The sequence below is a fragment of the Xanthomonas cassavae CFBP 4642 genome (assembly GCF_000454545.1).
GTDB classification, from domain to species: domain Bacteria; phylum Pseudomonadota; class Gammaproteobacteria; order Xanthomonadales; family Xanthomonadaceae; genus Xanthomonas; species Xanthomonas cassavae.
The window spans coordinates 4,865,175-4,968,382 of sequence record NZ_CM002139.1 but is presented as its reverse complement, the minus strand read 5'-3'; the positions used below and the strand labels follow the sequence as shown (position 1 = coordinate 4,968,382).

The 103,208-nt window shown below is 66.4% G+C and carries 86 protein-coding genes, 3 other RNA genes and 1 pseudogene; 28 read left to right on the top strand and 62 right to left on the bottom strand.

From position 1 onward, the window contains the following. Positions 1–91: 91 nt before the first annotated feature. From XCSCFBP4642_RS0122165 to XCSCFBP4642_RS0122155, 4 genes are all read right to left on the bottom strand, one after another. Positions 92–553 (bottom strand): DUF6491 family protein, encoded by a 462-nt coding sequence (locus XCSCFBP4642_RS0122165; protein WP_228325666.1) that lies wholly within the window; start codon positions 551–553, stop codon positions 92–94. After that, a non-coding RNA gene (locus tag XCSCFBP4642_RS27850) (sX9 sRNA) lies at positions 542–626 on the bottom strand. Before XCSCFBP4642_RS27850 ends, XCSCFBP4642_RS0122165 begins: the two co-directional genes overlap by 12 nt. Positions 627–878: 252 nt before the next feature. Beyond that, positions 879–1,928, bottom strand: coding sequence for a L,D-transpeptidase (locus tag XCSCFBP4642_RS0122160; RefSeq protein WP_029221699.1), 1,050 nt, complete (start codon positions 1,926–1,928; stop codon positions 879–881). A 240-nt stretch (positions 1,929–2,168) separates the two neighbouring features. After that, complete coding sequence (locus XCSCFBP4642_RS0122155; protein WP_029221698.1) at positions 2,169–3,263, bottom strand: alkene reductase; 1,095 nt, start codon at positions 3,261–3,263, stop codon at positions 2,169–2,171. 245 nt (positions 3,264–3,508) lie between these two features. Here XCSCFBP4642_RS0122155 and XCSCFBP4642_RS0122150 point away from each other — a divergent pair, with 245 nt between their 5' ends. The 7 genes from XCSCFBP4642_RS0122150 (at position 3,509) to XCSCFBP4642_RS0122125 (ending at position 9,134) form a co-directional block, all read left to right on the top strand. Further along, positions 3,509–4,717: an MFS transporter gene (locus XCSCFBP4642_RS0122150; protein WP_029221697.1), complete on the top strand. Its 1,209-nt coding sequence runs from the start codon at positions 3,509–3,511 to the stop codon at positions 4,715–4,717. A gap of 580 nt (positions 4,718–5,297) precedes the next feature. After that, on the top strand, positions 5,298–5,459 hold the full coding sequence (locus XCSCFBP4642_RS29315) for a hypothetical protein (protein WP_160170401.1): 162 nt from the start codon (positions 5,298–5,300) through the stop codon (positions 5,457–5,459). Continuing rightward, positions 5,456–5,911, top strand: a complete 456-nt coding sequence (locus tag XCSCFBP4642_RS0122145; RefSeq protein ID WP_029221696.1) for a PA2169 family four-helix-bundle protein — start codon at positions 5,456–5,458, stop codon at positions 5,909–5,911. The genes XCSCFBP4642_RS29315 and XCSCFBP4642_RS0122145 overlap by 4 nt, the downstream gene beginning before the upstream one ends. A 278-nt stretch (positions 5,912–6,189) precedes the next feature. After that, the gene (locus XCSCFBP4642_RS0122140) at positions 6,190–6,792 is read left to right on the top strand and encodes a 2'-5' RNA ligase family protein (RefSeq protein ID WP_029221695.1); all 603 of its coding nucleotides are present in this window, start codon (positions 6,190–6,192) and stop codon (positions 6,790–6,792) included. A 49-nt stretch (positions 6,793–6,841) separates the two neighbouring features. Beyond that, entirely contained in the window at positions 6,842–7,447 is a 606-nt protein-coding gene (locus XCSCFBP4642_RS0122135; RefSeq protein WP_029221694.1) for an HD domain-containing protein, read from the top strand. 62 nt (positions 7,448–7,509) lie between these two features. Continuing rightward, on the top strand, positions 7,510–7,692 hold the full coding sequence (locus XCSCFBP4642_RS0122130; protein WP_029221693.1) for an oxidoreductase-like domain-containing protein: 183 nt from the start codon (positions 7,510–7,512) through the stop codon (positions 7,690–7,692). Positions 7,693–7,760: 68 nt separating this feature from the next. Continuing rightward, the gene (locus XCSCFBP4642_RS0122125) at positions 7,761–9,134 is read left to right on the top strand and encodes a virulence factor (RefSeq protein WP_029221692.1); all 1,374 of its coding nucleotides are present in this window, start codon (positions 7,761–7,763) and stop codon (positions 9,132–9,134) included. Positions 9,135–9,389: 255 nt separating this feature from the next. Here the strand turns inward: XCSCFBP4642_RS0122125 and mprF are convergent, their stop codons facing one another. Further along, on the bottom strand, positions 9,390–11,957 hold the full coding sequence (gene mprF / locus XCSCFBP4642_RS0122120) for a bifunctional lysylphosphatidylglycerol flippase/synthetase MprF (RefSeq protein WP_029221691.1): 2,568 nt from the start codon (positions 11,955–11,957) through the stop codon (positions 9,390–9,392). Positions 11,958–12,218: 261 nt separating this feature from the next. Here mprF and XCSCFBP4642_RS25590 point away from each other — a divergent pair, with 261 nt between their 5' ends. Continuing rightward, positions 12,219–12,926 carry a DUF998 domain-containing protein gene (locus XCSCFBP4642_RS25590; protein ID WP_053329611.1) on the top strand — a complete coding sequence of 236 codons (708 nt, stop codon included), beginning with the start codon at positions 12,219–12,221 and terminating at the stop codon, positions 12,924–12,926. Between the two features lie 10 nt (positions 12,927–12,936). After that, positions 12,937–13,284 (top strand): RidA family protein, encoded by a 348-nt coding sequence (locus XCSCFBP4642_RS0122110; RefSeq protein WP_029221690.1) that lies wholly within the window; start codon positions 12,937–12,939, stop codon positions 13,282–13,284. Positions 13,285–13,434: 150 nt separating this feature from the next. Here the strand turns inward: XCSCFBP4642_RS0122110 and XCSCFBP4642_RS0122105 are convergent, their stop codons facing one another. From XCSCFBP4642_RS0122105 to gloA2, 18 genes are all read right to left on the bottom strand, one after another. Then, positions 13,435–14,505 carry an SAM-dependent methyltransferase gene (locus tag XCSCFBP4642_RS0122105; RefSeq protein WP_029221689.1) on the bottom strand — a complete coding sequence of 357 codons (1,071 nt, stop codon included), beginning with the start codon at positions 14,503–14,505 and terminating at the stop codon, positions 13,435–13,437. Positions 14,506–14,522: 17 nt separating this feature from the next. Continuing rightward, entirely contained in the window at positions 14,523–15,305 is a 783-nt protein-coding gene (locus XCSCFBP4642_RS0122100) for a DUF1295 domain-containing protein (protein ID WP_029221688.1), read from the bottom strand. Beyond that, positions 15,302–15,847, bottom strand: coding sequence for a DUF2878 domain-containing protein (locus XCSCFBP4642_RS0122095; RefSeq protein WP_029221687.1), 546 nt, complete (start codon positions 15,845–15,847; stop codon positions 15,302–15,304). Before XCSCFBP4642_RS0122095 ends, XCSCFBP4642_RS0122100 begins: the two co-directional genes overlap by 4 nt. 3 nt (positions 15,848–15,850) lie before the next feature. Next, entirely contained in the window at positions 15,851–17,137 is a 1,287-nt protein-coding gene (locus XCSCFBP4642_RS0122090; RefSeq protein WP_029221686.1) for an SAM-dependent methyltransferase, read from the bottom strand. Continuing rightward, complete coding sequence (locus XCSCFBP4642_RS0122085; RefSeq protein ID WP_029221685.1) at positions 17,134–18,018, bottom strand: DUF1365 domain-containing protein; 885 nt, start codon at positions 18,016–18,018, stop codon at positions 17,134–17,136. The genes XCSCFBP4642_RS0122090 and XCSCFBP4642_RS0122085 overlap by 4 nt, the downstream gene beginning before the upstream one ends. Then, positions 18,018–19,268, bottom strand: coding sequence for an NAD(P)/FAD-dependent oxidoreductase (locus tag XCSCFBP4642_RS0122080; RefSeq protein WP_029221684.1), 1,251 nt, complete (start codon positions 19,266–19,268; stop codon positions 18,018–18,020). The genes XCSCFBP4642_RS0122085 and XCSCFBP4642_RS0122080 overlap by 1 nt, the downstream gene beginning before the upstream one ends. After that, complete coding sequence (locus XCSCFBP4642_RS0122075; protein WP_029221683.1) at positions 19,265–20,263, bottom strand: acyl-CoA desaturase; 999 nt, start codon at positions 20,261–20,263, stop codon at positions 19,265–19,267. Before XCSCFBP4642_RS0122075 ends, XCSCFBP4642_RS0122080 begins: the two co-directional genes overlap by 4 nt. A 254-nt stretch (positions 20,264–20,517) precedes the next feature. Beyond that, positions 20,518–21,348, bottom strand: coding sequence for an anti-sigma factor (locus XCSCFBP4642_RS0122070; RefSeq protein WP_029221682.1), 831 nt, complete (start codon positions 21,346–21,348; stop codon positions 20,518–20,520). Next, entirely contained in the window at positions 21,345–21,908 is a 564-nt protein-coding gene (locus tag XCSCFBP4642_RS0122065; protein ID WP_029221681.1) for a sigma-70 family RNA polymerase sigma factor, read from the bottom strand. The genes XCSCFBP4642_RS0122070 and XCSCFBP4642_RS0122065 overlap by 4 nt, the downstream gene beginning before the upstream one ends. A 58-nt stretch (positions 21,909–21,966) precedes the next feature. Further along, positions 21,967–22,332 carry a DUF4345 family protein gene (locus XCSCFBP4642_RS0122060; protein WP_029221680.1) on the bottom strand — a complete coding sequence of 122 codons (366 nt, stop codon included), beginning with the start codon at positions 22,330–22,332 and terminating at the stop codon, positions 21,967–21,969. Between the two features lie 85 nt (positions 22,333–22,417). After that, a complete protein-coding gene (locus tag XCSCFBP4642_RS0122055) occupies positions 22,418–23,206 on the bottom strand; it encodes a hypothetical protein (RefSeq protein ID WP_029221679.1) in 789 nt (262 codons plus the stop codon). Positions 23,207–23,367: 161 nt separating this feature from the next. Next, positions 23,368–23,787: an Rnf electron transport complex subunit RnfB gene (rnfB, locus tag XCSCFBP4642_RS25585; protein WP_033899519.1), complete on the bottom strand. Its 420-nt coding sequence runs from the start codon at positions 23,785–23,787 to the stop codon at positions 23,368–23,370. A gap of 7 nt (positions 23,788–23,794) precedes the next feature. Next, positions 23,795–24,385, bottom strand: coding sequence for an HAD family hydrolase (locus XCSCFBP4642_RS0122045; RefSeq protein WP_029221678.1), 591 nt, complete (start codon positions 24,383–24,385; stop codon positions 23,795–23,797). 161 nt (positions 24,386–24,546) lie between these two features. After that, positions 24,547–26,637, bottom strand: coding sequence for a methionine--tRNA ligase (metG, locus tag XCSCFBP4642_RS0122040; RefSeq protein ID WP_029221677.1), 2,091 nt, complete (start codon positions 26,635–26,637; stop codon positions 24,547–24,549). Positions 26,638–26,870: 233 nt separating this feature from the next. Continuing rightward, on the bottom strand, positions 26,871–27,320 hold the full coding sequence (locus XCSCFBP4642_RS0122035) for a DUF2147 domain-containing protein (protein ID WP_029221676.1): 450 nt from the start codon (positions 27,318–27,320) through the stop codon (positions 26,871–26,873). Between the two features lie 105 nt (positions 27,321–27,425). Continuing rightward, entirely contained in the window at positions 27,426–31,016 is a 3,591-nt protein-coding gene (locus XCSCFBP4642_RS0122030; RefSeq protein ID WP_029221675.1) for an ABC transporter permease/M1 family aminopeptidase, read from the bottom strand. 13 nt (positions 31,017–31,029) lie between these two features. Further along, positions 31,030–31,923, bottom strand: a complete 894-nt coding sequence (locus XCSCFBP4642_RS0122025; RefSeq protein ID WP_029221674.1) for an ABC transporter ATP-binding protein — start codon at positions 31,921–31,923, stop codon at positions 31,030–31,032. Positions 31,924–32,066: 143 nt separating this feature from the next. After that, positions 32,067–32,456 (bottom strand): SMU1112c/YaeR family gloxylase I-like metalloprotein, encoded by a 390-nt coding sequence (gene gloA2 / locus XCSCFBP4642_RS0122020; RefSeq protein ID WP_029221673.1) that lies wholly within the window; start codon positions 32,454–32,456, stop codon positions 32,067–32,069. Between the two features lie 305 nt (positions 32,457–32,761). On the opposite strand from gloA2, the gene mmuP reads away from it, so the two are divergent. Next, positions 32,762–34,159, top strand: coding sequence for an S-methylmethionine permease (mmuP, locus tag XCSCFBP4642_RS0122010; protein ID WP_029221671.1), 1,398 nt, complete (start codon positions 32,762–32,764; stop codon positions 34,157–34,159). Next, positions 34,156–35,115, top strand: a complete 960-nt coding sequence (gene mmuM / locus XCSCFBP4642_RS0122005) for a homocysteine S-methyltransferase (RefSeq protein ID WP_029221670.1) — start codon at positions 34,156–34,158, stop codon at positions 35,113–35,115. Before mmuP ends, mmuM begins: the two co-directional genes overlap by 4 nt. Positions 35,116–35,294: 179 nt before the next feature. Here mmuM and XCSCFBP4642_RS0122000 read toward each other — a convergent pair whose 3' ends face one another. The 3 genes from XCSCFBP4642_RS0122000 to XCSCFBP4642_RS0121990 form a co-directional block, all read right to left on the bottom strand. Further along, entirely contained in the window at positions 35,295–37,223 is a 1,929-nt protein-coding gene (locus XCSCFBP4642_RS0122000) for a DUF885 domain-containing protein (RefSeq protein WP_029221669.1), read from the bottom strand. A 198-nt stretch (positions 37,224–37,421) separates the two neighbouring features. Further along, positions 37,422–38,198 (bottom strand): queuosine precursor transporter, encoded by a 777-nt coding sequence (locus XCSCFBP4642_RS0121995; protein WP_029221668.1) that lies wholly within the window; start codon positions 38,196–38,198, stop codon positions 37,422–37,424. A 4-nt stretch (positions 38,199–38,202) separates the two neighbouring features. Next, positions 38,203–38,877: a DUF502 domain-containing protein gene (locus XCSCFBP4642_RS0121990; RefSeq protein ID WP_033898662.1), complete on the bottom strand. Its 675-nt coding sequence runs from the start codon at positions 38,875–38,877 to the stop codon at positions 38,203–38,205. Positions 38,878–39,341: 464 nt separating this feature from the next. On the opposite strand from XCSCFBP4642_RS0121990, the gene XCSCFBP4642_RS0121985 reads away from it, so the two are divergent. Then, the gene (locus tag XCSCFBP4642_RS0121985) at positions 39,342–40,709 is read left to right on the top strand and encodes a hypothetical protein (protein WP_029221666.1); all 1,368 of its coding nucleotides are present in this window, start codon (positions 39,342–39,344) and stop codon (positions 40,707–40,709) included. A 284-nt stretch (positions 40,710–40,993) separates the two neighbouring features. On the opposite strand, the gene XCSCFBP4642_RS0121980 is transcribed toward XCSCFBP4642_RS0121985, so the two are convergent. Next, positions 40,994–42,550, bottom strand: coding sequence for an alginate export family protein (locus XCSCFBP4642_RS0121980; RefSeq protein ID WP_029221665.1), 1,557 nt, complete (start codon positions 42,548–42,550; stop codon positions 40,994–40,996). A 329-nt stretch (positions 42,551–42,879) separates the two neighbouring features. Here XCSCFBP4642_RS0121980 and XCSCFBP4642_RS0121975 point away from each other — a divergent pair, with 329 nt between their 5' ends. Both XCSCFBP4642_RS0121975 and XCSCFBP4642_RS0121970 read left to right on the top strand, forming a co-directional pair. Further along, complete coding sequence (locus XCSCFBP4642_RS0121975; protein ID WP_029221664.1) at positions 42,880–43,242, top strand: PadR family transcriptional regulator; 363 nt, start codon at positions 42,880–42,882, stop codon at positions 43,240–43,242. After that, entirely contained in the window at positions 43,239–44,156 is a 918-nt protein-coding gene (locus XCSCFBP4642_RS0121970) for a sensor domain-containing protein (RefSeq protein ID WP_029221663.1), read from the top strand. Before XCSCFBP4642_RS0121975 ends, XCSCFBP4642_RS0121970 begins: the two co-directional genes overlap by 4 nt. Positions 44,157–44,244: 88 nt before the next feature. Here XCSCFBP4642_RS0121970 and XCSCFBP4642_RS27840 read toward each other — a convergent pair. The 3 genes from XCSCFBP4642_RS27840 to XCSCFBP4642_RS0121960 form a co-directional block, all read right to left on the bottom strand. Then, a non-coding RNA gene (locus XCSCFBP4642_RS27840) (sX9 sRNA) lies at positions 44,245–44,320 on the bottom strand. 112 nt (positions 44,321–44,432) lie between these two features. After that, on the bottom strand, positions 44,433–45,776 hold the full coding sequence (locus XCSCFBP4642_RS0121965) for a polyhydroxyalkanoate depolymerase (RefSeq protein WP_029221662.1): 1,344 nt from the start codon (positions 45,774–45,776) through the stop codon (positions 44,433–44,435). Positions 45,777–46,019: 243 nt separating this feature from the next. Continuing rightward, positions 46,020–46,622 (bottom strand): class I SAM-dependent DNA methyltransferase, encoded by a 603-nt coding sequence (locus XCSCFBP4642_RS0121960; protein WP_029221661.1) that lies wholly within the window; start codon positions 46,620–46,622, stop codon positions 46,020–46,022. Between the two features lie 72 nt (positions 46,623–46,694). On the opposite strand from XCSCFBP4642_RS0121960, the gene XCSCFBP4642_RS0121955 reads away from it, so the two are divergent. Continuing rightward, on the top strand, positions 46,695–47,141 hold the full coding sequence (locus tag XCSCFBP4642_RS0121955) for a CopD family protein (RefSeq protein WP_029221660.1): 447 nt from the start codon (positions 46,695–46,697) through the stop codon (positions 47,139–47,141). Between the two features lie 284 nt (positions 47,142–47,425). Here the strand turns inward: XCSCFBP4642_RS0121955 and XCSCFBP4642_RS0121950 are convergent, their stop codons facing one another. The 9 genes from XCSCFBP4642_RS0121950 to lpxD form a co-directional block, all read right to left on the bottom strand. After that, positions 47,426–47,866, bottom strand: coding sequence for a hypothetical protein (locus tag XCSCFBP4642_RS0121950; protein ID WP_029221659.1), 441 nt, complete (start codon positions 47,864–47,866; stop codon positions 47,426–47,428). Positions 47,867–47,950: 84 nt separating this feature from the next. Then, a complete protein-coding gene (locus XCSCFBP4642_RS0121945) occupies positions 47,951–48,706 on the bottom strand; it encodes a tetratricopeptide repeat protein (protein WP_029221658.1) in 756 nt (251 codons plus the stop codon). A 61-nt stretch (positions 48,707–48,767) separates the two neighbouring features. Then, positions 48,768–49,727, bottom strand: coding sequence for an acetyl-CoA carboxylase carboxyltransferase subunit alpha (locus XCSCFBP4642_RS0121940; protein WP_029221657.1), 960 nt, complete (start codon positions 49,725–49,727; stop codon positions 48,768–48,770). A 190-nt stretch (positions 49,728–49,917) separates the two neighbouring features. Then, positions 49,918–53,505, bottom strand: a complete 3,588-nt coding sequence (gene dnaE / locus XCSCFBP4642_RS0121935) for a DNA polymerase III subunit alpha (RefSeq protein WP_029221656.1) — start codon at positions 53,503–53,505, stop codon at positions 49,918–49,920. Positions 53,506–53,680: 175 nt separating this feature from the next. After that, positions 53,681–54,436 carry a ribonuclease HII gene (locus XCSCFBP4642_RS0121930; protein ID WP_029221655.1) on the bottom strand — a complete coding sequence of 252 codons (756 nt, stop codon included), beginning with the start codon at positions 54,434–54,436 and terminating at the stop codon, positions 53,681–53,683. Continuing rightward, positions 54,433–55,752 (bottom strand): lipid-A-disaccharide synthase, encoded by a 1,320-nt coding sequence (lpxB, locus tag XCSCFBP4642_RS0121925; protein WP_029221654.1) that lies wholly within the window; start codon positions 55,750–55,752, stop codon positions 54,433–54,435. Before lpxB ends, XCSCFBP4642_RS0121930 begins: the two co-directional genes overlap by 4 nt. Beyond that, complete coding sequence (lpxA, locus tag XCSCFBP4642_RS0121920) at positions 55,749–56,540, bottom strand: acyl-ACP--UDP-N-acetylglucosamine O-acyltransferase (RefSeq protein WP_029221653.1); 792 nt, start codon at positions 56,538–56,540, stop codon at positions 55,749–55,751. Before lpxA ends, lpxB begins: the two co-directional genes overlap by 4 nt. A 23-nt stretch (positions 56,541–56,563) precedes the next feature. Next, entirely contained in the window at positions 56,564–57,025 is a 462-nt protein-coding gene (gene fabZ / locus XCSCFBP4642_RS0121915; RefSeq protein ID WP_029221652.1) for a 3-hydroxyacyl-ACP dehydratase FabZ, read from the bottom strand. Beyond that, positions 57,022–58,035, bottom strand: a complete 1,014-nt coding sequence (lpxD, locus tag XCSCFBP4642_RS0121910) for a UDP-3-O-(3-hydroxymyristoyl)glucosamine N-acyltransferase (protein WP_029221651.1) — start codon at positions 58,033–58,035, stop codon at positions 57,022–57,024. The genes fabZ and lpxD overlap by 4 nt, the downstream gene beginning before the upstream one ends. 126 nt (positions 58,036–58,161) lie before the next feature. Here lpxD and XCSCFBP4642_RS0121905 point away from each other — a divergent pair, with 126 nt between their 5' ends. Further along, the gene (locus XCSCFBP4642_RS0121905) at positions 58,162–58,353 is read left to right on the top strand and encodes a hypothetical protein (protein ID WP_029221650.1); all 192 of its coding nucleotides are present in this window, start codon (positions 58,162–58,164) and stop codon (positions 58,351–58,353) included. A 76-nt stretch (positions 58,354–58,429) separates the two neighbouring features. On the opposite strand, the gene bamA is transcribed toward XCSCFBP4642_RS0121905, so the two are convergent. The 16 genes from bamA to XCSCFBP4642_RS0121825 all read right to left on the bottom strand — a co-directional run bounded on the left by bamA (position 58,430) and on the right by XCSCFBP4642_RS0121825 (position 76,433). Continuing rightward, entirely contained in the window at positions 58,430–60,835 is a 2,406-nt protein-coding gene (gene bamA, locus XCSCFBP4642_RS0121900; RefSeq protein WP_029221649.1) for an outer membrane protein assembly factor BamA, read from the bottom strand. An 83-nt stretch (positions 60,836–60,918) separates the two neighbouring features. Next, positions 60,919–62,277, bottom strand: a complete 1,359-nt coding sequence (rseP, locus tag XCSCFBP4642_RS0121895; RefSeq protein ID WP_029221648.1) for an RIP metalloprotease RseP — start codon at positions 62,275–62,277, stop codon at positions 60,919–60,921. 26 nt (positions 62,278–62,303) lie between these two features. Then, positions 62,304–63,494, bottom strand: a complete 1,191-nt coding sequence (locus XCSCFBP4642_RS0121890) for a 1-deoxy-D-xylulose-5-phosphate reductoisomerase (protein WP_029221647.1) — start codon at positions 63,492–63,494, stop codon at positions 62,304–62,306. Positions 63,495–63,496: 2 nt separating this feature from the next. After that, positions 63,497–64,324 carry a phosphatidate cytidylyltransferase gene (locus tag XCSCFBP4642_RS0121885; RefSeq protein WP_029221646.1) on the bottom strand — a complete coding sequence of 276 codons (828 nt, stop codon included), beginning with the start codon at positions 64,322–64,324 and terminating at the stop codon, positions 63,497–63,499. Next, the gene (gene uppS, locus XCSCFBP4642_RS0121880) at positions 64,321–65,082 is read right to left on the bottom strand and encodes a polyprenyl diphosphate synthase (protein ID WP_029221645.1); all 762 of its coding nucleotides are present in this window, start codon (positions 65,080–65,082) and stop codon (positions 64,321–64,323) included. The genes XCSCFBP4642_RS0121885 and uppS overlap by 4 nt, the downstream gene beginning before the upstream one ends. 17 nt (positions 65,083–65,099) lie before the next feature. Continuing rightward, a complete protein-coding gene (gene frr, locus XCSCFBP4642_RS0121875) occupies positions 65,100–65,657 on the bottom strand; it encodes a ribosome recycling factor (RefSeq protein WP_029221644.1) in 558 nt (185 codons plus the stop codon). Between the two features lie 193 nt (positions 65,658–65,850). Continuing rightward, the gene (pyrH, locus tag XCSCFBP4642_RS0121870) at positions 65,851–66,573 is read right to left on the bottom strand and encodes a UMP kinase (RefSeq protein ID WP_029221643.1); all 723 of its coding nucleotides are present in this window, start codon (positions 66,571–66,573) and stop codon (positions 65,851–65,853) included. 106 nt (positions 66,574–66,679) lie between these two features. After that, the gene (locus XCSCFBP4642_RS0121865; protein WP_029221642.1) at positions 66,680–68,203 is read right to left on the bottom strand and encodes a sensor domain-containing diguanylate cyclase; all 1,524 of its coding nucleotides are present in this window, start codon (positions 68,201–68,203) and stop codon (positions 66,680–66,682) included. 277 nt (positions 68,204–68,480) lie between these two features. Next, positions 68,481–69,359 carry a translation elongation factor Ts gene (tsf, locus tag XCSCFBP4642_RS0121860; protein ID WP_029221641.1) on the bottom strand — a complete coding sequence of 293 codons (879 nt, stop codon included), beginning with the start codon at positions 69,357–69,359 and terminating at the stop codon, positions 68,481–68,483. A gap of 167 nt (positions 69,360–69,526) precedes the next feature. Then, positions 69,527–70,330: a 30S ribosomal protein S2 gene (rpsB, locus tag XCSCFBP4642_RS0121855; RefSeq protein WP_029221640.1), complete on the bottom strand. Its 804-nt coding sequence runs from the start codon at positions 70,328–70,330 to the stop codon at positions 69,527–69,529. Between the two features lie 315 nt (positions 70,331–70,645). Then, positions 70,646–71,356, bottom strand: coding sequence for a fimbrial biogenesis chaperone (locus XCSCFBP4642_RS0121850; protein ID WP_029221639.1), 711 nt, complete (start codon positions 71,354–71,356; stop codon positions 70,646–70,648). Between the two features lie 2 nt (positions 71,357–71,358). After that, on the bottom strand, positions 71,359–71,685 hold the full coding sequence (locus tag XCSCFBP4642_RS0121845; RefSeq protein ID WP_029221638.1) for a hypothetical protein: 327 nt from the start codon (positions 71,683–71,685) through the stop codon (positions 71,359–71,361). A gap of 48 nt (positions 71,686–71,733) precedes the next feature. Next, the gene (locus tag XCSCFBP4642_RS0121840) at positions 71,734–72,768 is read right to left on the bottom strand and encodes a Csu type fimbrial protein (protein ID WP_029221637.1); all 1,035 of its coding nucleotides are present in this window, start codon (positions 72,766–72,768) and stop codon (positions 71,734–71,736) included. After that, positions 72,765–75,113 carry a fimbria/pilus outer membrane usher protein gene (locus XCSCFBP4642_RS0121835; protein WP_029221636.1) on the bottom strand — a complete coding sequence of 783 codons (2,349 nt, stop codon included), beginning with the start codon at positions 75,111–75,113 and terminating at the stop codon, positions 72,765–72,767. Before XCSCFBP4642_RS0121835 ends, XCSCFBP4642_RS0121840 begins: the two co-directional genes overlap by 4 nt. 16 nt (positions 75,114–75,129) lie before the next feature. Beyond that, on the bottom strand, positions 75,130–75,900 hold the full coding sequence (locus tag XCSCFBP4642_RS0121830; RefSeq protein WP_029221635.1) for a fimbrial biogenesis chaperone: 771 nt from the start codon (positions 75,898–75,900) through the stop codon (positions 75,130–75,132). 8 nt (positions 75,901–75,908) lie between these two features. Then, complete coding sequence (locus XCSCFBP4642_RS0121825) at positions 75,909–76,433, bottom strand: Csu type fimbrial protein (protein WP_029221634.1); 525 nt, start codon at positions 76,431–76,433, stop codon at positions 75,909–75,911. A 317-nt stretch (positions 76,434–76,750) separates the two neighbouring features. Here XCSCFBP4642_RS0121825 and map point away from each other — a divergent pair, with 317 nt between their 5' ends. The 7 genes from map to asnB all read left to right on the top strand — a co-directional run bounded on the left by map (position 76,751) and on the right by asnB (position 85,114). Further along, positions 76,751–77,527 (top strand): type I methionyl aminopeptidase, encoded by a 777-nt coding sequence (gene map / locus XCSCFBP4642_RS0121820; protein ID WP_029221633.1) that lies wholly within the window; start codon positions 76,751–76,753, stop codon positions 77,525–77,527. Further along, positions 77,524–80,133 (top strand): [protein-PII] uridylyltransferase, encoded by a 2,610-nt coding sequence (locus tag XCSCFBP4642_RS0121815; RefSeq protein ID WP_029221632.1) that lies wholly within the window; start codon positions 77,524–77,526, stop codon positions 80,131–80,133. Before map ends, XCSCFBP4642_RS0121815 begins: the two co-directional genes overlap by 4 nt. A gap of 17 nt (positions 80,134–80,150) precedes the next feature. Beyond that, a complete protein-coding gene (dapD, locus tag XCSCFBP4642_RS0121810; RefSeq protein ID WP_029221631.1) occupies positions 80,151–81,302 on the top strand; it encodes a 2,3,4,5-tetrahydropyridine-2,6-dicarboxylate N-succinyltransferase in 1,152 nt (383 codons plus the stop codon). 75 nt (positions 81,303–81,377) lie between these two features. After that, positions 81,378–81,734 carry an arsenate reductase gene (locus tag XCSCFBP4642_RS0121805; RefSeq protein WP_029221630.1) on the top strand — a complete coding sequence of 119 codons (357 nt, stop codon included), beginning with the start codon at positions 81,378–81,380 and terminating at the stop codon, positions 81,732–81,734. Positions 81,735–81,844: 110 nt separating this feature from the next. Then, entirely contained in the window at positions 81,845–82,978 is a 1,134-nt protein-coding gene (gene dapE, locus XCSCFBP4642_RS0121800) for a succinyl-diaminopimelate desuccinylase (RefSeq protein WP_029221629.1), read from the top strand. A 74-nt stretch (positions 82,979–83,052) separates the two neighbouring features. Then, a non-coding RNA gene (locus XCSCFBP4642_RS27835) (sX9 sRNA) lies at positions 83,053–83,129 on the top strand. A 290-nt stretch (positions 83,130–83,419) separates the two neighbouring features. After that, positions 83,420–85,114 (top strand): asparagine synthase B, encoded by a 1,695-nt coding sequence (gene asnB, locus XCSCFBP4642_RS0121795; RefSeq protein ID WP_029221628.1) that lies wholly within the window; start codon positions 83,420–83,422, stop codon positions 85,112–85,114. 108 nt (positions 85,115–85,222) lie between these two features. Here asnB and hpaM read toward each other — a convergent pair whose 3' ends face one another. The 3 genes from hpaM to XCSCFBP4642_RS0121780 form a co-directional block, all read right to left on the bottom strand. Continuing rightward, positions 85,223–86,275 (bottom strand): type III secretion-associated outer membrane-bound protein HpaM, encoded by a 1,053-nt coding sequence (hpaM, locus tag XCSCFBP4642_RS0121790; RefSeq protein ID WP_029221627.1) that lies wholly within the window; start codon positions 86,273–86,275, stop codon positions 85,223–85,225. A 426-nt stretch (positions 86,276–86,701) separates the two neighbouring features. Beyond that, the gene (locus tag XCSCFBP4642_RS0121785) at positions 86,702–88,840 is read right to left on the bottom strand and encodes a TonB-dependent siderophore receptor (RefSeq protein ID WP_029221626.1); all 2,139 of its coding nucleotides are present in this window, start codon (positions 88,838–88,840) and stop codon (positions 86,702–86,704) included. A gap of 491 nt (positions 88,841–89,331) precedes the next feature. Continuing rightward, on the bottom strand, positions 89,332–91,722 hold the full coding sequence (locus XCSCFBP4642_RS0121780; RefSeq protein ID WP_029221625.1) for a penicillin acylase family protein: 2,391 nt from the start codon (positions 91,720–91,722) through the stop codon (positions 89,332–89,334). Between the two features lie 279 nt (positions 91,723–92,001). Here XCSCFBP4642_RS0121780 and bfr point away from each other — a divergent pair, with 279 nt between their 5' ends. Next, complete coding sequence (gene bfr, locus XCSCFBP4642_RS0121775) at positions 92,002–92,487, top strand: bacterioferritin (RefSeq protein WP_029221624.1); 486 nt, start codon at positions 92,002–92,004, stop codon at positions 92,485–92,487. A gap of 345 nt (positions 92,488–92,832) precedes the next feature. Here the strand turns inward: bfr and XCSCFBP4642_RS0121770 are convergent, their stop codons facing one another. The 3 genes from XCSCFBP4642_RS0121770 to XCSCFBP4642_RS0121760 form a co-directional block, all read right to left on the bottom strand. Continuing rightward, positions 92,833–93,489, bottom strand: coding sequence for a thiopurine S-methyltransferase (locus XCSCFBP4642_RS0121770; RefSeq protein WP_029221623.1), 657 nt, complete (start codon positions 93,487–93,489; stop codon positions 92,833–92,835). Positions 93,490–94,110: 621 nt separating this feature from the next. Further along, positions 94,111–96,354: a DNA topoisomerase IV subunit A gene (gene parC / locus XCSCFBP4642_RS0121765; protein ID WP_029221622.1), complete on the bottom strand. Its 2,244-nt coding sequence runs from the start codon at positions 96,352–96,354 to the stop codon at positions 94,111–94,113. A 60-nt stretch (positions 96,355–96,414) separates the two neighbouring features. After that, complete coding sequence (locus XCSCFBP4642_RS0121760) at positions 96,415–97,266, bottom strand: AraC family transcriptional regulator (RefSeq protein WP_029221621.1); 852 nt, start codon at positions 97,264–97,266, stop codon at positions 96,415–96,417. Between the two features lie 122 nt (positions 97,267–97,388). On the opposite strand from XCSCFBP4642_RS0121760, the gene XCSCFBP4642_RS0121755 reads away from it, so the two are divergent. From XCSCFBP4642_RS0121755 to XCSCFBP4642_RS0121740, 4 genes are read left to right on the top strand one after another with little or no spacing between them, the layout of a single operon-like run. Further along, the gene (locus XCSCFBP4642_RS0121755) at positions 97,389–97,829 is read left to right on the top strand and encodes a MarR family winged helix-turn-helix transcriptional regulator (protein ID WP_029221620.1); all 441 of its coding nucleotides are present in this window, start codon (positions 97,389–97,391) and stop codon (positions 97,827–97,829) included. Continuing rightward, the gene (locus XCSCFBP4642_RS0121750; protein WP_033898653.1) at positions 97,826–99,343 is read left to right on the top strand and encodes an AdeC/AdeK/OprM family multidrug efflux complex outer membrane factor; all 1,518 of its coding nucleotides are present in this window, start codon (positions 97,826–97,828) and stop codon (positions 99,341–99,343) included. The genes XCSCFBP4642_RS0121755 and XCSCFBP4642_RS0121750 overlap by 4 nt, the downstream gene beginning before the upstream one ends. 10 nt (positions 99,344–99,353) lie before the next feature. Then, positions 99,354–100,547: an HlyD/EmrA/EmrK family protein gene (locus XCSCFBP4642_RS0121745; protein WP_029221618.1), complete on the top strand. Its 1,194-nt coding sequence runs from the start codon at positions 99,354–99,356 to the stop codon at positions 100,545–100,547. 6 nt (positions 100,548–100,553) lie between these two features. Beyond that, a complete protein-coding gene (locus tag XCSCFBP4642_RS0121740) occupies positions 100,554–102,134 on the top strand; it encodes a DHA2 family efflux MFS transporter permease subunit (RefSeq protein WP_029221617.1) in 1,581 nt (526 codons plus the stop codon). Between the two features lie 779 nt (positions 102,135–102,913). Here the strand turns inward: XCSCFBP4642_RS0121740 and XCSCFBP4642_RS30950 are convergent. Next, a pseudogene (locus XCSCFBP4642_RS30950) lies at positions 102,914–103,111 on the bottom strand (hypothetical protein); the annotation flags it as partial. Positions 103,112–103,208: the final 97 nt, after the last annotated feature.

The following is a 103,208-nucleotide window of genomic DNA, read 5'->3' as shown; positions in this document are numbered from 1 at the left end:
CGACTTGCCACGGCCATGATGCAATCCACACCATGCCCAGAGCCGGTTTTACGTGCAGCGAGCAATTTTCATGGCTGAGAGTCGGGGCTAATCAGGTGCTGGGATGAAAGCAGTAGCTGGATGAGCCGGCGAAGTTGCGTCGACGTGCCTCGCGCACGCTCACTCCTTCCAGGGTCGGTACCTCGCCGTGATTGCGGCGACGCGCCAGGTCGGCGAAGTCGCGTGCATCGATCGAGGCAACCTGGGCAACGGCGCAGCGCTGCTGTCCGGCGCTGGCATACGCCGGCGCCCCGTTGCAGACCCAACCGTGTGGTGCAAGCAGGGTGGCATCGGCCTGCGCGCCGAGCTGCGGGCAGTTCTGCGCCAACTGCAGGCGGAACAGGCGGCCATCGCGTTCGGCCACCGCCAGCGTGCGCGCGTCGGCCTGGTGAAACTCCGAGACCTGGCGCGCATCCAGGCAACTGGCATCCGGCGCGGCGGGGCGCGCGGACTCTGCGGATGCAGTGAGCGCGGAACTGGCAAGCAAGGTGGTGCCAAGAGCGGCTACCAACACGTAGCGAGCGGTCGTCAGGTGGGTGCGGACGGCGCGGACGGCGCGGAGGGACCGGAGTGTACGGCTGGTACATGAGGATTCCGAGCACCGGCCGCGCCCGCCTGGCGGCCGCGCAGTAGTTTTGGTAGTTGCTCTTTGCAGAACCGCCGGGAGCACACGCATCACGCACACCCTTGGCAATGAGATGGCTGCATCATGTGCCGGCCCCGCTGCGCCTGCAAACGCGAGCGTAGCGGGGCCGCTACCTCAGTTCGCGTCCCATGTACGCAGCGGAGTTGGGTGGCGCCAGGTCGGCCGCTGGATCGCACGGCCAGCGTGATCTGCGTCAGTGCGGCTCGGGCGGATCCGAATCCAGCACCTGCAGCTTGCCGCCGGTGGTCTCCGGCAGGATACGCTGGTCGGTGGCGACCAGGACGACGCCGGGCGTCAGCAAGGGCAGCAGTTCGGCCAGGAACGCCGGCGGTACCTGCAGCCGCGCGATGGTGTCGGCATCCAGCGCCTGGCCTGCCGCGGCCGTGCTGCCGGGAATGCCGATGCGCATCCAGTTGGGCATGCGACGACCCGGCAGGCCTGCGATTTCGCCGGGCAAAAAGCCCTGGCCGACGATGAAGGCCTGCGTGCCCGGCGGCGCCGTGCCCGGCGGCGCTTGCACGGCGACCTGGGCACGCCCGATTTCCACGCCATTGCGGTAGACCAGCAATTGCTGGTCGGTGCTGCTGATCAGCATCGAGATCGGGCCGGTGGGCGCCAACGCCGGTTGCCATGCAAATGCCTGGCCGTTGGGCAGCGGCAGCAGCGGGCGCTCGGCGCCGGTGGTCGGGTCGATCGGGCTGAGCGCACGCGGATGCACCACATCGTCGGCGCTGATGCCGGCCTGCGCCACGACCACCACCATGCCCATGTTGGAATTGTCGAACAGCAGCCGGGCGAATTCCGATGGCAGGTGCACGCAGCCATGCGATTCCGGGTAGCCGGGCAGGCCGCCGGCATGCAGCGCCACGCCATCCCAGGTGAGCCGCTGCTGATACGGCATCGGCGCGGCGTTGTAGATGTTGGAGCGGTGATCCCGGTCCTTCTGCAGGATGGTGAACACCCCGGTGGGAGTCTCATGTCCGGGCTTGCCGGAGCTGATGGTGGACACGCCGATCAGGATGCCATTGCGATATGCATACGCGCGCTGTTCGGCGAGGCTGACGATCACCGCCATCGGTCCCCAGCCCTTGCTCACGCCACCCCAGATCCAGTCGCCCGGCTTCAGGTCGGCAGGCAGGGTATCCGCGGGACTGGACTGGCGGGCGCCCCAGAACGGTGCGGCGGCTGCGAAACCACTCACCAGCAACATGCACAGCAGCGCGAACGAGAGCAGGGGCCGCATCGGCGTTCCCATCAGGAGGGTCGCACCGATGCTAGCGGGCAGACGCGCGCGCGTCATCGGGGGATGCCGTGCGATGGGCGCGACATGCGAAGGTGGCGCCGCCCTGTCGTCAAGGCGACGCGTGCTACCTGGTGTGCGGCTGCAGGAATTCCGGCAGTGCGCATCGGTGGCGTAGTCGATCACGCTCGCAGTCCGATCGCCGCCGCATGGCAACGACGATCGGGCATGCGGGCGTGATGCTTACTCCGGCAACGCCGGATAATCGGTATAGCCCTTGGTGCCACCACCGTAGAGGGTGGACTGATCCACCTCGGCCAGCGGGGCGTGTTCGCGCAGGCGACGCACCAGATCCGGGTTGGCAATGAACGGGCGGCCGTAGGCGATGGCATCGGCATAGCCGCTGCTGATGGCATGCTCGGACATCGCGCGGTCGTAGCCGTTGTTGGCGATCCAGGCACCATCGAACTTTGCGCGCAGTGCAGCGTAGTCGAAGGCGATATTGTCGCGCGCACCGCCGGTGGCGCCTTCGATCACGTGCACGAACGCCAGGCCGCCGATCAGGTTCAGCCGCTCCACCGCACGTTCGAACAGCGGCTGCGGGCTGGAGTCGTGTGCGCCGTAGACCGGGGTGACCGGCGACAGGCGCACGCCGGTGCGCTCGGCACCGATCTCATCGGCGATGGCCTGTACCACTTCGACGAGCAGGCGGGTGCGGTTTTCGATATCGCCGCCGTAGGCATCGGTGCGCTTGTTGGAACCATCGCGCAGGAACTGGTCGAGCAGGTAGCCGTTGGCCGCATGCACTTCCACGCCATCGAAACCGGCCTCGATCGCATTGCGCGCGGCGATGCGGTAGTCCTCGATCAGTGCGGGGATTTCGTCCAGCGCCAATGCACGCGGTTCGGAAACGTCCTCGAAGCCGTTCTTGGTGTAGGTCTTGCCTTCTGCACGAATCGCGCTGGGCGCGACCGGCACTTCGCCCGGCGGCAGTACGCTGGTGTGCGAGACGCGGCCGACATGCCAGAGCTGCAACACGATCTTGCCGCCACGGCGATGCACCTCATCGGTGACCGCGCGCCAGCCGGCGACCTGTTCGGCGCTATGGATGCCCGGCGTATCCAGATAGCCCTGGCCGAGCGGACTGATCTGCGTGCCTTCGGCGACGATCAGGCCGGCAGTGGCGCGCTGGCCGTAGTATTCGGCGGCCAGGGGCGACGGAACCTGCCCGGCGCCGGCGCGGTTGCGCGTCAGCGGCGCCATGATCACGCGGTTGGCAAGGTCCAGCGCGCCCAGGCGCACCGGCGAGAACAGTGGGGATTGAGTGGATTTGGACATCAGCAACCAGTCGTTGTTGGATCACACGCAAGGCGCGGCGCCGCGCCGATCGCGGTGCTCCACAGCGATGGTGGCGGACCCAAGCGGATTCGAGCGACGCTGATAGGACACAGCGTCTCCCGGCGTACTGAAGTGGGCGAAACTGTGACAGGCAAGGCGTGCGGGCTGAATCGCCCGGGACATCGGCCTTTTCTGTATTGCTGCATTGCACAATAATAGGCCGCCCCGTCAATCTGGAGTCGGGCATGTCCGATATCGACCCTTCCGCCCCGCGCGTTCCCCGACGCGATTACGTGCTGATCCTGCTGGCGCTGGCGATGGGCGGCTTTGCGATCGGTATCAGCGAATTTTCCACGATGGGCCTGATGCCGCAGATTGCGCAGGGCCTGCAGATCAGCGAGCCGCAGGTGGGCCATGTCATCAGTGCCTACGCGCTGGGTGTGGTGGTCGGCGCGCCACTGCTGGCAGTTCTGGGCGCGCGCTGGCCGCGCCGCACCCTGTTGCTGCTGCTGATGGTGTTTTACGCAGTGGGCAATCTGGCCAGCGCGTTGGCGCCGAGCTATCACACCATGCTGCTGTGCCGCTTCGTCGCAGGCCTGCCGCATGGGGCGTATTTCGGCGTGGCCTCGTTGGTGGCCGCATCGATCAGCCCGCCCAACCAGCGCGCTACTGCGGTGGGACGCGTGCTGCTGGGCTTGAGCGTGGCGTTGCTGGTGGGCAATCCACTGGCGACCTGGCTGGGGCAGATCGTCAGCTGGCGCTGGGCGTATGCGTCGGTGTCGGTGATCGCATTGGGCACGGTCGCGGCGGTGGCCGCCTTGTTGCCGCCCGCGCCCGACGAGCCACGGCAGCAGCCGTTGCGCGAGCTGCGTGCGTTCAACCGGCCGCAGGTGTGGTTGGCGCTGGCAATCGGTGCCGTGGGATTTTCCGGCATGTTCTGCGTCTTCAGTTATCTGGCGCCGACGCTGACGGCGGTGACCGGCGTGGAGCCGGCGCGCATCCCGCTGGCCATGGCCGCCTTTGGCGTGGGCGGCGTGCTTGGCAGCATCCTGGGGGGCTGGCTGTTCGATCGCCTGCAGTTCCGCGCGGTGCCGGTGCTGCTGGGGTGGTCGATCGTGGTGATGCTGACGTTTCCGTTGGCCGCGCACTCGGGCCTGTGGGTGTTCGTCTCCATCGTCGCGGTGGGCACCATGGGCGCCCTGGCGCCTGCATTGCAGACCCGCCTGATGGATGTGGCCGCCGAAGCGCAAACCCTGGCGGCGGCGTCCAACCATGCGGCGTTCAATACCGCCAATGCGCTGGGGCCGTGGCTGGGCGGCATGGCCATCACCGCAAGCTGGGGCTGGACATCCACCGGCTACGTCGGCGCCGCCACCGCGCTGGGTGGCCTGCTGATCTATGCGGCAGCGGTCTGGCAGGAACAGCGTCAGCGCAGCGCGCTGGCCAGCTATTGAGGTGATCCGGTGTCGGGTCAGCCCCTGGCGGGCAACACGACGCCTCTGATATCGGTGTGCTCGGACAGCGCGCATGCGTGCAGGTGATGTCTGCCGGATGCGGTGATCTGCCGTTGCCTGCGTTGTTACTGCAGCGGTGCCAGTCACAGGCCAGGCCGGCCACGCGCTGAGTTCCGGCTCGCGCACAGCGCCATGCCGGCTGCACCGGTGCAGGTCGTGCCGGTGCCGGTCGTCCAGAGAGTGCGAAGGCCGGCGCTGCTATCGTGCGCGGCCATGTCTCATCCACGGTCATCTCACGACACGCCATCGAGACTGCGTGCCTGACCGCAAGCGGACCGAACCGTCATGACCGATTTCACTCCACCGCCATGGAAGCGCCCCAGCCCAAAACGCCAGGCCTCCACGCCGTTGACCGAGGCGCAGAAGGCCGCCGCCCGAAGGCGGGCAGAAGAGGCAGGGCGCCCGTATCCGAATCTGATCGACAACATGTGGGCCAGCCGGCAACCTAAGGAATCTTGATCTTGATGCGGTATTGGCATCGATGAATCGCAGTTCATCGGCCGCATGATGGCGTGAGGACATGACCCGCATCGCTCACATGCCGATTATGCGCGCGCGGCCAGCATTGAGCCGTACACACCGCCAAGGCATCGCAATCAACACACCGATTGCGCTGTTCTCCCGAAAACCAGCGCAACGCATCACCGCGCAGCGCGGCCCATGCAACCAGGAGCAACTATGAGCATTCAGAGCAAAACCGAGCACAGCCTCAACGACCTCATCGCCATTTCGCGCGACGGCAAGGACTTCTACGATGAAGCTGCTGGCAAGGTAGGCGATGCCGAGCTTGCGACGCTGTTCCGCCGCATCGCTGGCGTCAAGAGCGACATCGTCAGCAATTTGAGCAGCGTGGTGGCTTCGGTGGGCGGAACGCCGGAACAGCACGGCACCATGGTTGGCAGCATGCAGCAGTTCTACGGCAAGGTCCGTGCAACGCTTGGCGACACCAAGTACGGTTACGTGGCCGAATTGGAAGAATCGGAAGACCGTCTATTGAAGGCCTTTGACGAAACCATTGCCGATCAGGACACGCCGGCTGCCGCACGCGACGCCGCACTGCGTTTGTTGCCGGAAGTGCGTGCGTGCCATGACGTGATGCGCAACCGCAAGCATGCAATGAAGAACGCGGCGTAATGTCGCTGCAATACCGTGGTGCATCATCTTGATGCAGCTCCGGCGTAAATCGATACAGGCGGGAAACGGGTAGCGCGAGCTGCCCGTTTCTTTTTATGCAGGGTGCGACGTGCGGTGTGCGACGTCGGCCGCGCGGCGCTCTCCACCATGTGCCGCTCCACAAACGCGGCTGATCCACGGCGATACGTGCGACTACGGCGTACTCGGCAGGCATGGGGTCTGCTAGTATCCGCCGCCCTTCTTCAGCCAGGCCCGCGCAGGCGGACGTGGACATTCTCATGAAACAGCAGTTTCTCTCCCTGCCATCGGCCGAGGCACAGCTGTCGCTGGGCTTGGGCGAAGAGAAGCCTACCGAGCGGCTGTTCTTTGCGGTGATGGCAGATGCACAAACCGCCGAACGCGCGAGCGACATCGCCAATGGTGTGCTGCAGGCAGGGCAGGTGGAGGGAAAGCTGCTCGGGCGCGAGCGGCTGCACGTGACCTTGCATCACCTGGGCGACTACGCGGGCGGATTGCCGCCGTCGCTGGTCAGCCGGGCCAGTCAGGCTGCCGAACGCATTGCCCTGCCGGCCTTCGCTGTGGAATTCGATCGCGTCGGTACCTTCGGTGGGCGGCGCTCGCAATTGCCCTGCGTGTTGCGCGGCGAAGAGCGGGTGCGCGGGCTGTATGAGTTGCAGGGGGCATTGGGGCGGCAGCTGGCGCATGTGGGCATTGCCGGCGATGCGCAGTACATACCGCACATGACCCTGCTGTACTGCAATCAGACACTGCCGCAGCGGCGTTGCGAGGCGCTGGCCTGGACGGTGCGTGAATTTGCGTTGGTGCGCAGTTTCCTGGGGCAGTCGCGCTACCAGATCGAAGGGCGCTGGTCGCTGCACTGAACCACCGCGCCCATGGGCAGAGCGGCGCGCTACGCGCTAGCCTGCGCGCATGGATATCTCCGCACCGCTACCTTTGCATGCCGACCACCTGGCCGCACTGGAACAGGCCTATGCCACGCCTGCGCGCGCTTATCATCACTTCGGCCACGTGCGCGCACTGCTGCACCACTATGCCGAGGTCGCTGCCGGACCAGGCTGGCGGCAGCCGGTGGAGGTCTGGCTGGCAGTGCTGTTCCACGATGCGGTGTACCAGCCCGGGCGCAGCGACAACGAAGCGCAATCAGCGGCGTGGGCACTGGACTGCATCCCGCGTTGGTGGCCACGGGCCGAGGTGGACCTTGCGCGCGTGCAGACGCTGATCCTGCTCACCGCACGGCATGGCCAGCTGCAACCGACCGATGTCGACGAAGAGGCGGCGCTGTTTCTGGACTGCGACATGGCGATCCTGGCGGCACCGGCAGCGATTTTCGATGCCTACGACCGCGCAATCGCCGACGAGTACCGAGGACATGTGCCGGCGCTGCTGTTCCGCCTGAACCGGCGGCGTTTCCTGGCCGGTCTGCTCAAACGGCCGCGCATCTTTCTCAGCGCATATTTCCATGCCAACGCCGATGCCGCGGCGCGCGCCAATCTGCGTCGCCGGCTGGGCCGCTGATGGGCCAGTGCGCTGCGTTGCGCCGCCTCGGGAAGGCGGATCACGCACGCTACAATGGCCGCATGCACGAGCTCGCCGTTTCCACCGCCGATCCACGCCCGCAACCGCCGCAGGCGCCAGCGCCCAACGAGTGCTGCGAGAGCGGCTGCCCGCTGTGCGTGCACGATCTGTATGCCGAGGAGCTGACCCGCTACCGCCAAGCCCTGGCTGCCTGGGAAGCCCGCCAGCAGGCGCAGGCGCGGTGAGCGAAACACGGCGCTTCGCGGCACGTGCCGGAACACTTATCTTTGGACCACTTTCCCGATGGTGCGACATGCGACGACTTGAACGATGGAGCGCGTTCTGCGGCGCAGCGGTGTTGACGCTGTCGGGCATGGCTGCCGCGCAGGCCCCGGATCCGGTCAGCCACGGACGGTTCGAACAAGTGCCGGTGCTCATGCCCAAGGGCGAGCCAGAGCGTGTGGTGATCTGGCTGGCCGGTACCGGCAATGCCGGCCAGCGCCAGGCGCAGGCGCAGGCCCTGCGCGACGATGGCGCCATGGTCGCCGTGGTGGATACCGCCCATCTGTATGCGGCGCTGCGCAAGGCCGGCGGCACCTGCGCGTTCTCGGTCGGCGATGTGGAGAACTTTTCCCGCTATCTGCAGGCCTTCTATCACATCCCCACTTACCGCCTGCCGCTGCTGGTCGGTGATGGAGAAGGTGCTGCACTGGCGTACGCAATCGGCGCACAGGCCAAGCCGCATGTGCTGGCCGGCGTGCTCACCGACGGGGTGTGCCCGGCGGCGGTGTCCGATCAGGCGATCTGCCAGCCCGGCGTGCAGCCAGGGAGCAATCGCCTGATGCCGGTGCCGCTGCAGATTCCGTGGGTGCTTGCCGGCAGCCAGGACAAGCGGTGCCCTGCGCCGGCCGAACAGGCCTTTCTCAAGCAGATTCCGCAGGCGCGCACCTTCAAGCGCGCTGCGCGGGGCGACATCTTGCCCGGCCTGCGCGCGGCCGCCCGTTCGCTGGGCGACCAGCAGGGCGTGGCCTTGCCGCCGCCGCCGGATGGGCTGGCCGATCTGCCGGTGGTGGAATTGCCGGCCAGGCCGGACGGCGACAGCGACGACGACACCTTCGTGATCTTCGTGTCCGGCGACGGCGGTTGGGCGGGCCTGGACGAAGAAGTGGCCGATGCGCTCGCCGCGCAGGGCATTCCGGTGGTGGGGCTGGATTCGTTGCGCTACTTCTGGACCAAGCGCACTCCGCAGGGCTTTGCCACCGATCTGGACCGCATTGCGCGCGTCTACGCGCAACGCTGGCAGCGCAAGCGCGTGGTGTTGATCGGTTTTTCGCAGGGTGCCGACGTATTGCCGGCGGCGATCAACACGCTGCCCGCACCGACCAAGCAGAGCATCCGCATGACCGCGCTGCTGTCGGTGGGCAAGCTGGCCGACTACGAATTCCATGTCAGCAACTGGCTGGGCTCGGATGATGAAGGTCTGCCGATCGCGCCGGAAGTACAGCGTCTGCCGGCCGGCACCACAGTCTGCATCTACGGCCAGGACGACGACCATGCACTGTGCCCCAGCCTGCCTGCAGCCACTGCCAAGCGCGTGGCGCTGCCGGGCAATCACCATTTCAAGGGCGATTACGCGACCCTGGCCAGGGTGATCATGGAGCAGTTGCACGCACTGTCGAAGCCGTAAAAGAGCAGGGCATATGTGAGCTGGTTCGGCCCGACGCCGGGCCGATGCAGGTCAACGACCAGGTCGCCGCCGTTCGGTTCGGCCTCCGTCCAGCCTGGCGGGCGGCATTTATGCCGTCACACGGTCCCGCCCCCGGACGCGGCACCGCGCTCCCAAGATTGCGATCGCTGATCGGCAAGCAATGCCTTCAGGCACAGGTGCAAGCGCCCGAAGCAGAGCGAGGTATTCGCGTAGAACCGCAGGTATCGAGCGGCCTTACTCCTGCCGCCCAGGGTCCACCGAGATCAGGCGGGTGACATCCAGCAGTGCGGCCGGCAGATGCATGCCACCCGGTGCAACCAGGTAGCGCGGGCGCCAGCTCGGGGCGAACTTCGACTTGAAGCGGCGCAGCCCGCTGAAGCCGTAGAAACGCTCGCCGTGGCGCGCGACCAGGCTGGCGAAGCGGTTCCAGCGGCCGGCCAGGCGGTGCTCGGCCAGCCCGGACAGCGGTGCCATGCCCAGCGAGAAGCGCGTGTAGCCGTTGGCCTGGCCCCACCGGAACAACGCGATGAACAAAAAGTCCATCGTGCCCTTCGGCGCCTCGGCGCTATGCCGCATCAGGTCCACCGACAACTCGCCGCCGGCCGGCGCCCACCACACGTTGGCGAAGGCCACGATCCGGCCTTCCGCCTCGGCCACTGCGACCGGGAAACGACGCAGGTAGTCCGGATCAAAGCTGCCGAGCGAGAAGCCTTTTTCTTCGCCGGACTTTTCTTCCAGCCACTGCTCCGACACCTCGGACAGGCGCGGCAACACCGCATCCACCTGCTCGGGCTGCAGCATGCGGAAGGTCAGGCCACCGCGCTTGCCGCGGTTCCAGGCCTGGCGCAGGTCGGCACGGTCGCGGCCTTCCAGGGTGAAGTTTTCCAGCGGCACGATCGCCTCTTCGCCCAGCTTGACCAGGGTCATGCCCATGTCCAGATAGGTCTGCCAGTATTTTTCGCCGACCTGGTAGAACACCGGGCGCAGGCCCATGTGGTCGGCTTTCTCGCGAAAGCGCCAGATCAGCGCGCGCGCCACTTCCGGCGGCCCCACCGGGTCGCCCATCGAAATCAGCGAGCCGCCGTAGCGCTGCATCATCACGAAGCCGCGGCTCTGCTCATCCAGCAGGAAGGCCTTGTCTCCGGTCAGCGCCAGGCAGGCCTGGGTGTCGGTGCTGCTTTCCAGGATCGGCGCCAGCGTGGACAGCGTCTGCGTATCGGCCGCCGGCATCGGGCGCCTCCCACCGCGCAGCAAGCGCGCCATGCCGAACACGATCACGCCCACGCACAGGATCAACGCGGCGCGCAACGCACGCGGCGCATTGGCCGAGGTGGCGAACTGCCACCACAGGTCGTTGCTGTATTCGACATGGCTGTAGACGAAGAACAACAGCCAGAAGGTGGCCACCAGCACCAGGCCCAGATTGCTCAGCCAGCGCCATGACCAGGCTTCGTCCAGCAACGCGCCCTGGCGGTAGAACTCGCGCCGCGCCGCCCACAGCGCCACCGCTGCCAGCGCCGCCGATAGCGATACCGAGATATGGCTGCCGCGCAGCAGCGACAACGGCGGCAGCAGCACGCACACGCCCAGCGCCAGCATCCAGGCGGCATGGCTGCGGCGCTGCAGCCCCTGGCCGATCAGCAGCAGCATCATGCCGCCCAGGCTGACCAGCAGATGCGAGGTTTCGATCAGCGGCAGCGGCGCCACTTCCTGGCGCGCACGCGGGGTCGGCAGGGTGCCGTCGATCACCAGCGCCGCACCGACCGCGAACACCGCCAGCGCCAGGATCTGCGGCAGCCACGGACGCAAGGCCTTCCACACCGTGCGCGCGGTGCTGGCGCTGGCGCGGACCGGTGCCGCGCCCAGCCCCGAGGCCGCCGCCATGGCGACCGAGATCAGCAACGGCACGATGTAATAGGTGACGCGGTAGGCCAGCGCTGCGGCCAGCACGGCCGCAGGGGTGACATGCGGCAGCAGCTTGAGCAGGCTCCACTCGAACACGCCCAGGCCGGCCGGCACGGTGGAGATCAGGCCGGCCACCACGGCCACCAGCCAGATGCCGATGAAGCCGAAATAGCCGGTGCCCGGATCCGGCGGCAGCAGCACGTAGAATGCGGCCGCGGCCAGGCCCAGTTCGACCAGGCTGAGCGCGGTAACCCCGAGCACGGTGTTGCGATCAGGTAGCCAGAAGCGATGGCTGCGCAGGCCGAACTCGCGGCCCTGCTTGCCGACCAGCACCAGCATGGCCACGTAGCTGGTCAGCAGGGCGATGCCGGCAATACGGATGCCTTCAGCAGTGATCGGCAAGGCGCGCGCGGCCGCTTCCGGTTCCAGCATCAGCGCCAGCCCCAGCAGCACCCAGGCGCCGAAAATGAAGCCCAGCGTGCTCATCAGCACCACCTGGCCGATCTCGGCCAGGGTCAGCCCCACGCTGCCATAACCACGCAGGCGCACGGCGCCGCCGGTGAGCGCGGCAAAACCCAGGGTCTGGCCTACCGCGTGCGCCATGAACGCGGTGATGCCCACTCGCGCCGGATGCAGCCGCTTGCCGGTGCGCTTGAGCCCCACCCAGTCGAAGCCCACCAGGCAGGCGTAGCTGCTCAAGCCCAGCAACAACGTCAGAGCGATCTGGCCCGCACCCAGTGCACGGAACGCCTGACGGATCTGGCGATAGCCATGGTCGGTAAACTGTGCCGACAGCGCGTGCAGCGCCATCGCCAGGATCGCCAGGCTGATCAGGACCGGCAGGGCGCGACGCCAACCGCTGGCCGGCGCTTCGGAAGACACGGGGGTATCCGTCATGGGGGCAACGGGTTCTGTTCAAGAGGAAAGTAGGACGCATGCACGAGGCGTACCGCGTGCGCGGCGGGTCTGCATGGGCCAGCGGAGTGAAGGTGCATGCAGGGTGATCGCGTGAGTGCCGAGAAGGAGTGAATGCAGGTCGATGGCGCCGCCCCCTGTCGGCCCGGCGCGGCCGCGCGCATCATAGGGCATTGGCGCATACGCGTGCCGCGGGGGAGCAGGATGCACGAGGTCACGGTTTGGAAGGCAGACAGGCGGCGGATGAGCACGTCACAGCAAAGCGCGCCTGCAGCGCACCCCACCGCGGTCGATCTGCCGGCCTGGAGCGGCCGGGCGGGCGCGCTTGCCGCTGTGACGGGCGCCGCCTTCATCGGCCTGGTGCTGGCCCTGCAATGGCTGCGGGGCGACCTGGGCTGGATCGATGCGCAGTTGAGTGCCTACCTGCACGGCGCCTACGGCCTGCTGCTGCGCACCGCGTATTGCCTATTGGCTGCGGCAATGGCATGGCTGGCGTTGGGGATGTATGCGGCGCTGCAGCCGGCCGCACGCAGCCGCACCGTGCTGGGGCTGTTCTGGGTAGCGGCGCTGGGATTGTGCGCGGTGTCGATCGGCGACAGCTGGATGCCGGAGCTGGCGCCTGACGCGGCGAAGATGGTGCATGTGCTGTCGGCCGACGCCACCTTCCTGTGCGTGATCGCAGCGGTATTGCTGCAGTCCTGGTATTTTCGGCGTGATCGCGCATGGCGACAGCACTTCGCATCGGCATTCGGGGTGGGCTGTGCCGCGTTTGCGGCATTGCTGTTCCATGTCAGCGTAAGCGCCGCGCCACTGGGCATCAGCCAGAAGACCGCCATCGTGCTGATCGTGCTCTGGATGGTGCGTGTCGGGCTGTGGCTGGCGCGCCTGGTCGATGGCGGGGCTGCATGCGCTGCGCATTCGCGTGACAATGGCCGGGTCCACCAACCGTAGGAAGTCTGAAATGCTGCAGCGATTCGATGCGGGCCCGCGTATGTCCGAGATGACCGTCCATGGCGGCGTGTGTTATCTGGCCGGCCAGATTGCCGAGGACACCAGCGAAGACATCACCGGCCAGACCCGCCAGGTGCTGGGCGAGATCGACAAATTGCTTGCGCTGGCCGCCAGCGACAAGACCAAGATCCTGCGCGCGGAAATCTTCCTCGCCGACATCGGCGATTTCGATGGCATGAACAAGGCCTGGGACGAGTGGGTGCCGCACGGCTTCACCCCCGCACGCGCGACCGTGGAAGCCAAGTTGGCGCGGCCGGAGTGGAAGGTGGAAATCGTGATCACCGCTGCGGCGGGCTGACCGCGTTCCTGCGTCAAGCGGTCGACATGCGGTGCGCGCCGGTGCACGCACCGCTTCACTGCGACGACGTTGTTGCTGCAAACCTGCCGAAATGCGCAGATGCAAGTGGCGTGCGTGGCGACTGCCGTTAAAGCTTCCGCCTGAATCCAATCAGCGCTTGACGAAGCGGTAGTGCGCCACGCTCCATTCGCGGCCCTGGTCGTAGCCGAACAGTTCCGCGCAGGCCAGCCAGAACATGCGCCAGCGCTGCCACCAACGCTGTGCATCCTCGCCATAGGTCTGCTGCAACAGCGGCATGATCTGGTCGCGGTAGCGGTCCTGGTTTTCCAGCCAGGCATTGGCGGTTTTCTCGTAATGCTGGCCCGACAGGACCCAGCGCTGTTCGATGACCACGTCCTGCTGGAAATGCAGCAAGGTGTCGGCCGCCGGCATCAGCCCGCCGGTGAAGAAATGCCTGCCCATCCAGTTGTCTTCGCCGGCCACCTCGAACGGGTAGGCCAGGTCGCGGTGGCAGAAAATGTGCACGAACAGCTTGCCGCCCGGCGCCAGCCAGCTGCCCACGCGCGCGAGCAGGTCGCGGTAGTTGCGCATGTGTTCGAACATCTCCACCGACACCACACGGTCGAAAGTGACCGGCGGCAGCGCCAGCGCGTTGACGTCGGCAGTGATGACCTGCACGTTGCCCAGGCCGCGGAGACGGCATTGCTCCAGGATATGCGCGCGCTGCGGGCGCGAATTGGACACCGCGGCAATGCTGGCGTTGGGGTAACGCTCGGCCATCCACAACGTCAGCGAGCCCCAGCCGCAGCCCAGTTCCAGGATGCGCTGGCCATCGGCCAGCTCGGCGCGTTGCCCATACAGCGCCAGCATGCGTTCTTCGGCCGCGTCCAGGTCCGGTGTGCTGGCGTCCCAGTAGCAGCTGCTGTACTTCAGCCGCTTGCCCAGGCACAGGGTGAAGAACTGCGGCGGCAATTCGTAGTGCTGGCGGTTGGCCGCATCGGTTTCGATCGCGATGGCGCTGGCGCGCAGGCTATCGATGAAGGCGCGCTGGCGCTCGCCGTTGCCATCGGCGTCGTTGCCGCGCTCATCGCGCAGGCGCTGCGCGCACAGACGGCGGATGCCGTAGCGCAGCGCAGCGTCGGGCAGCACGCCGGATTCGGCCAGGCGCGTGGCGAACGCTTCGTCCGGGAGCGAGGAGGGCGGGGCGGTGACAGTGGACATGCAACTCTCCAGACAACTCAGGACGAAGGGGGCAGCGGGAAGAACGCGCTGGTGGTGCGTTGGTACTGCGCGTAGTCCTCTCCGCGCGAGCGCAGTGCCTGCTGCTCGGTGTAGGGAATGCCGGTAAAGCGATACAGGAACGCGAACATCACCACCGGCCCGAGCGCGCACAGCGCCACCGGCCAGGGCCCGGCGCCGACCGCCAAGGCCAGATAGGCGAACCAGTGCACGAACTCGAAAAAGTAATTGGGATGGCGCGAATACCGCCACAGTCCGTTGCGACAGGTCTTGCCGCGATTGGCCGGATCGGCCTTGTGCGCAGACAGCTGCCGGTCGGCCAGTGCCTCGCCACCGACCGCAATCAACCACACCACGACCGCCAACGCGCTCCAGAAGCTCCATGCCGGGTCAGGGTTGCTGGCCGCAGCCAGGAACGGCACCGCAAACAGCACCACCACCACCGCCTGGGCCAGGAAGAAGCCGAGGAACTTGCGCTGGTCGCCATTCCAATGCTCGCGCAGGGCGCGATACCGACCGTCTTCGTGCGGGTCGCCGAACACGCGCACGCCCAGATGCCAGGCCAGGCGCGCGCCCCACAGACCGCCAAGCACCGCCACCAACACGCGCGGCAGCAGCGCACCGTCGGATAGCCACGCGCAATACGGCGCAGCCGCCGCCAGGCAGGCGGCCCACAACACGTCCACCGGGCCGGCATTGCCGCTGCGGCGCTGCCATAGCCAGCCCAGCAGCATCACCCCACTTGCGAATACGCCCACATGCAGCAGCGGCCACACAGTCATTGCAGTTCTCCGGTCTTGGCATGCGGCCATGGTCGCGTCAGACGGCGTGCATACAGCGACAATACGCCGCACGCCACGCCCCAGCCGATGCCGGCGGCGAGGACCGCATGCAGCAACGGCGGCAACAGTTCCACTGCGTGCCAACTGCGCTGCGCCAGCCAATACGAAAGCGGGCCGAAGATGGCACCCAGCAGCACGGCCAACCACGGGCGTTGCATCACGCTGCGCAGCGAATGGTTGAGCGTGAGCGCAAAGCCCAGCCACAACGCCAGAATCCACGCCGGCGCCAGCACGCTACCCGGCCATGGCGTGGCATAGCGCACCCAGCCACCTGCCGCCAGCGTGGTGTCCAGCAGCAAACCCAGTGCCAATGCGGCGATCAGCAACGGCACATCGCCGGCCGCGCGTTTCGAGGGCCACAGTTGATACAGCGCAAACAGCGCCAGTACCAGCAGCGTTGGCCACACGCGCCCGTGCGCAGCGGCGGCCACCGCCACCACCCAGAGCACCTGCAAGCCGAGATAGTTGCCGAGCTGCTTCATGCCTCACGCAAGACCGGGCACGAACTGCGGTGGGCGCGCAGCGGGCTTGCTTAGCCATAGATGCACGTCGCCGATCGACCGCTCCAGAAAACCGGCTTCGCAATACGCCAGATAGAACTCCCACATGCGGATGAAGCGCTCGTCGTAGCCCAGTGCGCGCACCTGCGGCAGCTGCGCCATGAAGCGGTGCCGCCACGCACGCAAGGTCAACGCATAACTCGGGCCGATGTCCTCCAGATGGAACAGGCGCAGATCGCTGGCGCGCGCCACCGCGCCGGTCATCGCCGCGACCGACGGAATGAAGCTGCCGGGGAAGATATGCCGCTTGATGAAGTCCACCGACTGCAGCGCCTGCTTGTAGCGGTGGTCCTCGATGGTGATGGCCTGGATCAGCGCCTCGCCATCGTCGGCGAGCAGGCTGCCGACCTTGGCGAAGTAGGTGTCCAGATACTGGTGGCCGATCGCCTCGATCATCTCGATCGACACCACGCGGTCGAAGCGGCCCTGCAGGTCGCGGTAGTCGCTCAACAACACGGTAACCCGGTCGCTCAGGCCGGCATCGGCGATGCGTTGGTTCGCCAGGTCGAACTGCTCGCGCGAAATGGTGGTGGTGGTGACGCGGCAGCCGTGTTCGCGCGCCGCATGCAGGGCAAAACCGCCCCAGCCGGTGCCGATCTCGACCACGTGGTGCTGCGGACCCAGGCGCAGTTTCCGGCAGATGCGTTCGAGCTTGCGCGTGGCCGCACGCTCCAGTGCCGCTTCGCCTTGCGCTTCTTCGCCATCGACGAAGATCGCCGACGAGTACATCAGGTTCTCGTCCAGAAACAATTTGAACAGCGGGTTGCCCAGATCGTAGTGCGCGGCGATATTGCGCCGGCTGCCGCTGCGGGTGTTGCGGGCCAGCGCATGCAGGCTGCGCATGGCCCAGCCGCCGAGGCGCGCGGTACCGGTTTCCATCGCATCCAGGCGGTCGCGATTGCGCAGCAGCACGCGCATCAGCCCGACCAGATCGTCGCATTGCCATTGTCCGTCCATGTACGACTCGCCGGCACCCACGCTGCCGTTGAGCGCGGCCTGGCGATAGAAGCCGGGGTCGGTCACGTGCAGCTGCACCTGCAGGGCGTTCGCGCCGCTGGCAGTGCCCAGCGTGGTGATGCCGTCGGCGTCGTGCAGCTGCAATTGCCCGTCGCGCAGCTCGCCCAGTGTGGCCACCAGGCGCTTGCGCAGCAGCCGGTCCGTCCAGGAAGCCGCGCGGGGTACAGCAGTATCGGGCAGGGACGTGGCGTTCATCGGCGATCTCGCACAGGCGGGTGGGGGTGGTCATGCACAGGGTTGCCGCGCAGCCACAGGCGCACGGCCTGCCAGTGGATGGCGAGCACCACCTGCACGGTCATCAAGGGGTAGGCGAGCAAGGTGCGCGCCAGGGTGCGTGCGGTCAGTGGCTGACGTTGCAGGACCAGCGTGGCATCGAAGCGGCGCGTGCGGCTGTTGTCGATCGCGCGGTCAGCGGCAGCATCGGTGGCGTCCAGCACGTCCATATGCACACGCAGTTGCGCGGCCGGCACGCTGAAGCGCCAGTCGTACTGATGCTGCATGCCCATGAACGGCGAGACGTGGAAGTGCTTGTCGAACCGCCAGGCATGCACATCGCGATGCGTGCGCGCCTGCGCCACCGGCAGCACATAGGCGTGGCGTTGCTGCCACGGCGTGTTGGTGATTTCCGCCACGATCCAGCGCAGGCCGTCATGCCGGTCGAAGCAGTAATAGAAGCTCACCGGGTTGAACACGTGGCCGAAGTAGCGCAGATGCGTCAGCAGCCGGATCGCACCGTCCGGCCGCTCGCCGGTGTGCGCCTGCACGCACTCACGCACGGCCTGATCCAGCGGAATGGCCGGGTCGCCCAGGTAATCGCTGCGACGGAACTGCGCCAGGTTGGCGCGCTCCACCGACCATAGCCAGCGGCCCGAGAACACCTGATCGAGCTCGGACAGATCTAGGTACAGCAGGAACAGCCGGTAGCGGAACGCCAGCGGCTTGGGCGCGAATCGCCGGTGCCGTACCCAGCCGGTGTAGATCGCGCTGCGCAAGCCACCCGCCACGCTGCCGGCACCGCTGTCCTCACCGGGAGGCAGCGGCACGGCATCGGTGCTGGCTTCGCGCAGCAGGTGCATTACCAGCTCACTCCCAGGCCATGCGCCACATCCACGCCGCTGCGCAGGCCGTCTTCGTGGAAGCCGAAGCCCCAGGCCGCACCGGCAAACCAGGTGTGCCGCCTGCCCTGAATCTCGGACTTGCGGCCCTGTGCCGCCAGCGCGGCGGCGTTCTGCACCGGATGCCGATAGCGCATGCGCCGCAGCACCTTGGCCGGGTCGATGTCGTGATCGCGGTTGAGGGAGACAATGAAGGGCTGGGGTGCGTCGATCGATTGCAGCGCGTTCATCCAGTAACTCACCGTGCAGGGCGCTTGCGGGTCGGCCGGCACATGCGCGTTCCAGGCCGCCCAGGCGCGCCGGTCGCGCGGCAGGATGCGGGCATCGGTGTGCAGCACGGTGTCGTTGTTCTGGTAGGTGATGCCGCCCAGGATCTGCTGTTCGGCCTCGGACGCATCGCTGAGCAATGCCAGCGCATCGTCGGCGTGGCAGGCCAGCACCACCTCGTCGAAATGCTCCTGCCCACGCAGCGAGCTCACCACCACGCCATCGGGCGTACGGCCGATGCCATGCACCGGCGTGGACAGCCGCTCGAGCACCTGCCAGCGCCGCCGCAGCGCACGCACGTAGCTGCTGGAGCCGCCGCGCACCACCTGCCACTGCGGCCGCCCGCTGATCTGCAGCATGTGGTGGTTGGCCATGAAGCCGATCAACTGGCCCATCGGAAATTCGAGAATGGTCTGCGATGGCGAGGACCATAGCGCCGACGCCATCGGCACCAGATGCTGATCGCGAAACGCGTCCGAATAGCCGTGCCGCTGCAGATACGCGCCCAGCGTGCTGAAACGCTCGTCGCCATGCAGCACCGCCGGTGCCTGCCGATAGAAGCGGCGCAGGTCGGCCAGCATGCCCCAGAAGCGGGGGCTGAGCAGGTTGCGGCGCTGGCAGAACAGCCCGTTCAAGGTGCCTGCGTTGTATTCAAGCCCGCTGCGCGCATCGTGCACCGAAAAGCTCATCGTGGTTGGCTGCGCGGCCACGTCGAGCTCGGCAAACATGCGCGTGAGCAGCGGGTAGTGCTGCGGGTTGAACACGATGAAGCCGCTGTCCACCGCGTAGCGCTGTCCGTCCAGTTGGATCTCGTGGGTGTGGGTGTGCCCGCCCAGGTAATCGGCGGCTTCGAACACCGTGACCTCGTAGCGGCGCGACAGCAGCCACGCCGCGCCCAGGCCGGCAATGCCGCTGCCGACCACGGCAATCCTGCGCTCGCTCATTGGCTCACCCGTCGGCCACGGCTGACCAGCGACACCGGCATCGGCTTGAGATCCCAGACCAGGCCCACCCACGACATCGCGGTGAGCCCGTACCAGGTCATGTCGTACTCCCACCAGCGCAGGCCCTGGCGTGCGGAGCCGGGATAGAAGTGGTGGTTGTTGTGCCAGCCTTCGCCGAAGGTGAGCAACGCCAGCAGCCAGTTGTTGCGGCTGTCGTCGCGGGTGTCGAAGCGCCGGCTGCCGAAGCGGTGCGCCAGCGAATTGATGGTGAAGGTGGCATGGAACAGTGCCACGGTGGATAGCACGAACCCCCACACCAGCAGCTGTGGACCATTGGTGTGCAGGCCCGGTGCGGCACTGTCCAGCCAGCTGCCGAGCAGGTACAGGCCAACCGCCAGCAGCACCGGCATCACGATGTCGAAGCGGTCCAGGAAGCGCAGCTCGGCAAAACGACGCAGGTCCGGGATGACCTCCCAGTCGGTGCGGAAATTGCGCGGGGTCAGGAACCAGCCGGTGTGGCTCCACCAGAAACCGTGCTGGGCCGGCGAATGCGGATCGCGACCGGTATCGGTATGCCGGTGATGGTTGCGGTGATGCGCGGCCCACCATAGCGGCCCACGTTGTACGCAGGTGGCGCCGATGGCGGCAAACACGAACTGCAGCACGCGCGAGGTCTTGAAGGCGCGATGCGAAAAGTAGCGGTGGTAGAAGCCGGTGAGCGCGAACATGCGCAGTGCATACAACGCCAGCCCCGTGCCGACCGCAAACCACGATGCACCGACCCAGAACACCGCCAGGCAGGCCAGGTGCAGCGCGATGAAGGGCAGGGCGCGCAGCCAGTCGATGCGGTCTGCGCGCGCCTCGTCCAACGGGCCATCGGCCTGCGAATCCACCCAGCGGCGCAGGCTGCCCAGACGGCCGGCAAGTCCGCCACGCCGACGCGAGGGGCTGGGCCGGGGCGAGGCGGCGTGAGGGTCGATTCCGGTACTCGGCACGCATCAATCTCCGTGTGTAGTCGTGACCTGTACGGGAGCGGCCGGCAAACAGATGCACCCGCCCGGTCGATCGCACCCCCGCTCAGGTCGTGGCGGTCAGCCTCGCACGGGAATCGCGGAACTGCGCGCTTGCACGCGGCGATCGCACCATCGCGCATGGCGATATGTGCGCGCAGTATCGGTAACACGTAATGAGGCTGCTTGTGAATACGGCTGCCTGCGCATGGATCGCAGGCAGCCGTGGCCTTGCTGGCTCAGGGCGCCATTGCCAGCGTGCTGATGCCGCCCTTGGCGACCACCGTACCGGTCGCCACGCCACCTGGCGCACCGCCCGGCGGTTCCAGCGTCACTGCCAGGATCGCCTCGTTGCTGAGCATGGGCATCAGCTGGTCGGGAATCTGTGCGCGGCGTGCCCGCTGATCGTCGAAGGTGCCCATCGAATGGGCCTTGCCATCGGGCGTGATCAGCCACAGCTCGGGCACCTTGTCGGCGGTGGCGGTGCGGTCCAGCGGTGTCACCGTGATGGTGTGCTTGTCGGCATCCATCAGCGCCACGTAGCCCGGACGCCCGTCTTCGGTCGCCAGGGTCGAGGTCATCGCAATGCCGGTCGCCGGCGGCGTGGTCGCCGCAGGCGGGGTGACCGGCGTCTGCAAAACGGGTGTGTCGCGCGGCAGCGGCTGCACGGGCGCAGTACGCAGGTTGAACAGCGCCAGCACGCAGACCGCCGCGGTAGCCACGCCAGCGGCGCTGGCCCCGCGCCAGAAGCGCAGATTGTTCCAGAGCGGGGCGGGCGGCGTGCCGGTGCTTGCAGGCGCTGCGACCGGTACGGCGCGTAGCGGCGTGTCGAAGCCCAGCGTCTGGCGCACGCGTGCCCAGACCTGGTCCGGCGGTGTCACCGCGGCGATCTCTTCCAGCAGCGGGGCCAGATGGTCCTCCCACTGCAGCACCGCCTGGGCGAACGGGGCATCGGTGGCAATGCGCTGCTCGGCCGCCAGACGCTCGTCGGCGCTGAGCAGGCCCAGCACGTACTCGCCGGCCAGCACGTCGCGCGGTGGTTCCTGGTCGATGGGAAAGGGCGTGCTCATCGTTCCAGACATGCCTTGAGTTTGGCCAGGCTACGGCGGATCCAGCTCTTGACCGTGCCGATGGGTGTGTCGGTGCGTGCGGCGAGTTCTTCGTAGGTGATGCCTTCGAAGAACGCAGTACGAATCAGCTCGCTACGCGGCGGCTCCAGCTCGGCCAGGCAGTGGTCGATGCGGCGGCGCGTGCTGGCGCGTTCGGTTCGCTCGAGCGGCAGCGCATCGTGGTCGCGCAGCTCGCCGGCATCGTCCAGCGCCACGTTGCGGCGCTGCGGTGCGTTGGCGCGCAGATGGTCGATGGCCTTGTTGCGCGCGATCATTGCCAGCCAGGTCAGCCCGCGGGCACGGCTGGGGTCGAATTGACCGGCCTTGTGCCAGATCAGCGTAAACACGTCCTGCAGCACTTCCTCGGCTTCGGCGCGTTGCGGGATCAACCGCAGGCACACGCCGAACAGCTTGGGCGAGGTCTGCCGGTACAGCGCTTCGAAGGCATGCCGGTCGCCGCCCGCGGTTGCGGTCAGCAGGCGTCCGGTCTCATCGTCGTCGTGGCCAGGAATGGCACTCATGCGGTCGGGCGTCGGGAGAGGTGAGCGAGATGCTACCGGACTGGGCTGATGCTGTCCTTCACTTGCGCCACCATAGCAGCGCAGCGGCGAGCAGCAAGACGATTTCCACCACGGCCAGCGCCACCGTGGGCGCGGACACCGGCCACAGCCTGGCCAGCGACACGCTGCGGAACAGCACGATGGGCACGTAGAAGGCGAGTGCGACCAGCAGGCCGGTGCGCGGTTGATCGATCCAGGCGAAGTAGCCGAACAGGAATGCCATGCCCAACTGCAGGCCACCATAGATGACCAGATATTCGGATTGCCCGGCCGGCGAGAGTTGGGTATAGCCCACCGCGTGTGCGGTCTTGACCGGCGAGAGCGTGCACCAGATCGCCAGGGCGATATACAACACTGCGTTGATCCAGAGATAGGCCTTTGCCATGCGGGTGCTCCTGTGCGCGGAATGGATGCCCGGGCCGTTGTACGCAACGGCGCGTGGTCAGGCGTGAAGATGGCGCGGGCCGGCATCACGGGGCGCTGCAACTGCCGGTCAGCGGCTGCTCGCGCGCCTGACGCAACGCGGCGTCGCTACTGGCGCCTGGTGCGGTGTCCGGAAACACGATGCGCACGCGCGGATAACGCCCGTGTGCATCGCGCAGGTTGCCCACGCCGCGGAACTCCAGCAGGCGTTTGCTGGCGATGGAATAGCGCACCTCCAGCGAGGGCACCGCCGCGCCGTACCAGGCATCGAGTGAAATGCGGAAGCGGCGCTGGCCGGCAACATCGTCGATGCGCTCGACGCGAAACGCCAATTGCCGTTGCAGGCTGGGCAGCACGAAATCCACCCGTTGCGGTGCGCTGGCCAGGGCATCCCAGTGGGCGCGCAGGTAGGTATCGAAGCCGGCATCGATCACGCGCTCGTCTTCGCCGGCCGGTAGTGCGGCACTGCGCTCAGGCTTGCCGGGCGCTTGCTGGAACATCTCGCGCACGCCATCGCGCCGGCGCACGCCTTCGCGATACCCGTCGCGCGCGTCGGTCAGGCTGAAATCGGGCGCCGTACCGCCACCGTCGACCTGCTTGCGCGCAAACGCCTTCCCAGTGGGGCAGCGGTACAGCACCAGTCGCCCGCCGTCATCGAGCAGCCAATGCGATTCGCGGTAGCGCAATGCGCCGCTGTCGGCATCGAAGACCTCGCCGTCCACGCGCGTCACCGCCGCCGCACCCATGGGCAGGCTGCCAAGCACCAGCAACAACAGCGGCGGAATCGGCCGGCAGCAGGCGGCAATCGCGGCAACGGCAGTGGTAAGTGGACGCATCGGCACATCCTCGATGGGAGTGCTTACCCATACGGGCACGGCCGCAGCATGGATGCGCCATCGCGCGTCAGGACGTTCCTGACCGCCGGTGGGTGGAGCGAGGGGATGCTGGCGTGGCGGACCGCATGACGATCGTCAATCCGCCAGATCTGGCGCGGCGTTCAGCCGAGTGGATGCAGCGCGATGCAATCCACCGGGCAGGCCGGCAGGCACAGCTCGCAGCCGGTGCACAGCGGCGCGATCACCGTATGCATGTGCTTGGCGCCACCGACGATGGCATCCACCGGACAGGCCTGAATGCATTTGGTGCAGCCGATGCAATCGGCCTCCACGATCCATGCCACCTGCGCCGGCTTGTGCGCCCCGCGGCTGCGATCGTAGGGACGTGCGGGCACGCCCAGCAGGTGCGCCAGCGCACGCGCACCGGCATCGCCGCCGGGAGGGCAGTGGTCGACCCCGGCCAGGCCGTCTGCCATCGCCTGCGCATAGGGGCGGCAGCCGTCGTAGCCGCACTGGCCGCATTGGGTCTGTGGCAACAGGCGGTCGAGGCGTTCGACCAGATCGGGCGTGGGGACGGGCATTGCAGCGTCAGTGCAGCGGATGGCCGCGATACCAGCGCTGTTGCGCCAGTGCCAGCATCGGCCTGTCTTCGCGGCTGTCGCCATAGGCGTGCACGCAGGCGTACTGCGCCAGATCGTAGCGTGCGCGAATCTGCATGGCCTTGTGCGGCCCGCAATCGCCATCTGCATAGCGCCCGCTCAGCACGTCACCGGTGTGTTCGAGCCGGTTGCAGATCAGCGACAGCCCATGCTGCGTACACCACGGCTGCAGATACAGATCCACCGACGCCGACACCAGCACCACTTCATGCCCCTGCGCCTGATGCCAGTCGATGCGTTGCATCATCTGGGCACGCAACACGCCCGGCAGTGCAGTGCGCGCGTAATCGGCGCCGTGCATGGCCATCTCGTCCAGCGAGCGACCACTGAACACGATGCGCGTGACCCGCGCGCGCAGCGCGGCAGCGGACACCACGCCCAGCCGATAGCCCAGCACCCACGGGCCGACCTGCCACTTTGCCGCGGCCAGCTGCGCAGGCGTGGCGACCTTGCGCAGGAAGCGCGCATAGGTGTCGCAGGTGGTGACGGTGTGATCGAAGTCGAACAGGGCCAGGTGCATGGGGGCGGGGATTGGGGAGTGGGGATTGGTGAGAGGCGTGGTCCTCTCAAGCTTAAATCCGTGTGTGGAGGTCGGGTGCGGCGATTCTCAAGCTCGCAATCAGCAGACCTTGCAGACCGAACAGACTCCGCTTTTACGATTCCCGATTCCCAACTCCCGCTTCACCGCACCGGCATGCCCGGCTGCGCGCCGCGATCTGCGTCCAGCAGCGCCAGTGCGCCGCCGTCGAAGCCGGCCGAGAGGATCATGCCTTCGCTGATGCCGAAGCGCATCTTGCGCGGGGCCAGGTTGGCGATGAACACCACGCTGCGGCCCACCAACGTCTCCGGTTCGCCGTAGCTGCCACGGATGCCCGAGAAGATCTGGCGCTTGCCCAGCTCGCCGGCATCCAGCTCGAAGCGCAGCAGCTTGTCCGAGCCTTCCACGCATTCGCACACCAGCACCTTGCCGATGCGTAGATCGAGCTTGGCGAAATCGTCGATGCCAATAAGACCTGTATTCGAGACGGACGTAGGGGGATTGGCCGGCGTAGCCGCTTTTGCATCGGTTTTGGCCACTTTTGCAGTGCTGACGGTGGCCGCAGCCTGGGTTGCGGGCGCGGCGAGGGTGTCTTTGGAAGCGTCGGTCATGGCGTCGATCAGTTTGGGGTCGATACGGGTGAACAGGGCGGTATAGGGCTGGATCGTGTGTGTGGTGAGCGGGCGCTCCACATCTTCCCAACTGGTCATCGGCGCCGACAAAAACGCCTCGGCCTCGGCACAGGTGCGCGGCAGGATCGGCTTGAGCGCGGCCACCAGGATCCGGAACAGGTTCAGGCCCTGCGTGCACACCGATTGCAGTTGCGCATCGGCGCCGTCCTGCTTGGCGATCACCCACGGCTTGGTGTCGTCGATGTACTTGTTGGCCTCGTCGGCCAGCGCCATGGTCTGGCGGATCGCGCTGGCCGCATCGTTGCGCTCGTAGGCCTCGCGGATCGGCGCCAGCGCGGCGACGAAGCGGTCGTATTGCGCCGGGTCGGGCAGCGCGTCGGACAGCTTGCCGTCGAAGCGCTTGCCGATGAAGCCGGCGCAGCGGCTGGCCAGGTTGACGAACTTGCCGACCAGATCCGCATTCACCCGTGCGATAAAATCGCCCAGGTTGAGGTCCAGGTCGTCCACGCCGCCGGAGGACTTGGCCGCGAAGTAGTAACGCAGGGCTTCCGGCTCCAGGCCGACATCCAGGAAGGTCCGCGCCATCACGAAGGTGCCGCGCGACTTGGACATCTTGGCGCCGTCCACGGTGAGGTAGCCGTTGACGTGCAGGCGTGTCGGCGCGCGATGGCCGGTGCCGTGCAGCACCGCCGGCCAGAACAGGCCGTGGAAATTGACGATGTCCTTGCCGATGAAGTGATGCAGCTCGGTCTGGGTGCCGGCCACCAGATGCGCGTCGAAGTCTTCGCCCATCTGCGCGCACAGCGTCTTGAAGCTGCACAGGTAGCCGATCGGCGCATCCAGCCACACGTAGAAATACTTGCCCGGCTGGCCGGGAATCTGGAAGCCGAAATACGGCGCATCGCGCGAGATGTCCCAGGCGCGCAGGCCGCCTTCGGTATCCAGCCATTCCTTGAGCTTGGCCTTGACCCCGGGCAGCGCCACGTCGCCGGCCAGCCACTCGCGCAAAAAGCCGTCGAAATGGCCCACTTCGAAGAAGAAATGCTCCGAGTCGCGCAGTTCGGGCGTGGCGCCGGAGATCACCGACCTGGGCTCCTTCAGCTCGGTCGGCGCGTAGGTGGCGCCACAGACTTCGCAGTTGTCGCCGTACTGATCGGCGCTGCCGCAGTTGGGGCAGATGCCCTTGATGTAGCGATCCGGCAGGAACATGCCCTTGGCCGGGTCGTAGAACTGCGCCACCGAACGGCGGCTGATGTGACCGGCGGCCTCGAGCTTGGTGTAGAAGGCCTCGGTGAGCGCGCGATTGACCGGCGAATTGGTCGAATCGTAATGATCGAAGGTTACCCCGAACGCGGCGAAATCGCGCTCGTGGCTGGCCTGGATGTTGGCGATGAAGGCTTCCGGGGTGACCCCGGCCTTTTCGGCGGCGAGCATGATGGGCGTGCCGTGGGTGTCGTCGGCGCAGACGAACCAGGTCTTGTCGCCGCGCAGCCGGCGCGCGCGCACCCAGATGTCGGCCTGGATATAGCCGACCAGATGGCCAAGATGCAGCGGCCCGTTGGCGTAGGGCAGGGCGGTGGTGACGAGTGCGGTGCGGGTCATGGCAGGCGTAATGCGGGGGACAGCCGATTATCGCATTAGTCGAGCGCCGGGATTGGGGCTGGGAATCGGGAATCGGGGTTGGGGAATCGGTCAAAGCAGGGTCATGCGGCCATGTTGTCGAGGCGCGCAGGTGTTTGGCCGCGCGCGTAGCGTCAGGATGGGCACATGCAAAAAAGGCGCCCTCACGGGCGCCTGCTCTTACCGATTCCCCAATCCCCAATCCCGATTCCGGGCTATTCGCGAATCCAGGTCTGGGTCCGGCCCAACGCCTCGATGCCCACATAGCCGCGCATCTGCAGCTTCTTGCCGCCGTCGGTCAGGGTGACCTTGGCCTTGTAGGTCTTGCCCTTGGCCGGGTCGAGCACCGAGCCGCCGCTCCACACCGCGGTGCCGTCGGGCTTGAGGCCCCACAGGATGGTCATGCCCTTGATCGGCTTGCCCTTGAGCGCGCCATCGCACTTGTCACAGATCGGGTTGGGCCCATGGTTGGACTGCAGGATGTCGACCACCTTGCCGCTCAGCGTGCCGTTGCCGAGCTGTTCGATCTGCACCACCGACTTGGGCTTGCCGGTCTCGTCGTCGATGGTCTTCCAGCGGCCCACCGGCGAATCGGCGGCCTGGGCCAGCAGCGAGGCGGCGGCCAGCGGCAGGGCCAGCATCAGGGTCTTGAAGGTCTTGCGCATGGTTCCCCTCCCAGGGATTGCTAGGGCCGCCGTCGGCGGCCTGCCACGAATGTATACCGTGGAGTATGGTGGCGGAAAGACGCGCTGCGGAATGCGTTCATTCGGCTACTGCAGTGTCACCTGCCTGCGGTTGTCCGCTGGCACGCGGTCGATCAGCTTGTTGTCCGGATCGAAGCCGGCTTCGACCGGCAGGCGGTCCACGGTCATGGTGAAACTGGGCGCGGCGCTGGTGACGTGCTGCCGTTGCAAGGCCAGCACCGGCGCTAGCGCGTCCTTGCCGGCCGGAGCGCCGTAGATCGCCACCTCGATCCAGTCGTCCAGCGGCACTGCATGCTCCTTGCCCTTGCCATCAGCCTGCAGCTTGGCCGCCTGCGCTTGCACGGTCACCTCGAAGCGGCCATCGGGGCGCTTGCGTGCCTGCGCGCTGACCACGCGGTTGTCGTAGAAGGTGATCTTCTCGAACAGGTCGGTGATCAGCCCTTGCTGGTCCGGCCGTACCTCGGCGCGAATGGCCTGCAGCAGCTCGGCCGAGGTGGTGTAAGGCGGTTGTTGAAACGCCTTGGCCGCCAGAAAGCGCTGCAATGCGCGATTGAGCGCCTGCTCGCCGATGTCCTCGCGCAGCCGATAGAACGCCAGCGACCCCTTGCGGTAGTGGATGTATTGCTGATCCTCCACCCGATACAGCGGCAATTCCTCGATGGTTTCGTCACCACGGCCTTCCAGGTAGCGATCCAGTTCGTAGCGGAGGAAGCGGCGCATATGCGCGCGTCCGTACTCGCGCTCCATCACCATCAACGCCGAATACTGCGCCAGCGATTCGGACAGCAGGGTGGCGCCCTGCACGTTCGCACCGATCACCTGGTGCGCCCACCACTGGTGCGCCACTTCGTGCGCGGTGACATAGAACACGTAGTCGATGTCGTTCTTGTCGCGCAGGTCGGCGATGAAGCCGATCGACTCGGAGTAGGGAATGGTATTGGCGAACGACTGCGCAAACCGCGCGTAGCCGGGAAACTCGATGATGCGCACCTGATGATGCTGATACGGGCTGAAGTTGGCTTGGTAATAGGCCAGCGACTTCTGCACGCTCTCGATCATGCGCTGCACGTTGTACGGATGCTTGGGGTCGTAATAGATCTCGATCGGGATGTTCTTGTAACGCGCCTTGCGCACTTCCCAGCGTGCCGACAGGTAGGCGTAGAAATTGAGCATGGGGCGATCCATCACGTAGCGGAAGCAGCGCCTGCCATTGCGTTGGAATTCCTGTTGCAGATAGCCCGGCGCCAGCGCGATCTGGTGCGGCGCGGTGCAGACGGTGCTGGCGAAAGCGAGCCAGTCGGCATCGGTACTGACGTAGGTGTTGGCGCGCGCGGCCTGGTCTTCGAGCTTGGGCATGCGGGTGGGTTCGCCCAGGCCGCGCTTGCGGCGCTCGTTGCGGTCGCTGATCTCGGTCTGCGTGTTGTAGCCGAACCAGGGCAGCAGGGTGGTGTTGAAGAAGCTGCCGTTGGCGACCAGTTCGGTTTGCGCCTGCTCGGCGGTGAGGCCGTGCGGGTGCTGGTCCACGCGGAAGTGGAACACGCGCTCCTGCCCGGGTTGCAGCGGTGTCTGCAGGCGGTAGATGCGATAACCGGCCGGGATATCGTGCGTGCTCAGCGTCTGCCCGCCCAGATCCACCTCGACCAGGCTGCGGTCGCCGGTGCGGCCCTGCATGCCGATGTGCACTTCGCTGATCGGTGTGGGGTGGGTGTTACGCACCGTCCAGGTGGCATCGACCACGACCGACTGGGTTTCCGGATGCAGGTCGACGTGGTTGTCGACGGCGACGATGCGCGGCTGCGGCAGATCCTTGTACTTGCGGTAATCGCGCTCGTAGCGTGCCTGCAGGTCCAGCTGTTGTTCCGGCGACAGGAAGCTGTTGTAGACGTTGGTGTTCCAGTACAGCCAGCCGCCGATCGCCGCGAAGCCGAGCAGGGTGATCGCCAGGGCCGCACCGGTCGGGCTGCGCAGGCGCCGTAACGCCAGCCGCACGCGCTGGCGCAGGTCATGGCCCACGCCGCGCGGCCAGAACGCCGAGGACAGCAGGAGCAGCGCCAGCAGGAACACGCCCCAATAGCCCTGGAACCACAACTGGCCGGGCAGGAAGTGCCCGTAGCCGTTCATGTCCGAATACGGCGCGTTGGGCCAGCCGCCAAAGGTGTAGAGGTTCTGGGTGTAGTCGAGCATCGACAGCGCCGATTGCCCGATCAACACCAGCATCAGCAGCGCATAGCCGACGAACTTGTTGTTGCTCAGCACCTGCAGCGCCAGCGCCATGCCGCCCATCAGCACGTACAGCACCGAGCCCAGCGCCAGCGTCTTGAGATACAGCAGTGGCTCGATGCTGGTATAGCCACGGCCCAGCTGCAGCGCGACCGAGGTCAACGCACCGGCGGCCTGGAAGCTGGCGATCACCGCCAGCAAGGCGACGAACTTGCCGAGCAGCGGCACCCAATCGGGGACCGGCATCGCGTCGGTGATGCCGTCGATGCGGTTGCTGCGCTCCTTCCACACCAGCTCGCCGGCATAGAACAGCACCACGATGATCAGCAGAAAGCTGTAGCTGTTCTGCAGCGCCTCCAGCATCAACGAGGTCACCGGCAGCACGGCAGTGCCGTAATAGCGCGCTTTGAACAGCGCGGTCGGAATGAAGTTGGCCAGGCCCAGCATCAGCAGCACCACGAACGGCGCGCTGCGCAGCACGCCCAGCGTGTCGAAGCGGATCTGGCGCAGCAGTTGCCGCCATGCAGTGGCCGCGCCGAAGCGCGGGGTGACCGTCAGGCGTGTCGTGCTGACGCGCGCGCTGGAGGGAGGTGCATCAGCGGGCGTAACCGACGCCACACCACGGCGCCGCCGCGTCCCGCTGCGCTCGGTACGGAACAGCGCGAATGTGGCGGCAAACAACACACCGCTCATGCCCAGCCACACCGCGCGATTGGCGAGCAGGTAGCCGGTCAGCGGCGGTAGCTGGTGGTTGCGCTGCTCCACCGACCAGTAGCGCAGCGTCTGCGATAGCGCGCGAATGCCGAGCGGGTCGGCCAGCGTGGCAATCCACACATTGTCCAGGTCGGCCATCAGCGCACGGCTCACGCCGTACAGCACGAAGAACACGATCACGCCGATGTAGACCCACAGGATGCTGCGCGTGGTCACCGCCAGCACCGACAGCAGCGCGGTGGTGAACAGCAGGTTGGGCAGCACCAGCACCAGCAGCGACCACAGATAGGGCAGCACCGCGACCGGCCCGAGCCGCGCCTGATCGAGCCACGGCATGAACTGCGCGGCGAACATGCCCAGCGCGATCACCACATACATCAGCATGCCGGCGATCAGTGCGGCACCGATGCGGCCGAGCAGGTAGTCGCGCCGCCGTATCGGTGTGGAAAACACCAGCTCGGCAGTGCCCAGGTCAAAGTCACGCAGCACCGCATTGCTGACGAACAGGGTGATCACCAGCAGGCCGAGCAGGCTGAAGAGCCCCAGCAGGGTGGCGATCACCGTAGGCGCATTGCGCAGCACGTTGCCGATGCCGCCGCCGATCTGCACCGCATCGCTGGACAGCGCTGCAAAGGCGAGTAGGGCATACAGCGCGGCCAGCAGCCCCAGCAAGGGCGAGCGCAGTTGTTCGCGCAGCTCGAAGCGCAGGAACGCCAGGATCATCGTCGCGCTCCTGTCAGGCGGCCAGCGCTTGCTTGCGCAGGCGCTGGAAATAGACATCCTCAAGATCGGGAGCGACCTGTTCGAACCCCGGCTCCGGGCAGTCGGCACTGAACACGTGGATCACCGGGTGGCCGGCAATCAGGCGCGTGGACAGCACGGTGAAGCGCGCCTCGTAATCGGGCAATGCCTGCTTGCTGACCTGTTTGCGCCAGACCTGCTGATGCAGCATGTCGATCGCATCGGCGGGCCGCCCACTCAGCAGCAGCTGGCCCTTGTTCATGATGGCCATCGTCGGACACAGGTCGGTGACGTCCTCGACGATATGGGTGGACAGGATCACCACCACATTTTCGCCGATTTCGGCCAGCAGATTGAGAAAACGATTGCGCTCTTCCGGATCCAGCCCGGCGGTGGGCTCGTCGACGATGACCAGTTGCGGATTGCCCAGCAGCGCCTGCGCGATGCCAAAGCGTTGGCGCATGCCGCCGGAATAGGTGCCGAGCTTGCGCTTGCGCGCGTCCCACAGGTTGACCTGCTGCAATAGTCGCTCGACCACCTCCTTGCGTTGGCCGCGATCGGTAAGCCCCTTGAGCACGGCGAAGTGATCCAGCATGTCCAGCGCGCTCACCTTCGGGTACACGCCGAAATCCTGCGGCAGATAGCCCAGCCGGCGCCGCAATGCGTCCTTGTCGGCGAGTACGTCGATGCTGCTGCCATCGGCGTCGGTCAGGCTGACGCTACCCGAGTCGGGTTCCTGCAGCGTGGCCAGCGTGCGCATCAGCGACGACTTGCCGGCGCCGTTTGGCCCCAGCAAGCCGAACATGCCGCGCGGGATGTCGAGCGTGATGCCTTGCAGCGCATGCACGCCGTTGGCGTAGGTCTTGGACAGCGCACGGATCTGCAGCATGGACGGTTCCTGTGTCCTGGGTGGCCTGATCTTCACGGCGTGACCGCAGTGCCGCATGCGCCGAAAGTCACAGAGGCGATCGACTACGCCTGCTCGACATGACCGTGCGGCGGATGTGACCGAACCCGCAGGGGATGCTGCGCTCAACCCACTTCGTACAACTCCAGCGGCAGGTCATCCGGGTCGGCGAAGAAGGTGAAGCGGCGGCCGGTGTACTCGTCGATGCGGATGTCTTCGGCGACCACGCCATGCGCAGTAAGATGCGCCACGGCCGCGTCCAGATCCTCGACACGGAAGGCGAGATGGCGCAGGCCGCGTGCTTCCGGGCGGCTGGGACGCAGCGGTGCGGCGGGAAACGAGAACAACTCGATCTGGCCGCCATCGGGCAGTGCCAAGTCTAGCTTCCAGGAATCGCGTGCCTGCCGGTAATGCTCATCGAGCACGCGCAGGCCCAGGATGTCGCAGTAGAACCGTTTGGACACCGCGTAGTCGCCGGCGATGATCGCCACATGGTGGATGCCGGCAAGCTTCATGCGGCACCTCGCAAGCCCTGCGCGATCGGCTGCGACGCGCCGAGACTGTCGGCGAGCGCTGCTGCGTTGCGCGCAGCGGCGGTACCACGCGGTGCGCATGCGGGCACCACCGCGCTGGTCGAGCAAGACGTCTTCGCATGCATGGGTGGTTGCAGGGCATGCGGCATGGCGAGCTTCCGGGTGAACAGTACGCAAGCATACCCGCGGGCCGTTGCACGCTGGTGCACCGTCACAGCTTGCCATCGCATGGCTGTGCTCGCCTGGCCGCGCATGGCAGGATGCGTTGCCACCGATCAGACACGCCGATGCCCGAGCCGCCGTCCACCGCCGCACCGCAATTCCAGCGCATCATGCAGGTGCGCCATCTGGTGATGTTGTCGCTGGGTGGCGTGATCGGCACCGGCCTGTTCTTCAACACCGGTTACATCATCGTCAGCACCGGCGCCCTGGGCACGGTGATCGCGTACCTGATCGGCGCGCTGGTGGTGTATCTGGTGATGCAATGCCTGGGCGAGCTGGCGGTGGCGATGCCGCAGACCGGCGCGTTCCATGTGTATGCCGCGCGCTATCTGGGGCCGGCCACCGGTTACGTGGTGGCGTGGTTGTACTGGCTGACCTGGACGGTGGCGCTGGGCTCGAGCCTGACGGCCGCGGCATTCTGCATGCAGTACTGGTTTCCGCACAGCCCGGCGTGGCCGTGGTGCCTGCTGTTCTGCGCGCTGATCTTCAGCTTGAACACGGTGTCGGCGCGCTGGTTTGCCGAAGGCGAATTCTGGTTCTCGCTGATCAAGGTGATCACCATTGGTGTCTTCATCGTGCTCGGTGGTGCGGCGGTGGTGGGCTTGCTGCCGCTGGCCGATGGCTCGCCGCCGCCGGGCCTGCGCCACCTGCGCGCCGATGGCTGGTTTGCGCAGGGCACTCTGCCGATCCTGATGACGATGGTGGCAGTGAATTTCGCTTTTTCGGGGACCGAGTTGATCGGTGTGGCCGCCGGCGAGACTGCGCAGCCGGCGCGTGCGATTCCGCTGGCGATCCGCACGACCCTGGTGCGGCTGGTGGTGCTGTTCGTCGGCACCGTACTGGTGCTGGCCGCGCTGCTGCCGGCCGGCCAGGCGGCGGTGGACACCAGCCCGTTCGTGCGCGCGTTCGAGTTGCTGGGCATTCCGTATGCAGCGGACATCCTGAATGCGGTGATCCTGACCGCGATCCTGTCGGCAGCCAATTCCGGCCTGTACGCCGCCGCGCGCATGCTGTGGTCGCTGGCCAACGAGGGCACGCTGCCGGCCCGGCTCGCGCGGCTGACCCGCCGCGGCATTCCGCTGCCGGCATTGCTGCTCAGTATGCTGGGCGGCCTGCTGGCCCTGCTGACCGGCGTGTACGCCGCCGATACCGTCTTCGTGGCGATTTCCGCGGTGTCCGGGTTTGCGGTGGTGGTGGTGTGGTTGAGTATTTGTGCGGCGCATTACCGTTTCCGCCGCCAGCTGCTGCGCGACGGTATCGCCGTGGAAACGCTGGCCTATCGTGCGCCGTGGTATCCGTGGACGCCGATTCTGGGATGTGCGCTGTGTCTGCTGGCCTGCATCGGGCTGGCGTTCGATCCGCAGCAGCGCATTGCGCTGTACTGCGCGATTCCCTTCGTGGCGCTGTGTTATGGCGCCTACGCACTGACCCAATGGCTTGCGGCCCGGAGACTGCACGCATGACGATTGCTTCCCGCCAACCGCGCGCGCATGCGCCTTTCAGCCAGGTCTTGCAGCACGATGGCGACGTGCTGCTGGATGGCGCCCTGGCCACCGAACTGGAACACCGCGGCTGCGATCTCAACGATGCGCTGTGGTCGGCGCGAGTGCTGATGGAGCAGCCGGAGCTGATCTACCAGGTGCATCGCGACTATTTCGCCGCCGGTGCACAATGCGCGATCACCGCCAGTTACCAGGCCACGCCGTCGGGGTTTGCCGCGCGCGGACTGGATCTGGCGCAGTCGCAGGCGCTGATCGCGCGCAGCGTGCAACTGGCCGCGCAGGCACGCGCCGATCACCTGCAGGTGCAGCCGGACGCTGCGCCGTTGTGGGTGGCCGGTTCGGTGGGTCCGTATGGCGCGTATCTGGCTGATGGTTCGGAGTATCGCGGTGACTACGTGGTGCCGCTGGAGCAGATGATGGACTTCCACCGTCCGCGCATCGCCGCGCTGGCGGCGGCCGGGGTGGATGTACTGGCCTGCGAGACGTTGCCATCGGCCGGTGAGATCACCGCCTTGCGCTTGCTGCTGGAAGAATTTCCGCAGCTGCATGCGTGGTTCTCGTTCACCCTGCGCGATGCGGCGCACCTGAGCGATGGCACGCCGCTGGCACACGTGATTCCGACGCTGGACGCCTGCCCGCAGGTGATCGCCGTTGGCATCAACTGCATCGCACTGGATCGCGTCACGCCAGCATTGCAGTGCCTGTCGGCGCTGACCACCTTGCCATTGGTGGTGTATCCGAACTCGGGCGAGCAGTATGACGCGGCCGACAAGCGCTGGCATGCCGGCGATGCGCCTGCCTGCAGCCTGGCCGAGCAGCACGCGCAGTGGCTGGCTGCCGGTGCGCGCCTGATCGGTGGCTGCTGCCGCACCACGCCACGCGACATCGCCGCACTGGCGGCGGCGCGTGCGGGCTGATGACCCTTACGCGCGCACTGCGTCTGTGAGCGGGAGTGGCCGTTGCCGGTGCAACGCCGGCAGTTGGCAAGGTCATGCCGCCTTCGCGCGCAGCACGCCAGTCCCACATCGACACCCGCCCAGACGACGGCCTGGCCTCGACGGCCGATCACGACGCTCAGCGGCCGCGATCGTTGGCCTCAGCCCTGCTGCGCTGCAATCCAGCGCTGGATCTTTTCCTGCAGAATGTCCAGCGGCACCGAGCCGTCCTTGAGCACTTCGGTATGGAAGGCGCGCACGTCGAAGCGTGGTCCCAGCTCGCGCTGGGCCTGTTCGCGCAGCTGCGCGATCTTCATCTCGCCCACCTTGTAGGCCAGCGCCTGGCCGGGAATGGCCATGTAGCGGTCGACTTCGGCCTCGGCATCGGTGCGGCTCATCGCCGAGTTGCCGAGCATGTAGTCGATGGCCTGGGTGCGGGTCCAGCCCTTGCTGTGCAAGCCGGTATCGGCCACCAGCCGGATCGAGCGCCACAACGCGTTCTGCAGGTAGCCGTAGTAGTTGTACGGGTCCTGATACAGCCCCAGCTCGCGCCCCAGCGATTCGGCGTACAGGCCCCAGCCTTCGATGTAGGCGGTCTCGCCGCCCAGGCGGCGGAACTTGGGCAGATCGGTCAGCTGTTGCTGCAGCCCGAGCTGGTAGTGGTGCCCGGGAATGGCTTCGTGCAGGTACAGGCTCTCTGCTTCCCAGGTCTTGCGCGAGGGCAGGTCGGAGGTGTTGACGTAAAAGATGCCCGGCGTACTTCCCGTGCTGCCATTGACGACGGGGCGCATGTACGAGCCGCTGGCCGCGGACTGCGCGCGCTGCGGTTCCACCGCACGCACTTCCAGCTCCGGGATGCCCTGCAGCGCGAACAGGCGCGGCACCGCGGCCTGCACGCGTCCCTGCAGGCCACGGTAATACCCCAGCAACTCGGTCTCGCTGCGGAAGCTGAAGCGCTTGTCGGTCTGCATGAACTTGTAGAACTTGGGCAGGTTGCCGCGGAACTTGACCTGTTTGGTCAGTGCCTGGATCTCGCCCTGCAGGCGCGCCACTTCGTCCAGCCCGATCTGGTGGATCTGCTCCGGGCTCAGGTCCGAGGTGGTGCTCTGACGCACGTCGTAGGCGTACCACGCTGCGCCACCGGGCAGCGCCGCCAGGCCATCGCTGTCGCGGCAGGCCGGCAGGTACTCGGTGGCGATGAAGCCGCGCAGCGCGCGATACGCCGGCAGGATGCGCACCTCGATCAGCCGCTTGTACTCGGCGGTGAGGCGCTGCTTGTCGGCCTCGGGCATATCGGCCGGCAGGTTGCGGATCGGCCCCCAGAACAGGCTGTCTTCGGCGGTGCGTGCAATGATCGCATCCAGCTGCGGCAGCACCTTCTGCATCAGCACCTTGGGCTGCACCACGCCGGCCTGCATGCCGGCGCGCATATTGGTGATGGCCTGATCGAACAGGTCGGGGATGCCGAGCGCGCGCCGCGACCAATTGTCGTAGTCCTTGACCGTCTTGAACAGCTGCGCGCCGGTGCCCGAGCCCAGCACCACCGCGATGCTGGCGATGTTGTAGAACTGGTTGATCGGCAGCATCCAGCTGGGGAACTGCTCGGCCGCCAGCGCGCTGCGCGCATCGCGCACGAAGATCTGATAGCTGAGCAGATCCTGGCCGCTCAGGCCGTCCGGGCCCAGCGCTTCGGCCTTGCCCAGCCACAGCACGGTGAAATCGTGCGATTGCTGGCGGAACGCCGGTGACAGGAAGTTGGGCAGCTGGTCGTTGTAGCGGCTCTCGCCCTGGAAGGTGGCCTGCAGCGGGTTGAGCTTGAGCGAGGCATCCCAGTACTGGTCGTAGAGCAGGTTGAGTTGCTGCGCCTTGGTCAGTACCACCGGCGCGGCCACGGCGCGCGGCCTGGCCTTGGCGGCCTTGGTGCTTCTGGCCGGCTTGGTGGTCTTCTTGGCTTTGCTCGCCTTCGCGCGCGTTTGCGTGGTCTGTGCCTTGGCGGTCTTCTTCTTGGCCGCATCGGCGGGCGCTGCCACTGGCAGGCTCAATACGGCGGCGAGGGCCAGCGACAGCAGGCGGGAAAAGCTAAGGGACATTGCCGGCTCCGGAAACAAGCGAGCGGGGAGCTTGCCCGATCCGCACCGGTAGGGCCACCCACCAGGGGCGGAGCGCCTAACGGCAATTCATGCAAGGCCTCGTCCTGCGCGCCGTCGGTCTTGCATGGTGCAACGCGGCATCCGGCCCATGCCCCTGCCATCGGGGGCTTTCGCCGCAGCACTGGCCACCGCGCCCGCTCAGCCGGCAGCGGCTTCCTCGCGCAGCTGTTCGGCCCGCTCGGCGCCCAGGTAGGCGCTGATGCCGCGCCGCGCCAGATACAGCAACGGGATCAGGGCCACGGCAAAGCCCATCTTGTAGGCGTAGTTGAGCGTACTCACCGCCAGGAACTGATCCATCGACCAGTGCTGGGGCCCGAGCACGAAGGCGATGTAGATCACCACGAAGCTGTCCACCAGTTGCGAGACCGCGGTGGAGCCGGTGGCACGCAGCCATACGTGCTTTTCGCCGGTGACGCGGCGGATGCGGTGGAACACCGACACATCGATCAACTGGCCGAACAGGAACGCCACCAGCGAGCCACCGATGGTCCACAGCCCCTGTCCGAACACCGCCGCGAACGCGGCCTGGTAGTCCGGCACGCCCTGGCTCTGCGCGGCGGTGACCCACCAGTCGGCGGGGGCCAAGGCGATGGCGGCAAACGCAAACACGAACCCATAGCCGATCAGCGCCACCGCCACCCACGAGATGAAACGCACCCCGCGGCTGCCGAAGAACTCGTTGATGGTGTCGGTCATGATGAACACCACCGGCCACAACAAGGTGCCGGCGGTGAAACTGAGCGAGCCGGTCCGGCCGAACAGGTTCCAGTTCAGCGGCGCGATGCCCAGGGTGTCTTCCAGCGCGAAGATCTTGACCCCGATGAACTCGGCCAGCGCGGCGTTGACGCAGAAGAACGCCGCCAGCGCAATGAACAGGCGTACCGCACGATCGTCGAGGGTACGCACGTGTGTCATGGTCTCAGCGATCTGCAGTACGGGTGAAGGGCACCGATTCCGGCGCCACTGCGCCGCCGGAAATGATGAAACTCATCGCCTGGTCCACGCTCCAGTCGGTGGGCGTGAGCAGTTCCACCGGCACGATTTCCAGATAGCCGGAGGTGGGGTTGGGCGTGGTTGGCACATACACCGCCGCCAGCTCGCGGCCGGTGCCCTGTTCCTTGATCACGCGGGTGACCAGGCCCACCGATTTCATGTCGCGATGCGGGAAGTCGATCAGCACCACGCGCTGGGTGCTGCCCGGTTGTGTCTGCAGGATATCCAGCAGCTTGCGCGCGCTGTCGTAGACCACGCTGGCCAGCGGGATGCGCCGCATGATCGCCTCGAACCAGCGCAGCAGGCGCTGGCCGATCACCCGCCGGCTCAGGATGCCGACGAACAGGATCACCGCCACCGTGGCGACCAGGGCGATGGTGTTCTGCACCCACAGCGCCTTGATCCAGCCAAGGTAATCCGGAAACGAGGCGGCGATGCGTTCGGACAGCGGCACCACCCAGGGGCTGCTGATACCAGAGAGCAGCGCGAAGACGAACTTCACCACCACCCAGGTCAGCCAGACCGGCAACAAGGTGAGCAACCCGGTCAGGAAGACGCGTTGCAGGGAAGGGCGGGCATGCGGAGTGGGGGATTCGGACATCGTCATAGTGTAGGCATTCGGCCGCGCTCGGTGGAGGTGGGGCGGGGATTGGGGAGTGGGCATTGGGGATTGGTCAACGCGCGCGCTTACTGTCGGACTGCCGCAATCGGTAGGTGTTGCGACAACTGCGACTGCTGGGGCAGAGGCAGTTGCAGTGTCAGTGCTGCCAGCAAGGGCAAAGGCAAAGGCCGCTCCCTTTTCCCGCCGGAAGGTGGCGCGTAGCGCCGGATGAGGGTACGACCGCCACTGCTGTCCGCGACCCGGCTTCCCAACTCCGCTGCCCGAAAACCGGCAGGCGGTCGCCAGCGTCCGCTGTCCTTGCCCGGACATTGCGCGGATTTGTCATTCAATCGGTTGCCACTGCGTTTGCCTGCTGAAGGAACGCGATGCCGATACGTGGACGCGTCTTCGTCCACCCGTCGCGGGGCTGCGCCGAAGGCACTAAGATGCGCAGCCTCCCATGGATGGATGTGCACATGCTCGCCAAGTTCCTCAAGACCGCCTTGCTCGGTGTTTGCATCCTGCTTGCGGTATTGGCGGCGCTGTATGCCGTCTCCCAACGTTGGCCCATTCCCGATGCACAGCGGCAGGCACTGGCGCAGCTGCGTCAACCGCTGCCGCCGTTGCGCGGGGCCAATATGTTCGCGGCACTCTGGTCGCTGTCCTATGCGGTTCCGGAAGCGCAGCGCGAGACCGTGTTGGCCCAGGATGTGGAACGCCTGAATCGGCTGCCACGCGAGGTGCCGTTTCGCAGTGCCGTCGCGGACTATCCGCGCCTGCCAAGCTGGCCATCCACTGCGCCGGCCCTGTGCAGCGCCAGCGCAGGCGGATGTTTACAGCACGTGCGCGAACAACCGCAGGCCTATGCCGATGCGCTGGCCACACAGGCGCCGATGCTGAGCAGGATGCAGGCATTGGCCGACTACACCGACTACCGCAGCCCGTTCCGGCCACGCGCCGATATGACGTTGCCCGAGCTGCCGCGGATGCCGTTGTCGATGACCGCCAGCGCGCTGGATTTCGTCCAGGGGCGTACCACCCAGGCCTTGAGCGAGGTCTGCACCAACGCGCAGGTTGCCCGGGTGCTGCTGCGTAGCGGCGACAACCTGGCGGTCACGATGATCGGCGCGGCGATGCTGCGCGGCAATGCGCAGCTCTTTGCGGACATGCTGGCCGAGCTGCCGGCGCGGCCGCCGCTGCCTGCGCAGTGCGCCGCGGCGTTCGCACCGGCGGTGATGGAAGAGATCTCGCTGTGCAATGCGCTGCACGGCGAATCGCGCTTGGTGTTTTCGATGCTGCAGGACGCGTCCGTCCAGGATGGCGATCGCGACTGGCTGGATCGCATCTCGCCACGGCTATTGGACCGCGAGCGCACCCAGGCGCTGCTGGCACCAACCTTTACCTGGGCCTGCAGTGCGCCGGTGCAGGCATTGCTGGCGCAGGATCAAGCGCTGCCGCCCGGCATGGTGTCAACGCCCGACACGGCCACGGTGGCCTGCGTGGCCAATGCCACCGGTTGCCTGTTGGTCAGCGCGGCGCGTCCGGACTATGCCAAGTACCAGCACACGCTGCAGGACACTGCCGCGGCAATGCGTACGGTGGCCGCCCTGCTGTGGTTGCGCGATCGCCCGGCCGATACACGGCCGCTTGCGCAGCGACTTGCCGAGCTGCCGCCTGCACTGCGCGGACAGATGCGCCCGCTGCAGGCCGACGGCGACGGCAAGCATCTGACCATCGCTCGGTACGCCAGACGCGAAGAAGGTGCCGGAGACGATCGCTGGCCAGTGCCGGCCAGCCGGCTTGCGGAGCGCGCGACTACTACGATCCAGTAGTGTTGCGGCGCGCCAGTGGCGTGGCGCATCCATCAGGTCGCGAGCGGAGCCCGAGGCCACGACCTGGTCCGCCAGCAGCGTCCCTGGAGCTTTATGGCCGAATCGGTGCGATCGTCACGGGATTGCAAGGCGTGCGTGCCGCGGTCATGGCACCCACTGCAGTCGCTACGCTGAAAAGCAACATCCCGCGTCCCTGACAGGACGCGGGATGCGGATGTGTCGCTGTGCAGGCGCGCAGCAATAACGCACACCGCATCGCTGCGCGCAGGCGCACCGATGCATGCTTAGAAGCGGAAGTTCAACCAGCCCATCACGAAGGTCGAATCGCCGTAGCCGGCCTTTTCCAATGCCGGCCCGGCCATCAGGTGCTCGGCGCGGAAGGTCACCGACCAGTTCGGGTCGATATTCCAGGTGGCGTTGATGCGCGGCATGGTGCCGATCCGGCGCTCGCCGGTGTCCTGGGTGCGTGCATAGGGGCGCGCCTGGTTGTTGTAGATCGCATCGCTGGTGGTCTGGCGCCACAGCGTTTCCCATTCCAGGTTGACGGTGAGCTTGGAGGTGGGCGAGAAGGTGAACGTCGGCGCGGCGGTGACCAGGTTCACCGGGCCGAAGAACGTGGCCCAGCTGAAGTAGATCGTATTGCCGTACAGGAAGTTGTTGTTGCGCAGCGTGCCGGTGCCTGAGGTGCCGCCGCCGCCGGAGGCGATTTCGCTATGGAAGCCCAGACGCGGCTTCCAGCCGGTTTCGCTCAGCGACCAGGCATTGGAGGTGCTGGCCATGTAGGCACGCAGATCGCGTCCACCGAAGCTGCCGCGCTGCACGGTCACGAATGAATCGGTGCGCAGCTTGCCCACGTTGCCCCACAGCCGCAGGCCGTAGTAGTTGCGGTGTTCTTCGGCGGTCTGGCGGCCCCACACCTGGTTGTCGTTGCGGAACTGGTAGAAGAACGGCTCCAGGTACATCGGCTTGGCCGTCGGCAGGCGATAGCCGCCGACCACGCCACGGAAATGCCGCGAACGGTCGATGCGGTCGTCACCCAGGCCCTCGGTGCCGTCCAGGTTGAAGTTGAAATCGAACACGTCCACGCGGGTCTTTTCGCCGATGGCCCAGGCGCGCGCACCGTTGAAGGTCACGAAGATGTCGGTGTTGTCGCGCAGCGCCATCAAGGTGGTGGGGCCGTCGACGAACACCTGGCGGCCGACCCGCAGGCCGGTGTCGGCACCGCCGATGGTGCCCTTCACGTCGAAGAACACCTGCTGCAGGATCGCATTGTTTTCCTGGGTGCCGGTCTTGGCGCCTTCGTTGCGCCCATCCAGGCTGCCGTGCGCCAGTTCCGTGTACAGACGGAAGTGCTGGCCCACGTGCAGGTCCGCACCGAAGAACGCACGCAGCAGGTATTGCTGCTGCGAGTGGCTGCCGGGAATCAGCCCCGGATTGGTGATGGTGTTGCTGCGCACGCGCAGCTCGTTGCTGAGCGAAACATACACATCGCCGTCTTCGCTGAGCGGGATGTACTTAAGCGGATCGAACGGGCTCTTGCGCTTGGACGGATCCTTCAGATACGACCAGTCTTCGGCCCAGCGCACCTGCCACATATTGCCGCCCTGCTTGGCTCCCCAACCCTGGGCTTCCTGCGGATAGCCCTTGGCGGTAGCCGGCGCGGCGGTGACCGGTGCCTTGGCGGGCTCTGCCACGGCCTGTTCGGCATTGGCCGGTGCAGGCTGCACCTGCGCCAGAGCAAGGCCCGGCAACGCCAACCCAATCGCAAGGCACAGGCGCCGCCGTGTGGCACCAAAGGAAGTATCAGCCATGGCCGGCTGCGCCAAGCGTGTCAGTTGCATCGTATCGCCCTATCGAAAAGTGAAAGCCACCTGAGCCAGGTTTATCGGCACAGGGGGCGTTGACTGTAGTGGAGCCTCGGCGGAAAGGCAGTAACCCGAAGGTTCTAAGCTCATGAACTCGCTGGGATTGGGGATTCGGCAGCAGGGATTCGCTACAGCGGAGCGCATGGGCCGTTGACCGTGGGGCTTGCAGCAAGGCCGGTGTTCGGCCAACCAGCGCAACCCCGCAGTTGCCAATCCCGAATCCCGAATCCCGGCCCATGACTACCAGCACATCCGCTATACCCAACGTCTACATAGCATTGCCCTCAACCTAGCGGGAGATGGCGATGAGCGAGCCGGATGTCCATCTGAGGAAGTTCCAGAAGGAGCTCAGTGCCGGCACGGTGTCGTTGGCCTTGCTGGCGGTACTGGCCCAGGCCGGGGAGCCGCTGTACGGCTATCTGATCGCCAAACGGCTGGAAGGTCTGGAGGGCGTGCTCAGCGGCAAACAGAGTGCGTTGTATCCGGTGCTGCGCAACCTGGAAGGGGCGGGCTTGCTGCAGAGCCATGTCGAGCCATCGGCCTCCGGGCCGCCGCGACGCTATTACCGCATGACCGAGAGCGGGCGTGACTGCCTGCGCGACTGGACCGCCGCTTGGCGTGCCACCCGTGATTCCGTTGATTCCGTGCTGGAGGGGACCCACTCATGATGACCACCGCATACCCACGTCCGTTGCCGACCACCATTCCCGATTATCTGCTGCAGTTGCGCCAGGCGCTGTCCGGTGCCGACCCGGCAATGATCCAGGACGCGCTCTACGACGCCGAAGAATATCTGCGAGCCGAGCTGGCAGGGCAGAAGGACAAGAGCGAAGCCGACGTCATTGCAGGCGTGGCCGGCAGCTACGGGGCGCCCGAGGAAGTGGCCGAGATCTATCGCGAAACCGAAGTCACGGTGAGCCGCGCCTTGCGTCCGCCGCTGCCGCCCCGGCGCAGCACGTGGCTGGGCAAGTTCTTCGGCGTGGCGGCAGACCCGCGGACCTATGGCGCGCTGTTCTACATGCTGCTGTCGCTGGTCACCGGCGTGTTCTATTTCACCTGGGTGGTCACCGGCACCAGCCTGTCATTGGGCCTGTTGATCCTGATCGTCGGCGTACCGCTGCTGGTGCTGTTCTTCGGCTCGGTGCGGGTGCTGTCGCTGGTGGAAGGACGCGTGGTAGAGGCCTTGCTGGGGGTGCGCATGCCGCGCCGCCCGCAGCATCCGGGTGCGCAGGGCGGCTGGCTGCGGCGCATCGGTGCGATGTTCACCGATGCGCGCACTTGGAGCACGATGCTGTACTTCCTGCTGATGCTGCCGCTGGGCATCGTGTACTTCACCGTGTTCACCACGCTGCTGTCGCTCTCCCTGGGGCTGGCTGCTTCACCGTTCGTCGCGTTGTTCGACAACACGGCAGTGCTGACCTGGGACGGCGTGGACATCACCAGTTCCTGGCTGACGCTGCCTTTGTTCGCAGTGGGCGTGCTGTTGCTGTTCGTCACCCTGCATCTGGCGCGCGCCTTCGGCAAACTGCACGGCATGTTCGCCAAGCAACTGTTGGTCAAGAGCGGCGAGGCGGCGGCGTGACGCGCTTGACCGATGGAGCAGCGTGCGCAGCAGCGATGCTGGCATTTTCAGGCCGGCATGGCCTTGCCTGAGCTGTCGCACACAGAGCAGCTGACAAAACGTAGCGAGCAGTCGTCAGGCGGGTGTAGGCAGCGCACAGGAACCGCAGCGTACGCGTGATACATGTTGCACCGAGCCCCCGGCCGCGCCCGCCTGATGAGCACCGTCGGTTCCTTGGTCGCTCTTGGTCCCGGTACAAAAAAATCCCCGGCAGAACCGGGGATTTTTTTGCGTGGATCAGGCGCGCTTGCCGCGCTTGCGGATCGGGGTGACGGTGGCCGGATCGCGGCTGCCCACAGGGTCGGCATCGTAGCGGGCGATGAACTCGCGCACCTGCGGGTATACCACTTCGCGCCAGCGGCGGCCGCTGAAAATGCCGTAATGGCCGGCACCTTCCACCACCAGATGGCGGCGGTGCGCCGCGTCGATGCCGGTGCACAGATCGTGCACGGCTTCGGTCTGGCCCAGGCCTGCCATGTCGTCCAGCTCGCCTTCGATGCTCAGCAAGGCGGTATTGCGGATGGCAGAGGGCTTGACCAGCTGGCCGTCCACCTTCCATTTGCCCTGCGGCAGCAGGAACTCCTGGAACACCACGCGGATCGTGTCCAGGTAATACTCTGCCGGCATGTCGAGCACGGCGTTGTACTCGTCGTAGAACTGCCGGTGCGCTTGCGCATCCTGCAGGTCGCCCTTGACCAGGTCGGTGTAGAAATCCCAGTGCGACATCACGTGCCGGTTGGGGTTCATCGACAGGAAACCGGCGTGCTGCAGAAAGCCCGGATACACCTGACGGCCGTGGCCCGGATACGGGAACGGCACGGTGTGGATCAGGTTGTTCTGGAACCACTCGATGCCGTTTTCCGTGGCCAGGTTGTTGACCTGGGTGGGGCTGCGACGCGCATCGATCGGGCCGCCCATCATCACCAGCGAGCGCGGCGTGGGCTCGTCGTTGCTGGCCATCAGCGACACCGCTGCCAGCACAGGTACGGTGGGCTGGCACACGCTCACCACATGCAGGCGCGCGGCGTCGATGTGGCGGATGAAGTCCTGGATATAGGTGATGTAGTCCTCGAGCCGGAACGCGCCTGCCTCCAGCGGCACCATGCGCGCGTCCACCCAGTCGGTCACATAGACCTTGTGGTTGCGCAGCAGGGTGCGCACGGTGTCGCGCAGCAGGGTGGCGTGGTGGCCGGACAAAGGGGCCACCACCAGCACCGCCGGCTGCTCCTTCATCTTGCCGATCAGCTCGACGTGATCGCTGAAACGCTTGAAGCGCAGCAGGCGGCAGAACGGCTTGCTCAGCACTTCGCGCTCGATGATGGGCAGCGAATGGCCGTCCACCTCGACATCGTCCAGCGCCCAGGCCGGCTTTTCGTATTCCTTGCCCAGCCGGTGGAACAGCTCGTTGCTGGCAGCCATGCGTTTGGCACCCGGGAGCGAGGCCCACAGGCTGTCGGGGTCGGAAAACATCTTGGCGTTCGCCTGGGCCTGATGCACCCAGGGGGCTAGCAGATTGCGGGTCAGCTCATGCAGTTGATAAAGCATTCCACCCATCCGTGCGGTTTTGCTGCCACGCAGCATAACGGTTTCGATGCATTTGCACCTTAATGGGGTTGCGGACGGTTGAGGCTGTCATAAGAGACATGGCAACAGACCTGCTGTGGACAGAGCCCCTCTCCTGCGGGGCGAGAAGGCACTGCTTGCGCGCCATGGCGCGCGTGCCTTGGAGCGCCCGCGCCGCAAGCGCGGGCCGGGGCGCGGAGCGGGGGGAGGGTACGGAGCGAAGCTACACGCAATGCGTGCTTCAAGCAGCCAGCACACTCCTCAACCGCGCTCCAGCGACGACGCCTCATTGGCCAGCTGCGGCGATAACCAGCAATGCGACCCCAGTGCGGTGAACCCGACGCTGCCAAAGCGCTTGCGATACCAGCGCGCCGGCCGCGGCTGGAAGCCGTCGTGGTCGCCTTCGAATGCGTCTTCCAAAGCAAAGGTCTCCAGGAAGGCGACGCCTGCGCACAGTTCGGCCAGCCCGGGCAGCCCCTGGTTGAATTCGCGGGTGGGCACGTAATGCAGGACGTCCGAGCAGATCACCAGGTCCACTGGCGCGCAGGGGCGCAGCCAGGCGAAGTCGCCGAAACGGGCTGGATGGATCTGGCGGCTGCGGCCATAGCGCTGCACCGCGTAGGCGCTGCTGTCGAACCCCAGGTAGCTGAGCTTGGGGCGCAACGCCAGCAGCGGGGCGCGCCACGCGCCTTCGCCGCAGCCCACATCCAGCACGCTGCGGATCGGGCGCTCCAGGTAGTACTCGGCCTGGGCCACGGCCAGTGCGACCTTGCGTCGCAGGCGCGCCGGATCTGCCAGGCCCGCGTTGCGGTACCAGCAGGTGAAATAGGCGGCGTCGTACTGTTTGTGATCGGGCGTGGACATGTGTGACGCGCTTTCGCGCCCTTGGATAGGTGAAAATGCGGGCCATCCTACGCGAGCCAGCGGAGCCAGCACATGACCCTGTATTTGTGGATCAAGACCTTCCACCTGTTGTTCGTGATCGCCTGGATGGCCGCGGTGTTCTACCTGCCGCGTATCCTGGTCAATATCGCCGAAGCCGGCAACGACACTGCGGTACGCGCGCGCCTGGTGCTGATGGGGCGGCGGCTGTACACGTTCGGCCACAGCATGCTCGGCCTGGCGCTGCTGCTGGGCGCGGTGCTGTGGCAGGGCTACCGGGTGATTCCGGATTTCCCGACGATGGTGGCCGGCGGCTGGCTGCACGCCAAGCTGTTTGCGGTGGCCCTGATTCTTGCCCACTACATCGTGTCCGGCCGCTGGGTCAAGGGCGCCGAGCAGGGACGGGCCGTGCCCGGTGGTCGGGCCCTGCGTTGGTTCAATGAAGTGCCGGTGATCCTGCTGGTGGGCGTGATCTGGCTGGTGTTGGCCAAGCCGTTTTGAGCTAGGCCAAAGCGGGGTTGTGCAGGCTTGCTGGACTCGCTCGCGACATCACCGAGCGCGAGGGCGTGGAGCGCGAGCTGGCCCACGGCGGCATCGGCGTCGCAAGCGCAGGACTGCCTCCACAGACAGGAGCGGAATGAGCTGCATGCAGTCATGCCTCGGCGCGTCGCGTTCGTGCAGTGACTGTAAAAACGGATCAGCTGCAGCAACACGCACGTCGATGCAGCCGCGAGCGATGAGGCGCGAAGCGGCCGCATGGCAGCCGTAGTGGTGCGTTACGCATCCTAGCGCTGTCGCTCGAGATGCAAGGCCAGATAGCGCTTCTGGTGCCCGGCAAATCCCGTCTTGCCGTACAGCGCGTAAATTTTCCCGAAGACAGCGCGGGCGCGCGCTTCATCGCCGAGCTGCAGCAGTGCTTCGCCTTCGGTCATCAGCACGAGATGGTCGGTGTGATCCGGATCGTCGTACATCAGCGCCATCACCTCGATCCACTGACGCACGTTGTCCTCATCGCGCAGATCGGCGTAGTCCTTCACGAAGCTCGCCGACAGGCTTTGCGGGTAGTAATCCCAGGCCTGCTTGGGCTCGGGGATCAGCGCCCACGCCTGCAATCCGAGGGCCAGCGAGTTCGCCAGGGCGCCGCTGCGAAATGCGTGCGTGGACAGCGCCAGCAAGTGGTCGATCTCGGCCTTCAGGCCTGCCTCGATGTCGGGTTTCCTGGGCATGCTGGTCGCCTTGGCCGCGCGAGGATGCTGTCGGCATGCGCATCGCGGTGGTTGTCCACAGCTGACGCCTGGAGCGGCCGACGATTACGCGCCGGTGTCCAGTTCGCGCAGGCCCTTGCGTGCCAGGTCGACCCAGGCGCGTTGCTCGCGTTGGTAATGCTTGGGCGAGGCAGCGGCATGGCGCAGCACCTGTTCGTACACTGCCTTGGCCTGGTCGCTGCGCGCGGTGCGCTGCAGCAGCTGCGCATAGCGCACGCGCGCCTCTTCGCCCGGATAACCCTGCGCCAGCGTCTCGTACTCGTGCAGCGCGGCCTCGGTGTCGCCGCTGTCTTCGACGGCACGCGCATATAACAGATGCCCGTCGTGCGAACGAAAGCCGGGGTTGGCCGCGATCAATGCGTCCAGGGTCTGGCGCGTCTGCTGCGGCTGGCCCAGCCCGAACTGCGCCTTGGCCAGGCCCAGCATCAGGTGCGGATCGTCGCGGTATAGCCCGCGCAGCGCGCCCTGGTAATGCTCGGCGGCCTGCGCGTAATCGCCGCGTGCCAGCAGGCTTTCGGCGAGCTGGCGACGATTTTCCGGAGTATCGGCCACATCCAGCCGGCGCGAGGCATCGCGCTGTTCGCGCTGCGGATCCAGGGTGTTGCGCACGCGCGTCAGGCTGCGGCGTGCGCTGGGGTCGTTGCGCAGGTCGGGAATCACCGCCACGAACACATAGACCAGCACCGCCAGCAACGAAAACGCCAGCAGCAGGAAGATCCAGTACAGCGGGCGCCCGCTGCGCACCACGTGGACGCAGCAGGCGGCCTGCAGCAATAGCGAAATCAGCAGAAGTGGGGACATGCGAGTGAGGCATCCTTTCCATGGCCGCGCGCTCGGCGCGGCCGGTCATCGTGCACGCGGATCAATGCCCTTCGTAGGCACCGTAGCTGCGCAGCCGCTCGTAGCGTTGCTGCAGCAGGGTTTCCACCGGGACCTTTTCCAGCGCGTCCAGTTCGTTGAGCAGCACGGCTTTCAGGCGCTTGCCCATCTGCTCGGGGTTGCGGTGCGCGCCGCCGGTAGGTTCGCGGATGACCTTGTCGACCAGACCCAGGCCTTTCAGGCGCTTGGCGGTGAGGCCGAGTTGTTCGGCGGCGTCCTTGGCCTTGGCCGCGTCCTTCCACAGGATCGAGGCGCAACCTTCGGGCGAGATGACCGAATAGGTGCCGTATTCCAGCATCAGGGTGCGGTCGCCCACGCCGATCGCCAGCGCACCGCCGGAGCCGCCTTCACCGATCACGGTGCAGATCACCGGGATCTTGAGCTCGGCCATTTCCAGCAGGTTGCGCGCGATCGCCTCGGACTGGCCGCGCTCCTCGGCACCGATGCCGGGGTACGCGCCGGGGGTGTCGATTAAGGTCAGCAGCGGCAAGCGGAACCGTTCGGCCAGCTTCATCAGGCGCAGCGCCTTGCGGTAGCCCTCAGGGCGCGGCATGCCGAAGTTGCGCGCCACCTTGGTCTTGGTGTCGCGGCCCTTCTGGTGGCCGATGATGACCACCGGGCGCCCGTCGATGCGGCCCAGGCCACCGACGATGGCCTTGTCGTCGGCATAGGCGCGGTCGCCGGCCAGCTCCTGGAATTCGTCGCAGATGGTGTCGATGTAGTCCAGCGTGTACGGGCGCTGCGGGTGCCGCGCCAGCTGCGAGACCTGCCAGGCCGACAGGTCGCGGAAGATCTGCGCAGTGCGCACGCGCAGCTTGTCGCGCAGCGCCCGCACCTCGGTGTCCACGTTGACCGCGGGGCCGGTACTGGCCTTGCGCAGTTCCTGGATCTTGGCTTCCAGATCGGCGATGGGTTGCTCGAAGTCGAGGTAGTTGGGATTCATGCAATGGCGTCGTCAACGTAAGGCGGGGAGTGTAGCTGAAGCGCTGCCTTCGGCCCGTACGGAGCCGTGCGGTTGCACGGCAGGGATTGGGGATTCGGGATTGGGGATTCGTAACGGCGGTCTGTTGCAGCGCCGAAGTCGCAGTGCTGCTGTTACGAGTCCCCAATCCCGAATGCCGAATCCCGGCTCCTCACGCCCACGGCGGGCTGTACTTGATCTTCACCGTCCGCACCGCGGGGTCGGCGCGCAGGCTGTCCATCAGCTGCTGGTCGATGCGCACCGAATGGGTGCCATTGAGGTCGAGCATGCCGGCTACGCCGCCGCTGGGTGCGCGCAGCAGCAGGTCCAGGCGCAGGGGCGTCTTGCCGGGGCGGTGTGTGGCCAGCAGCGCCTCGATACGGGAGAAGGCCTGCTTCTCGCGCAGGTCCAGCCGCAGCGAGAGCCGCTGCGCGTGCTCGGCGCAGATCTGCTCGTAATCCCAGCACTGGCGGATGCGCAGGCTGTAGCCGCCGTTGAATTCGTCCTCGCGCAGGCCGCCCTTGACGATCAGGATGCGGTCGCGGGTGAGCAGGTGGCCGAATTCGGCCATCGCATCGGAGAACGCGCTGCATTCGACCCGGCCACGGCCGTCTTCGAGTTGCACGAACACCTGGCTGTCGCCCTTGCGGCGCACGCCGACCACCTGGCCGGCCAGGATCGCGCTGACTTCCGGCCGCCACGCGCGTTTCTCGCCGTCGCCGCTGCTGCCGCCACCACGTTGTTGCGATGCCAGGATCTTTTCCAGCGCGCCCAGATCGCAGCCGACCAGCTCGCGCACTTCGTCGCGGTGCGGGTCGAACGGGTGACCGCTGAGGTAGAAGCCCAGCGTTTCGCGCTCGCCGGTGAGCAGCTGGCCAAGCGGCCATTCCTTGCTCTCAGGCAGGTCCAGGCGCATTACCGGTGCGCTTGGGTCTGGCCCGCCGAACAGCGAGTTCTGGCCAGACGCACGTTCGCGCGCCATCTGCTCGGTGGCCTTCATCACCTCGGGCAGCTGCAGCATCAGTGAGGCGCGGTTCTTGCCCAGGCCATCCATCGCGCCGGCATTGATCATCGCTTCCAGCGTGCGCCGGTTGAGCTTTGCGGTGCCCATGCGCGTGCAGAAATCCAGCAGCGTAGTGTAGGGACCGCCGCGCTGGCGTTCTTCGACGATCGCCTCGCACGCGCCCTGGCCGACGCCCTTGATCGCACCCAGGCCGTATTGGATGGTGTCCGGGCTGGCCGCCTCGAACATGTACGCAGACTCGTTGACGCGCGGCGGATTGACGGTGAGGCCGAGGTTGCGCACCTCATCGAGAAAGCCGACCACCTTGTCGGTGTTGTCCATGTCCGAGGACAGCGTGGCGGCCATGAATTCGGCCGGGTAATGCCGTTTCAGCCACGCGGTCTGGTAGCTGACCAGCGCGTAGGCGGCGGCGTGCGACTTGTTGAAGCCGTAGCCGGCAAACTTCTCCATCAGGTCGAAGATTTCGTCGGCCTTGGCCGCGCTCACGCCGCCCTTGGCCGCACCTTCGCGGAAGATCTCGCGGTGCTTGGCCATTTCGGCCGGCACTTTCTTGCCCATCGCGCGACGCAGCAGGTCGGCGCCGCCCAGCGAATAGTCGCCGACGATCTGCGCCATCTGCATCACCTGCTCCTGATACACCATGATGCCGTAGGTGTCTTTCAGGATCGCTTCGGTGCGCGGATCGGGGTACACGATTTCCTGCTGGCCGTGCTTGCGCGCGTTGAAGTCCGGGATCAGGTCCATCGGGCCGGGACGGTACAGCGACACCAGCGCAATCAGGTCTTCGAAGCGGTCCGGGCGCGCGTCCTTGAGCAGGCGGCGCATGCCCGAGGATTCGAACTGGAACACCGCACCGGTGCTGCCGGAGGCGAACACGCCCTTGTAGGTGGGCACGTCGTCGAGCGGGATGGCGGTGATGTCCACCGGGTCGATGCCGGCGCGCGCGTGGCGCACGTTGATCGCCTTGACCGCCCAATCGATGATGGTCAGCGTGCGCAGGCCCAGGAAGTCGAACTTCACCAGGCCCACCGCTTCGACGTCGTCCTTGTCGAACTGGGTGACCGGATTCTTGCCGCGGCCGTCTTCGTCGTGTTCGGCGAACAGCGGGCAGAACTCGGAGAGCGGATCGGGCGCGATCACCACGCCGCCGGCATGCTTGCCGGCATTGCGGGTGAGGTCTTCCAGCTGGCGCGCCAGATCCATCAGGTCGCGCACGTCGTCTTCGACCTGGTAGCGCTGGATCAGGTCCGGCGAGGCCATCTCCGAGTCCTTGCCTTCGCCCATCGCGTCCTTGAGCGTGATGCCCAGGATGTTGGGGATCAGCTTGGCAACGCTGTCGACCAGACCATAGCTGAAACCGAGCACGCGTCCGGCATCGCGCACCACCGCCTTGGCCGCCATGGTGCCGTAGGTGATGATCTGGCTGACGCGTTCGCGGCCGTACTTGCGTGCCACGTAGTCGATGACTTCGTCGCGGCGGTCCATGCAGAAGTCGATGTCGAAGTCGGGCATCGACACGCGCTCGGGGTTCAGGAAGCGCTCGAACAGCAGGTTGTACGGCAGCGGGTCCAGGTCGGTGATCTGCAGCGCCCAGGCCACCAGCGAGCCGGCGCCGGAACCGCGCCCCGGGCCGATCGGAATGCCCTGGTTCTTGCCCCACTGGATGAAGTCGGCCACGATCAGGAAGTAGCCGGGGAAGCCCATCTTGATGATGGTGTCCAGCTCGAATTCGAGTCGGTCCACATAGTCCTGGCGCGTCTTGCCCGGGGCGATCGGGTTCTTTTCCAGGCGCGCGGCCAGGCCCGCGCGCGACTGGCTGCGAATCCAGGTATCCAGGGTCTCGTCTTCGGGCACCGGATAGGCGGGCAGGAAGTAGGTGCCCAGGCGCATCTCGATGTTGCAGCGCTGCGCCAGCGCATGCGTGTTGGCGATGGCGTCGGGGATGTCGGCGAACAGCGCCGCCATCTCCTCGCTGGACTTCATGTACTGCTGGTCGCTGTAGTCGCGCGGGCGCTTGGGGTCGTCCAGCACGCGGCCGGAGGAAATGCATACGCGCGCTTCGTGCGCGTTGAAGTCGCTGGCATACAGAAATCGCACATCGTTGCTGGCCACGACCGGCAACCCGCGTACGCCGGCGGCGTGCAGGGCGAACTGGTTGAAGCGTTCCTCGCCCTCGCGCCCGGTGCGGGTGAGCTCCAGGTGCAGGCCATCGCCGAACACGCGCTGCCAGTCGGCCAGTTGTTGCTCGGCCAGATCCGCGCGGCCTTCGTTGAACAGGCGCCCGGCCAGGCTGTCGCGACCGGCCAGCGCGAACAGGTTGGCGTGGCCGGCCTGCAGCCATTCCGGATGGATCGCCACGCCGCCTTCGGGGCGGTGGCCTTCCATCCAGGCGCGCGTGAGCAGCCGCGACAGGCTCAGGTAGCCGTCGCGGTCGCGGCACAGCAGGGTCATGCGCCAGGGCGTCATGTCCGGCGTAGCGATCATCACGTCGGCGCCGGCGATGGGCTTGATGCCCACGCCTTCGGCGGCCTTGTAGAACTTGACCAGCGCGAACAGGTTGTTGAGGTCGGTGACCGCCAGCGCGGGCATGTCGAGTTCGACCGCCCGGCTCAGCAGGTTGGCCTGTTTGGCCTTTTTCGGGTCAGCCTGATCCGGTTTCTCGGGCACACGGATGGTGGAATCCGCCAGCGAGAACTCGGTGTGGACGTGCAGATGGACGAAACGGGAAGTGGACATGCGGGACCGGAATAATGCGCGGTCAGGGTACCGGCGGGGGCGGGGGCGGACAAGGCTTGACAAGCCGGGAACCGGGGGCCGGGACCCAGGAAAGCAAAAGCGGGACTACGTGGCGGGACGCCACCCGCCGTTTCTGTTGCTGTTGCTGTGCTGTTGCTCTTCCGGGTCCCGACCTCTAAAGCGGCGCCACCAACCGCCCAACCTGCAGCTGTTCCGGGTCCCCGGTCCCGGGTCCCGGGTCCCGGCTCTCCCGGCTCTCACGGCTCTCCAGTGCCAACCGCACCGGCGCAAAGCTGCGGCGATGCTGCAGGCACGGCCCATGGGTCTGCAGGGCCGCCAGGTGGGTCGGGGTGCTGTACCCCTTGTGCTGGTCGAAGCGGTATTCGGGGTGCTGGGCATGCAGCTGATGCATCAGGCGGTCGCGAGTGACCTTGGCCACGATCGAGGCAGCCATGATGGCGCGGTCCAGCGCATCGCCACCGATCAGCGCCTCGGCCGGGCAGGGCAGCCCCTTGGGGACGCGGTTGCCGTCGATGCGCGCGAACCCGGCCACATGCGCCACCCCTTCCACCGCGCGCCGCATGCCGAGCATGGTCGCCTGGTAGATGTTGATGCGGTCGATCTCCTCGCTGTCGATCAACACCACCGACCACGCCAGTGCCCGGTCGATGATGCGCGCATACAGCTGCTCGCGGCGCTGCGCGCTGAGCTGCTTGGAATCGTCCAGCCCGTTGATGCGCGGCTTGCCCGGGTCGAATACCACCGCTGCCACCGCGACGGGACCGGCGAGCGGACCGCGGCCGGCTTCGTCGACGCCGGCGACCAAGAGCCGGGATTGGGAATTAGGGATTTGGGATTGGCTAAACAACGGCGACTGACGTTGCTCGGCATTTGCACTTTCGCCTGGAGGGTGAGAGGCGCGGAGATTCATGCCTTCGCTCCTGACGAATCCCGAATGCCCACTCCCGAATCCCGGCCCTGAAGCAGCCCGGCCACCGCATCGGCCGCGCGTGCGGACGCATCGCGGCGCAGTTGCGCGTGCAGGGCCAGATACCGCGGCTGCAGGGCGGCGACCTTGCCGGGGTGCTTGAACCAGTCCAGCAGCGCCACACATAGCCGTTCCGGGGTGCAGTCGTCCTGCATCAGCTCGGGGGCGAGGTCGTCGTTGGCCAGGATGTTGGGCAGCGCATAGCGGTTGACCTTGAGCAGTCCCAGCGTCTTGACGATGCGGTAGGTCAGCGGCGCCACCTTGTAGCCGACCACCATCGGGCGCTTGACCAGCATGGCCTCCAGCGTGGCGGTGCCGGAGGCCAGCAGCACCACGTCGGCGGCCAGCATCGCCGTGCGCGCCTGGCCGTCGAGCAGGTGCGAGCGCATCACCGGCAGCGAAGAACGCGATAGCTGTTCGGCCAGCGATTGCTTGCAGCCCGGGTTGGCGGCGGGCACCAGCACATGCAAATTGGACAGGTGTTCGGACACCAGCCAGGCCGCCTGGAAGAAGGTGTCGCCGAGGCGGCTGATCTCGCCATGTCGGCTGCCCGGCAGCACCGCCAGCACGGTACTGGAGGCAGACAACCCCAGCTTGGCGCGCGCGGCCTCGCGGTCGGCCTGGTAGCCGATGTCGTCGGCCATCGGGTGGCCGACGAAGCGCGCGTCCACGCCGTGTTTGGCATAGATCGGCGGTTCCATCGGGAACAGGCACAGCACCAGGTCGGCACTGGCGCCGATCTTTTCCGCACGCTTTTCGCGCCAGGCCCAGACCGAGGGGCTGACGTAATGCACGGTCTTGATGCCGCGCTGCTTGAGCCAGCGCTCCACCGGCAGATTGAAATCCGGCGCATCGATGCCGATGAACACGTCCGGCTTCCACGCCAGCACGCGCTCGCGGAACGCGCTGCGCAGCTTGAGCAGGCGCGGCAGATGCCGCAGCACCTCGGTCAGGCCCATCACCGCCAGCTCGCTGGCATCGAACCAGGTCTGGCATCCCGCACCGCGCATCGCATCGCCGCCGATGCCCACGAATTCGGCACCCGGGTAGCGCAGCCGCAACTGCTCGATCAGCCCCGCGCCCAGGATGTCGCCGGAGGCCTCGCCTGCGATCAGCGCGATGCGGGGAGGGCGCGCACGCGCGCCGGGAATGGGGAGTGGGGAATGGGGAATCGGCAGAGCCGTCGGGTCGCCGTCTGCAGGCGCGCGCTCATGCACGCCTGTCTCGATTCCCGACTCTCGATTCCCGATTTCCTTCATCGCAACAACGGCCGCTCTGCCGCTGCGATGAACTCGAGCATCCCGCGCACGTCCTCGCTGCTCCTGGCCTGCTCGGCGAGCTGCAGCTTCGCGTCGGCAAGCGGCAGGCCGGCCACGTAGAGCGTGCGGTAGGCGCGCTTGATCGCGGTGATGCGCTCGGCATCGAAACCGCGGCGTTTGAGGCCTTCGCTGTTGATGCCGCGCGGGCGGCCCAGCGATTCGCTGCCCACCATGGTGAACGGCGGCACGTCGCCGTTGGTCAGCGCGCCCATGCCCAGGAAGGCGTGCGCGCCGATGCGGCAGAACTGGTGCGCGCCGGCAAAGCCGCTGATGATCACGTAGTCGCCCACGGTGACGTGGCCGGCCAGGGTGGTGTTGTTGGAAAACACGCAATGGTTGCCAACATGACAGTCGTGCGCCACGTGCGTGTAGGCCAGCATCCAGTTGTCGTTGCCGATCCCGGTGATGCCGCCGCCGCCGCCGGTGCCGCGATTGATGGTGACGAACTCGCGGATCACGTTGCCGTCGCCGATCACCAGTTCGGTGCGCTCGCCGGCGTACTTCTTGTCCTGCGGTTCGCCGCCGATCGCGGCGTGGCCGATGAAGCGGTTGTTGCGGCCGATCCGGGTGGGGCCGTGGATCGAGCAATGCGGCCCCACCGCGGTGCCGGCGCCGATCTCTACGTCGGCACCGATCAGGCAGAACGCGCCGACGCGCACATCGTCTGCCAGTCGCGCCGCGGGATCGATGACAGCGGTGGGATGAATCAAGGGTGCCTGATCACGCATCGTCTCTCACCTCCAAAAACGGATTATTCCTTGGCGCCGGCGCACATGACTTCCGCGCTGGCCACGACTTCGCCGTTGACCTTGGCCTCGCCGTAATAGCATCCCATGTTGCGGATCAGGCGTTTCATCTGCACGTCCAGGATCAGCACGTCGCCCGGCACCACCTGCTTGTTGAAGCGGGCGTTGTCGACCTTGACCATATAGAACAACTTGGACAACGCATCGCGCCCCAGGCCGAGCTGGGTCATCACGCCGCCGGCCTGCGCCAGCGCTTCGATGATCAGCACGCCGGGCATCACCGGGCGGGTCGGGAAGTGGCCCTGGAAGAACGGCTCGTTGATGCTGACGTTCTTCTGGCCGACGATGCGCTTGGCTTCCAGGTCCAGCTCGATGACGCGGTCGATCAGCAGGAACGGGTAGCGGTGCGGGATCAGCGTCTGGATCTGGTTGACGTCGATCGGCAGCTCGTAAACGGGGTGACTCATGCGTTCTCCTTGCCCACAGCCAGGATGCGCCTTGCCAGCGCATCGAGTTGCTTGAAGCGCGCGGCATTCTTGCGCCATGTGCGGTTATCGGTGAGGGGGGTGCCGGACGAATATTCGCCCGGCTCATGGATGGAATTGCGCACCACCGATTTGCCGGTGATCACCACCTTGTCGCAGATCTCCAGGTGGCCAACCACGCCGACGTGGCCGCCAAGCAGGCAATAGCGGCCGATCTTGGCGCTGCCGGCAATGCCGGTGCAGCCAGCGATGGCACTATGGGCGCCGATGCGGCAGTTGTGCGCGATCTGCACCAGGTTATCCACGCGCACGTCTTCTTCCAGCACGGTGTCTTCCAGCGCGCCGCGGTCGATGCAGGTGTTGGCGCCGATCTCGCAATCGTCGCCGATGACCACGCCGCCCAGCTGCGGCACCTTGATCCAGTGGCCGGCGTCCATCGCCAGGCCGAAGCCGTCGGCGCCGATCACCGCGCCGGGATGGATGCGTACGCGCTTGCCCAGCCGCACCCGGGTGACCAGGGTGACGCGTGCGATCAGCTCGCTGCCATCGTCCACCACGCAGTCTTCGCCGATGATGCTGCCGGTGCCGATGATGCAGCCATCGCCCACCCGGCTGCGTGCGCCGACGCTGACGAACGGGCCGACATGGGCACCCGGCGAGACCTGTGCGGTGGGGTCGACTACTGCCGACGGGTGGATGCCGGGCGCGCGTACCGGCGCCACGTCGAACAGCGCCGCAATCTTGGCGAACGCGGTATACGGGTCCTTGGCGACCAGCGCGGTGCCGCGCGCGGCCTCGGCATCTTCGGCGCGTATCACGACCACGGCCGCCTGCGTGTCGGCCAGCTGCGGCCGGTAGCGCGGATTGGACAGGAAGCTCAGCTGGCCTGCGCCGGCGTGCGCCAGTGTCGCCACCCCGGCGACTTCGGTCGTGCCGTCGCCAACGACGGTCAGACCAAATTGTTCGGCAATCGCACTGGCGGTCAGAGACATCAGGTGAACCTCGCGTAAACAGTAAGTGGCTGTTTTTATGGAAAAAAACATGGCCAAGAATGCGCTAAACAGTCAGGCATATCTGTTGCCTGGCCGCAACCGCGCGGCTAACCCAGGAAGAAGCATATGAAATCCCTCCTCTCCACGTTCGCCGGTGTGATCCCGCTGGGCGCTGTCAGCAGCGCATCAGCCGACGATTTTGCGCAGCAGCGCGCCGATGCGCAGAGCTTTTGGGACCAGCAGGTGCAATGCGTGGACTCGTCCGATTGGAGCACCACCGCCAGTTGCCTGGGCAACGTCTGGAACAACTGCTTCTAAGTCTGTCTCACACCACGGTGTTCAAACAAACAATGGCGGCCCGAGCATCCGGGCCGCCATTGTCTGCTTGCCAATCTTAGAACTGGCCACCGAAGGTGAACTGCAGGCGCTCGATCTCGTCGTTGTCTTCCTTCTTCAGCGGGAACGCGTAGCTGATAGAGATGGGGCCGACCGGGGCGCGCCACAACAGCGCCACGCCGGTGGACGCGCGCAGCTCGTTGGCCTTGAAGTTGTCCACGCCGTCGTAGACATTACCGAAGTCGAAGAACGCCGACACGCGTGCCGACGGGCTGTCGAATAGCTTCGGGAAATACATTTCCACCGAACCGACGGTCTTGAACGAACCACCCAGCGGCTGTCCGCGCGTGTAGTTCAGGGTACTTTCCGAACGTGGACCCAGCGTGTTGTCTTCGAAGCCGCGCACCGAGTTGGTACCGCCAGCGTAGAAGTTCTCGTAGAACGGCAGGCCGGTGGCCGTCACGGATCGGAGCAGGTTGCTGCCATTGCAGGGTTGTTCCGTAAATGTCGTACTGCTCTCTATTCCGCAAATCACACGCGAGCTGTCGTTGCCATAGCTGTCGCCATAGCCCAGCTCGAAGCGGGTATTCAATACGATCGCCGGTATGATCGGCCAATAGTTGGAGATCTGGTAGTTGAACTTGTAGTACTCGACCGTGGAGCCGGGCAGGGTGGCCTCCAAGCCGACGCGCTGGTACATGCCGCGGGTCGGCATGAAGAAGTCGTTGCGGGTATCGCGTGCCCAGCCCAGTTCGGCGCGCCAGGCATGGAAGGTGCTTGTGCCGATCGCATCGATATAATCGATGATGGCCTGCGGGGTCTGGCCCTGAAACGTGTTGATCTGGTTGCTGTCGATGCCGACCATCGCCGAGACGGTATCGTTTTCGGTGATCGGCACGCCGAACACCACCTGCGCCGAGCCGTTCTTGCTGTTGTACTGCGCGGTGTTGAAGTCCGAGTAGTCCAGCGAGCGCCACGACAGGTTGTAGCCCAACGACACGCCGTCGTCGGTAAAGAACGGATTGGTGTAGGAGAACGCATAGCGCTGCTGGTAGCTGCTGCGCGAGGCTTCCACTGCCACCCGGTTGCCGCCGCCCAGGAAGTTGTTCTGCGACAACTGCACCGAGGTGGTCACGCCGAAGCTCTGCGAGTAGCCCAGGCCGAACACGAAGCTGCCGGAGGTGGTTTCCTTGACGTTGTAGACCACGTCGACCTGGTCGTTGCTGCCCGGCACTGCCGGCGTTTCCACGTCCACGCTCTCGAAGTAGCCCAGGCGCTGCAGACGGATCTTTGAACGGTCGATCGCCGCCTGCGAATACCAGGTGTTTTCGAACTGGCGCATTTCGCGGCGCAGGACCTCATCGGAGGTGCGGCTGTTGCCCTTGTAAAGGATGCGGCGCACGGTCACGCGCGGGCCGGGCACCACCTGCAGGTTCACCGCAACGGTGCGGTTCTCGCGGTTCGGGGTCGGGATCGGGTTGACCTTGGCGAACGCGTAACCGACGTTGCTCAGCGTGTTGACGATCGCATCGGAGGTGTACTCCAGCAGCGCACGCGAGAAGATGTCGCCGGCCTTGGGGATGACCAGGCGCTCGATGTCGGCCTGCGGCAGCACGGTGTCGCCGGTGATCTTGATCTCGGAAATCTTGTACTGCTCGCCCTCGGTGACGCCGGCGCTGACGAACATGTCGCGCTTGTCCGGGCTGATCGACACCTGGGTGGAGTCGATGCTGAAGTCCACGTAACCGCGATCCAGGTACCAGGAATTGAGCTTTTCCAGGTCGCCGGACATCTTTTCCTTGGAGTACTGGTCGTCGCGGCGATACCACGAGGCCCAGTTGTGCTCCTTGGATTCCCAGTTCTCCAGGATGTCCTCGTTGGCGAACTTTTCGGTGCCGATCAGGTTGACGTGGCGGATCTTGGCCGCCTTGCCTTCCTTGATCGCGATGGCCACATCGACGCGGTTGCGGTCCAGCGGGCTCACCGTCGGGGTGATCTCGACGTTGTACTTGCCGCGGTTGTTGTACTGGCGGGTCAGTTCCTGGGTCACGCGGTCCAGGCTCAGACGATCGAAGGTGCCGCCTTCGCTCAGGCCGATGTCGCCCAGGCCCTTGAGCAGCTCTTCGGACTTGATGTCCTTGTTGCCGGTCACGGTGAGCTTGTTGATCGCCGGGCGCTCCTTGACGGTGATCACCAGGATGTTGCCCTGGCGGTCCAGTTGCACGTCCTCGAAGAAGCCGGTGCGGTAGAGCGCGCGGATCGAATCGGCCACCTTGGCATCGTCCACGGTGTCGCCGCGGTTCACCGGCAGATAGGTGAACACGGTGCCGGATGCAATGCGCTGCAGGCCGTCGACGCGGATGTCGCTGGCAACGAACGGCTCGGCGGCCAGGGCAACGGCTGGCAGGCTGAGGCCGGCGGCAAGAGCGAGGGCAAGCAGGCGGCGAGTGGGAAGACGCGTCATGTCACATCCGGTTGGAGTCGATTTCAGGTGTTGCTGGGTGCCGGCGTATGACGACGACAACAGGCGGAAAGAGTGGAGCAGCTTCATCGTGGAACCAGGCCAAGGATGTCGTTGTAGAACGCCAGTCCCATCAAGCCTGCCAAGACCGCCAGGCCGACATACTGCCCGGCAATCATGGCCCGTTCGCTGATCGGGCTGCCCTTGATCAACTCGATAAGGTAATACAGCAGATGCCCACCGTCCAAGATCGGGATGGGCATCAGGTTGATGATCGCCAGGCTCAGCGACAGCAGACCAAGGAAATACAGGAACCAGTCGAGCCCGCGTTCGGCCGAGGCGTTGGCCGCGCGCGCGATCGTGACCGGCCCGGAGATGTTCTTCACCGAAGCCTGGCCGGTCAGCATGCGCTTCATCATGCCCAGCGAATCGGCGGTCATCCGGCCGGTTTCACGGATGGCGGCAGGCACCGCGGCGAACAGGCCGTACTGCTGGCGGCTGTCGTACGCCGGAGCGGGCGCTGCGGCAGGGCGGATGCCGATCATCCACTGGCCCTGCGGCGACTTGCGTGGGGCAATCTCCAGCGCCAGCCGGTCCTCGCCCTGTTCGCCCTTGCGCGCCACCTCGATCATGCCCAGGCCGCCGTGTTCGCCCAGCGCCTGCACCTGCGGAATGATGTCTTCGGCCGAGCGGATCGGCTGGCCGTCGATGGCCACGATGCGGTCGCCCGGCTTGAGCAGGCCGTCGGCCACCGAGCCGGGGACCACCTCGGCGATTACCGGCGGTTGCAGCATGAACTGCCAGCCGATGCCGGCCAGCGATGCCACGCGGCGTTCGTCGAAACCGACCGGCAACTGCGACAGGCGCAGGGTGTGTTCGCGGTTGCCCGCGCCGTCGGCGGTGGTCTGCAGCTGGATGTCGCGTTTGTCCATCGCCGCGGTGGTGAGCTGCATGCTGGCATCGCTCCAGCTGCTTACGCTGCGGCCGTCGATGCGCACGATGCGTTCGCCCGGGGTCAGACCGGCTTCGGCCGCCAGGCCGTCGGCGCGGCCGACCGTGGCCGAGTAATCCTGCTTGCCCACCACGAACATGGCCCACAGCATCGCCATGCACAGCAGCAGATTGGCGATCGGGCCGGCGGCCACAATCGCGATGCGCTGCCACACTGTCTTGCGATTGAAGGCCTGGTCCCGCTCGGCCGGGTGCACGTCGCCTTCGCGTTCGTCCAGCATCCGCACGTAGCCGCCCAGCGGAATCGCCGCCACCACGAACTCGGTACCGTGGCGGTCGCGACGCATCCACAGCGGCTTGCCGAAGCCCACCGAGAAGCGCAACACCTTGACGCCGCAGCGGCGTGCGACCCAGAAGTGCCCGAATTCGTGGAAGGTCACCAGGACACCCAGGCTGACGATCATCCACCAGACCGAACCGATGAAATCACCCATGGATGCAACTCGGTTGCGTAAATCGATCAGGCATGAAAGGCGTACTGGGCGAGGGCGCGTTCGGTGGTCTGCCGGGCCTGCGCGTCGGCAAGAAGCAGGGTGTCGAGGGTGTCGGCATTGTGCCGCGGGAGCGTTGTCAACGTGTGTTCGACCAACGCAGGGATGGCTAGGAAACCTATTTGGCCCTGAAGAAACGCTGAAACAGCCACTTCGTTGGCCGCGTTCAGGATGGCCGGGGCGGTGCCGCCGGCGCGCAGCGCCTCCCAGGCCAGGTCCAGGCAGGGGAATGCGGCGGTGTCGGGGGCCTCGAAATCCAGCCGGCGCTGCAGCAGCAGGTCCAGCCCCGAAACACCTGACTCGACCCGCTCCGGCCAGGCCAGGCCGACCGCCAGGGTGGTGCGCATGTCCGGCAGACCCAACTGGGCCAGGGTGGAGCCGTCGACGAATTCGACCAGCGAATGCACCAGGCTTTGCGGGTGCACCAGCACATCGATCCGGTCGCCGGGAAGGCCGAACAGGTGATGCGCCTCGATGACTTCCAGGCCCTTGTTCATCAAGGTCGCAGAATCCACCGAGATCTTCGGGCCCATCGACCACTTGGGGTGCGCCACCGCCTGCGCGGGCGTCACGGCCGACAGCGCGGCGCGGTCCCAGCCGCGGAACGGGCCGCCGGAGGCGGTCAGGATCACCCGACGCACGCCGCGGCTGGCGTCGCAGGAGCGCAGGCACTGGAAGATGGCGCTGTGCTCGCTGTCGATCGGGATGATTTCAGCGCCGGCGGCCGCTGCGGTGCGGGTCAGCAGTTCGCCGGCCAGCACCAGCGATTCCTTGTTGGCCAGCAACACGCGCTTGCCGGCGCGCGCGGCGGCAAGGGTGGAGGGCAGGCCCGCAGCACCCACGATCGCGGCCACCACCGTGTCGCAGGCATCGCTGCCGGCCAGTGCATCCAGCGCCGCGGTACCGGCGTGCGCCTGGGTGTTCAGGCCGGCGGCACGCAGGCCGTCGCGTAGCGCCGGATACAGCGCTTCATCGGCGATCACCGCATGCGCGGGCCGGTGGGCAGCGCACAGCGCCAGCAGGGTATCCACCTGGCGGCCGGCCGACAGCACGCTGGCACGCAGCCGCTCCGGGTGGCGGGCGATCACGTCCAGGGCCGAGGTGCCGATCGAGCCGGTCGCGCCGAAGACCGCGACCTGGCGGGGAGAAAAGCCAGCCATGCTTAGAATCCGAAAATTTCCTTGCCGAGTGCGAACACCGGCAGTGCGGCGAGCACGCCATCGATACGATCCAGCACGCCGCCGTGGCCCGGGATCACCGCGCCCGAGTCCTTGGCGCCGGCATGCCGCTTGAGCAGGCTTTCGAACAGGTCGCCGAGCACCGAGGCCAGCACCGCCACCGCCGAAACCAGGACCAGCTGCGGCACGTGCGCCAGGGTCAGCCCGGCCAGCCAGCCGAAGGCGCAGGCCACCGCAATACCGGCCAGCATGCCGCCGATCAGGCCTTCGATGGTCTTGTTGGGGCTGATCCGTGGCGCCAGCTTGTGCTTGCCGAACGCGCGTCCGGCAAAGTACGCGCCCGAGTCGGCCGCCCACACCATGGTCAGCGCGGTCAGCAGCCACAGGTTGCCCTTGTCCGGATTGGCGTGCAGCAGCACCAGCGCAGCCCAGGCCGGCAGGACCGCCAGGCTGCCCGCCGCGAGCTTGAGTGCGCGCGCCTGGCCGTTGCCGTGATCGGCACCGAAGGTGAAAAAGCGCAGCCACAGCAACGCCAGGCCCCACCATGCCACCCCGACCAGCGCCGCAATCTGGAACAGCACCATGGAGCTGGCCGAGGCCCACACCATCAGCACCATCAGCAGCAGGTTGAGCATCAGCAGCACGGTACGCGGCAGGCTGTCGTCGATGCCGGAGAGCCTGAGCCACTCCCACAAGCCGGTCAGGAACAGGATCGCCGCCAGCGCCGCCAGCCACTGGGTGGGCAGCAGCACGATCGCGCAGATGGCGAGCGGCGCCATGATCAGCGCGGCAATCACGCGGGTCTTGGTCATGCGGAGGAGTTCTCCGTCGCCTTGTCGGCGATCTGGGCGCTGGTCAGGCCGAAGCGACGTTCGCGTCCGGCGTAGTCATCCAGGGCCTGCTGCAGCACGCCGGCGTCGAACTCCGGCCACAGGGTTTCGGTGAACCACAGCTCGGTGTAGGCCAGCTGCCACAGCAGGAAATTGCTGATGCGGGTATCGCCACCGGTGCGGATGAACAGGTCCGGGGCCGGCAGGTCGGCCAGCGCGACGCGGCTGGCCAGCAGCGCTTCGTCGATCTGCTGCGGCTGCAGGCGGCCGGCGGCCACGTCTTCGGCCAATGCCCGCGCGGCCAGCGCAATGTCCTGGCGGCCGCCATAGCTGGCAGCGATGCTCAGTACCAGCCGCGCATTGGCCGCCGTGGCGCGCTCGGCGGTGGCCATGCGTTCGCGCAGCGGCGCCGCGAAACGGCTGCGCTCGCCGATGAAACGGACCTGCACGCCACGCCGCTGCAGCTCGTCGACCTCGCGGTCCAGGGCATGCAGGAACAGCTTCATCAGCGCATCCACTTCTTCCTGCGGGCGGCCCCAGTTTTCATTGGAGAACGCGAACAGGGTGAGCGCGCTGACGCCTTTTTCCAGGCAGAAATCGATGGTGCGATTGACCGCCCGCGCGCCGGCGCGATGGCCGATCATGCGTGGACGGCGCCGACGCTGCGCCCAACGCCCATTGCCATCCATGATGATGGCGATATGGCGCGGCACCGCGTCGGCGGGAGGGACTGGATGCATGGCAGGCGATGCCACGATCAGACCGTCATCAGTTCCTGTTCCTTGGCCTTGACGACCTCATCCACATCCTTGATGGCCTTGTCGGTGAGCTTCTGGATGTCGTCTTCGGCGCTGCGTGCCTCGTCTTCGGTGACCGCCTTGTCCTTGAGCAGGTCCTTGACCTGCTGGTTGGCGTCGCGACGGATGTTGCGGATGGCCACCTTGCTGTCTTCGCCCTCGCCATGCACGGCCTTGCTGAGCTCCTTGCGGCGCTCCTCGGTCAGCGGCGGCAGGTTCAGACGGATCACGGTGCCGACCACGGTCGGGGTCAGGCCCAGATCCGAGGCGTAGATCGCCTTTTCCACGTCCTTGATCATGCCCTTGTCGAACAGGCTGATGACCAGCGAGCGGCCTTCGGAGACGCTGATGCTGGCGACCTGGTTGAGGGGGGTGTCGGTGCCGTAGGCCTTGACCTTGATGCCATCCAGCAGCGCCGGCGACGCACGGCCGGTGCGCACGGTGGTCAGGGAGTGGCGCAGAGCATCGATGCTCTTGGTCATGCGCGTCTGCGCGTCTTGTTTGATCTGGGTGAGCATCGCCGGAATCCGTGTGGAGCTGAATCCGGGGATTATAGCCGGGACTGAGGTTTCACGACTCGCGGGTCGTCAGGACCCGCGCAGCCGGTTCACTTGCCGCCCCGTTCCAGGCCGGGCGTGCGGGGTGGAGATCGCTGCGCAGCGCGGCCATGCGCTCTTGCGATTCCCCAATCCCGATTCCCGATTCCCAGCCTCAGCTCCGGCCCTGCACCAACGTGCCGATCTGCTCGCCGCGCAGGATGCGCAGCAGCACGCCGGGCTCGCTCATGCCGAAGATGCGCAGCGGCAGGTCGCTGTCGCGGGCCAGCGCGAACGCGGCGGTGTCCATCACTTCCAGGCCCTGCAGGATGACCTCGTCGTAGGTCAGGCTGTCGTAGCGCACCGCGTCGTTGTGCTTCTTCGGGTCCTTGTCGTACACGCCATCGACCTTGGTTGCCTTCAGCAGCAGGTCGGCACCGATCTCGATCGCACGCAGCGCGGCGCCCGAATCGGTGGTGAAGAACGGATTGCCTGTGCCGGCGGCGAAGATCGCGATGCGGCCCTTTTCCAGATGACGCATGGCGCGGCGACGGATGAAGTCCTCGCAGACATCGTTGATCTTGATCGCGCTCATCACGCGCACCTTGGCGCCGAGCTTTTCCAGCGCATCCTGCATGGCCAGCGCATTGATCACGGTGGCGAGCATGCCCATGTGATCGCCGGTGACGCGGTCCATGCCGCTGGCGGCCAGGCCGGCGCCGCGGAAGATGTTGCCGCCGCCGATGACCAGGGCCACCTGCGCGCCGGCCTGCTGGGCTTCGATCACTTCATGGGCAAGGCGGTTGATCACCTTGGGGTCGATGCCGTAATCCCCGTCTCCCATCAGCGCCTCCCCGGAAAGTTTGAGAAGAATGCGGCGATAGGAAAGTTCGGACATGGGGCAGACCTCGGGGGTAGGGGACGGCAAACGCCGGCAATTCTAGCGGAAGCCTGCCGCAGGGCGTGGTAAAAATTCCTTTGTCGGCATCGACGTGATGCGTTGCTCAGTGCGCACGCGGGTTCGGCGGCGTCGGCACATCGGTCGCATCGTAGGCAGTCACGCGGTTGCGGCCGCGATGCTTGGACCGATACAGCGTGCTGTCGGCGGCCTGCAGCAGGTGGTCGATGCTGTCGAACTGGCGTTCGACACCGCCATGCGTGGCCAGGCCCGCCGAGAAGGTGATGTGCAAGGGGCCGCCCTGCAGCTGCGCCATCGGCGTGCGTGCGGTTTCGGCCAGGATGCGCTCGATCACCATCAAGGCCGCATCGGCCGGCGTGTTAGGCAGGATCACCAGGAATTCTTCGCCGCCATAGCGCGCCACCAGGTCGCTGGTGCGCACCATGCGTTGCAAGGTCTGCGCGAAATTGCGCAGCACCTCGTCGCCGACCAGGTGGCCGTGCGCGTCGTTGACGCGCTTGAAGTCGTCCAGGTCGATGAAGGCGATCGATAGAGGCCAGCCTTGCCGCGAGGCCAGTTCGAACTCGTGCGTGAGCGCGGTGCCGAGCTGGTGCCGGTTGAACACGCCGGTGAGTGCGTCGCGGCTGGCCTGTTCGGCCAGATGACGCATGCGGTTTTCCGATTCGTCGGCATGCCGGCGCGCCTCGGCCACATCCTGCAATTCGCGCAGGCTGCGCAGCGTCGCCAGCTCGCGCGCCTGCTCGAAGATCATCTGGATGTGCTCGGGTTGCGGCACGCGGATGTCGAATAGCGCCTCCAGCTCGGGCAGCGATTCGGCGATGCGTTCGATCACTTTTTCGAAGCGTTCGGCGTCCAGTTCCAGCACGTGCTGCGCCTGTCGCTGCGCATGCTCGGTGGCAGCAGCGGCGCTTGCCGACAGCCAGATATCGGCAAGCCGGCCGGACAGCGCGACGCACGCCATGAAGGGCTCCAGGCTGGCGGGCTCTTCCTCGCTCTGGGCGATGGCGTTCTGCAGGTACGGCGGCAGCTGCCACTGATGCGCCAGCCAGTCACCGACTTCGGCATGGGTGGCGCCCAGGTGTTCGCGTTCGGCGTCCAGCAGCGAGGCATTGTCCGGCGCCTGTTCCAATAGCGGCCCGTACAGCTCGGGCGCGCCTTGCAGCAGCGCCAGCTTGCCGATGTCCTGCAGCAGGCCGGCCAGCATCAATTCCTCGGGTTTGCGGATGCCATAGGCCTGGCCCAGGATGCGGCTGGTCAGCGCGCACAGCCCGGCACGTCGCCAGATGCGCTCATGCAGGGAGTGGGCGGTGAAGGTGCTGCGCACGCCATGCACCATCGAAAAACCCAGCGCAAGGCTCAAGGTGGCGTTGAGTCCCAGCATGGTCAGGGCCTGGCCCAGGTTGTCGATGCGGCGACGGCTGGCATACAGCGGCGAATTGGCCACCCGCAGCATGCGTGCGCTCAGGGCCATGTCCATGCCGATGACCTTTGCCGTGGTGGTCATGTCCACGTCCGGGTCCTGCGCCAGCTCGATGATGCGCAGCGCCACGCCGGGCGGCGAGGGCAGGTTACGGCAGTAGTGCAGGGCGGCCTGGAGATCTGGTTGCATGGGTCATCGCCGACAGTGATCGCAAGCATACAGCTGCGTTCGGTGAGTAGGGCGCGCCATGCTCCGCAATCGCCGCGCTGCACTGCATGCGCGGCGGGTGCTGGAAAGCCTGGTCGGCATCTGGAAGTAGCGGCACCGGCGGGCGCATCTGTAGCGTTGCGGCCGGTTGCCTGCGCCGTGGCTGCACGGATCTCGGCACGGCATCGTCACTGCGCGCGGGCAAGCCGCAGGCAAAAAAAAGCCGCGGCATGCCGCGGCTCTTTCAGCGTGGCGACAATCAGGCCAGGCCGGCCTGCTTCATCACTTCGGCGGCGTAGTCTTCCACCACCTTCTCGATGCCTTCGCCGACGGCCAGGCGCTGGAAACCGATCACGTCGGCGCCGGCGGCCTTGACCGCCTGCTCGACGGTCTGGTCGGTGTTCAGCACATACGGCTGGCCGTACAGAGTGACTTCGTTGACGATCTTGCTGATCTTGCCGCTGATGATCTTTTCCAGGATATCAGCCGGCTTGGCCTTGTCCTTTTCGGACATCTTGGCCAGCTCGATTTCCTTTTCCTTGGCGATGAACTCGGCCGGCACGTCAGAAGCCTTCACGTGCGGCGGGTTCATGGCGGCGATGTGCATGGCGATGCCGCGTGCCAGCTCGATGTCGCCACCCTTCAGCTCGACCAGCACGCCGATACGGCCGCCATGCACATAGGCTGCGACGTTGTTGGCGCTGTCGATACGGACCAGGCGACGCACCTGCAGGTTTTCGCCGACCTTGGCGATGACCGCAGCGCGACGCTCTTCGATGGTCTCGCCGCTATCGAGCTTGACGCTCTTGAGCGCTTCGGCATCGGCTGCATCCGAGTTCAGCACGGCATTGGCCACGACTTCGGTGAAGGCCAGGAAGTTCTCGTCCTTGGCGACGAAGTCGGTTTCGGAGTTGACTTCGACCAGCACGGCCTTGCCGCCGGCCTGTGCGGTGGCGATGCGGCCTTCGGCGGCGACGCGGTCGGCCTTCTTGTCGGCCTTGGCCAGGCCTGACTTGCGCAGCCACTCGGCGGCGGCGTCGATGTCGCCAGCGTTTTCGACGAGTGCCTTCTTGCACTCCATCATGCCGGCGCCGGTGCGCTCGCGCAGTTCCTTGACCAGGGAAGCAGTGATTTCCACGGGATTACCTCATTGGACGAATGCGTGCGGCGGAGGTGTTCCGCCAGTAGGAGACGGTGCAGCGTGCCGACCGCCCCCACGGTGTCTTTGGTGGCCCGGACGGCAGGTCGCGACGGACCCGCCGGGGCTGCGGCCGCACAGCATGGTGCGGCCGCATTGCATGCCGATTACTCGGCAGCGGCGGCGTCAGCCTTCTTGTCGCCCTTCTTGGCCGGAGCGCGACGGCCCTTGCCTTCATCGGCGGACTCGGCCGAGAACTCTTCTTCGCGAACCGAAGCGGAGTTCGGTGCAGCCGCCTTGCCTTCCAGCACGGCATCGGCCGCGGCACGTGCGTACAGCTGCACGGCACGGATGGCGTCGTCGTTGCCCGGGATGGCGTAGTCGACCAGGGCCGGATCGTAGTTGGTATCGACCACGGCGATCACCGGGATGCCGAGCTTCTTGGCTTCCTTGATGGCGATGTCTTCATGGCCGATGTCGATCACGAAGATCGCGTCGGGCAGGCGGTTCATTTCCTTGATGCCGCCGAGCGAGGCGTCCAGCTTCTCGCGCTCGCGACGCAGGCCCAGCACTTCGTGCTTGACCAGCTTGTCGAAGGTGCCGTCGGTTTCAGCGGCTTCCAGTTCCTTCAGGCGGGCAACCGACTGCTTGACGGTGCGGAAGTTGGTCAGCGTGCCGCCCAGCCAGCGCTGGGTCATGAACGGCATGTTGCAACGCTCGGCTTCTTCCTTGATGGACTCGCGCGCGCTGCGCTTGGTGCCCAGGAACAGCACGGTGCCGCGCTTCTGCGCGATCGAGGAGAGGAAGTTCATCGCATCGTTGAAGAGCGGAACGGTCTTCTCGAGGTTGATGATGTGGATCTTGCCGCGCGCGCCGAAGATGTACGGCGCCATCTTGGGGTTCCAGTAGCGGGTCTGGTGGCCGAAATGGACGCCGGCTTCCAGCATCTGACGCATGGTGACCTGAGGCATTGAAAAAACTCCTGATAGCGGAATCGCCGTGCGCGGCTTGTTGATGAAAAGTCCGCACATGGATGTGCGGGCTGTTGCGAGGGACTCGCATCAAATCGCACAAGATTCCGGGGTTGGGCTTCCCTGTTGCCTCCGCGACGAACCCTGTGTGAGGGCACCCCGGCACGGATGGCGGCAGCAGGTGTGGATTCGTCGGTGACGTCCGACGTGGACGGCGCGCTGCACCAGAGACGCAAAACGGCCGGTGGAGTATAGCCGGCCCGGTGCTCGCCTGCAATCTGCAGTGGCATCGGCCGGCAGGTGCCGGCGCAACAGCTAGGGCTGCAGCATCAGCGTGGTTTCGCTTTCGCTGTTGACGCGTGTCACGAAGCGACCGGGGCCGGTGGCGATGCTTGCGGGTAGCGCCCATTGCCGGGTCTGGCCCGGCAGCACGTAGCCGGCCAGATCGCTGCCAATGCTGCGGCGGGTCCCGCCGGCGTCGATGAACGCCAGGTCGGCCAGGCGTGCGTGATTGAGGCCGGCATTATGTACGCGCAGGGTGCGGCGGCTGCCTTGGCCGGAGAGCGTTGCGCGCAGGAGCGGATGCGGGTCGGCGGGCTCGCGTGGGGTGGCAAATACCGGCGTGGAGTAGCGCAGCAGCTCGGTTTCGCCGCCGTCGGCGTGCTGGGTCACCACCAGCCGATAGCTCTCTTCGGTCTGTGCCGGGCTGGGGCCGAGGCGGATCACCCGCAGCAGTTGGCGGCCCTGCGAGGGAATTTCGAACTGGCTGGGACTGACGGTGGCGCCGGTGGCCGGCTCCAACAGCTCGCGTTCGCCGTCCTGGCGCCAGCGGTAGAGCTTGGCATCGGCACGCCAGGGCTGCGCGGCCTGGTTGTAAAGCCAGACTGCCGTCTGGTCGCCGTCGGCTGGAATGTGGGCAGTGGTCGGGGCGATCGCGATCTCGGCGCCGGCGGCGCTGCCGACCAGGCTTGTCAGGCCAATCAGGCCGGCGGCCAGCCATACCGGGCGTGTGCAGAAGATGGCCATGGTCAGAACGCGATGGTGGTGATGCGCGCCGCGACGCTGGGCGCAGGCCCGGCCAACGCACTGGCGTCCTGGCCGGTGCTGGTGGGGGCGGGAGCGTCGCTGCTGCGCGCCGGCGGCGCGATCGCCATCGGCGTGCCGCGCGAGCAACTGGCGCGCGGCGGCGTGGTGCGCAGTTCGCAGCCGCTGAGCAGGCGCAGGCCGATGTGCAGGGTGGAATTTTCCGGTCCGCGATTGGCGGCGGCGTGGGTGATGGTGGCGCCGCAAACGAGGGCGACCAGGATCAAGCGCTTCAGAAAGATGACCGGCGTCATGAAGGCAATCGTTTGCATTGGAGTCGTAGGCAATAACGACGCCACCGAAGCGAACTTTATTAACTGTCAGTAAGTGATGGAGACGGTCACCGTATCGCTGTAGACGCCGACGATGGGCAGTTGCGGAGCGGGGGCGCGGCCATACACGGTCACCGTCTGGGAGACGCCGTTGCCGGTACCGGCCAGGGTATCGAGCCCGATTGTGGTGCCCCAGCGGTTGCTGCGCCCGGCATCGCGGTAGAGCTCGTAGGTGATGTAATTGGCGCTGCTGGCGTGGCGCATGCGGCGGGTGCTGCCGCTGGCGTTGCTGCCGACATCCAGGCCGATGTTCCAGGCGGTGCGGTTGGTGCAGGCCAGGCTGATGGTGGAACTGCGGTCGATCGCGTTTTCGATGCTGCCGGCGATGCTGCCGAAATCCAGGTCGGTGGTGACATAGGTATTGCAGCGCGCCGGGACATTGGCCGAGGCGGTGAATGGGAACGCATTGCTGGCGGTCTTGGCGCCACTGGTGGCGGTGTTGCAGTCGGCGGGCTGCTGGATGCCGCCGATCACGCTTTCGTTGTAGGCGTAGCGCACCACGGTGTCGGCGCCGCCGAAGGTGCTGGTGTGGTTGCCCACCGACAGCGTCTGGCTGCCGGGGATGCGCCCGTACAGCGTGACGGTGGTGGTCTGCGAGCCGCCGGTGATGACCGGTACCGCATAGGCAAAATTCAGCACCACCGGCGACGGTGTGGTGGAGTTGGCCGCGCCCCAGATCTGGGTGCGCGCCGCGTCGCTGTAGATCTGGTAGCCCAGGCTGTCGCCGGTGGCATTGCCCAGCCGCCGCGGCGTGTACAGCCCGGCACTGGCGCTGCCGGGACCAAGGTCCAAACACAGTGTCACCTGTGCGTTGCCCAGCACGCTGAGTGCGGCGGTGGCGCAGGACACATTGAAGGTGGCCACCCCGTCGGTGGCGCCGTTGGCGGCCACGTTGCCGAAAGCCAGAGGTGTGCCCAGGGTGACGGTGCAGACGGTGTCGGCCTGCGCTGGCGCGCTGGGCGCCAGCCACAGCGTGGCCAGGGTCAGGATCAGCAACGCCTGCCAGAGCCGGTGCGCGATCATGGGCTGCGCTCGGCGATGCAGGGCAGCGGGCCCACGCGTGGAATGCCGCCAGAGACCACGGGATTGGTGAACTGCGCAACGCAACGACCATCCGGGGTATCGACCAGGATGCGGTTGTCGCGCTGCAGGTTGTCCAGATAGGTTTCGCCGTCGTAGCCGACCACCACCCGCTCGGTATCGCCCTCGCGTTGCACCAGGCTGCCCACCGGCACCGGTGTGCCGCTGGCGTCGTGCAGCACGATGATCGCTGCCTGCACCCGGGTGATGCCGAAGCGCACCGCCACGCCGGATTGCTGGCGTGGGGTGACCGTGGTGTCGACCCGATCCACGCGCAGGTCCGCCGGCAGGCTCAGGGTGTCGATCGACAGCTGATTGCGCTGCCACGATTGCAGCGGCGTCACCAGCAGGGTGCCACGCGCATCGGTGACGCCGATCAGGCGATTTTCCAGCCGCACCGGAATGCCTGGCTGCCCGTCGGTGGAGACCACCGCGAACGAATCCTGGATGTCGCGCGCCGCAAAACCACGCCCGTTCATCCACACCAGGCTGCCGCTGGCGCTGGCATAACCGAAGGTATCGCCATCCTGACTGGCGGCGCCGATGTTGTAGCGGCCGACCCGGTTCAACCAGCCCAGCTCGGCCAGGCCGCCGCTGGCGTCGTCGCCGGCGCGCCCCTGCAGCCGCCAGCCGATGCCGCCCAGGTCGCCATCGCCGGGCAGCGGCTGGCTGACATCGGCCACAGACCCGGTGCGGTTGCCGTTGCGCTGCATCGAAGCGCCAGCCTGGCGGATCTCGCCGAAGGTGGTCGACAGCGACAGATACACGCTGCGGTCGCTGCGCACATCCAGGTTCTGGTTGGCCGACAGGTTGGCCGCCCAGTTGCGCCCGAAGCTGCGCGACCAGAACACGCTGGCGTAGCGCGAGGTATCGCCCTGCGGATAGCTCAGTCGCACGTAGCTGCTGCCCAGCGAGCCGATCGCGGCAAGGTTGACGCCGAACACGACACGGTCGCTGATGCGTGCCGGCAGGCTGCCCTGCAGCGCTCCCAGATCGCGATAGTCGCCATGGGTGCGCTGGGTCCCCACATTGACGTTGAAGCGGCGGTTGTTCCAGGCATAGCCCAGCACGTACTGGCCGCCGCCCAGCGCGTGCATGCGGCTGTGCGCGTAGGCCGCGTTGAACACGCCGCCGGCGCCGAGCAGCCAGATCCCGCCGGCGCCGGCATTCACCACGCCGCCGCCGGCTTCGGTATGCGCCTCGATGGTGAAATCATCGCGCAGCCCCTTGCGCAGGGACGCGCTGGCCACCGGCTGCGATGCGTAGGCGAACGAGTGCACACCGTAATCGCGGCGCAGGTGGCCGATGCCGGCCGACCATTCGGAAATGCCGCGCGCCAGCAGCTGTGGCGTGCCATAGAACGCAAAGTCCAGCCGACGCACACGGCCGAACGCATCGGTCACCACGATCTGCGCCTGCCCGGTGCCGCTGATGCCCGGTTGCGCGGCCAGCTGAAACGGCCCGGCCGGGACCTGGCCGCTGTACTGGCGCAAGCCGTCCACGTACAGCTCCACGGTGGAAGGCACTGCCGCTTCGCCAAGAAAACTGGGCGTCGGCGTCAGCACCCGATACGGCTGCAAGGCGTAGTTGCGGCCGATCTGCACGCCGCCCAGGCGGATCGAGCGGCTCCAGTCGACAAAGCCGCTGTAGAAATCGCCCACGCTGAGGCTGGTGGCGCTGTCCGGGAAATCCATCTGCCAGGCACTGTCCAGGCGCACCGCTTCGCTGCGCCAGCGCTCGTCCTGCGGACGGTCATAGGCCAGGAGCACGGCGGTGGTGTCGACCATGCCGCGGCCGATGCCGAAGCCGCGCAGCTCGGTGGCCAGCGATACGCTGCTGGCGCCGGTATTACGCGTGGCGTACAGGTCGTAATTGAGCAACATGCCCGGCGATGCGGTAGCACTGGGCGGGGCAACGTCCTCGGCCTTCAGGACGGTTGTCGACAACGACAGCTGCGCCAGCGGGGCCTGCAATGCAAGCCGTTGCAGGGCGGCGTCGTAGCGCACCTCCACATCGCGCAGGCTGTCCAGCGCGACCTGCTCGTCGGCGGCGCGATCGGCCAGGACGAAGCCGAGCTTGCGCAGCGCGTCGACCGAGGCGCGCAGATGGCCGTCGACCATCTCGAAAGGCGCCAGGCCGCGGTCGGCCTGATTCAGGGTGACATCGAGATACAGCGTCTGTGGCTGCAGAGTAGCGGCTTGCGCGGGCGGGTCGGGCAGCGAGGTCATGTCGGCCAGGTCGCTGGCCGCGACGCTGCCTACGCAGCCGGTGGCGGCGAGCAACGTCATCGCCAGCCGGGCCGCGTCACGGAGCTGCAGGCACAGCCAGCAAGGTGCGTTCGTCGGCCTCACCATTGATCCTTGCGACGATGGAGCCGCGCGCGAACTGCGCCACGGGGGCGCCCAGCGACCAGCGCATGGTCTGGCCGGGCAGCACATAGCCGACCAGGCCGTTCAGCGCGCTCCTGGTCGCGCCGTCGACGCGGTGTTGCAGGTCGGCCACCTGGGCGTGCCCGTTGCCGGTATTGCGGATCTGGATCTGCGCGGTGCCGTCGCTGCCGGCAACCACCTGCGCACTCAGGCTGTGCGCAGGTTCGCGCTTGCCCGGCGGCAGCACGAAGATCGGCACCGAGTAGCGCAGCACGAACTGCATGCCTTTGCGGTCGGCATCGGCACTGGGAAGTTCGTCGACGATGATGCGGTAGCAGCGTTCCTCCCCAGCGGGGGGCGGCCCGGCGCGAATCACCCGAATCAGCTGGCGCTCGCCGGCGGCCAGGGTGCGCATCGGAGGACTGACCAGCAGCTCCTGGGTTGGCTCGAGCTTGTCCTGGCCATCGCGTTGGGTCCAGCGATAGGCGCGGGTCTGCACCTGCACCGGCGCACCGCCGCTATTGCTCAGCCACAGTCCGTCGGCGGTCCGCTCTGCACTCAGGCTGAGCGAGGTCGGGGCCAGCTGCAGGCTGGCCGCATGCGCCAGCCGCGGCAACCAGCCCCCGACCAGTACCAGCAGCAGTACCAGTCCGGACCGGATCAGCCAGGCGGGCAGTCGAGGTGGCAGGCGGGAATGCCGGGGCATGCGCGGACTCAATAGATGATCGTGGCGGTGATCGTGTCCTGGTAACTACCGATGGCGGGGTTGTTGGCCGACGGGTTGGTCACCCGGCCGTAAACCGGATAGACCTGGTTGATGCCGGTGGCGGTGCGGCTCAGCGTGTTGGTGCCGGTGGTGCTGCCCCAGACGGTGCTGCGGCCCAGGTCCTGATACAGCTGGTAGGCGATGAAGTTGTTGGTGGTGACCAGCGGGTCGGCATTCTTCATGCGGCGGGTGGTGACGTCGTTGGCGGTGCCGGCGTTGCTGCCTGCACTCAGCGCGATGTTGTAGGGCGTCAATGCGGTGCACTGGGCGGTCACGCTGCCGTTGGCATCGGCGTTGGCGGTGGAGGTGGACAGCACCGAACCGAAGTCCACGTCGGTAGCGGAGGCGGCGGTGATGGTGCAGGCCTTGGTGACGGCGATCTTGACGTTGAAGGTGGTGGTATCTGCTGCGGTGGCGACGCCGATGGTCGAGAGCAGGCCGAGGGACAGCAGGACAGGGCGGACAGTACGCATGGACATTTCCTTGACCGGTCAGGTCATTGATGGCGCGACCATTCGTCGCAATCCATGCAATGCATCCGCCATGCCAAACATAACGGCGAATTCATCGTGTATCTACCTGTTTCCGCTCGATCTTTCACCCGATTTGGGATGTCTTGCAGATGACTTCGTCAGGCCGAACTTTGACGCTGCGTGCACACGATCACAGATCGATAGTCGGCAGCGGCGGTTTTCTGCTGTCCGGTCTGCTTGGGTGACGGCAAGGCGTCGCGTAAAAAACGCTGTACCAGGTCGTTCAGATTTAGCCCGAATCGGCGATAATCCCCGCCATGAGCGTCAATCTGAAAACCCAAGAAGAAATCGAACTGATGCGTGTGGCCGGTCGTCTGGCGGCCGAGGTGCTCGACGTCGTGGGCCCGCATGTCAGGCCGGGCGTGACCACAGCCGAGCTGGACCGCATCTGCCATGACCACATCGTCAACGTGCAGGGCACCATTCCTGCCAACGTGGGCTACCGCGGCTTTCCCAAGAGCGTGTGCACCTCGGTCAACAACGTGATCTGCCACGGCATCCCCAGCGCGGCCAAGGTCCTGAAGGAGGGCGACATCGTCAATATCGATGTCACCGTCATCAAGGATGGCTGGCATGGCGATACCAGCCGCATGTATTACGTGGGCACGCCTTCGGTCATGGCCAAGCGGCTGGTGGAAACCACCTACGAGGCGATGTGGCGCGGTATCCGCGCGGTCAAGCCGGGTGCCACGCTGGGTGATGTCGGGCACGCGATCCAGAAGTTCGCCGAAGCCGAGCGCTTCAGCGTGGTACGCGACTACTGCGGCCACGGCATCGGCAAGGTCTATCACGACGAACCGCAGGTGATGCATTACGGCCGTCCGGGCGAGGGCCTGGTGCTCAAGCCGGGAATGACCTTCACCATCGAGCCGATGATCAACGAAGGCACCTATCACCATAAGACCCTGCCCGACGGCTGGACGGTGGTGACCAAGGACCGCAAGTTGTCCGCACAGTGGGAACACATGGTGGCGGTGACCGAAGACGGCGTGGATGTGCTGACGCTGTCGGCCAATTCGCCCGCGCCGGCATGACGGACGCGCCGGCGGAGCGACCCGACCCGGGCGTCGCCGGCGACGCGGAATGGGCCGCACAGGCCCGTCCGCTGCTGGTGCATGCGGACATGCGCCTGTGCAAGCGCTTCGACCAGGGCGAACCGATCGAACGGCTGGTAGCCCTGCGCGCGCGCGCGGTCGATCAATTGATGCGCAACGCCTGGACCCGCTGCATCCCGGCCGACAGCGGCCTGTCGCTGCATGCGGTGGGCGGCTACGGGCGCGGCGAGCTGTTCCCGCGCTCGGATGTCGATGTGCTGGTGCTGGGCGAAGGCGCGGTCCAGCAACAGCATGAGCAGCACCTGGCGCGCCTGTTCGCGTTGCTGTGGGATGTGGGCCTGCCGATCAGCCACGCGGTGCGCTCGCCTGCGCAGTGCACGGTGGCCGCGGCGGACCAGACGGTGCTCACGGCGCTGATCGAATCGCGCGCACTGGTGGCCGATGGCCAGGCGCGCGCGGCGCTGGCGAAGGCGATCGCGCCGCAACAGGTGTGGCCGCCACGGGACTTCTTCCAGGCCAAGCGCGAGGAATTGCTGGCGCGCCATCAGCGCTTCGGCGATACCGCCGATAACCTCGAACCCGACATCAAGGATGGCCCGGGTGGCCTGCGCGATCTGCAGACGTTGGGCTGGATGGCGCTGCGCGCGTTCGGGGTCAAGGATCTGGAGGCGCTGGTCGGGCTGGGCCACGTCGGTTTCGATGAGGCCGCTGCATTGCGGCGCGAGCGTGAGGAACTGGCGCGGCTGCGCTTCGGCCTGCATATCGTCGCCAACCGGCCGGAAGAGCGCCTGCGCTTCGATTATCAGAAGACCCTGGCGCAGCGGCTGGGCTTTGCCGACGACCCGGAAAGTCTGGGCGTGGAAAAGATGATGCAGCGCTTCTATCGTAGCGCTGCGCTGATTCGTCGCATCAGCGACCGGCTGCTGCAGCGCTTTGAAGAACAATTCGACGGCGAAGCGGTCCCCGAGCCACTGGGCGACGGCTTCAGCCTGCGCCGGGGCTATCTGGCCGCCGATGCCGACAGCTGGCCCGAAGGCAATGCGCTGCAGGTGTTCGCGCTGTTCGCGCAATGGGCCACGCATCGCGAGGTGCGCGGACTGCATTCGCTGACCGCGCGGGCACTGGCCGAGGTGCTGCACGATCTACCGGCCTACGACGTCGCCGATGTTGCCACGCGCGACCGTTTCATGGCGCTGCTGCGCGGCCAGCGTGCGGTGGAAACGCTCAACCGCATGGCGCGGCTGGGTGTGCTGGGGCAGTGGATTCCTGCGTTTGCCAGCGTCTCCGGGCGCATGCAGTTCGACCTGTTCCACGTCTACACGGTGGACCAGCACACCTTGATGGTGTTGCGGAACATCGCGCTGTTTGCCGCCGGCCGCGCCGACGAGCGCTTTTCGATCACGCATGAAGTCTGGCCGCGCCTGCGCAAGCCGGAATTGCTGCTGCTGGCCGGCCTGTTCCATGACATCGCCAAGGGCCGCGGCGGCGATCACTCCGAACTGGGCGCGGTGGATGCGCGCGCATTCTGCCTGGCGCATCGGCTGAGCGAAGGCGACACCGAGCTGGTGACCTGGCTGGTGGAGCAGCACCTGCGCATGTCGGTCACCGCGCAGAAGCAGGACATTTCCGACCCCGAGGTGATCCACCGCTTCGCCACCCTGGTGGGCACGCGCGAACGACTGGATTATCTCTATCTGCTGACCTGCGCCGACATCGCCGGCACCAGTCCCAAGCTGTGGAATGCATGGAAGGACCGCTTGCTGGCCGACCTGTATTTCGCCGCACGCCGCGCGTTGCGCGAAGGGCTGGAGCATCCGCCACCGCGCGAGGAGCGCCTGCGCGAGGCGCGCGACTCCGCGCGCGCGCTGATGCAGGCGCAAGGGCATGACGATGCCACCATCGATCGCCAGTTCGCCGGCATGCCGGACGAAAACTTCCTGCGCTTCCGTCCGGAGCAACTGGCCTGGCAGGCCGCCTCGTTGATCGAGGTGGAGATCGGCCAGACACTGGTCAAGGCGCGCCGCGCAGTACCGGATAACGACGCGCTGGAAGTGTTCGTGTACTCGCCCGACCGCGACGGCCTGTTTTCGGCGATCGTGGCCACGCTGGACCGCAAGGGCTATGGCATCCACCGCGCACGCGTGCTGGATGCGCCGCACGATGCGATCTTCGACGTGTTCGAAGTACTGCCGCAGGAGACATACGCCGACGGCGACCCGCAGCGGTTGGCCGCGACCTTGCGCCAGGTGCTGGCCGGCGATCTGGCCAAGGTGCGCCCGGCGCGACGCGCGGTGCCGCGCCAGTTGCGGCATTTCCGCTTCGCGCCGCGGGTGGAATTCAGCGAAAGCGCCGGCGGCCGCCGTACCCGCATCAGCCTGGTCGCACCCGACCGCCCCGGCCTGCTCGCCGATGTCGCGCATGTGCTGCGCATACAGCACCTGCGCGTGCACGATGCGCGCATTGCCACCTTCGGCGAGCGTGCCGAAGATCAGTTCCAGATCACCGACGAGCACGACCGCCCGTTGTCCGAACCCGCCCGGCAGGCGCTGTGCGATGCGCTGTGCGCCTGTCTCGATCCCGCCTAGCACTCCTGGAGACCCCCATGGCCACCACCAAGAAGACCGCGCGCAAGTCCAGCGCGACTGCTGCCAGCGCCGCATCCGAGCAAGCCCGCACGCCCAGCAGCAAGGCCGCCAAGGCAACGCCCGCCGCCAAGGCGAAGCCACTGGCAGCTGCCGGCAAGCGCGCTGCGTCCAAGCCCGCCATGGCGAAGAGCGCTGCGGTGAAGAGGGCGGCTGGCGTGCCGCGCGTGGCCAGGCAGCCGACCCATGTGGTCTCGGCGCCGGCGGCCAACAAGGCCGCTGCCGCCAGGAAGCTGCCGATCGCCGATCAGGCGGTGCAGAGCGCGGCAACCCATGTGGGCAACGATGAACTCAAGTTCGGCATCGAAAGCGCCTTCGAGCGTCGCGCCACCTTGACCATGGACGAGATCGACGGCTCCACCCGCGCCATCGTCACCCGCGTGATCGATGGCCTGGAAAGCGGTGAATTCCGCGTGGCCGAGCCGGACGGGCAGGGCGGCTGGACCGTCAACGAGTGGTTGAAGAAAGCGGTGCTGCTGTATTTCCGCGTCAACGAGATGGCGGTGATCGACGCGCAGCCGGCACCGTTCTGGGACAAGGTGGAATCGCGCTTTGCCGGCTTCCACGAAGCGGAATTCCGCAAGGCCGGCGTGCGCGTGGTGCCGGGCGCGGTGGCGCGTCGTGGTACCTATTTCGGCAAGGATGTGGTGCTGATGCCGAGCTTCACCAATATCGGTGCCTACGTCGGCGAAGGCACCATGGTCGACACCTGGGCCACGGTGGGCTCGTGCGCGCAGATCGGCAAGCATTGCCACCTGTCCGGCGGTGCCGGCATCGGCGGCGTGCTCGAACCCCTGCAGGCCAGCCCCACCATCATCGAAGACCATTGCTTCATCGGTGCGCGCTCGGAAGTGGTCGAAGGCGTGGTCATCGGCCACCACAGCGTGATCGGCATGGGCGTGTTCATCAGCCAGAGCACGCGCATCTACAACCGTGCCACCGGCAAGATTTCCTATGGGTATGTGCCGCCGTACAGCGTGGTGGTCTCCGGCCAGCTGCCGTCCAAGGACGGTACGCACTCGCTGTATTGCGCGGTGATCGTCAAGCAGGTGGACGCCAAAACGCGCAGCAAGACCAGCGTCAATGAACTGCTGCGCGGGCTGGCGGATTGATTGGCCCGTCCCCTCACCCCAGCCCCTCTCCCGGCAGGAGAGGGGCGTTATAGGCCGATTTACCGGGACACAGAGATGACCACGCTCTACGGATTGAAGAACTGCGACACCTGCAAGAAGGCCACCAAGTGGCTCGACCGGTTCGGCGTCGCCTATACGTTTGTGGATTACCGGGACAACAAACCGTCGCCGGAAACACTGCTGGAGTGGGCCGGCAAGGTCGGCGGATTCGACGCCTTGATCAACAAATCCTCCACCACCTGGCGGCAGTTGCCCGACAACAAGAAGACGCCCGGTTCCGAGGCGGAGTGGAAGCTGCTGTTGCGCGAGTATCCGCAGCTGATCCGCCGCCCGGTGATGGTGACCGACGACGGCGTCGTCAGCCAGGGCTTCTCCGACAACGGCTTCAAGGCGCGCTTTTCGATCGGCTGAGGCCAATGCGGCGCCATCGTTTCGCCTGATGGGCTGCAGAGTGCTGCGTGCAAGCGCAGGTTGCCCATTTCCACGCGTGCGCGGCATGCATCTACCGGCAAGAGATAACGATGACCAGCGACGTCCTGCAATTGACCTGCGACCTGATCGCACGCGTGTCGGTGACTCCCGAGGATGCAGGCTGCCAGGCGCTGCTTGCCGAGCGCCTGGCTGCCGCAGGTTTCGCGTGCGAACACTTGCGCCTGGGCGAGGTCGACAATCTTTGGGCCACGCACGGCAGCGGTGCACCGGTGCTTGTATTGCTCGGGCATACCGACGTGGTGCCGTCAGGACCACGCGATGCGTGGACCAGCGATGCATTCGCACCGCAGATCCGCGATGGCATGTTGTACGGGCGCGGCGCGGCCGACATGAAAGGCAGCGTGGCCGCGTTCGTCGTTGCGGCAGAGCAGTTCGTGGCCGAGCACCCGCAGCACCCCGGCACGCTGGCGGTCCTGTTGACCTCCGACGAAGAAGGCGATGCCATCGACGGCGTGCGCCGCGTGGCCGAACTGCTGCGCACGCGCGGGCAGCGCATCGACTGGTGCATCACCGGCGAGCCCTCATCCACCGAACGGCTGGGCGACCTGCTGCGGGTGGGCCGGCGCGGCAGCCTGTCCGGCGCGCTGACGGTGCGCGGTGTGCAAGGGCATGTGGCGTACCCGCACAAGGCGCGCAACCCCATCCACCAGGCCGCTCCGGCGCTGGCCGAACTGGTGGCGCGCCAGTGGGACGCGGGCTTCGAAAGTTTTCCGCCCACCAGCCTGCAACTGTCCAACATCCACGCCGGCACCGGTGCCAATAACGTGATCCCCGGCGAGCTGCAGGTCGCCTTCAATCTGCGCTACACCCCGCATTGGGATGCGCCGCGGCTGGAAGCGGACATCGCCGCCATGCTCGATCGACACCGGCTGGACTACACCCTGCGCTGGCATCGCAGCGGCGAGCCGTTCTATACCCCGGAAGGCCGCCTGCGCAGCGTCGCGCGCGAGGTATTGGCTCAGTTCGCTGGCGCAGCGCCGGAAGAAAGCACCGGCGGCGGCACCTCCGATGCGCGTTTCATCGCACCGCTGGGCGCGCAGTGCATCGAGGTCGGCCCGGTCAATGCCAGCATCCATCAGGTCGACGAGCACGTGCGTGTGGCCGATCTGGAGGCCTTGCCTGCGCTGTATTGCACGCTGGTCGAGCGGCTGCTGATCGAGTGAGTACCGGTGCCTGGAGCGGCGCGCAGAACGACGGCGCAGCCACCAGGCGGGCGCGGCCGCTGCCCGGAATCGGCATGCACCTCGCGTCCACTCCGGTGCTGAGCGCGTCGGCCACGCCCAGCCGACCACGACGTGCGACGTTCTGTTAGCCGCTCTCGACCCTCGTTGCCGCTGAAACAGTTGCACCGACCAAAACGAACGGTTAGCGTCGACTGCATGGTCATCTGCCTCGCCAACCGCAATAACGCCAACCGCAATGCCCTGTGCGCGAATAATCGTGCGCGGCCGATGCGGGTCTGCGACTAGGCGAAGTACAACCAAACGCCCAGGAATCAGAAAACCCGCATCGGCCGATGCGGGTTTTTTTTTATGGGTGTCATTCTCGCGCAGCACGCTTGTCCACCGGCCATCAATCCCCGCAGTTTCATCAGGAGTGTTTCCATGTGTTCCATCTTCGGTATTTTCGGCCTGCAACCCGGTGACGATCTGCAGGCGCTGCGCCGGCAGGCATTGGAATGTTCGCAGCGGCAGCGCCATCGCGGGCCCGACTGGAGCGGCGTCTATGTCGATACCGGTGCCATCCTGGTGCACGAGCGCCTGGCCATCGTCGACCCCGCCGGCGGCTCGCAGCCGTTGCTGTCCGCCGATGGGCAGCTGGTGCTGGCGGTCAACGGCGAGATCTACAACCACCGCGAACTCAAGGCCGAACTGCTGCAGCCGTATCCCTTCCAGACCGGCTCCGATTGCGAGGTGATCAACGCGCTGTATCGCGAGGACGCGCCGGCCTCGTATCTCAACCGCCTCAATGGCATCTTCGCATTCGCGCTGTGGGACAACGCCGCCGGGCGGGTGATCATCGCGCGCGATCCGATCGGCGTGGTGCCGCTGTACTGGGGCCACGACCGCGAAGGGCGGTTGCGGGTGGCCTCCGAGTTGAAGTCGCTGGTGGACGATTGCGCCGATGCCGCGCAGTTTCCGCCGGGCCACTGGTACGACAGCGCCACCGGCGCACTCAGTCGCTACTACGAGCGTGCCTGGCGCGAATACGGCGAAGTGGAAGGCGTGCAGGTGCCGCTGCAGGAACTGCGCGAGGCCTTCGAACGCGCCGTGCATCGCCAGCTGATGACCGACGTTCCGTACGGCGTGTTGTTGTCCGGAGGCCTGGATTCATCGCTGGTTGCCGCCGTAGCGGCGCGCTACGCCCGCCATCGCATCGAAGAGAACGACGCCACCGAAGCCTGGTGGCCGCGGCTGCATTCGTTCGCGATCGGTCTAAAGGGCTCGCCGGATCTTGCCGCTGCCGAAGTGGCTGCCGCGGCGATCGGCACCGTGCATCACGGCTTCGAATACACCTTCGATGAAGGGCTGGATGTATTGCCTGAGGTGATCCGCCATATCGAGACCTATGACGTCACCACCATCCGCGCCTCCACGCCGATGTTCCTGCTGGCGCGGCGGATCAAGGCGATGGGCGTCAAGATGGTGCTGTCGGGCGAGGGCAGCGACGAAATCTTCGGCGGCTATCTGTACTTCCACAAGGCGCCCAATGCGCGCGAATTCCACGAGGAACTGGTGCGAAAGCTCGACGCGCTCAACAACTACGATTGCCTGCGCGCCAACAAGTCGATGATGGCCTGGGGCGTGGAGCCGCGTGTGCCGTTTCTGGATCGCGAGTTCCTGGATGTGGCCATGCGCATGGACGCCAGCTACAAGATGATCGACAAGACCAGCGGCGGCGCGATTCGGATGGAAAAAGGCGTGCTGCGCGAGGCATTTGCCGGGTATCTGCCCGAATCGATCCTGTGGCGGCAGAAAGAGCAATTCAGCGACGGCGTGGGATATGGCTGGATCGACGGGCTCAAGGCGCATGCGGCCGCACATGTCAGCGACCGCGAGCTGGCCGCGGCCGACCGGCGCTTTCCAGTCAACCCGCCGCAGACCAAGGAGGCGTATTTCTATCGCAGCCTGTTCGAGCAGTTCTTCCCCAGCCAGGCCGCGGCCGAAACCGTGCCCGGCGGCAAGTCGATTGCCTGTTCCTCGCCGACCGCCATCGCCTGGGACGCGAGCTTTGCCGCGATGGCCGACCCTTCCGGTCGCGCCATCGCAGGGGTGCACGCGCAGGCGCTGGCGTCGTAACCCGCTGCAACCGCAGCGGCCGGCGCGCGGTGTGGCGCTGCCGGCCGCTGTGGCCCCAGAGCGCGCAGCAAAACCGCACAGCCGCCCGCGACGTGCTGTCAGCCGCGCTTATTGCTCGTGGCGCACGCAGTAGCCATAACGCTGCGGTTCGCTATCCACGCCTGCCACATCTGCCTGGTTGTTACGCCACAGATTCGGCTTGAAGTCGGCGGCGGTGCAGTTGGCCGCACGGTCCACACCGATGGTGTAGGTGAACGGCGTGTTGGCGAAGCGGTTGTTCTCGAACACGTTGTCCTGGCTCATGCTGTTGTCCCAGCACAGGATTTCCGGCGTGCGATAACGGATGGCGCAGGCCAGGAACACGCCGGCCACCTTGTTGCCGTCGAACACGTTGTTGCTGAAGCGGTTGCGTCGCGCATCCGACAGATAGATGCCCTGGCTGCCATTGCGCTCGAAGCGGTTGTTGCGGATCTCGCTGTCTTCCAGGTGTTCGGTGGTCAGGCCTGCAGCCACGTTGTTGTGGATGTAGTTGTTGACCATCGTGACCTTGGCGGTGCGGTTGAACGACACGCCGTCCCAGATCGCGCCGGACACATCGTTGTTTTCGATGGTGATTTCGCGCGTGTCGTATTCGCTCAGCAGGCAGGCACTGCGGCATTTGTTGACCTGCAGGCCGGCCAGCCGAATGCCCTGGCCGGAACGCACCACTACCGCGCTGTTGCTCAGGTACGGGCGTTCGGGCATGAATTCCTTGTCGCCGGTGCTGGCGACGATCTGCATGTCTTCGATGCTGACATTGCGGATCACCCCGGTCGGCTGCTGGTTTTCGTAGTCGCCGACCACCAGCGCCGGTTGCTGCACGCCATCGGCCATGCGCAGTACTGTGCTGGGGCCCTTGCCGCGCAAGGTGAGGTTTCCACGATGGATCGACACCAGGCCGCTCAATGGGAATTCGCCTTTTTCCAGGCACAACACGGCGGGCTTGTCGCTTTGCGGCAGTTTGTCGATGGCTTTCTGCAGGTCCTGTCCGGGCTTCACCTTGGCGGTGCAACTGGCCACGGGCGCGGCAGGTGGGCCGGCTGGGGTCGGTGGCGCGGCCGAACAGGCGGCGGCGAACACCAGGGGCAACAGGGCGGAAACGGAGCGGGCAAGCTGAGGCATGCGGATTCCGATCAGTGAGGGGAGGAGGGCGATCGTGCTGGAGAAGGCTGCTGATCGCGACGGCCTCTAGTGTGTCCCACCGGACCTTAAGTTCCAGCCCATGCGTGCCGGCGCGATTCGGCGCAGGTTCATTGCCTGGGCCCGCGCGCGATGCGGGATGTGCGCCACGCCGCAGTTGCGACAGCGCGCATCGTCGACACGCGCGCGGTGTGATGCATGCGCTGTGCAGGCTGAAAGAAGGCCGCCCGCGTGACTTACGCACGCGCACAGCGATGCACTCAGAGTGATCAACCCACCTGCTGCACAGCCGACGGGGCGGATATGCGATCGATGCCCGGAATCGTCCTTTCCAGCGCGTCCATTCCGGCTATCAATTCGCCGCCTGCATCCAGCTGGCAGCGGCGCGCGACGTTCTGCCGGCCATGCTTAGAAGCTGTAGGCCAGCTGCGCGTAGATGCGGCGCGGCTCGCCAGGGAAGTGCCCGCCGCGGGCATTGAAGCCGCTGACTGCATAGACCTTGTCGAACAGGTTCTTGACGTTGACCTGCAGCTTCCACGCATTCCACTGGGTCTGCCAGCTGATGTCGTAGATCGCATACGGCTTGACCCGCTGACCCTCCAGGCTGACGCGTTCGCCCACGTAATCGGCGCCGAACGCGATGGCCGAGCGCCAGGCCGGCAGGTCGTAACGCGTCCACAGGCCGAAGGTATTGCGCGGCGCATTGGCGAACCGGTCGCCGGAGGCATTGGTGATGCCATCGGTGCCGGCATCGAGCACGCGCGCATCGTTGTAGGCGTAGGTGAGGTTGAGCACCCAGCGTTCGGTGAGGTCGGCAAGCAGGTCGACCTCCAGCCCTTCGCTGCGTACCAGGCCCAGTGCGGACAGCTGATTGACGCCGTCCACGATCTGCCCGTTCGCCTGCACGATATTGCTGCGCTCGATACGGTATAGCGCAGTGTTCAAGGTGAGCCCACCATCGTTGAGCGCGGTCTTCAGGCCCAGCTCCCACTGCGTGCTGCGTTCAGGGTCGAAGGGCCCGCCCACGCTGGCGTCCTGGCTGGCCGCGTCCTGCGGCACGAAGCCGCTGGCGTAGCTGGCATAGGCATTGATGCCCTCGCGCAGTACCACGGTGCTGCCGACGCGCCAGCTGAGATCGTTGCCGGTCACGCGCGAATCATCCAGCAGGTTGTCGTCCTTGAAGCCATCCCAGCGCAGCCCGGCCATCGCATGCCAGCGCGGGGTGAGGGTGAGTTCGTCCTGCAGATAGGCGCCGTAGCGCTGGCTGCGGGTGCTGGTGGCGCGCCAGGGCAGCGTGTCCAGGCCATAGTCGTAGAAACCGCTGCGGCCGTACACCGGGTTGAACAGGTCGATGCCCGGCACCGGCCCACGCACGCGTCCGGTATCTGCGGTGTTGGCGGTCTGCGCGCGGAAGTCGGCATCCAGCCGGTAGTAGTCGGCACCCATCAACAGCTTGTGCTCGATGCCGCCGATGCTGGTGCGAAACACCGCGTTGACGTTGCCGGAGATCGCATCGTTGTCGCGGTACTGGTTGCGCAACTGGCGCGTCATCCATTCGGCGGTGCCATCGCGATCGCGATCGATCAGGCCCATCGGCTCGTGATAGATCTGATGCTCATCGTTCTTGAACCAGCGCAGTGCCAAGTCCACATCCCACGCACTGGACGGCGAAAAGCGGTACTGCGCGAACGCCACCTTGGCGCGCATGTCCAGGAAGTCGGTGGGCTCGTTGTGGTTCCAGCGCCGGTCGGTGAGGAAGTTGCCATCGTCGTCCACCGGCACGCCGCGCAGGCGATTGCCGCCCAGGTTCTGGGTGATGTCGGTGTACTGCAGGACCAGTTCGCCGGTCTGGCCGATGTCGAACGCCACCGACGCATCACCGATCTGACTCTGGCTGTCGGTGTTCCAGCGGAACCCGTCTTCGCCGTCGGCATACGCACCGATGCGGTAGCGCACGCGCCCGTCCTCGCGCGCCGGGCCGGTGGCTTCGAACGAGGCTGCGCCGAAGGATTGGTTGCCCACTTGCAGCTCCCCCCGCCGCTGCGCCTGGTGCGCTGGCTTGCGGGTGACGTAGTTGATGACGCCACCCGGTTCGCCGCCGCCATACAGGGCGCCGGCGGGGCCCTTGAGCACTTCCACCCGTTCGATATTGAACAGCTGCGGCACCGAGAAACCGGCATACGGATCGCCACGCAGCCCGTCGTACAGCACGTTTTCCTGGCGGAACCCGCGCAGGGTGACGCCGGCATAACTGAAGAAGCTGATGCCGCTGATGCTGCGGTATAGATCGGTGATCTGCCGCGCGGCCTGATCGTCGATCAGCTCGCGCGGCAACACCTGCACCGACTGCGGCACCAGTGCCAATGGGGTATCGGTCCGCGTGGCTACCGCTGCGTCCTCGGACTTGTACAGGGTCTGCGCACGGCCGATCACGTTGATGCCATCGAGCTCGGTGACGTCGGTATGGGTGGGTTGCTGGGCGGCGGCGCGCGGCGAAGGCAACGCCAAGGCGGCGGCGAGTGCGGTGACAAGGAGCGTGGGACGCATCGTTCACTAATGGGAATGGTTATCAAATGCATCTTAGCATGGTGTGCTGCCTGATTGCGGGGGGAGTTCCAGCGGAACAGTGGCTGCGGCTACCTGGATGTGCTGCCGCGCAATGTGCAGATGCAGATGCACGTGCAGATACAACGTTGCAGAGCATTCCTTCTCCCGCCAGGAGAAGGTGCCCGAAGGGCGGATGAGGGTGCGGGCGAAGCCAAGTGTCGTTGCGTCTGACACGAGGACTTTGAGTGACACACCAACAGCGGCATCGCTTGCTTTGCAGAATTGCTTGATGCGCCGTTCCCTCACCCCAACCCCCGCTCCGCTCCGCGCCCCGGCCTGCGCTTGCGGCGCAGGCGCTCCAAGGCACGCGCGCTTGGCGCGCACGCTGTGCCTTTTCGCCCCGAGGGGGGAGAGGGACTTTGCATGGCGGCCATGCTTGATGGTTCTTGTTTTTCTTCCGTAGCCGCTACGCAGCAGCGCTGCAGGTGGCTTTACTGAGGACGCAATTGCAGCGTGTAACGCGTGGCAGTGGGCAGAAAAGGGGTGGGCCGGCCATGTACCCAATCGTCGTGCCCTGCGCCCCAGAACGGCGACAGCGGGTGTCCGCTCTGGCCGCCCGGCATGTGCACGATGCCGTCCTGCTCGTGGCCGGGCGACACCACCATGCGTTCGGAGGCGCCAAATGCCGGGCCTTGCACGCGCGGCATGTCGCGGTCGCCCGGCAGTTGATCAGGTGACATGCACAGCCAGCGCCTGGCGAGCGCAGGCAATGCCCGCGCGATCGGGTGACAGATGGCGGCGGTGTTGCGGTCGCCCCAGGTGCGCTCGCTGAGCGGCTGGTCAGGCGCGAGTAGCGCGGTGTGCGCATCGCGCGCGGCATCGATGAGGAGCTGATCCCAGCTGGCTTGGTCTGGCGGCAGCAGATGCGCCGGGCGCTGCTGCAGCAACGGCCAGACGATCCCTTCCAGCTGTGCCCGCCGCGGCGCCAGGAATGCCTCGCCCAGCGCCGACTTGGCTGGCGCCAGCAGACCTGCTTCCACCGCGTCGATGGTCTTGTTGCGGAAGTCGCGCACGATGCGGTAGCTGACCGAGCCGGCGGACGCATGGCCGTCCCACTGCCGCGTGGCGCGCTCGATCTGCTGCAGTGCCGGGTCCTTGCTGTGCGTGACCACGCCACGCAATAGCTGCCACCAGCGCGTCAGCAGCACCGCGCGATCGTCCAGCTGGATCGCCAGCAGGTCGCGTTCGGTGAATCGCTGCTTGGCGAACAGGTCCTCGCGGATCTGCTGCGCCCGCGCGCCAAGGTCGTAGCCCGCGTTGCCGAGGGTCGCCAGCTGCTGCGCGTCGACGACGCGGCTGTTGGCGGTCCAGAGCCGATGCGAGGGCGGGTCGACCAAGGCAGGCGCGTCATCGCTGCGCACCGGCCAGGGCGTGCAGCCAGCCGCACGCGTGGCTGACTGTGGTCTCGCCGGCATCGCCGGCAGTGGGGCGCTTGCCAACTCGGCGATGCCCGTCGGGCTGCAGCCGGCATTGCGCGCAGGGCGCGCGCCGATCAGGCGCCAGGCGATGCGTCCGCTGCGATCGGCCACTATCAGGTTCTGTGCGGGAATGCCCGAGCGGTCCGCCACGGCGAACGCGCCTTCCAGGTCGCCGGCGTTGCTCATCTGCGCGAAATCCAGGCGGATCGCGCCGGGCAACTGCGCGGCCCAGCGCAACGCCAGCAGGCTGCCGTCGGCGTTCGCGTGCACGATCGGCCCCCAGGCCGCTTCGCGTACGTCGAAGCGTACCGGCGCGGCGCCGGCCACGCGGATGGTTTCCACCTGTGTGGTCAGCGCTTGCGGATGCGCGGGCGTTGCAGCAGGAATGCGTGCGAAGTCGGCGGTGTCGATATAGCTGTTGGTGAAGGCCCAGGCCACATGCCCATTGCTGCCCACCACCATCGCCGGCAGGCCGGGCAGGGTGAAACCGGTGACATCGACCTTGCCGTCGGTGGCGCCGGTGTCGGGATAACGCAACCGCGCGCGGAACCAGATATTGGGTGCGCGCAGGCCCAGGTGCATGTCGTCGGCGACGATGGCGCGGCCGTCTGCGGTGAGCGTGCCATCCACCGCGAAGTTGTTGCTGCCCGGGGTGGGCGGCTCGGCCTGCGGTGTGGTGGGCGGATGCGGCAGCCGGCGCAGGTCCAGCGCTGCGGCATCCGGCACGCTGGCATCGCCCTGGGGTGGGCCGAACAGGGGCGCATCCCAGCTCGACCCCTGGTGATCGAGCAGCGCGGCCAGCGCAGGCGGCACTACGGCGCGAATGCGTGCGGCGGCCAGTTCGGTCTGGTTGTCGTTGTCCTGCAGGTCGGCATACATCGCCATGCCGGTGAGGATGGAATCTTCCATGCTCCAGGCGCGCGGGGTCTGGCGCAGCAACAGGTAAGGCCAGGGCCGCACCCGCAACGCCGTCAGCCCGGCGTTCACGCCGTCGGTATACGCCTGCAGCGCGTCGCGCTGGTCGCCCATGGCGATCTCCAGGCTGGCGCGCACGCGCGCACGCAGCCGATGCACGCGATTGCGCTTGTCCAGGTCCAGCGCCTTGGCACCGAACAGCTCGGCCAGCTCGCCGGCGGGCGCGCGTCGCATCAGGTCCATTTCGAAGTAACGTTCCTGCGCATGCACGTAGCCGAGCGCACGCATCGCATCGATCCGGTCCTGCGCATCGATGGTGACCACGCCGTTGCCATCGCGCTGCACGCCCACCGGTGCGCGCAGGCCGGCGAGCGCAGTGGCACCGTCCAGCTGCGGCAGGCTGCCGCGCAGCAGCAGGTAGACGGTCGCAACGGCGACCAGCGCCAGCACCACGATTCCCAGCGATAGCCGGCCCAGCCATTGACGCATTGTCGGTTCCTTGAGTTCGGTTGGGAGTGGTGGATGCGGCAGGCGGTTGGCGATGGGCAGGCGGCATGACCGACCGGCAGTGTACGAGTGGTAGATGCCGATTCGACGCCCGGCCGGGCCGGATTGGCCGCTGCGAGGCGGTTGGCCCGTTGCGGGCAGTGTCGTTGCCGCTCGTGACCGTGATGGGTCTAGCCGCAAGCGCAACTGAAAGTGATTCCGATTAGATCATTGCCCGTCGGCATAGGGCACCATGCGCGCATTGCGTCGCTGGAGCACACCATGAAAGGCCATCCCCAAGTCGTCGATTACCTCAGGCAGCTGCTGCGCGGCGAGCTGGCGGCACGCGACCAGTATTTCCTGCACTCGCGCCGCTACGAGGACCAGGGCCTGATGGCGCTGTACGAGCGCATCAACCATGAGATGCAGGAAGAGACCGAGCACGCCGACGCCCTGCTGCGGCGCATCCTGTTCCTGGAAGGCGACCCGGACATGCGTCCGGCCGAGTTCACCCCGGGCAAGACCGTGGTGGAGATGCTCGAGCGCGATCTGGTGGTGGAATACGAAGTGCGTGCCGCACTCGCCGCCGGCATGAGGCTTTGCGAGGAGCATGGCGACTATGTCAGCCGCGACGTGCTGCTCAAGCAGTTGCAGGACACCGAAGAAGACCACGCCTGGTGGCTGGAGCAGCAGCTGGGCCTGATCAAGCGGATCGGCCTGGAGCTGTACCAGACCTCGAAGATCGACAAGGGCCACGTCGCCGGTTAAGTGGCGAGTGGCGTGGCAGGCGCTGCGTGGCGCTCGGCGAGGCGGAGCGCTGCGCTGCCCATGAGGGGGCGCCGAGCAGGGCGGTTCCTCGTGCCCAGGGGGAGAGGCGCAGACCAGCTTGGGGCAAGTCGCCTGCATTCGTCAGTACAGGGCCGCCTTCGCGTTCGTGCCGTGCGGCGCCGGGATGCAGGGCGTCAACGACGGCGCGCAGCTGGCCTCGCGTGGCCCCGCGCCTGGAGCGACGCAACGGGCCCGAACGTCGACAACCCGGAATCGCTTGCGCATTAGCGTCAGCCAGTGCAGCGTCAGGCCCGGGACATGGGCCGCGCACGACCCCGCCGGCACTCAGTAGCGTTGCAGGCGATAGACCGCAGTGGTCAGCGCGGTGACTCCCTCGGCGCGAAAACGCGGTTCCTGCTCGAGGATGTCGCGCTGTTCCAACTGCCGCACCTGCCACTGCGCATCGAACAGCGCATGCACTTCGGCGGCATCCACCGCGAAGGGTGGCCCGGCCTTTTCGGCCTGCGGATAGTCCAGGGTGATCAGCAGCCCACCGCAACCGGCCGGCAGGCGCGCGTAGGTCGAGTGCAGATACTGCCGGCGCAGGTCGGCAGGCAATGCCACCAGCGCTGCACGGTCATACACCGCCATGCAATCGGCCAGCACGCTGCGATCGAGTGCGAACGCGTTGCCACAGATGATCTCGATGGGGCCGGCGATGAAATGCTCGCCCGCGCTGCCGGTGTGGCGCTGCGGCTGCAGGCCCGCTTCGGCGAAGAATTGCGTCACGGCCAGCGGCGACAGCTCTACGCCCAAGACACGATGGCCTTGCGCGGCTAGCCAGTGCATGTCCAGCGTCCTGCCGCACAGCGGTACCAGCACGCGTGCGGCATGTGGCAGCTGCAGTGCGGGCCAGTGCTTCTGCAGCAGCGGCATGACCTCGTCCTGATGAAAGCCTGTCTGTCCGTCGTGCCAGCGTTGCAGCCAGAAGTCTGTGTCCATGGTCTCGTCGTGTCGGTGCAACCCGGTGCGGTACCGCGCTTAGGAAAAAACGCGCCTGTGCGCGCCCCGTGGCAGTGGTGCTCAGTATTGCGGGTGATGAGTTGGTTTTCCAGCCAGGCGCATCGATCAGATCGTCGGCTGCGTGGTTGCAAGCTGGGGGAAGGTCCCACCGAACTAGATCCGCTGCATCGGTCCAGACGCTACAGCACTTGCCGGAATCAAGTCGCGTGACTGGGTGATTCAACGGACTGGCAGACGTGCAATGAGCAGCAGTCCCTCTGCATCGGCGCAGGCCTGGTCGTAATGAACCAGGCCACAAAAATCCGTGTCGACCATGATGCCGTGGCCAAGATAGCTCCAGCTCTGGTGGCCGCGCCTCAGCAGCCTGAGGCGACCGCAATGCCAGCCGCGCCGCTGCGCGCCGCATGGGTGAACCACCGTTACTGCACTTCCAGCCCATCGACCTTTTGCCGCGCCTCAGCAGCCTGAGGCGACCGCAATGTCAGCCGCGCCACCGCGCGCCAGTTGAGTGAATGACCGTTACTGCACTTCCGCGCCTCAGCAGCCTGATGTGACCGAAATGTCAGTCGCGCCGCCGCGCGCCAGACGAGTGAATCACCGTCACTGCACCTCCAGCCCATCGACCTTTTGCCACCCTCTCGGCAACAACGACCCACGGCTCGCACGCGCACCCACATACATATCCAGATCCTTGAACGACAGGCTCATGGTGCGTGCGCCGCTGCGTACCAGCAGCGTGTTACCCGGAGCCACTGCGACGACCGCCACCACGCGCTCGGTGCCGAGCTTGGCCTTGGGGATCTCGATGATCTTGTTACCCTTGCCCTTGTCCAGCTCGGGCACGTCGGTGGCCGGTACCGCCAGCAGGTTGCCGGCGCTGGTGACCGCGACAATCCGGTCGGTTTGCGGGTTGCTCACCTGCGCCGGCGTGAGCACGTGCGAACCTGCGGTGAGATTGAGCATGGCCTTGCCGGCCTTGTTGCGGCCGGTGAGGTTTTCGAAGCGGGTGACGAAGCCATAGCCGTGCGAGGACGCCAGCACGAAGCGAGTGGCGTTGTCGGCGCTGGCCATGACCTGGAAGGCGGCGCCCGATGCCGGCGAGAACCGCCCGGTCAGCGGTTCGCCGTTGCCGCGCGCCGAGGGCAGGGTGTGCACCGCGGTGGAATAGGCGCGCCCGTCCGAATCCAGGAACGCCACCTGGTGGGTGCTGCGGCTGCGCACCGCCACCAGCAGGCCATCGCCATCGCGATACGACATGCCGGCCGGGTCCATCTCGTGGCCCTTGGCCGCGCGCACCCAGCCCTTTTCGGACAGCACCACGGTCATCGGTTCGCTGGCGACCATCTCGGTTTCGTCGATAGCCTGGGCGGCACCGCGCTGCACCAGCGGCGAGCGGCGTGCATCGCCGAATTTCTTGGCGTCGGCAGTGAGTTCGTCCTTGATCAGCTTCTTCAGCTTGGCCTTGCTGTCCAGGATGGCCATGATTTGCGCACGTTCCTTGGCCAGCGCTTCCTGCTCGCCGCGGATCTTCATTTCCTCCAGGCGCGCCAACTGGCGCAGCTTGGTTTCCAGGATGTATTCGGCCTGTTCCTCGCTGAGCGCGAAGCGCGCGATCAACACCGGCTTGGGCTCGTCCTCGCTGCGAACGATGCGAATCACTTCGTCCAGGTTGAGGAAGGCGACCAACAGGCCTTCTAACAGGTGCAGGCGACGTTCGACCTTCTGCAGGCGATGGGTGAGGCGGCGGGTCACCGTGTCGCTGCGGAAGGTCAGCCATTGGCTCAGCAGGTGCTTGAGGTTCTTGACCTGCGGGCGGCCATCCAGGCCGATCACGTTGAGATTGACGCGGTAGCTGCGTTCCAGGTCGGTGGTGACGAACAGGTGGCCCATCAGCTGCTCGGCATCGACGCGGTTGGAGCGTGGAACCAGTACCACCCGCACCGGGCTGGTGTGGTCGGACTCGTCGCGGATGTCTTCCAGCCATGGCAGCTTCTTGGCGCGCATCTGCTGGGCGATCTGCTCGATCACCTTGGACGGCGAGACCTGATACGGCAACGCATCGATGACGATGTTGGCGTGTTCTTTCTTGTAGGTGGCACGCGCACGCACGCTGCCATGGCCAGTCTCGTAGATCGCGCGCAGGTCGGCTGGCGGGGTGATGATTTCGGCGGTGGTCGGGTAGTCTGGGCCCAGCACGTGCTCGCACAGGTCGGCGACGCTGGCATCGGGGTCGTCGAGCAGGCGCAGCAGCGCGCTGACGATCTCGTTGAGATTGTGCGGTGGCACGTCGGTGGCCATGCCGACCGCAATGCCGGTGGTGCCGTTGAGCAGCAGGTGCGGCAGGCGCGCCGGCAACCAAGTGGGTTCTTCCAGGGTACCGTCGAAGTTGGCCGCCCAGTCGGTGGTGCCCTGGCCGATTTCGCCCAGCAGCACTTCGGCGATCGGGGTCAATTTGGATTCGGTGTAGCGCATCGCCGCGAACGACTTGGGGTCGTCGGTGGAGCCGAAGTTGCCCTGGCCTTCGATCAGCGGATAGCGGTAGGAGAACGGCTGCGCCATCAGCACCAGCGCTTCGTAGCAGGCGCTGTCGCCATGCGGGTGGTACTTGCCGATCACATCGCCGACGGTGCGCGCGGACTTCTTCGGCTTGGCGGCCGCGTTCAGGCCGAGCTCGCTCATCGCATAGACGATGCGGCGCTGCACCGGCTTCAGGCCGTCGCCCAGGAACGGCAGGGCGCGGTCGAGCACCACGTACATCGAATAGTCGAGATAGGCGCGTTCGGCGTACTCGCGCAGCGGCAGCTGCTCGAAGCCATGGAAGGTGGGGCGGGTCAGATCGGTCATGTAAAGCCAGGTCCTACGAAAGAGGAGCCCGCACCGTGGCGCGGACTCGAAGAGCGCCGATTATCCGGATGCGGCGGGGGATGCCAAGCCGCGCGCATGCGTGCCGGCCAGATAACGCTTGGGTGGAGCGCCGAAATGGCGGTGGAACACGCTGACGAAGGCGCTGGGGCTGCTGTAGCCGAGCTGGTCTGCCACCTGCGCCACCGCGCTGCCCTGGCTGAGCCGGCGCAGGCCTTCGGCCAGCCGCGCCTGCTGCCGCCATTGCGCAAAACTCAGGCCGGTTTCATCGCGGAAGTGCCGGCTCAGGCTGCGTGGCGACAGCCCGCCCCAGTCCGCCCAGTCTTCCAGCGAGCGCGGGTCGGCGGGGGTGTCGAGCAGCTGGCGGGCGATCCGCAGTAGCCGACGGTCGGCCGGCATCGGCAGGTGCAGGTGGTCGATCTGCACCTGGCACAGTTCGTCCAGCAGCACCGCCGCCAGGCGTTGCTGGGCCGCATCCAGTGGCTGACCCAGTGGCCAGTCGGCGGCGCGCATGATCGCCTCGCGCGCCAGCCCGGTCAGCCGGATCACGCCGATTTGCCCGGGCAGGGCATGGCAGGCATCCGGCCGTATCGCCACGCCCCAGCCACGCAGCGGCCCGGCCAACTCGGCGGTGTGCTGCCGGCCCGGCGGCATCCAGCCGGCGCAACCTGGCGGCAACGACAGCGTGCCCTGCTCGGTATGCACGGTCAGCACGCCGTGCTCCACGAACATCAGCTGGCCACGCACGTGCGAATGCCAGGCGGTCTCCGGCGCCCACGCCACGCGTAGGTCGGCCAGGAAGGCGATCAGCACCGGGCCATCGGCCCATTCGAAGCTGTCCCTGACCCCGGGCGGCAGCGCATCCACGGGGATTGGCGGGTTTTCGATAGTCATTGGCTGGATTGTATTACCGGGCCAGCCTGGACGGCGCGTAAGGTGGCGATCCTTGCGTGCGGTTTAATCCCGTATAATATATTTGCTTTGACAAATATATTTTTCGGAACAAAATATCCGGTATGAATTCACCGTCCACCCCCTCGCCGTCGTTCGGCCTGCTGTTGCGCCAGGTGCGCGATGCGCTGATGCGTCAGCTCGATGCCGAGATGAAGGGCGAACTGCCCGACTTCGGTTTCAGTCACTACGTCGGCCTGAAGGTGCTTTCGGTGCGCTCGCCGTGTACGGCCAACGAGCTGGCGCTGGCGCTGGACCAGACCCCGAGCGCGGTGACCCGCCTGCTCGACAAGCTCGAAGCGCTCGGCGCGGTGCGACGCGAGCCGCATGCCCAGGATCGGCGCGCGCTGCAGATCGTCATGACCGAGCAGGGCGTGGCGTTGTGGGAGCGCCTGCGCCAGCGCGGTGAGCGTGCGATCGAGCACGGCCTGCGCGACCTGTCCGTGCCCGAGCGCGAGCAGCTCACTTCTCTTCTCATCCGTGTCCGCGATGCACTCAACTCATGAACGCTGCTAGTTCCTTTCTTCAGACACTGCGCCCGCGCTCGACGCGCCTGGCGCGGCCGCTTGTGCTCACCGCGTTGAGCCTGGCGCTGGCCGCATGTGCCAGCAGCCGTGGCCTGGCGCCGCAAGGCACCGTGCTGCAGCCCGGCGACGTGCATGCCGAGCGCACCCTGGCGCAGCAATCCACCCTGCGCCCGGCCGCGTGGCCTGCCAGTGATTGGTGGCGCGCGCTGGGCGATGCACAGCTGGACGCGCTGATCGCCGAAGGCCTGCAGCACAGCCCCAGCCTCGCTGCGGCCGATGCACGGCTGCGCCAGGCCCAGGCGCGCATCGGCAGCGCGCAGGCCGAGCGCGGCCCCAGCCTGTCGGTGTCCGGTGGTTACACCGGCCTGCAGCTGCCCGAATCCATGGTCGGCGAGGAGCTCGGCGGCAGCTACGGTGGCAGCGCGCAGGTGGTGCTGGATTTCCGCTACGGCGTCGATCTATGGGGGGGCAAGCGTAGCGCGTGGGAAGCGGCGGTCGATCAGGCGCATGCGGCCGAGGTGGATGCACAGGCCGCGCGATTGAATCTGTCGTCAGCAATCGCCGAAGGTTATGCGCAGCTTGCCTACGCGTGGAGCCTGCACGACGTAGCCAATGACGAAGTGAGCCGCGCGCACAAGACACTGGAGTTGACGCAGCAACGCCGCGGTGCCGGGATCGACAGCGACCTGCAGGTGCGTCAGGCGCAGGCGCGCGTGCCGGCCGCGCAGCAGCAACTGCAGTCCGCGCAGCAGCAGATCGACGAAGCGCGCACCGCACTGGCCGCGCTGGTCGGGCAGGGCCCGGATCGCGGGCTGCAGATCGCACGCCCGACGCTGGGTACCGGGCTCGCCACGCAGCTGCCGAGCACCTTGCCGGCCGATCTGCTGGGCCGACGCCCGGACGTGGTGGCGGCGCGCTGGCGGGTGGAGGCGGCCGACAAGGACATCGCGGTCGCCAAGACCCGCTTCTATCCCAGCCTCAACCTCACCGCACTGGGTGGGGTGGTCAACCCGGATGTCGGCAAGCTGCTGGAAAGCGGCTCGGTGTTCGGGTTGGTGGCACCGGCACTGAGCCTGCCGATCTTCGACGGCGGCAAGTTGCGCGCCAACCTGGCCGGCAGCGATGCGCAGTACGACCTGGCCGTGGCCGACTACAACCAGAAGGTGATTGCCGCGCTGCGCGAAGTGGCCGACCAGGTCACCGCCGTGCGGTCGCTGCAGCAACGCGCGCAGGCGCAGGACGACGCCGTGCAGACCGTGACGGCGGCCTTCGATCTGGCCCAGCAGCGCTACCGCGCCGGCATCGGCAGCTATCTGGAAGTGCTCAGCGTGCAGGAGCAGCTGCTCGTTGCACGCCAGCGCATGGCCGGGCTGCAGTCGCAACAACTCCTGGCCTCGGTGAGGCTGCAGCGTGCACTGGGCGGCGGATTCACGCCGGAGCCCGCACGCGACACCGCACGTACCGCGCCCACTTCCGCACAACCGAATTCCTGAGACATCGACGATGAGCCAGACGACTCCTGCTTCTTCCCAACCCGCGCCGGCCGCACCCAGCAAGCGCCGAGCGGCGCTGCGCATCGTGGCCATTGTGGTGATCCTGGCGATCATCGGTCTGGTGGCGTGGTACTTCCTGGTCGGCCGCTGGCACGAGGACACCGACGATGCCTACGTGCAGGGCAACCAGGTGCAGATCACCCCGATGGTGGGCGGCACCGTGGTCAGCATCGGCGCCGAAGACGGCATGCGCGTGGAGCGCGGCCAGCTGCTGGTGCAGCTGGACCCGGCCGATACCGCGGTGGCGCTGCAGCAGGCCGAAGCCAACCTGGCCAAGACCGTGCGCCAGGTGCGCGGGCTGTATCGCAGCGTGGAAGGTGCGCAGGCCGAAGTGTCCGCGCGCGAAGTGACGCTGCGCAGCGCCCGCGCCGACTTCGCGCGGCGCAAGGATCTTGCCGCGACCGGCGCCATCTCCAACGAAGAACTCGCGCATGCCCGCGAAGAACTGGCGGCCGCCGAGGCCGCGGTGAGCGGTTCGCGCGAGAGCCTGGAGCGCAATCGCGCGCTGGTGGACGACAGCGATCTGGCCAGCCAGCCGGACGTGCAGACCGCCGCCGCGCAGCTGCGCCAGGCCTATCTCAACCACGCGCGCACCGGTGTGGTGGCGCCGGTGTCCGGTTATGTGGCGCGGCGCTCGGCGCAGGTTGGCCAGCGCGTGCAGCCGGGCAGCGTGCTGATGGCGGTGGTGCCGCTGGAGCAGGTGTGGGTGGAAGCCAACTTCAAGGAAACCCAGCTCAAGCACATGCGCCTGGGCCAGGAAGTGGAGCTGCATTCGGACCTGTACGGCGGTGGCGTGGATTACACCGGTCGCATCGAAAGCCTGGGCCTGGGCACCGGCAGCGCGTTCTCGCTGCTGCCGGCGCAGAACGCCAGCGGCAACTGGATCAAGATCGTGCAACGCGTGCCGGTCCGCATCGTGGTGGACAGCAAGCAGCTGGCCAGCAACCCGTTGCGCATCGGCCTGTCGATGAAGGTCGATGTGAACCTGCACGACCAGCAGGGCCGCGTGCTGCCGGCCAAGGCCGCCACGGGCGCGGTGTTTTCCACCGATGTGTATGCGCAGCAGCTGCAGGCCGCCGACGCCGACATCCATCGCATCATCCAGGACAACCTGCCGACGCAGGCTGCCACCAAGGCGGGCTGAGCCACCATGTCTTCGCAAGCTCCCACCGCGCCCGGCGGCCCGGCGGCACCGGCGCCCGCGGCCGGCTTTCGCCCGGCAAGCGTGGTGTTGTGCACCGTGGGCCTGGCGATGGCCTCGTTCATGCAGGTGCTGGACACCACCATCGCCAACGTCTCGCTGCCCACCATCGCCGGTAATCTCGGCGCCAGTTCGCAGCAGGCCACCTGGGTCATCACCTCGTTCGCGGTGAGCACCGCGATCGCGTTGCCGCTGACTGGCTGGCTGAGCCGTCGTTTCGGCGAAACCAAGTTGTTCGTGTGGTCCACGCTGGCCTTCACCGTCGCCTCGCTGCTGTGCGGGCTTGCGCAGAGCATGGGCATGCTGGTGGTGGCGCGCGCGTTGCAGGGCTTCGTGGCCGGCCCGATGTATCCCATCACCCAGAGCCTGCTGGTGTCGATCTATCCGCGCGAGAAACGCGGGCAGGCGCTGGCGTTGCTGGCGATGATCACGGTGGTGGCGCCGATCGCCGGACCGATCCTGGGCGGCTGGATCACCGACAACTACAGCTGGGAATGGATCTTCCTGATCAACGTGCCGCTGGGCATCATCGCCAGCAGCATCGTCGGTTCGCAGTTGCGGCATCGCCCCGAACAGCTCGAAAAGCCGCGCATGGACTATATCGGCCTGATCCTGCTGGTGGTGGGCGTGGGTGCGCTGCAGCTGGTGCTGGACCTGGGCAACGACGAAGACTGGTTTTCCTCGGACAAGATCATCGTGCTGGCCTGCGTTGCCGCCGTGGCGCTGGTGGTATTCGTGATCTGGGAGCTGACCGACAAGGATCCCATCGTCGATCTCAAGTTGTTCCGGCATCGCAACTTCCGCGCCGGCACCCTGGCCATGGTGGTGGCCTATGCGGCATTCTTCAGCGTGAGCCTGCTGATTCCGCAATGGCTGCAGCGCGACATGGGCTATACCGCGATCTGGGCCGGCCTTGCGACCGCACCGATCGGCATCCTGCCGGTGCTGATGACGCCGTTCGTGGGCAAGTACGCGCTGCGCTTCGACCTGCGCATGCTGGCCACCATTGCCTTCGTGTTCATGTCCTTCACCAGCTTCTTCCGCTCCAACTTCAACCTGCAGGTGGATTTCGGCCATGTGGCCACGATCCAGTTGGTGATGGGCGTGGGCGTGGCGTTGTTCTTCATGCCGGTGCTGCAGATATTGCTGTCGGATCTGGATGGACGCGAGATTGCGGCCGGCTCGGGCCTGGCCACCTTCCTGCGCACGCTGGGCGGCAGCTTCGCCGCCTCGCTGACCACCTATCTGTGGGCGCGCCGCACCCAGGTGCACCATGCGCATATCACCGAACACATCTCGGTCTATACGCCCGGCATGCAGGAGCAGGTCACCGCCATGGGGCAGGGCGATCTGCAACGTGGCGCGGCCTTCCTCAACAACACGATCAACCACCAGGCCTCGCAGATGGGTTTCAACGACATCTTCTACCTGCTGGGCTGGACCTTCCTGGCGATCATCTTCTTCCTGTGGCTGGCCAAGCCGCCGTTCGGTGCGGGCGCCGGTGGTGCGGCGGCGGCTGGCGGGCATTGAGCGCGGATGACAAGGTGCTAGGCCGCTCTAACATCGGCTAAGACAAGGACCTCGCGTCGGGTCTGGTGCAGAGCGGGTGATCTGCGACTTGGCTCCAGGGCCCTTGCCCGCCCACCATCGCGGGACACGCCGCAAGTACATCCGTGTAGGCTCTTACGCGGCATTCATGCCGCGTAAGGTCCCGCGACGGTGGGCGGGCAAGAGCCGGTCGGGATGGTCGGTGTGCGTAGCGCTTGGCAACGCAACCAGCAAACCGTTTGGAGCGGTGAGGGCGCTGCAGCCTTGACCGGCGCAAATGCGGCGATGCGTGTGTTCGCGCTCAACGTGTTGCTGTTTCCGGCGTCCGGCAATGCGCTGGACAGCCTTGCCGAGGCGTATGAGGCAAGCGGAGATCTCGCTCGTTCGAGCGGGGCATCAAGGACATGCCCGCCCCGCCAGGGAAACAATGATCCGACCGAGGGCGTGAGGTCTCAGCTGTTTGTTGCTGGTTGCAGCTTGACTGCCCGGTTCGGTGACGCGTCGCCGTTGTCGGGCTTCGGTTAGGCCTGTTCTGTGTCATGGCGCGGCGTGTCGTCCTGCAAGGGTGCCAGCAGTTGCAGCCGCTTGCCCTGGTAGCGGAACTCGAGCGCGTCCTGTAACTGACGTAGTGCTTGCACCTGGGTGCACAGCGCGTTGGCGTTGGCCTCGATGGTGGATACCTGGGCATCTGCCTTGCATCCAGTTGGCCTTCCATCTGTTGGGCGCGTTTGTCGATTGCGTCCGAGCGCCCGGTGACGATCTGCCAGAGCATGCGGCATCAGTGCGCGGGTCTGTTGTTCCATCTCCCAGAGGCGCCGTGCATCGGCCGTGCTGGTCTGTTGCAGCTTGTGGTCGATGCTCAGTTCGCCGCCGTGGAAGAACATTTCGCGTGGCCAATCGCTGTCGCGGTAAAGCCAGATGCCGCCGCTGTCGGCGAGCACGTTGAACGACGTGCCTAGGGCAACGCTGATCAAGTCGGTCCCTATCGGAGAAAATATGCCCCTTCCTTCAAATCGGAACGACCGATGAAACAGCAGACATTGGCGATGGCGGCCG

Bases quoted from the DNA above. Each gene is read 5' to 3' on its own strand.
- frr (WP_029221644.1), bottom strand. From the start codon at position 65,657: ATGCTCACCCAGATCAAACAAGACGCGCAGACGCGCATGACCAAGAGC.
- XCSCFBP4642_RS0121970 (WP_029221663.1), top strand. From the start codon at position 43,239: ATGATGACCACCGCATACCCACGTCCGTTGCCGACCACCATTCCCGAT.
- XCSCFBP4642_RS0121990 (WP_033898662.1), bottom strand. From the start codon at position 38,877: ATGTCCGAATCCCCCACTCCGCATGCCCGCCCTTCCCTGCAACGCGTC.
- XCSCFBP4642_RS0121740 (WP_029221617.1), top strand. From the start codon at position 100,554: ATGTCTTCGCAAGCTCCCACCGCGCCCGGCGGCCCGGCGGCACCGGCG.
- XCSCFBP4642_RS0122140 (WP_029221695.1), top strand. From the start codon at position 6,190: ATGAAACAGCAGTTTCTCTCCCTGCCATCGGCCGAGGCACAGCTGTCG.
- lpxA (WP_029221653.1), bottom strand. From the start codon at position 56,540: ATGCGTGATCAGGCACCCTTGATTCATCCCACCGCTGTCATCGATCCC.
- XCSCFBP4642_RS0121770 (WP_029221623.1), bottom strand. From the start codon at position 93,489: ATGGACACAGACTTCTGGCTGCAACGCTGGCACGACGGACAGACAGGC.
- dnaE (WP_029221656.1), bottom strand. From the start codon at position 53,505: ATGTCCACTTCCCGTTTCGTCCATCTGCACGTCCACACCGAGTTCTCG.
- XCSCFBP4642_RS0121980 (WP_029221665.1), bottom strand. From the start codon at position 42,550: ATGCAACTGACACGCTTGGCGCAGCCGGCCATGGCTGATACTTCCTTT.
- hpaM (WP_029221627.1), bottom strand. From the start codon at position 86,275: ATGCCTCAGCTTGCCCGCTCCGTTTCCGCCCTGTTGCCCCTGGTGTTC.
- XCSCFBP4642_RS0122155 (WP_029221698.1), bottom strand. From the start codon at position 3,263: ATGTCCAAATCCACTCAATCCCCACTGTTCTCGCCGGTGCGCCTGGGC.
- fabZ (WP_029221652.1), bottom strand. From the start codon at position 57,025: ATGAGTCACCCCGTTTACGAGCTGCCGATCGACGTCAACCAGATCCAG.
- XCSCFBP4642_RS0121905 (WP_029221650.1), top strand. From the start codon at position 58,162: ATGAAATCCCTCCTCTCCACGTTCGCCGGTGTGATCCCGCTGGGCGCT.
- XCSCFBP4642_RS0121750 (WP_033898653.1), top strand. From the start codon at position 97,826: ATGAACGCTGCTAGTTCCTTTCTTCAGACACTGCGCCCGCGCTCGACG.
- lpxB (WP_029221654.1), bottom strand. From the start codon at position 55,752: ATGAAGGAAATCGGGAATCGAGAGTCGGGAATCGAGACAGGCGTGCAT.
- XCSCFBP4642_RS0122160 (WP_029221699.1), bottom strand. From the start codon at position 1,928: ATGCGGCCCCTGCTCTCGTTCGCGCTGCTGTGCATGTTGCTGGTGAGT.
- XCSCFBP4642_RS0121840 (WP_029221637.1), bottom strand. From the start codon at position 72,768: ATGATCGCGCACCGGCTCTGGCAGGCGTTGCTGATCCTGACCCTGGCC.
- XCSCFBP4642_RS0122100 (WP_029221688.1), bottom strand. From the start codon at position 15,305: ATGACTGTGTGGCCGCTGCTGCATGTGGGCGTATTCGCAAGTGGGGTG.
- XCSCFBP4642_RS0121950 (WP_029221659.1), bottom strand. From the start codon at position 47,866: ATGCCCAGGAAACCCGACATCGAGGCAGGCCTGAAGGCCGAGATCGAC.
- XCSCFBP4642_RS0122060 (WP_029221680.1), bottom strand. From the start codon at position 22,332: ATGGCAAAGGCCTATCTCTGGATCAACGCAGTGTTGTATATCGCCCTG.
- XCSCFBP4642_RS0122130 (WP_029221693.1), top strand. From the start codon at position 7,510: ATGCACGAGCTCGCCGTTTCCACCGCCGATCCACGCCCGCAACCGCCG.
- XCSCFBP4642_RS0121815 (WP_029221632.1), top strand. From the start codon at position 77,524: ATGACGGACGCGCCGGCGGAGCGACCCGACCCGGGCGTCGCCGGCGAC.
- pyrH (WP_029221643.1), bottom strand. From the start codon at position 66,573: ATGTCCGAACTTTCCTATCGCCGCATTCTTCTCAAACTTTCCGGGGAG.
- rnfB (WP_033899519.1), bottom strand. From the start codon at position 23,787: ATGCCCGTCCCCACGCCCGATCTGGTCGAACGCCTCGACCGCCTGTTG.
- XCSCFBP4642_RS0121865 (WP_029221642.1), bottom strand. From the start codon at position 68,203: ATGCAACCAGATCTCCAGGCCGCCCTGCACTACTGCCGTAACCTGCCC.
- XCSCFBP4642_RS0121755 (WP_029221620.1), top strand. From the start codon at position 97,389: ATGAATTCACCGTCCACCCCCTCGCCGTCGTTCGGCCTGCTGTTGCGC.
- lpxD (WP_029221651.1), bottom strand. From the start codon at position 58,035: ATGTCTCTGACCGCCAGTGCGATTGCCGAACAATTTGGTCTGACCGTC.
- XCSCFBP4642_RS0121760 (WP_029221621.1), bottom strand. From the start codon at position 97,266: ATGACTATCGAAAACCCGCCAATCCCCGTGGATGCGCTGCCGCCCGGG.
- dapE (WP_029221629.1), top strand. From the start codon at position 81,845: ATGACCAGCGACGTCCTGCAATTGACCTGCGACCTGATCGCACGCGTG.
- XCSCFBP4642_RS0121960 (WP_029221661.1), bottom strand. From the start codon at position 46,622: ATGTCCACGCCCGATCACAAACAGTACGACGCCGCCTATTTCACCTGC.
- XCSCFBP4642_RS0121805 (WP_029221630.1), top strand. From the start codon at position 81,378: ATGACCACGCTCTACGGATTGAAGAACTGCGACACCTGCAAGAAGGCC.
- XCSCFBP4642_RS0121995 (WP_029221668.1), bottom strand. From the start codon at position 38,198: ATGACACACGTGCGTACCCTCGACGATCGTGCGGTACGCCTGTTCATT.
- bfr (WP_029221624.1), top strand. From the start codon at position 92,002: ATGAAAGGCCATCCCCAAGTCGTCGATTACCTCAGGCAGCTGCTGCGC.
- asnB (WP_029221628.1), top strand. From the start codon at position 83,420: ATGTGTTCCATCTTCGGTATTTTCGGCCTGCAACCCGGTGACGATCTG.
- XCSCFBP4642_RS0122065 (WP_029221681.1), bottom strand. From the start codon at position 21,908: ATGAGTGCCATTCCTGGCCACGACGACGATGAGACCGGACGCCTGCTG.
- XCSCFBP4642_RS0121945 (WP_029221658.1), bottom strand. From the start codon at position 48,706: ATGTCCCCACTTCTGCTGATTTCGCTATTGCTGCAGGCCGCCTGCTGC.
- rpsB (WP_029221640.1), bottom strand. From the start codon at position 70,330: ATGCCTCAGGTCACCATGCGTCAGATGCTGGAAGCCGGCGTCCATTTC.
- XCSCFBP4642_RS0122055 (WP_029221679.1), bottom strand. From the start codon at position 23,206: ATGCGTCCACTTACCACTGCCGTTGCCGCGATTGCCGCCTGCTGCCGG.
- XCSCFBP4642_RS0122145 (WP_029221696.1), top strand. From the start codon at position 5,456: ATGAGCATTCAGAGCAAAACCGAGCACAGCCTCAACGACCTCATCGCC.
- XCSCFBP4642_RS0122125 (WP_029221692.1), top strand. From the start codon at position 7,761: ATGCGACGACTTGAACGATGGAGCGCGTTCTGCGGCGCAGCGGTGTTG.
- mprF (WP_029221691.1), bottom strand. From the start codon at position 11,957: ATGACGGATACCCCCGTGTCTTCCGAAGCGCCGGCCAGCGGTTGGCGT.
- XCSCFBP4642_RS0121975 (WP_029221664.1), top strand. From the start codon at position 42,880: ATGAGCGAGCCGGATGTCCATCTGAGGAAGTTCCAGAAGGAGCTCAGT.
- XCSCFBP4642_RS25590 (WP_053329611.1), top strand. From the start codon at position 12,219: ATGAGCACGTCACAGCAAAGCGCGCCTGCAGCGCACCCCACCGCGGTC.
- XCSCFBP4642_RS0121850 (WP_029221639.1), bottom strand. From the start codon at position 71,356: ATGGCCATCTTCTGCACACGCCCGGTATGGCTGGCCGCCGGCCTGATT.
- XCSCFBP4642_RS0121845 (WP_029221638.1), bottom strand. From the start codon at position 71,685: ATGCAAACGATTGCCTTCATGACGCCGGTCATCTTTCTGAAGCGCTTG.
- XCSCFBP4642_RS0122045 (WP_029221678.1), bottom strand. From the start codon at position 24,385: ATGCACCTGGCCCTGTTCGACTTCGATCACACCGTCACCACCTGCGAC.
- XCSCFBP4642_RS0121745 (WP_029221618.1), top strand. From the start codon at position 99,354: ATGAGCCAGACGACTCCTGCTTCTTCCCAACCCGCGCCGGCCGCACCC.
- XCSCFBP4642_RS0122025 (WP_029221674.1), bottom strand. From the start codon at position 31,923: ATGCTGCAGATCCGTGCGCTGTCCAAGACCTACGCCAACGGCGTGCAT.
- XCSCFBP4642_RS0122070 (WP_029221682.1), bottom strand. From the start codon at position 21,348: ATGAGCACGCCCTTTCCCATCGACCAGGAACCACCGCGCGACGTGCTG.
- XCSCFBP4642_RS0122080 (WP_029221684.1), bottom strand. From the start codon at position 19,268: ATGAGCGAGCGCAGGATTGCCGTGGTCGGCAGCGGCATTGCCGGCCTG.
- XCSCFBP4642_RS0121890 (WP_029221647.1), bottom strand. From the start codon at position 63,494: ATGGCTGGCTTTTCTCCCCGCCAGGTCGCGGTCTTCGGCGCGACCGGC.
- XCSCFBP4642_RS0121940 (WP_029221657.1), bottom strand. From the start codon at position 49,727: ATGAATCCCAACTACCTCGACTTCGAGCAACCCATCGCCGATCTGGAA.
- XCSCFBP4642_RS0122095 (WP_029221687.1), bottom strand. From the start codon at position 15,847: ATGAAGCAGCTCGGCAACTATCTCGGCTTGCAGGTGCTCTGGGTGGTG.
- XCSCFBP4642_RS0122110 (WP_029221690.1), top strand. From the start codon at position 12,937: ATGCTGCAGCGATTCGATGCGGGCCCGCGTATGTCCGAGATGACCGTC.
- XCSCFBP4642_RS0122105 (WP_029221689.1), bottom strand. From the start codon at position 14,505: ATGTCCACTGTCACCGCCCCGCCCTCCTCGCTCCCGGACGAAGCGTTC.
- XCSCFBP4642_RS29315 (WP_160170401.1), top strand. From the start codon at position 5,298: ATGACCCGCATCGCTCACATGCCGATTATGCGCGCGCGGCCAGCATTG.
- XCSCFBP4642_RS0121825 (WP_029221634.1), bottom strand. From the start codon at position 76,433: ATGCGTACTGTCCGCCCTGTCCTGCTGTCCCTCGGCCTGCTCTCGACC.
- XCSCFBP4642_RS0121780 (WP_029221625.1), bottom strand. From the start codon at position 91,722: ATGCGTCAATGGCTGGGCCGGCTATCGCTGGGAATCGTGGTGCTGGCG.
- XCSCFBP4642_RS0122035 (WP_029221676.1), bottom strand. From the start codon at position 27,320: ATGCGCAAGACCTTCAAGACCCTGATGCTGGCCCTGCCGCTGGCCGCC.
- XCSCFBP4642_RS0122150 (WP_029221697.1), top strand. From the start codon at position 3,509: ATGTCCGATATCGACCCTTCCGCCCCGCGCGTTCCCCGACGCGATTAC.
- bamA (WP_029221649.1), bottom strand. From the start codon at position 60,835: ATGACGCGTCTTCCCACTCGCCGCCTGCTTGCCCTCGCTCTTGCCGCC.
- map (WP_029221633.1), top strand. From the start codon at position 76,751: ATGAGCGTCAATCTGAAAACCCAAGAAGAAATCGAACTGATGCGTGTG.
- XCSCFBP4642_RS0122135 (WP_029221694.1), top strand. From the start codon at position 6,842: ATGGATATCTCCGCACCGCTACCTTTGCATGCCGACCACCTGGCCGCA.
- XCSCFBP4642_RS0121885 (WP_029221646.1), bottom strand. From the start codon at position 64,324: ATGACCAAGACCCGCGTGATTGCCGCGCTGATCATGGCGCCGCTCGCC.
- XCSCFBP4642_RS0121835 (WP_029221636.1), bottom strand. From the start codon at position 75,113: ATGACGTTGCTCGCCGCCACCGGCTGCGTAGGCAGCGTCGCGGCCAGC.
- mmuP (WP_029221671.1), top strand. From the start codon at position 32,762: ATGCCCGAGCCGCCGTCCACCGCCGCACCGCAATTCCAGCGCATCATG.
- uppS (WP_029221645.1), bottom strand. From the start codon at position 65,082: ATGCATCCAGTCCCTCCCGCCGACGCGGTGCCGCGCCATATCGCCATC.
- XCSCFBP4642_RS0122090 (WP_029221686.1), bottom strand. From the start codon at position 17,137: ATGAACGCCACGTCCCTGCCCGATACTGCTGTACCCCGCGCGGCTTCC.
- XCSCFBP4642_RS0121965 (WP_029221662.1), bottom strand. From the start codon at position 45,776: ATGCTGCGTGGCAGCAAAACCGCACGGATGGGTGGAATGCTTTATCAA.
- mmuM (WP_029221670.1), top strand. From the start codon at position 34,156: ATGACGATTGCTTCCCGCCAACCGCGCGCGCATGCGCCTTTCAGCCAG.
- parC (WP_029221622.1), bottom strand. From the start codon at position 96,354: ATGACCGATCTGACCCGCCCCACCTTCCATGGCTTCGAGCAGCTGCCG.
- XCSCFBP4642_RS0121830 (WP_029221635.1), bottom strand. From the start codon at position 75,900: ATGCCCCGGCATTCCCGCCTGCCACCTCGACTGCCCGCCTGGCTGATC.
- XCSCFBP4642_RS0121955 (WP_029221660.1), top strand. From the start codon at position 46,695: ATGACCCTGTATTTGTGGATCAAGACCTTCCACCTGTTGTTCGTGATC.
- metG (WP_029221677.1), bottom strand. From the start codon at position 26,637: ATGACCCGCACCGCACTCGTCACCACCGCCCTGCCCTACGCCAACGGG.
- gloA2 (WP_029221673.1), bottom strand. From the start codon at position 32,456: ATGAAGCTTGCCGGCATCCACCATGTGGCGATCATCGCCGGCGACTAC.
- XCSCFBP4642_RS0122030 (WP_029221675.1), bottom strand. From the start codon at position 31,016: ATGATCCTGGCGTTCCTGCGCTTCGAGCTGCGCGAACAACTGCGCTCG.
- dapD (WP_029221631.1), top strand. From the start codon at position 80,151: ATGGCCACCACCAAGAAGACCGCGCGCAAGTCCAGCGCGACTGCTGCC.
- rseP (WP_029221648.1), bottom strand. From the start codon at position 62,277: ATGGGTGATTTCATCGGTTCGGTCTGGTGGATGATCGTCAGCCTGGGT.
- XCSCFBP4642_RS0121985 (WP_029221666.1), top strand. From the start codon at position 39,342: ATGGATGTGCACATGCTCGCCAAGTTCCTCAAGACCGCCTTGCTCGGT.
- XCSCFBP4642_RS0122000 (WP_029221669.1), bottom strand. From the start codon at position 37,223: ATGTCCCTTAGCTTTTCCCGCCTGCTGTCGCTGGCCCTCGCCGCCGTA.
- XCSCFBP4642_RS0122085 (WP_029221685.1), bottom strand. From the start codon at position 18,018: ATGCACCTGCTGCGCGAAGCCAGCACCGATGCCGTGCCGCTGCCTCCC.
- XCSCFBP4642_RS0121930 (WP_029221655.1), bottom strand. From the start codon at position 54,436: ATGAATCTCCGCGCCTCTCACCCTCCAGGCGAAAGTGCAAATGCCGAG.
- XCSCFBP4642_RS0121785 (WP_029221626.1), bottom strand. From the start codon at position 88,840: ATGCGTCCCACGCTCCTTGTCACCGCACTCGCCGCCGCCTTGGCGTTG.